This window comes from Chryseobacterium sp. PvR013, from assembly GCF_017833095.1.
Classification (GTDB): domain Bacteria; phylum Bacteroidota; class Bacteroidia; order Flavobacteriales; family Weeksellaceae; genus Chryseobacterium; species Chryseobacterium culicis_A.
Genome location: NZ_JAFIBT010000001.1, coordinates 2,992,055 through 3,107,397, shown reverse-complemented (window position 1 = coordinate 3,107,397; position 115,343 = coordinate 2,992,055). Strand labels below are relative to the sequence as shown.

General features: G+C 37.3%; 92 protein-coding genes, 5 tRNA genes and 6 rRNA genes (1 of these 103 cut by a window edge). 68 read left to right on the top strand and 35 right to left on the bottom strand.

The annotated features are described in order from the left end of the window. From JOE44_RS14125 to JOE44_RS14085, 9 genes are all read left to right on the top strand, one after another. Positions 1-196, top strand: partial view of a hypothetical protein gene (locus tag JOE44_RS14125; protein WP_209786067.1) — the 3' portion only. It extends 113 nt beyond the left edge of the window; the window shows 196 of its 309 coding nt (coding positions 114-309); its start codon lies off the left edge, out of view; the stop codon is at positions 194-196. Positions 197-205: 9 nt separating this feature from the next. Then, a complete protein-coding gene (locus tag JOE44_RS14120) occupies positions 206-619 on the top strand; it encodes a hotdog fold thioesterase (protein WP_209786066.1) in 414 nt (137 codons plus the stop codon). Between the two features lie 88 nt (positions 620-707). After that, positions 708-1,913, top strand: a complete 1,206-nt coding sequence (pcaF, locus tag JOE44_RS14115; RefSeq protein WP_209786065.1) for a 3-oxoadipyl-CoA thiolase — start codon at positions 708-710, stop codon at positions 1,911-1,913. Between the two features lie 142 nt (positions 1,914-2,055). Next, positions 2,056-2,649 (top strand): transferase hexapeptide repeat family protein, encoded by a 594-nt coding sequence (locus tag JOE44_RS14110; protein ID WP_047429267.1) that lies wholly within the window; start codon positions 2,056-2,058, stop codon positions 2,647-2,649. A gap of 18 nt (positions 2,650-2,667) precedes the next feature. Beyond that, positions 2,668-3,495, top strand: a complete 828-nt coding sequence (locus JOE44_RS14105) for an alpha/beta hydrolase-fold protein (protein WP_209786064.1) — start codon at positions 2,668-2,670, stop codon at positions 3,493-3,495. A 114-nt stretch (positions 3,496-3,609) separates the two neighbouring features. Further along, complete coding sequence (gene paaZ, locus JOE44_RS14100; RefSeq protein WP_209786063.1) at positions 3,610-6,105, top strand: phenylacetic acid degradation bifunctional protein PaaZ; 2,496 nt, start codon at positions 3,610-3,612, stop codon at positions 6,103-6,105. Positions 6,106-6,207: 102 nt separating this feature from the next. Continuing rightward, complete coding sequence (locus JOE44_RS14095; RefSeq protein WP_209786062.1) at positions 6,208-6,921, top strand: hypothetical protein; 714 nt, start codon at positions 6,208-6,210, stop codon at positions 6,919-6,921. 154 nt (positions 6,922-7,075) lie between these two features. Further along, positions 7,076-7,837, top strand: a complete 762-nt coding sequence (locus JOE44_RS14090; RefSeq protein ID WP_209786061.1) for a DUF4241 domain-containing protein — start codon at positions 7,076-7,078, stop codon at positions 7,835-7,837. 2 nt (positions 7,838-7,839) lie between these two features. Beyond that, positions 7,840-8,526, top strand: a complete 687-nt coding sequence (locus tag JOE44_RS14085) for an SMUG2 DNA glycosylase family protein (protein ID WP_209786060.1) — start codon at positions 7,840-7,842, stop codon at positions 8,524-8,526. Between the two features lie 84 nt (positions 8,527-8,610). On the opposite strand, the gene JOE44_RS14080 is transcribed toward JOE44_RS14085, so the two are convergent. Both JOE44_RS14080 and JOE44_RS14075 read right to left on the bottom strand, forming a co-directional pair. After that, the gene (locus tag JOE44_RS14080) at positions 8,611-9,432 is read right to left on the bottom strand and encodes a T9SS type A sorting domain-containing protein (RefSeq protein WP_209786059.1); all 822 of its coding nucleotides are present in this window, start codon (positions 9,430-9,432) and stop codon (positions 8,611-8,613) included. 36 nt (positions 9,433-9,468) lie between these two features. After that, a complete protein-coding gene (locus tag JOE44_RS14075; RefSeq protein WP_209786058.1) occupies positions 9,469-10,020 on the bottom strand; it encodes a tail fiber protein in 552 nt (183 codons plus the stop codon). A gap of 255 nt (positions 10,021-10,275) precedes the next feature. Between JOE44_RS14075 and JOE44_RS14070 the strand changes: the two genes are divergently transcribed. The 13 genes from JOE44_RS14070 (at position 10,276) to JOE44_RS14010 (ending at position 21,880) form a co-directional block, all read left to right on the top strand. Further along, positions 10,276-11,040, top strand: coding sequence for an enoyl-CoA hydratase/isomerase family protein (locus JOE44_RS14070; protein WP_209786057.1), 765 nt, complete (start codon positions 10,276-10,278; stop codon positions 11,038-11,040). 379 nt (positions 11,041-11,419) lie between these two features. Continuing rightward, the gene (locus JOE44_RS14065; RefSeq protein WP_245169786.1) at positions 11,420-14,365 is read left to right on the top strand and encodes a SusC/RagA family TonB-linked outer membrane protein; all 2,946 of its coding nucleotides are present in this window, start codon (positions 11,420-11,422) and stop codon (positions 14,363-14,365) included. A gap of 10 nt (positions 14,366-14,375) precedes the next feature. Next, positions 14,376-15,896 carry a RagB/SusD family nutrient uptake outer membrane protein gene (locus JOE44_RS14060; RefSeq protein ID WP_209786055.1) on the top strand — a complete coding sequence of 507 codons (1,521 nt, stop codon included), beginning with the start codon at positions 14,376-14,378 and terminating at the stop codon, positions 15,894-15,896. 160 nt (positions 15,897-16,056) lie between these two features. Continuing rightward, positions 16,057-16,674 (top strand): hypothetical protein, encoded by a 618-nt coding sequence (locus tag JOE44_RS14055; protein ID WP_209786054.1) that lies wholly within the window; start codon positions 16,057-16,059, stop codon positions 16,672-16,674. Positions 16,675-16,762: 88 nt separating this feature from the next. Next, complete coding sequence (locus JOE44_RS14050) at positions 16,763-17,053, top strand: transcriptional regulator (protein ID WP_105684635.1); 291 nt, start codon at positions 16,763-16,765, stop codon at positions 17,051-17,053. 63 nt (positions 17,054-17,116) lie between these two features. Then, positions 17,117-17,407, top strand: coding sequence for a hypothetical protein (locus JOE44_RS14045; RefSeq protein ID WP_209786053.1), 291 nt, complete (start codon positions 17,117-17,119; stop codon positions 17,405-17,407). 32 nt (positions 17,408-17,439) lie between these two features. After that, positions 17,440-17,739, top strand: a complete 300-nt coding sequence (locus JOE44_RS14040; RefSeq protein ID WP_209786052.1) for a hypothetical protein — start codon at positions 17,440-17,442, stop codon at positions 17,737-17,739. A 35-nt stretch (positions 17,740-17,774) separates the two neighbouring features. After that, complete coding sequence (locus JOE44_RS14035) at positions 17,775-18,260, top strand: Coq4 family protein (RefSeq protein WP_105684638.1); 486 nt, start codon at positions 17,775-17,777, stop codon at positions 18,258-18,260. 10 nt (positions 18,261-18,270) lie between these two features. Then, the gene (locus JOE44_RS14030) at positions 18,271-18,588 is read left to right on the top strand and encodes a hypothetical protein (protein ID WP_209786051.1); all 318 of its coding nucleotides are present in this window, start codon (positions 18,271-18,273) and stop codon (positions 18,586-18,588) included. Between the two features lie 44 nt (positions 18,589-18,632). Beyond that, positions 18,633-20,003 (top strand): DUF4173 domain-containing protein, encoded by a 1,371-nt coding sequence (locus JOE44_RS14025; protein WP_209786050.1) that lies wholly within the window; start codon positions 18,633-18,635, stop codon positions 20,001-20,003. A gap of 6 nt (positions 20,004-20,009) precedes the next feature. Next, a complete protein-coding gene (locus tag JOE44_RS14020; RefSeq protein ID WP_209786049.1) occupies positions 20,010-20,714 on the top strand; it encodes a DUF1361 domain-containing protein in 705 nt (234 codons plus the stop codon). A 53-nt stretch (positions 20,715-20,767) separates the two neighbouring features. Then, on the top strand, positions 20,768-21,307 hold the full coding sequence (locus JOE44_RS14015; RefSeq protein WP_209786048.1) for a hypothetical protein: 540 nt from the start codon (positions 20,768-20,770) through the stop codon (positions 21,305-21,307). 60 nt (positions 21,308-21,367) lie between these two features. After that, entirely contained in the window at positions 21,368-21,880 is a 513-nt protein-coding gene (locus JOE44_RS14010; RefSeq protein WP_047383035.1) for a hypothetical protein, read from the top strand. A gap of 85 nt (positions 21,881-21,965) precedes the next feature. On the opposite strand, the gene JOE44_RS14005 is transcribed toward JOE44_RS14010, so the two are convergent. From JOE44_RS14005 to JOE44_RS13995, 3 genes are all read right to left on the bottom strand, one after another. Continuing rightward, positions 21,966-23,624, bottom strand: coding sequence for a S8/S53 family peptidase (locus JOE44_RS14005; RefSeq protein WP_209786047.1), 1,659 nt, complete (start codon positions 23,622-23,624; stop codon positions 21,966-21,968). A 266-nt stretch (positions 23,625-23,890) separates the two neighbouring features. Then, on the bottom strand, positions 23,891-24,340 hold the full coding sequence (gene dtd, locus JOE44_RS14000) for a D-aminoacyl-tRNA deacylase (protein ID WP_209786046.1): 450 nt from the start codon (positions 24,338-24,340) through the stop codon (positions 23,891-23,893). 5 nt (positions 24,341-24,345) lie between these two features. After that, positions 24,346-24,801 (bottom strand): hypothetical protein, encoded by a 456-nt coding sequence (locus JOE44_RS13995; protein ID WP_209786045.1) that lies wholly within the window; start codon positions 24,799-24,801, stop codon positions 24,346-24,348. 109 nt (positions 24,802-24,910) lie between these two features. On the opposite strand from JOE44_RS13995, the gene greA reads away from it, so the two are divergent. From greA to JOE44_RS13960, 7 genes are all read left to right on the top strand, one after another. After that, complete coding sequence (gene greA, locus JOE44_RS13990; RefSeq protein ID WP_047429224.1) at positions 24,911-25,381, top strand: transcription elongation factor GreA; 471 nt, start codon at positions 24,911-24,913, stop codon at positions 25,379-25,381. A gap of 56 nt (positions 25,382-25,437) precedes the next feature. Then, on the top strand, positions 25,438-25,827 hold the full coding sequence (locus tag JOE44_RS13985; RefSeq protein WP_209786044.1) for an HIT family protein: 390 nt from the start codon (positions 25,438-25,440) through the stop codon (positions 25,825-25,827). A 69-nt stretch (positions 25,828-25,896) separates the two neighbouring features. After that, positions 25,897-27,084 (top strand): ATP-dependent Clp protease ATP-binding subunit ClpX, encoded by a 1,188-nt coding sequence (gene clpX / locus JOE44_RS13980; RefSeq protein ID WP_105684646.1) that lies wholly within the window; start codon positions 25,897-25,899, stop codon positions 27,082-27,084. Positions 27,085-27,158: 74 nt separating this feature from the next. After that, the gene (locus JOE44_RS13975) at positions 27,159-29,162 is read left to right on the top strand and encodes a T9SS type A sorting domain-containing protein (RefSeq protein WP_209786043.1); all 2,004 of its coding nucleotides are present in this window, start codon (positions 27,159-27,161) and stop codon (positions 29,160-29,162) included. Between the two features lie 5 nt (positions 29,163-29,167). Next, the gene (locus tag JOE44_RS13970) at positions 29,168-29,386 is read left to right on the top strand and encodes a signal peptidase (RefSeq protein ID WP_209786042.1); all 219 of its coding nucleotides are present in this window, start codon (positions 29,168-29,170) and stop codon (positions 29,384-29,386) included. Between the two features lie 61 nt (positions 29,387-29,447). Continuing rightward, positions 29,448-30,740, top strand: a complete 1,293-nt coding sequence (locus JOE44_RS13965) for a TlpA disulfide reductase family protein (protein WP_209786041.1) — start codon at positions 29,448-29,450, stop codon at positions 30,738-30,740. Positions 30,741-30,784: 44 nt separating this feature from the next. After that, positions 30,785-30,858: transfer RNA gene (locus JOE44_RS13960), tRNA-Met, on the top strand. Positions 30,859-31,287: 429 nt separating this feature from the next. Here the strand turns inward: JOE44_RS13960 and JOE44_RS13955 are convergent. From JOE44_RS13955 to JOE44_RS13925, 7 genes are all read right to left on the bottom strand, one after another. After that, positions 31,288-32,586, bottom strand: a complete 1,299-nt coding sequence (locus tag JOE44_RS13955) for an HlyD family efflux transporter periplasmic adaptor subunit (protein WP_209786040.1) — start codon at positions 32,584-32,586, stop codon at positions 31,288-31,290. 143 nt (positions 32,587-32,729) lie between these two features. After that, positions 32,730-34,925, bottom strand: a complete 2,196-nt coding sequence (locus tag JOE44_RS13950) for a peptidase domain-containing ABC transporter (RefSeq protein WP_209786039.1) — start codon at positions 34,923-34,925, stop codon at positions 32,730-32,732. 189 nt (positions 34,926-35,114) lie between these two features. Beyond that, positions 35,115-36,629: a thioredoxin domain-containing protein gene (locus JOE44_RS13945; protein WP_209786038.1), complete on the bottom strand. Its 1,515-nt coding sequence runs from the start codon at positions 36,627-36,629 to the stop codon at positions 35,115-35,117. A 767-nt stretch (positions 36,630-37,396) separates the two neighbouring features. Beyond that, positions 37,397-38,356, bottom strand: a complete 960-nt coding sequence (locus JOE44_RS13940) for a DUF3810 domain-containing protein (RefSeq protein WP_245169785.1) — start codon at positions 38,354-38,356, stop codon at positions 37,397-37,399. 94 nt (positions 38,357-38,450) lie between these two features. Further along, positions 38,451-39,896, bottom strand: coding sequence for an MFS transporter (locus JOE44_RS13935; protein ID WP_209786036.1), 1,446 nt, complete (start codon positions 39,894-39,896; stop codon positions 38,451-38,453). A gap of 30 nt (positions 39,897-39,926) precedes the next feature. Further along, positions 39,927-40,664, bottom strand: a complete 738-nt coding sequence (locus tag JOE44_RS13930) for a lysophospholipid acyltransferase family protein (protein WP_209786035.1) — start codon at positions 40,662-40,664, stop codon at positions 39,927-39,929. A 3-nt stretch (positions 40,665-40,667) separates the two neighbouring features. After that, positions 40,668-41,126, bottom strand: a complete 459-nt coding sequence (locus JOE44_RS13925) for a GtrA family protein (RefSeq protein WP_105684656.1) — start codon at positions 41,124-41,126, stop codon at positions 40,668-40,670. A 364-nt stretch (positions 41,127-41,490) separates the two neighbouring features. Between JOE44_RS13925 and JOE44_RS13920 the strand changes: the two genes are divergently transcribed. The 18 genes from JOE44_RS13920 (at position 41,491) to JOE44_RS13835 (ending at position 67,671) form a co-directional block, all read left to right on the top strand. Next, positions 41,491-41,754, top strand: a complete 264-nt coding sequence (locus JOE44_RS13920; RefSeq protein ID WP_105684657.1) for a hypothetical protein — start codon at positions 41,491-41,493, stop codon at positions 41,752-41,754. An 85-nt stretch (positions 41,755-41,839) separates the two neighbouring features. Further along, a complete protein-coding gene (locus JOE44_RS13915; RefSeq protein ID WP_209786034.1) occupies positions 41,840-42,691 on the top strand; it encodes a BadF/BadG/BcrA/BcrD ATPase family protein in 852 nt (283 codons plus the stop codon). Between the two features lie 16 nt (positions 42,692-42,707). Further along, complete coding sequence (locus JOE44_RS13910; protein ID WP_209786033.1) at positions 42,708-44,993, top strand: NADP-dependent malic enzyme; 2,286 nt, start codon at positions 42,708-42,710, stop codon at positions 44,991-44,993. 227 nt (positions 44,994-45,220) lie between these two features. Further along, entirely contained in the window at positions 45,221-45,805 is a 585-nt protein-coding gene (gene ruvA / locus JOE44_RS13905; RefSeq protein WP_209786032.1) for a Holliday junction branch migration protein RuvA, read from the top strand. A gap of 57 nt (positions 45,806-45,862) precedes the next feature. Beyond that, positions 45,863-52,894: a cell surface protein SprA gene (sprA, locus tag JOE44_RS13900; RefSeq protein WP_209786031.1), complete on the top strand. Its 7,032-nt coding sequence runs from the start codon at positions 45,863-45,865 to the stop codon at positions 52,892-52,894. A gap of 107 nt (positions 52,895-53,001) precedes the next feature. Further along, positions 53,002-53,379, top strand: coding sequence for a glycine cleavage system protein GcvH (gene gcvH / locus JOE44_RS13895; protein ID WP_209786030.1), 378 nt, complete (start codon positions 53,002-53,004; stop codon positions 53,377-53,379). A 25-nt stretch (positions 53,380-53,404) separates the two neighbouring features. Next, complete coding sequence (locus tag JOE44_RS13890) at positions 53,405-53,731, top strand: VanZ family protein (protein WP_348635074.1); 327 nt, start codon at positions 53,405-53,407, stop codon at positions 53,729-53,731. 1,421 nt (positions 53,732-55,152) lie between these two features. After that, positions 55,153-56,669: ribosomal RNA gene (locus JOE44_RS13885) — 16S ribosomal RNA — on the top strand. Positions 56,670-56,882: 213 nt separating this feature from the next. Then, positions 56,883-56,956 (top strand) — tRNA-Ile (locus JOE44_RS13880). Between the two features lie 97 nt (positions 56,957-57,053). After that, a tRNA-Ala gene (locus tag JOE44_RS13875) sits at positions 57,054-57,127 on the top strand. 204 nt (positions 57,128-57,331) lie between these two features. Continuing rightward, positions 57,332-60,089, top strand: a 23S ribosomal RNA gene (locus JOE44_RS13870). Between the two features lie 140 nt (positions 60,090-60,229). After that, a 5S ribosomal RNA gene (gene rrf, locus JOE44_RS13865) occupies positions 60,230-60,337 on the top strand. A gap of 1,271 nt (positions 60,338-61,608) precedes the next feature. After that, a 16S ribosomal RNA gene (locus tag JOE44_RS13860) occupies positions 61,609-63,125 on the top strand. 213 nt (positions 63,126-63,338) lie between these two features. Continuing rightward, positions 63,339-63,412, top strand: a tRNA-Ile gene (locus JOE44_RS13855). 97 nt (positions 63,413-63,509) lie between these two features. Further along, positions 63,510-63,583: transfer RNA gene (locus JOE44_RS13850), tRNA-Ala, on the top strand. Between the two features lie 204 nt (positions 63,584-63,787). Continuing rightward, a 23S ribosomal RNA gene (locus JOE44_RS13845) occupies positions 63,788-66,545 on the top strand. 141 nt (positions 66,546-66,686) lie between these two features. Next, positions 66,687-66,794 (top strand): 5S ribosomal RNA (gene rrf / locus JOE44_RS13840). Together the 16S, 23S and 5S rRNA genes with 4 tRNA genes alongside form the textbook arrangement of a ribosomal RNA operon. 679 nt (positions 66,795-67,473) lie before the next feature. Then, the gene (locus JOE44_RS13835; protein WP_149835059.1) at positions 67,474-67,671 is read left to right on the top strand and encodes a hypothetical protein; all 198 of its coding nucleotides are present in this window, start codon (positions 67,474-67,476) and stop codon (positions 67,669-67,671) included. Between the two features lie 83 nt (positions 67,672-67,754). Here the strand turns inward: JOE44_RS13835 and JOE44_RS13830 are convergent, their stop codons facing one another. Continuing rightward, positions 67,755-69,383, bottom strand: coding sequence for a carboxyl transferase domain-containing protein (locus JOE44_RS13830; protein ID WP_209786028.1), 1,629 nt, complete (start codon positions 69,381-69,383; stop codon positions 67,755-67,757). Positions 69,384-69,668: 285 nt separating this feature from the next. After that, a complete protein-coding gene (locus tag JOE44_RS13825; RefSeq protein ID WP_209786027.1) occupies positions 69,669-70,190 on the bottom strand; it encodes a GNAT family N-acetyltransferase in 522 nt (173 codons plus the stop codon). A 170-nt stretch (positions 70,191-70,360) separates the two neighbouring features. Here JOE44_RS13825 and JOE44_RS13820 point away from each other — a divergent pair, with 170 nt between their 5' ends. The 4 genes from JOE44_RS13820 (at position 70,361) to JOE44_RS13805 (ending at position 76,031) form a co-directional block, all read left to right on the top strand. Beyond that, on the top strand, positions 70,361-71,239 hold the full coding sequence (locus JOE44_RS13820) for an EamA family transporter (RefSeq protein ID WP_209786026.1): 879 nt from the start codon (positions 70,361-70,363) through the stop codon (positions 71,237-71,239). Between the two features lie 13 nt (positions 71,240-71,252). Continuing rightward, positions 71,253-72,335 (top strand): PorV/PorQ family protein, encoded by a 1,083-nt coding sequence (locus JOE44_RS13815; RefSeq protein WP_209786025.1) that lies wholly within the window; start codon positions 71,253-71,255, stop codon positions 72,333-72,335. Between the two features lie 11 nt (positions 72,336-72,346). Further along, complete coding sequence (locus tag JOE44_RS13810; RefSeq protein ID WP_209786024.1) at positions 72,347-73,090, top strand: hypothetical protein; 744 nt, start codon at positions 72,347-72,349, stop codon at positions 73,088-73,090. 76 nt (positions 73,091-73,166) lie between these two features. After that, positions 73,167-76,031, top strand: coding sequence for a T9SS type A sorting domain-containing protein (locus tag JOE44_RS13805; protein WP_209786023.1), 2,865 nt, complete (start codon positions 73,167-73,169; stop codon positions 76,029-76,031). 394 nt (positions 76,032-76,425) lie between these two features. Here the strand turns inward: JOE44_RS13805 and uvrC are convergent, their stop codons facing one another. Together uvrC and JOE44_RS13795 are read right to left on the bottom strand one after the other, a co-directional pair. After that, positions 76,426-78,219 carry an excinuclease ABC subunit UvrC gene (uvrC, locus tag JOE44_RS13800; RefSeq protein WP_209786022.1) on the bottom strand — a complete coding sequence of 598 codons (1,794 nt, stop codon included), beginning with the start codon at positions 78,217-78,219 and terminating at the stop codon, positions 76,426-76,428. Positions 78,220-78,304: 85 nt separating this feature from the next. Further along, positions 78,305-79,066 carry a hypothetical protein gene (locus JOE44_RS13795; RefSeq protein ID WP_209786021.1) on the bottom strand — a complete coding sequence of 254 codons (762 nt, stop codon included), beginning with the start codon at positions 79,064-79,066 and terminating at the stop codon, positions 78,305-78,307. A 129-nt stretch (positions 79,067-79,195) separates the two neighbouring features. Between JOE44_RS13795 and hutH the strand changes: the two genes are divergently transcribed. The 4 genes from hutH (at position 79,196) to JOE44_RS13775 (ending at position 83,243) form a co-directional block, all read left to right on the top strand. Then, positions 79,196-80,689 carry a histidine ammonia-lyase gene (gene hutH / locus JOE44_RS13790; protein WP_209786020.1) on the top strand — a complete coding sequence of 498 codons (1,494 nt, stop codon included), beginning with the start codon at positions 79,196-79,198 and terminating at the stop codon, positions 80,687-80,689. Positions 80,690-80,764: 75 nt separating this feature from the next. Next, positions 80,765-81,142 carry a DUF2059 domain-containing protein gene (locus JOE44_RS13785; RefSeq protein WP_209786019.1) on the top strand — a complete coding sequence of 126 codons (378 nt, stop codon included), beginning with the start codon at positions 80,765-80,767 and terminating at the stop codon, positions 81,140-81,142. Between the two features lie 81 nt (positions 81,143-81,223). After that, entirely contained in the window at positions 81,224-81,670 is a 447-nt protein-coding gene (locus JOE44_RS13780; protein ID WP_209786018.1) for a GNAT family N-acetyltransferase, read from the top strand. A gap of 91 nt (positions 81,671-81,761) precedes the next feature. Next, on the top strand, positions 81,762-83,243 hold the full coding sequence (locus JOE44_RS13775; protein WP_209786017.1) for a S8 family serine peptidase: 1,482 nt from the start codon (positions 81,762-81,764) through the stop codon (positions 83,241-83,243). A 78-nt stretch (positions 83,244-83,321) separates the two neighbouring features. Here the strand turns inward: JOE44_RS13775 and ygiD are convergent, their stop codons facing one another. After that, the gene (gene ygiD / locus JOE44_RS13770) at positions 83,322-84,149 is read right to left on the bottom strand and encodes a 4,5-DOPA dioxygenase extradiol (protein ID WP_209786016.1); all 828 of its coding nucleotides are present in this window, start codon (positions 84,147-84,149) and stop codon (positions 83,322-83,324) included. 80 nt (positions 84,150-84,229) lie between these two features. Next, positions 84,230-84,742, bottom strand: a complete 513-nt coding sequence (locus JOE44_RS13765) for a YceI family protein (protein ID WP_034693303.1) — start codon at positions 84,740-84,742, stop codon at positions 84,230-84,232. Between the two features lie 929 nt (positions 84,743-85,671). On the opposite strand from JOE44_RS13765, the gene JOE44_RS13760 reads away from it, so the two are divergent. Together JOE44_RS13760 and JOE44_RS13755 are read left to right on the top strand one after the other, a co-directional pair. Next, positions 85,672-87,810, top strand: a complete 2,139-nt coding sequence (locus JOE44_RS13760; protein ID WP_209786015.1) for a S9 family peptidase — start codon at positions 85,672-85,674, stop codon at positions 87,808-87,810. Between the two features lie 219 nt (positions 87,811-88,029). Further along, on the top strand, positions 88,030-89,055 hold the full coding sequence (locus tag JOE44_RS13755; protein WP_209786014.1) for an Atu2307/SP_0267 family LLM class monooxygenase: 1,026 nt from the start codon (positions 88,030-88,032) through the stop codon (positions 89,053-89,055). 75 nt (positions 89,056-89,130) lie between these two features. Here the strand turns inward: JOE44_RS13755 and JOE44_RS13750 are convergent, their stop codons facing one another. From JOE44_RS13750 to JOE44_RS13740, 3 genes are all read right to left on the bottom strand, one after another. Next, positions 89,131-92,166 (bottom strand): SMC family ATPase, encoded by a 3,036-nt coding sequence (locus JOE44_RS13750; RefSeq protein WP_209786013.1) that lies wholly within the window; start codon positions 92,164-92,166, stop codon positions 89,131-89,133. Positions 92,167-92,169: 3 nt separating this feature from the next. Further along, positions 92,170-93,375 carry an exonuclease SbcCD subunit D gene (locus JOE44_RS13745; RefSeq protein ID WP_209786012.1) on the bottom strand — a complete coding sequence of 402 codons (1,206 nt, stop codon included), beginning with the start codon at positions 93,373-93,375 and terminating at the stop codon, positions 92,170-92,172. A gap of 210 nt (positions 93,376-93,585) precedes the next feature. Then, a complete protein-coding gene (locus JOE44_RS13740; protein ID WP_209786011.1) occupies positions 93,586-93,738 on the bottom strand; it encodes a hypothetical protein in 153 nt (50 codons plus the stop codon). A gap of 123 nt (positions 93,739-93,861) precedes the next feature. On the opposite strand from JOE44_RS13740, the gene JOE44_RS13735 reads away from it, so the two are divergent. Next, positions 93,862-94,110, top strand: a complete 249-nt coding sequence (locus JOE44_RS13735) for a VF530 family protein (RefSeq protein WP_105684382.1) — start codon at positions 93,862-93,864, stop codon at positions 94,108-94,110. A 146-nt stretch (positions 94,111-94,256) separates the two neighbouring features. Further along, positions 94,257-94,757: a peptidylprolyl isomerase gene (locus JOE44_RS13730; protein WP_209786010.1), complete on the top strand. Its 501-nt coding sequence runs from the start codon at positions 94,257-94,259 to the stop codon at positions 94,755-94,757. 200 nt (positions 94,758-94,957) lie between these two features. Here the strand turns inward: JOE44_RS13730 and JOE44_RS13725 are convergent, their stop codons facing one another. After that, positions 94,958-95,335 carry a YchJ family protein gene (locus JOE44_RS13725; RefSeq protein WP_209786009.1) on the bottom strand — a complete coding sequence of 126 codons (378 nt, stop codon included), beginning with the start codon at positions 95,333-95,335 and terminating at the stop codon, positions 94,958-94,960. Positions 95,336-95,482: 147 nt separating this feature from the next. Continuing rightward, positions 95,483-97,624 (bottom strand): M3 family metallopeptidase, encoded by a 2,142-nt coding sequence (locus JOE44_RS13720; RefSeq protein WP_209786008.1) that lies wholly within the window; start codon positions 97,622-97,624, stop codon positions 95,483-95,485. A 254-nt stretch (positions 97,625-97,878) separates the two neighbouring features. Here JOE44_RS13720 and JOE44_RS13715 point away from each other — a divergent pair, with 254 nt between their 5' ends. After that, positions 97,879-98,706: a DUF2807 domain-containing protein gene (locus tag JOE44_RS13715; protein ID WP_209786007.1), complete on the top strand. Its 828-nt coding sequence runs from the start codon at positions 97,879-97,881 to the stop codon at positions 98,704-98,706. A gap of 1 nt (position 98,707) precedes the next feature. Here JOE44_RS13715 and JOE44_RS13710 read toward each other — a convergent pair whose 3' ends face one another. The 6 genes from JOE44_RS13710 to JOE44_RS13685 all read right to left on the bottom strand — a co-directional run bounded on the left by JOE44_RS13710 (position 98,708) and on the right by JOE44_RS13685 (position 103,882). Beyond that, positions 98,708-100,597: a monovalent cation:proton antiporter-2 (CPA2) family protein gene (locus JOE44_RS13710; RefSeq protein ID WP_209786006.1), complete on the bottom strand. Its 1,890-nt coding sequence runs from the start codon at positions 100,595-100,597 to the stop codon at positions 98,708-98,710. A gap of 3 nt (positions 100,598-100,600) precedes the next feature. Further along, positions 100,601-101,122, bottom strand: a complete 522-nt coding sequence (locus JOE44_RS13705; RefSeq protein WP_105684376.1) for an NAD(P)H-dependent oxidoreductase — start codon at positions 101,120-101,122, stop codon at positions 100,601-100,603. A gap of 250 nt (positions 101,123-101,372) precedes the next feature. Then, a complete protein-coding gene (locus JOE44_RS13700; protein WP_209786005.1) occupies positions 101,373-101,951 on the bottom strand; it encodes a hypothetical protein in 579 nt (192 codons plus the stop codon). 98 nt (positions 101,952-102,049) lie between these two features. Continuing rightward, positions 102,050-102,865: a TPM domain-containing protein gene (locus JOE44_RS13695; RefSeq protein ID WP_209786004.1), complete on the bottom strand. Its 816-nt coding sequence runs from the start codon at positions 102,863-102,865 to the stop codon at positions 102,050-102,052. Further along, complete coding sequence (locus JOE44_RS13690) at positions 102,846-103,274, bottom strand: TPM domain-containing protein (RefSeq protein ID WP_185126838.1); 429 nt, start codon at positions 103,272-103,274, stop codon at positions 102,846-102,848. The genes JOE44_RS13695 and JOE44_RS13690 overlap by 20 nt, the downstream gene beginning before the upstream one ends. A 2-nt stretch (positions 103,275-103,276) precedes the next feature. After that, complete coding sequence (locus tag JOE44_RS13685) at positions 103,277-103,882, bottom strand: LemA family protein (RefSeq protein ID WP_034693337.1); 606 nt, start codon at positions 103,880-103,882, stop codon at positions 103,277-103,279. A gap of 73 nt (positions 103,883-103,955) precedes the next feature. Here JOE44_RS13685 and JOE44_RS13680 point away from each other — a divergent pair, with 73 nt between their 5' ends. Both JOE44_RS13680 and JOE44_RS13675 read left to right on the top strand, forming a co-directional pair. After that, positions 103,956-104,450: a dihydrofolate reductase gene (locus JOE44_RS13680; protein ID WP_209786003.1), complete on the top strand. Its 495-nt coding sequence runs from the start codon at positions 103,956-103,958 to the stop codon at positions 104,448-104,450. A gap of 75 nt (positions 104,451-104,525) precedes the next feature. Further along, entirely contained in the window at positions 104,526-105,095 is a 570-nt protein-coding gene (locus JOE44_RS13675) for a hypothetical protein (RefSeq protein WP_105684372.1), read from the top strand. 35 nt (positions 105,096-105,130) lie between these two features. On the opposite strand, the gene JOE44_RS13670 is transcribed toward JOE44_RS13675, so the two are convergent. The 4 genes from JOE44_RS13670 to JOE44_RS13655 all read right to left on the bottom strand — a co-directional run bounded on the left by JOE44_RS13670 (position 105,131) and on the right by JOE44_RS13655 (position 107,952). Further along, positions 105,131-105,667: a hypothetical protein gene (locus tag JOE44_RS13670; protein ID WP_209786002.1), complete on the bottom strand. Its 537-nt coding sequence runs from the start codon at positions 105,665-105,667 to the stop codon at positions 105,131-105,133. Positions 105,668-105,671: 4 nt separating this feature from the next. Further along, entirely contained in the window at positions 105,672-106,304 is a 633-nt protein-coding gene (locus JOE44_RS13665; protein WP_105684370.1) for a trimeric intracellular cation channel family protein, read from the bottom strand. A gap of 103 nt (positions 106,305-106,407) precedes the next feature. Then, positions 106,408-106,872 carry a pantetheine-phosphate adenylyltransferase gene (gene coaD / locus JOE44_RS13660; RefSeq protein WP_209786001.1) on the bottom strand — a complete coding sequence of 155 codons (465 nt, stop codon included), beginning with the start codon at positions 106,870-106,872 and terminating at the stop codon, positions 106,408-106,410. Between the two features lie 96 nt (positions 106,873-106,968). Next, on the bottom strand, positions 106,969-107,952 hold the full coding sequence (locus tag JOE44_RS13655) for a D-alanine--D-alanine ligase (protein WP_209786000.1): 984 nt from the start codon (positions 107,950-107,952) through the stop codon (positions 106,969-106,971). Positions 107,953-108,108: 156 nt separating this feature from the next. On the opposite strand from JOE44_RS13655, the gene JOE44_RS13650 reads away from it, so the two are divergent. The 5 genes from JOE44_RS13650 (at position 108,109) to murI (ending at position 113,417) form a co-directional block, all read left to right on the top strand. Continuing rightward, positions 108,109-109,200 (top strand): PASTA domain-containing protein, encoded by a 1,092-nt coding sequence (locus JOE44_RS13650; protein WP_209785999.1) that lies wholly within the window; start codon positions 108,109-108,111, stop codon positions 109,198-109,200. 73 nt (positions 109,201-109,273) lie between these two features. Beyond that, entirely contained in the window at positions 109,274-110,347 is a 1,074-nt protein-coding gene (locus JOE44_RS13645) for an RluA family pseudouridine synthase (protein WP_209785998.1), read from the top strand. Positions 110,348-110,398: 51 nt separating this feature from the next. Then, positions 110,399-111,349, top strand: coding sequence for a PorP/SprF family type IX secretion system membrane protein (locus JOE44_RS13640; protein WP_105684369.1), 951 nt, complete (start codon positions 110,399-110,401; stop codon positions 111,347-111,349). 51 nt (positions 111,350-111,400) lie between these two features. Further along, on the top strand, positions 111,401-112,525 hold the full coding sequence (gene hemW, locus JOE44_RS13635) for a radical SAM family heme chaperone HemW (RefSeq protein ID WP_209785997.1): 1,125 nt from the start codon (positions 111,401-111,403) through the stop codon (positions 112,523-112,525). 61 nt (positions 112,526-112,586) lie between these two features. Next, positions 112,587-113,417: a glutamate racemase gene (gene murI, locus JOE44_RS13630; protein WP_079240419.1), complete on the top strand. Its 831-nt coding sequence runs from the start codon at positions 112,587-112,589 to the stop codon at positions 113,415-113,417. A 256-nt stretch (positions 113,418-113,673) separates the two neighbouring features. Here murI and JOE44_RS13625 read toward each other — a convergent pair whose 3' ends face one another. Beyond that, positions 113,674-114,273: a nitroreductase family protein gene (locus JOE44_RS13625; RefSeq protein WP_209785996.1), complete on the bottom strand. Its 600-nt coding sequence runs from the start codon at positions 114,271-114,273 to the stop codon at positions 113,674-113,676. 84 nt (positions 114,274-114,357) lie between these two features. Here JOE44_RS13625 and JOE44_RS13620 point away from each other — a divergent pair, with 84 nt between their 5' ends. Further along, on the top strand, positions 114,358-114,705 hold the full coding sequence (locus JOE44_RS13620; RefSeq protein ID WP_136521048.1) for a helix-turn-helix domain-containing protein: 348 nt from the start codon (positions 114,358-114,360) through the stop codon (positions 114,703-114,705). On the opposite strand, the gene rsmD is transcribed toward JOE44_RS13620, so the two are convergent. Next, positions 114,702-115,274: a 16S rRNA (guanine(966)-N(2))-methyltransferase RsmD gene (gene rsmD / locus JOE44_RS13615; protein WP_209785995.1), complete on the bottom strand. Its 573-nt coding sequence runs from the start codon at positions 115,272-115,274 to the stop codon at positions 114,702-114,704. The genes JOE44_RS13620 and rsmD overlap by 4 nt on opposite strands. Between the last annotated feature and the right edge of the window lie 69 nt (positions 115,275-115,343).

Sequence of the window (115,343 nt, the reverse complement as noted above, 5' to 3'; positions counted from 1 at the left end):
AAAGTTTAATGAAAAATATAAAGAGCTGATCAAAAGATTAGCCATTGAAAATGGAATTGATTTAGACGAATCCTATCCCTCTGAAAATTCATCAGACTCAGAAAATCTTTCATACGGACAAATCATTCTGGGAAAAACAATGAATGTTTACGACAGATTATCTGATGAACTGTATGAAGAAATAACAAACATATAATTAATAGAAATGAACCCAAGACAAGTAGCAGATTATATGTTCAATCAGGATTATTTTTCCCAGTGGATGAATATTAAGATGATTGAAGTAAAAGAAAATTACTGTTTAATAGAAATGCCTATCAAGAAAGATATGATTAATGGGCTTAAAACAGTTCATGGCGGAGTTACGTTTGCTTTTGCAGACTCAGCGCTGGCATTTTCTTCCAACAATACCGGAGATGCTGCTGTAGCATTGAACTGTATCATCAACTTTACCAAAGCAGGAAAAGAAGGCGATATTTTCAGAGCAGAAAGTATTTTGGTAAATGATACCAGAAAAACAGCGGTGTATGATATTCAGATTACCAATCAAAATAAAGAACTGATTGCAAAATTTGTAGGAACAGTCTACAAAATCGGAAAAAAAGTAACAGAATTATAATAAGCAGTAAGCTTGAAGCAATAGGCAGTAAGCTTTTTTGAAGCTGATAGAGCCTACTGCATATAGCTTAAAGCCTAAAGCAAAAAAAATGAACAACGTATACATCATAGACTATGTCAGAACTCCCATCTCAAAATTGCAGGGAGGATTATCAGAAGTAAGAGCAGATGATTTAGCAGCTATTGTTATTAAAGAAGTAGTCGCAAGAAATCCTGAAGTTCCTGTGGAGGAAATTGAGGATGTTATTTTCGGATGTGCCAATCAGGCGGGTGAAGATAACAGAAATGTTGCAAGAATGGGACTTTTATTGGCAGGTCTTCCTTATAAAATTGGTGGAGAGACTGTCAACAGACTATGTGCTTCAGGAATGTCTGCGGTAGCGAATGCATTTCGTTCCATTGCTGCAGGAGAAGGAGAAATTTATATTGCAGGAGGAGTAGAGCATATGACGCGTTCTCCTTATGTGATGTCAAAACCTGGCGCTGCTTTCGGAAGAGACAGTCAGATGTTTGATACTACTTTCGGATGGCGTTTCATCAACCCTAAAATGAAAGAATTATATGGGGTTGACGGAATGGGAGAAACAGCAGAAAACTTAGCCGATATGCACCAGATCAAAAGAGAAGATCAGGATAAATTTGCCCTTTGGTCTCAGCAGAAAGCTACTAAAGCACAGGAAAGCGGAAGACTGGCAGAAGAAATTGTAAAAGTTGAAATTCCTCAGAAAAAAGGAGATCCTATTGTTTTCGAAAAAGATGAATTCATTAAGCCTTCTTCTTCTATGGAAGGTCTGGCAAAACTTCGTCCGGCTTTCAGAAAAGAAGGAACAGTAACTGCTGGAAATGCTTCAGGAATGAATGATGGTGCAGCTGCTTTAATTTTAGCAAGTGAAGAAGCCGTAAAAAAATATGGTTTAAAGCCAAAAGCAAAAATTCTGGGATCATCTGTAGCAGGTGTTGAACCAAGAATCATGGGAATTGGCCCGGTAGAAGCTACTCAAAAATTATTAAAGAGATTGAATCTTTCTTTGGAAGATATGGATATCATTGAACTAAACGAAGCGTTTGCAGCACAAGCACTTGCTGTAACGAGAAGCTTAGGCTTAAAAGATGATGACACCAGAATAAACCCAAATGGAGGAGCTATTGCCATTGGTCATCCGCTTGGAGTTTCCGGAGCAAGGATTGTAGGTTCTGCAGCAATGGAACTTCAGAAACAGGATAAAAAATATGCATTGTGTACCCTTTGTATCGGTGTAGGACAGGGATATGCAATGGTGATTGAAAAAGTATAATTTTTTCAATGTAATATAACAGTGTACCAGTGTAACAATTATTGTTTTTTGTCATTCTGAACGAAATATAATGTAGTGAAGAATCTCATTGGTAAACTGTTAAATTGATATATTATTATATTAAATTTTTAACGAAAATTTTATGAACATCTACTCATACCACGGGATTCGTCCCATTATAAAACCTTCTGCTTACATTCATCCGCAGGCAGTCATTATTGGGAATGTAGAAATAGGTGAAGAAGTATATATCGGTCCCAATGCGGTAATCCGTGGTGACTGGGGGAAAATTATCATTAAAGATGGAGCCAACGTACAGGAAAACTGTACCCTTCATGTTTTCCCTAATATAGAAACCATTTTAGAAGAATCTGCACATATCGGGCATGGAGCAATCATTCATTCGGGTCATATTGGAAAAAACTGTCTGATCGGAATGAATTCCGTTGTGATGGACAAAGCCTATATCGGTGATGAAAGTATTGTTGGAGCATTGGCTTTTGTTCCTGCCAATTTCAGATGTGAACCAAGAAAATTAGTTGTGGGAAGTCCTGCAAAAATTATCCGTGATGTTTCTGACGAAATGATCCACTGGAAAACAGAAGGAACAAAACTATATCAGGAACTGGCAAGAGAAGGAAAAGAAGCTATTCTGCCTTGTGAACCTTTTACAGAATATGTCCAGCAGATCCCAACCAAAATTGTGGATTACAGTATCTGGGATGATATCAAATAATGACCATTAAAATTAAATATGATTAAAAAAATTGCACTTGTGTGCAGCATGATGCTGGCGATGAATGGTGTAGTATCAGCACAGACTGTTACTTCAAAACCATTGACAATCGGAGAAGTGAGGACCATTAAGTCCAAAACGTTAAATGAAGACAGAACGTTGAATATTTATCTTCCACAGGGATTTGATAAAACAAAATCATATCCTGTAATCTATCTGCTCGATGGAAGTATGAATGAAGATTTTATTCACGTGACAGGATTAGTACAATTCTTTAATCAGATGTATTCCATGCCGGAAACCATTGTGGTGGGAGTTGCTAATGTAGACAGAAAAAGGGATTTTACTTTTCATACTGATTTAAAAGACTTACAGAAAGATTATCCTACAACAGGACACTCAGATAAGTTTATAGCATTTGTTGAAAAAGAATTAAAACCTTATGTGGAAAGTCAGTTCAAAACTACAGAAGAATACCTTTTTGGTCAATCTTTAGGAGGGCTTTTGGCCACAGAAATCCTTTTGAAAAAACCGGAAATGTTCAACAACTACTTTATCATTAGCCCAAGTTTGTGGTGGGATGACGAAAGCCTTTTAAAACAAGCTCCACAATTACTTTCAAAATCTCCGGATACTAAAAAGTTTGTCTATGTGTCTGTAGGGAAAGGAGAACATCCGGTGATGGTAAAAGATGCCGAAGCTTTCTACGATGTTTTGAAAAAAGCAGGAAAGAAAAACTGGACATTAGAATATAAAATGATGGAAACAGACAATCACGCCACTATTCTTCATAGAAGTTTATATGAAGGACTGGTAAAGATGTTTCCTTATCAGGAACCGAAATAAATTATAAATATAATAATATACCAATGTAAAAATGTAACAATTCCTTTCGTGCTGAATACAGTAAGCATTTATTGGTAAACTGCTAGATTGATACATTGTTAAATTAAATTCAATATGGAAAAGTTAAAAAACTATATCTACGGACAATGGGTAGAAGGTACCGGAAACGGAATCCCTTTGTACAATGCCGTTACAGGAGAACAGGTAGCTGTTTCCGACACAGAAGGGCTTAATTTTGAACAGGCTCTTGACTATGGAAGAACAGTAGGATATAAAAACCTTTCTTCAATGACTTTCTACGACCGTGGAGAAATGTTGAAAAAAGTAGCACTTTACCTCCTGGAAAGAAAGAAAAAATACTACGACTTATCATACAAAACAGGCGCTACCCACGTTGATTCATGGGTGGATATTGAAGGAGGTTTCGGAACTTTCTTTACCTATTCCGGATTGGCAAAAAGAATGCTTCCTAATACTTCATTTTGGGTAGACGGAGACACTCAGAAGATTTCTGCTAACGGAACCTTTTTAGGAACTCATATTTTAACACCCAGTGAAGGAGTTTCTGTACAGATCAATGCTTACAACTTTCCGGTTTGGGGAATGTTAGAAAAGCTTTCCACTTCCTTATTAGCGGGTGTTCCTTCTATTGTGAAGCCATCGCCTTTCGGATCTTACCTTACCAACGCCGTATTCCAGGATATGATTGAAAGTGGAGTACTGCCTGAAGGTGCTGTACAGTTAGTCTGCGGAGAACCGGGAAATATTTTAGATTATGTACAGGATGGCGACTCTGTTTTATTCACAGGTTCAGCCCATACCGGAAGAAAATTAAAATCTCTTCCTTCTGTTGCAGGGAATGCTGTTCGTTTCAATATGGAAGCAGATTCGTTGAACTGTTCAATTCTTGGATTGGAAGCAAAACCGGGAACTCCGGAATTTGACTTATTCATCAAAGAAGTTCGTAACGAAATGACCACAAAAGCAGGACAGAAATGTACGGCAATCAGAAGAATTATCGTTCCTGAGCACTTAATCGGTGACGTTCAGAATGCTTTGTCTAAAGCTTTGGATCAAACAAAAATCGGAAACCCATTAAGCAGAGAAACCAAAATGGGATCTCTGGTGGGAAGACAGCAGTATGAAGAAGTTCTAAGAAAAGTAAACATTCTAAAATCAGAAACAGAACTTGTCTATGACGGAAAACACGAACTGGTAGATGCCAACTATGAAAATGGAGCATTTATGAGTCCGAAACTATTCCTGAATGATAAGCCTTTCGAAAAAAATATCTCTCACGATGTAGAAGCTTTCGGGCCGGTATCTACGTTAATGCCATATAAAGATGCTGAAGAAGCAGCGGCACTGGCAAAAAGAGGAAAAGGAAGTTTAGTAGGATCTATCGTTTCTCATGATGAGAACTTTATTGCCGAAACTTCATGGAAAATGGCTTCCCAACACGGACGAATCTTTGTTCTGAACAGAGATAACGCTAAGGAAAGTACTGGTCATGGTTCTCCACTTCCAACATTAATGCACGGAGGACCTGGTAGAGCTGGTGGTGGTGAGGAAATGGGTGGACTAAGCGGTCTTCATTTCTTCTTACAGAAAACAGCCATTCAGGGATCACCGGATGTGCTTAAAGCCATTACTAAAATCTACCAGCAGGGAGCAGAGAAAAAATTCTCAGACAAACATCCTTTCCAGAAATATTTTGAAGAAGTGGAAGTAGGAGACTCTTTAGAAACGGCAGGAAGAACAGTTACCGATGCAGATATCGTAAACTTCTCCAATGTTTCATGGGATCACTTCTATGCACATACGGATGCGACAAGTTTAACAGGAACAATCTTTGATAAAACAGTAGCTCACGGATATTTCATTCTTTCAGCAGCGGCAGGATTATTCGTTTCAGGTAAAAAAGGACCTGTAATTGCTAACTACGGATTGGAAGAATGTAGTTTCTTCAAGCCTGTATATGCCGGAGATACCATCACGGTTTATTTAACGGCAAAAGAAAAAATCAACAGAGGCGTAAAAGGAAGAAACATTCCTTCCGGTGTTGTAAAATGGTTGGTGGAAGTAGTGAACCAAAGAGATGAGGTGGTCTGTGTGGCAACAATCTTAACATTGGTCGCAAAACAATCCCCTTTCATTGATCTGAATGTGAAAAATGTTCAGAAAATACTGAATGGATTAACGGAAAGTACTCCTTCTCTTTGGGGAAAAATGTCAGCACAGCAGATGATAGAACACCTTGAACAGGCTGTATTGGTAAGCTTTGGAGAACCTGAAGCCGAAAAATGTTTCACTCCGGAGGAAAATCTTGAAAAATGGCAGGATTCTCTTTACAATCACAGAGCAATGCCAAAGGAGTTTACAGCTCCGTTCCTTCCTCAGGATGGTTCGCTTCCGGAACTGACGCATAAAAATCTGGAAGCAGCAAAGCTGTCATTCATGGATAACCTGAAGAAATTTGTAATCTATTACAAAGAAAATCCACAGGCAGAACACATGAATTTTGTATTCGGAAAACTGAATAAAGAAATGTGGGAACTGATGCACAAAAAGCATTTTACCCACCACTTCCAGCAATTTGGATTGATTTAATTTAAAATAATGATAAAAATTTCCTCTTCAGTACTAGCCTGGAGAGGATTTTTATTTTAAAATCTAGTAGAAATTAGTTAAATTTATATATGTTTTGTTATCATGAAATTCTTTAAAAATTTCTTTTTATCTCTATCAACTTTGCTTCTTTTCTCCTGTTCAGGAAGTCCAAGACCTGATAAAGAAGGCTATTTTTCTGAAGAGAAATTTGTTGACAGTTTACATGCTGGAGTAAAAGGTAAAACTAAAGTTGAATTTGAGAAATTCAGACATACAGGTAACGGAGATGTATTTGTGTCAATTAATTTTTATAAATCGGAAAAGAAATGGGTAAAAGGTGAGAAAACGGATATTGACATCTGGCGACTGACAAACAGTTTCAAATTTGATAAAGATGGAGTGACTGGTTTGGATGTTCAAATTGGTGATTTCAATAACGACGGATTTAATGATATAACCTACCAAAGTGCTATCGCTGGAAGAGGAGGGAATATAGTGATGACTTTATTTGTATATAATCCGGAGAATAAAAATTTTATCCACATTAAAAATTCAGATGATTATCCAAACTTGAGTTTTAATTCAAAATTAAACTGTATCAATTCTGTAATTTTAACAGGTTCCACTACAACGGCATTTTTAAAAATTAAAAAAGATTCTCTGGATGAATTTGCACGAGTTGATGTTTCTGATAAAATACTTGTGGAAGAAAAAGATTCTGCAGGCAAATTTATAATTATTGAAGAAAAGCCATTCAAAGGAAATGATGAAGATTTTTATAAAACTTTTCGTAACTACAAGCCTTTAGAATACTAACGATCTACAATACTTATGTCAAGGTTTTAAACCAATTCATTTTGATTTGCAGCTTTATTTTTATAATCTTTTGTTAAAAATTCAGTCTTACTTGACACCCTTGGATTTATTCATTATTTTCAATCTTAAAATTAATTCAAAAAAATATAATACAATGAATCAGAGCTGGATGCAAAACTGGGAAGAAGTGAAGAATATTTTGGTTTGTCCTACAGATTTGGAAACCTATTTTACTTCGGATGAAATTCTGGGACAGAAAATGGAGACCATGGAAATAGGAAATGTTTCCCTTCCTTCTGGAAAAGTGGTGGTAAGAGATCCGTTGGTTTCCCTAAATGCCAATCAATCCCCTTATTTTATTCAGACACCTATAGGAAATTTTCCGGTGACCATTGCTGTCGTAAAATCCGAAGATTGGGGAGACAGATATGCTGTGGTAAAAGTTGAATTTACTAAAGAAGAACCAGTCATTTACAGAGAGGCTTTAGTTGGGGTTGAGGAATTAGAGGATGTAACTGAAGATGATTTTTTTGGTTTCGGAGTGGATGCTGGTTTAGGTTGTATTACTGATAAAGAAGTACTTCCTTTTGTAGATAAGTTTGTGGATGAAATAGATGTTAACAATGTGTACGATGATTATTTCGCAGCGCTTTTCTCACAAAGCTATCAGGCTAATCCCAACAATCAGAGAGATGCCGGAGACTGGATCAATTGGACAGTTCCAGGTACTAATTATCAGATCCCCATGTTTGCCAGTGGTTTTGGTGATGGTACTTATCCTGTTTACTTTGCTTACGATGGTAACGATGAAATTTGTGGTTTATACATTCAATTCATTGATATTGAATTAGCTTTAAGTGACGAAGATGAAGATGAGAACGATCAACCTGAAAATTTTATTTTTTCTAAAAACTAGATATGAATACAACTTTTGCCGACCATGTCATAGATTTCAACAAAAACCTCAGCTATACAGGAAATCTTCCTGAAGGGTTTGAAGTCCTGAATCCATATCTGGATAATCCTGAAACCTTAATGGTCATGCAGAAGTTTTATCATCAATACTATGATGATTCAGTTCGTAGAAAATTTATAATTGGTATTAATCCGAGCCGTCATGGAGCAGGAGTAACCGGAGTTCCTTTTACCGATACCAAAAGACTTGAAAGCGTTTGCGGGATAACAATGAAATCTGCTCACACCCATGAAGTTTCTTCAGTTTTTATGTATGATATGATTGAAGAATATGGCGGCGCTGATCTTTTCTATAAAGATGTTTATATCAATTCTCCGTTTCCGCTGGCTATTGTAAGGAGAACAAAGAATGGCTGGCTTAATGCCAACTATTACGATGATAAGGAACTCTTCAAATCTGTCAAAGACTTTATGATTGAATCTCTGAAGAAGCATCTCAGTCTTAATCTCGATGCATCAGAAGTTTTTGTCCTTGGTAAAAAGAATGCGGAATTTATTTCAAAACTAAACAAAGAGGCAAAACTGTTCGATAGACTGACTGTTCTGGAGCATCCAAGATATATTCAGCAATACAAATCAAAAGAAAAACAGCTTTATATAGACAAATATATTTTAGCTCTAAAAAAATGACAAAATCCCTTCGTCGAAAGGGATTTGTCATTCATGAATTAGAATCTTTATGGGAATGTGGAACTTATGTGAAATTTTATGACTTTATTTTTTAATGATTTTGGTAGATTCCGTTGCTGTTTTGATGATGTAAACTCCTTTTGGAAGTTCTGAAATATTGATTTCGTTATTTCCTTTCTGAGTGTGTATCGTTTTCAGCATTTTTCCATCCAGGCTGTATACTTTAGCTTCACTGGCTTTGTCAGTGGTGATAGAAAGGGGGCCGCTGGTTGGGTTGGGATAAACAGTCAAGTTTTTTTGAGCGCTTTTAGCTTCGGAAATACCTAATACCAGATTGCTGTCTTTTACCCAGGTGAAGGCATCTAAACCTACATATCGGAAGGCTCCGTTTGCAGTGATCTGCAGCTCGTCAATCACGATGTTTGAGTAATTTTGACCGTTTAAGTTGGTAAGATCAATTAAGGTATATCCGTTCGTACTGCCTAAGCTTGTTGCAAATCCGGTAGTTTTTGTTTGGGTAAATTTGGTTACTCCGCTTAGTTTTCCGGTTACAGTCAGTGTTCCTGCTACATTGAGATCCAGGTTCAATGCAGAAAGATACATCCAGAACCTGTTTACTTTAAACAGATTGGAAGTGGTTTTAATGCTGAATGACGGTGGAGATTGAGTGTCGTTGGAGTTATCAATGTATCTGTTGTCATTTGCTGTTCCACTCCAGCCGGTTCCAGGAAAATTTCCTTGAATATCAAAAACACTTACATGGGAAATGATATTGAAAATGACTCCATTATCGGTAAAGCTTGCACTTCCGTTCGATTCTGTCTCAAATTGTTCTGTACTGGTCTGCCCGAATGAGAAAATTGAAATGAGCAGACTACAGATTGCTAAAAAAGTAGTGCTTTTCATGATTTTTGTTTTAAATGTTAGGTGTTTGTATGGGTATTAATCCCTTGGTGGATAAATCCCTTCAACGCAAATAATATAATTTAGGCCAAGATAAGGTGGCATATTATTCACAGGCAGATTCTGTCCGATGAAGGCAATGCTTTGACTGTTAATAACCGTATCAGGGCTGGCGTCGTTCACGAAACTAGGTACTGCATTGAAATCTCTGCCCACTTGTGTTCCTGAGATCGCAATGGTTGAAGTGGCTGTAGGAGTAGATGAATTGGCATTCTTATTGGCTACTTTAAGCTGAAATCCGGCACCCACACTTGGAAGATTTGATGCTAAAAGTGTATTTTGTGTAGTACCCGATACTACTCCTAAAGGATAAAACTGATTGGCATTTACATTTCCTGCCCCTAAAGCCATACGCCCTTTTAAGTTGGGAAGAGCGAAAGTAGTGATCCCGTCTCCACCATAAGTGGTTCCTAAAATAGAAAATAGGGCAGAATTTCTCGAAATGCTGATTAAGCTTCCATCGCAAAACATCCAGCCTCTAGGTGCGAAATTTCCTGCAAATAATTTTACAATTCCAATGTACTCGTCCATGATAATATGTTTTTAGTGTTAAATTTCTTACTCTTTTTTACAGGCTTTTCAGACTCCGCCTTTTGATTATTATTCTCAGTTCAAAGGAACGATTAATATGAGGTGGGGACTAGAGTAGAAAATACCAAATTAAAAACTCCGTATTTCTACGTAATAATATCTTTAAGTATACAGATCTGAAAAGAAAATATAAACTTTAAGTTTCTCTGAACGAGCTGTATTTCGTATTTTTGTAAGAATCCAATAAAAATAAAAATGAGCGAATTTGTAGCATCAGAAATTAAAAATAATATTGCCGAAATCAGTTTCGGAACACCCAAAAGTAATGCTCTTCCGGGAGCGATTTTAGAAAAACTGGCAGCAACCATCCTTGAAGAAGGAGCTAAAGATGAAGTGAAAGCGATTCTGGTAAAAAGTTCTGGTGAGAAAGCGTTCTGTGCAGGGGCAAGTTTTGATGAGCTTTTAGCAATTGAAGAACTTGAAGCGTCTACCCGATTTTTTGGTGGCTTTGCAAAAGTTTTAAATGCCATGAGAAACTGTGGAAAGATCGTAGTGGTAAGAGTTCAGGGAAAAACAACTGGAGGAGGAGTAGGAATTGCGTGTGGAGCAGACTATTGCTTTGCAACAAAAGACTCAGCATTGGCTCTTACTGAAATCAATCTTGGAATCGGACCTTTTGTAATCGGACCTTATGTTGAAAGAAAAATCGGAAAATCCCAATTCTCTGCCATGGCTATTGATGCAGATTTCAGATCAGCAGAATGGGCGGAACAGCATAATATTTACCATTCTGTTTCAGAGAATATTCAGGAGATGGATGAAAAATTACAGCAGTTTTTACAAACTTTAGCGTCAAGAAGCAGCGAGGCTTTAGCATTAATTAAAAAAGTTTCATGGGAAGGTACAGACCACTTCAATGAGTTGATGCCTGCAAGAATCCATATGAGTGCAAGCCTTATCCTTGAAGATTCTGCAAAGAAAAATATTGAGTCTATTAAAGAAAGGTTGAGAGCCAAATAAGCTGCTCTTAGCTGGTAATACATAACAGGATTTAATCTACATAGGATCCGGAGAAGCATTTGCTTTTCCGGATTTTTTATTTCCTGTTTTTTAGATTGCATTATTGATGGTTTATTTTGTTTAGTTATTTATTTTCGGTAATGAAATGTTTGTTTTTGTTAGATATTTATATTGTTTTAATATAATTTAAATAAATGTTTAATTTTTTTTAAGCCAATTTAACGTTGTTTTGATTTATTTTTTTAATTGATATTAAATAATTAGTTAAAATTATAAATCAATTGTATTTAATTTATTTAAATATCTTTTTTATTGACTTTTTATCAATTTTAGTTACATATATTTGCATTCATACTGTTAAAATTTGTTAAATATGAAAATGAAGTTAATATTAACTACTGCTGTGCTATTCTTTGTAGGAGGGCACGTGGTAGAAGCCCAAAAGGCTAAACATGATACAATACCTCAGGATACTAAGATTGATGAAATTGTTGTAGTAGCCTATGGAAGTCAGAAAAGAGAAACCATGGTAGGTTCCAATACCGAAGTGAAAGCAAAACAATTTGCAGATCGTCCCATAACAAGTATCGGGCAGGCGTTGGATGGTGCCAGTGCCGGCGTGAAGGTCAGTACCGGGACAGGTCAGCCGGGAAGTTCACCAAGTATTCAGATTCGGGGAATAGGGTCTTATGGTATTTCAACCTCACCTTTGTACGTGGTGGACGGAACGATATATACCGGATCTCTGGCAGCTATTAACCCTAATGATATTGCATCATTCAATATTCTGAAAGATGCTGCTTCCACCTCATTGTATGGCTCTGCAGCTGCCAATGGTGTTGTTTTGATTACGACAAAATCAGGGAGAAAAGGAAAAGATGCCTTCAACTTTAGTATGAGTACAGGAGCGGTAGGAAGATCAATTCCTGAATACAATAGAGTGGATGTGTATCAATATTATCCTCTTATCTGGGAATCCATAAGAAACGGTAGAATGACTTCGATGCCTGGAATAACAATTGCTGATGCTAATAACTATGCAACAGCACAGCTAATTTCCGGTGTTTTGAAAACCAATGTTTTCGATGTTCCTAATACTCAGTTGGTTGTTAATGGGGTTTTAAATCCCGATGCAAAACTTAAATATACAGATTTAGATTGGCAGAAACCTTTGATGAATACAGGTTTCAGACAGAATTATGAATTGAATTACAGTGGAGGAAGCAATACAACAACGTATTTTTCTTCAGTAGGATACACTAATGAAACCGGATATCTTATCAAATCAGATTTTGAAAGATTTACGGCAAGATTAAAAGTAGATTCCCAGGTTAAAAGCTGGTTGAAATTGGGAACAAGCATCAGTGGGGTTTCTTCTAGTGGGAATAATTCCGTAGATGGAGCGGATAATAACTCAGCCTATATCAATCCTTACAGATGGACAAGAACAATGGCTCCTATTTATAGCCCATATGCCCATGATCCTATTACATTTGCAACCCTTTATGATAATGATGGAAATGTGATATATGATGCTGGAAGCGCAAGGGGAGCCGATGCAGCGGCCGGAAGAAATGTAATTCAGGAAACTCTTTTAAATAAAGATCTTTCTAAAAATTATTATATCATATCAAGAGCTTATGCTGAAATTAAGGTAGATCCTTATCTTACTTTATCCACAAATGCAGGATTTGATATCAGAAATAACAGAAGGAGTACCTATGGAAATAAAATTATAGGAGACGCTGCTCCGGGAGGTTCTGCAGAGAAATACAGTTTTACAGAACAAACATTTACCTGGAACCAACTCCTGAATTATAAAAGAAGATTTGGAGATCATAATTTTGAATTCCTTTTAGGGCATGAAAATTATAAATATACGTATGAGTATTTGTATGGATATAAAAAAGGGCAGATTGTTGATGATAATGATGAACTGATCAACTTTGTGACTCCGGCATCACTTACTTCCCGTAAGGATAACTACAGAAAAGAAGGGGTGTTCTCAAGGTTAAATTATGATTATAAATCAAAATACTTGCTTTCAGGATCTATCCGCTGGGACGGTTCATCAAGATTCGCAAAAGATGTAAGATGGGATTCATTCTGGTCAATTGGTGCGGGATGGAGGTTGAAAGGAGAAGAGTTCTTAAGTAACTCTAACCTTATCAGTGAATTAAAACTGAGAGGTTCTTACGGAGAAGTTGGAAATGATGGAACGAATAGTTATTTTATGTACAAGAGTACTTATACTTTAGGGTATAATAACGCCCAGGAGCCAGGGATTTTATTTGGCTTTTTAGCAGATCCTTCAATTACCTGGGAAGCGAACAAGCAAACTGATGTAGGTGTAGATTTTGGATTTTTAAATAACAGAATTACAGGCTCTGTAGAATATTATAACAGGGTGACTGAAGATCTGATCTTCCCTGTTCCTCTTCCTGTTTCTGCAGGTGTTCCAGACAATACAATCAGCAGGAATGTTGGAACAATGTATAACCGCGGATTTGAATTCACTATTAATGCTGATGTTATTAAAACCCAAAATTTCACTTGGAATATCACTGCGAATGCATCTACACTTAAAAATCAAATAACAGAACTTTCAAATGGGATCACGGAAATTATCAACGGAACCAAGAAAATTTCTGTAGGACACTCAATATATGATTACTGGTTAAGACAATGGTATGGTGTAGATCCTGCAGATGGTTCTCCTCTATTTCTGGTAGCTGATACGTATGCCAATACCACAGCTGCTGATATCAGAACGGTAAATGGTATCAAAGTGACAACCAATTCCAGTAAGGCCAAATTCGATTATTCAGGAACGGCAATTCCTGATTTATTTGGAAGCTTTGGAACATCTATTACTTATAAGCAATGGTCACTATCAGCATTGTTTACTTATCAGTTAGGGGGAAAAACATATGATTCCAATTATGCAGCATTAATGTCCAGTTACTCACAGGGAGGAGCTTTAAGTACAGATATTTTGGACAGATGGACCACTCCGGGGCAGATCACTGATGTTCCCGCTTTGAATTCTATAACCTATACGAGCTCCAATATTGGTAACTCTTCAAGATGGCTGGTAAGTTCTGATTTTATTACATTCAGACAGGCTACTTTAAGTTATAGCTTCAGCCCTGAAACTTTATCTCAGCTTGGTGTATCAGGGTTAAGAATTCTTGTCTCAGGAGAGAATTTATGGAGCAAAACGGCAAGAAAGGGGCTGGAGCCATCACAGGCTTTTAACGGTACCGCATCAAACAGATATACTCCGGCAAGAGTAGTGACTATTGGATTTAATGTATCTTTTTAAATAATTAATTATGAAAAATATCGCAAAGCAATATATAAAGTGGGCTGTTGTTCTTTCAGTCTTTACAGGAATGGTTTCATGCCAGAGTGATTATCTGGAGACAGATCCTACTACTGCAGCCTCAGAAGAAGCCGCTTATTCCAGTGCATCCAATCTGATGGCAATCATCAACGGAATGCATAGAGATATGTATTCCAGACAGAATGACAGCCAGGGGCAGAATGGTCAGGGTGGAATTATGATTATGATGGATGCCTTGGCAGATGATCTTGTTTTTCCATCCACAGGAAATGGATGGTATATATCTACAGTAAGATGGCAGGATCAGGTAAATGACAGTGCGTCTAATACCTTTTATCCCTATCAGTTTTACTATGCATTAATCAGAAATGCAAATTTGGTTATTGCGAATGGTCCCTCAGTTCCTGCACCTACTGCAGCTGATGCTACTACTATCAAAGCAGCTATTGGCGAAGCGTATGCCTTCAGGGCTTTCTGCTATTACATGTTGGTTCAGATTTATGGTAAACGATATGTTCCGGGTGCAAATAACACTCAACTTGGTGTTCCGATCAGATTGGAGGCCAATGAAATACCTTTAGCAAGAAATACGGTAGAAGAAGTGTATACGCAGATCGGAAAAGATCTTAACGAAGCAGCAACCAGACTTGCCGGAATTGCCAGAGCTACAAAATCGCACTTTAATGATAAAGTAATTTTAGGATTAAAAGCCAGAATTGCATTAACACAAGGGAATTATGCTGCGGCTGTAACGGCTGCCCAGTCTGCCCGCGCAGGATTCGATTTGATGGATAAAACTGCTTATACTGCAGGATTCAACAATCTGGCAGGAAACAGTGAGTGGATGTGGGGTGCTACCATTATAGCAGATCAGGGAGATTCATTCTCTAACTTTGGTGCTTATATGTCGAGAAACTTTAATTCAACTAATATTCGTCAGGCTCCAAAGGCGATCAATAGTAAATTGTACCAATTATTTCTCAATAAAAAAGATGTTAGAATTGATAATTTTGACCCGACGGGAGCACACACCGCTCTTGCTTTGCCTTCAACATATTCTAAATTTCCGTATACAAGCCAGAAATTTTTAGCTGCAAGTCAGGCCGACAGTCGGGTAGATGTACCTTATATGAGATCTGCAGAAATGTATCTTATAGAAGCAGAGGCTTTAGCAAAATTAGGTGATGAGGCAGGATCAAAAGCAGTATTGAATACATTAGGTAAAAAAAGATTTACTGATGCTGAGGCAAATTATGTAGGGACTTCAGCTACAGGAGCTGCCTATCTTACAGAAGTACTTAATACCAGAAGGCTTGAGCTATGGGGTGAAGGCTTCAGATTCTTAGATCTTAAGAGATTAAATCAAGGGCTGGATAGAACGGGTGCGAATCATCAGTCGATAGTGACCAATAATGTAATGACAGTTGCAAATACAGATTTACGTTGGGAATTCCTGATTCCAAGAGCTGAGATCAATGCCAATCCATTGATTGTTCAGAACCCGTTATAAAATGTACAGATTTTAATATATGATAGAGGACCTTGCTTATAGCGGGGTTCTCTTTTTATATAGAAGATGAGGTTTTCAATGAAAAATTATTTTCAAAATTGAGAATAAATAATTGGTGGATTAAAAATAAATTATAACTTTGTAATTCAAAGTTCTTTTTATGGATTCAAAAAACTATCACGAAGACTTATCTCATATCCGTTCTATGATGGAACGATCTTCCCGATTTATTTCTTTAAGCGGTTTATCCGGAGTTGTTGCAGGTTTGACAGCAATTATTGGAGCAATATATGTGTATTTTGTTTTTCAGAGGGAGGGAATAAGCTATCTTGATGGAGAGAGAAACATATTGGGTACTGCCTTAATTAAAGAACTTGTTCTGACTGGAACAGCCATTTTAGTAGTTGCTGTCCTTAGCGGTTATATTTTTACTGCTCATAAAAGTAAAAAGAAAGGTTTGAAGATCTGGGATGCCACTACAAAGCGACTTTTGATTACCTTTGCAGTGCCTTTGGTTGCAGGCGGAATCTTTTGCCTTGCGCTTCTTTATCATCATCTTTTTGTTTTCATTGCTCCGGCCACTTTGATTTTTTATGGACTGGCTTTGGTGGCAGCAGAACGCTATACATTAACGGATGTAAAGTATTTAGGATATCTTGAAATTATTTTAGGACTTATTTCATTATTCGTTTTGGGTTGGGGATTATTATTCTGGGCAATAGGTTTCGGAGTTTTGCATATTGTGTATGGATTGATCATGCATAAAAAGTATAAGTAATGAGAACAGGCAGGCTTTTCTGTTGAAAAGTCTGGTCAGGAGAAGAAGCGATAGATATTGTCTTGGGCAAAATAAATAATATAAAGAAATGATCAAAATAAATCAACTCAATAAAGAATTCGAAAGCCGTGTAAGACTGGGCATCATGTCCGTTCTTATGGTCAACGACTGGGTTGATTTTTCAGAAATGAAAGCACTGCTCGAAATTACAGACGGAAATCTGGCGAGCCATAGTAATGCACTGGAAAAAGCTGGTTATATCGAAGTTAAAAAAGAATTTGTAGGGAAAAAACCTAAAACTTCTTACCGTGTAACCCAGAATGGTAGACAGGCATTTAACGAACATTTAGATGCTCTTGAAAAATTATTGGGGCGATAGTCCTATATTTTTTTGAAAATTAACTTTGAAATGCAAAGTACTTTATTAATTAAATTTAAAAAAATGATCACGTACAAACAAAAAACAGTCACAATTTTTGCTCTTCCACTGGTTTTACTGTGTATTCCATTGCTTGGAGGACTATTTTCTAAGGAAATAAACTGGTCAGCTTCAGATTTCCTGATTGCAGGAATCTTACTCTTTGAAACAGCCTTTCTTATCAATCTGGTCAGAAACAAAATCAAAAACCAAAGCCAGAAAGTCCTGTTCTGCATTTTCATATTGCTGGCTCTTGTACTGATATGGTTAGAGCTGGCCGTGGGAATATTCGGGAGTCCGTTTGCAGGAAGCTAAACATTGGGTTGGTTCACTAATCTTAAATAACTATGAAAGATTTAGAAATAATAAATTTAAGTAAAGCTGTGTTTGGATTTTTTCTCTCATTAGGAACCCTTATTCTCCTGGGAGCACTCATATCCAAAAATGATGAATTTGCTGCTGCAGGCTACATGCTGATTATTTTCGGGGTACCCTTAAACTTATTAGCAGTACTTGGGTTCTTACTATATGGTATAGTTTATAGATCAAAATTCAAAGAGTGTATGATTGCCATCCTCATTTTGGCAATCAATATTCCCATCGCATATATTTATACCATTATAGGTCTTAGTTTTTTTAATCATTAATATCCATAGATATCTATTTTTCAAATCATTACAGTATGAAAAAAATACGCGTTCAGTTTCTGCTTTTTGTGTATGATAAAACACAGAAACTATATAGAAAATACTTTAAAAAGAAAAAAAGACAATGGCAGTTCAACGAAAAACAGCTATTGGAATTTCAGGAAGATTCTTTGGGAAGAAAACTGGGAGAATTTTATCGGAAACATGGTTTTTCGATGATACCCAAAATGGAAAACCATGATGTACACCATCTGATTACCGGCTGTGGAACTAATTTCGAAGATGAAATTGCCATGCAGTACCTGCTTCTCGGAAATGGTAAGCTCAATGCTCATCTTTTGGCGGCAATCGTTTTAGGAACAATGATCCTGCCTGAATATGTGAAAATTTATATCAAGGCTTACAAAAAAGGTCAGAACATGAGAGCTTTTCATCATTGGGATTTTGAAGAACTGCTCTGGCAGAATTATGAACATGTGAAAGATTTTATTCAGCAGAAAGAAACCGTAGTTCTTCATTAAACTAGTGGCCATGAGAAACATAAAATTCAGTCCGTTGGGGAAAAGATCGTTTATGATTTCTTTTCTGTTGGGAACCCTTTTATTGATTGCATTTTGGCTGATAAGAGCAGAGTTTTTCATTGAGCTTGGCTTTTATTATGTACTTGTAACAGCTGTCATTAATATGTTTATCCTTCTGCATGAGCTGATCATTTATCTTACAGATGTTACCGGTCAGAAACCTTCCGGTAATTCCATACTGCTCTTGCTTGTTAATATCCCGGTTACGGTATTATACCTTTATATAATGACACAGTTTCCCTGGCTGGAAGCAGTTCTCAAAATTTAAATCTTTCAATCCTTTCAATTTTAAATATTTAAATAATTAACCTCATGAAAACACATCATTATATATTTCTTACAGCAATTCTGTTTGTCATTGTATTCTACGATCAGGATGTTGGGCTAAATCTTGGAATTCTGGGAATGATTTACGCTGTATTAACCCTAATCAGAACGCCTGGAAAAAATAAAACCAGAACCCTGTACGCTCTTTTTGTAACAAGCATTCTGTCCAGTGCAGCATTTGCCTGGTATGGTGATTTTCCATCCTTTATTGCCGTGGCAAGTTCACTGCTTTTGCTGGGATATAAATCGAAGAACAGAAGATTGAAAATTCTCTTTTTAATTCCTGTTTTTATTGTGAATTGCTGTACTTCATTCTGTCGCTTTTTCAGTTTTGATGAATGGCTGCCTAAGAAAAATGTTTCCGGATTGTGGCAGAAGACCTTTGCTTTTATTTTGATTCCGCTGGTACTGGTTTCTGTTTTCTTTGGGATTTATTCTGCCGGAAGTGATCACTTTGCCGCTCTTTTCACAAATTACGAACTTGATCTTAATATTTGGCAGGTGTTCTGTTTATCAGTCTTAGGATTCTTTATTGCTTTTAATTACTGGAACTATGCGGTGGAAAAACTCATCTATAAAAATAATCATGTTCTGGACAATGAGTTTAGCAAAGATTCCCGGATTCCCAAGGCTACTTATTCTTTCCTTGACCTGGATGCTGAAAGAACAAGTGGCGTAATATCTTTTGTCTTGCTGAATATTTTACTGATCTTCTTCATTATTACGTACAATTATGAACAGTTTTATGAAGCGGTAAAAACTCCGATTCAGCTTTCCGAAGAAACCCATGAAAGAGTGAATGCCGTAATCATGTCTATCGTGATGGCTATTCTGGTGATTATGTTCTACTTTAAATCCGGATTTAATTTTGATCCAAAAGCGGGTTTATTGAAAATATTAGCTAAACTATGGATTGTCCTCAATGCTATTCTTGTTGTTTCCGCAGCCCTTAAAAACTATGAGTACATTGTTAATTATGCATTTACCTATAAAAGATTGGGCGTATTTGCATTCCTTCTTTTATCACTGATTGGTCTGGCTTTGACTTACATAAAAATTCAGAAGCAAAAAAGAAACATATTCCTTGTCAATACAATGATCTGGTATTTTTATGGAACCGTGTTAGTATGCAGCTATTTTAATTGGGGAGGCTTTATTACTTCCCAGAATATGAAACGGAAGGACTTTGCGGTAAATTATCATGTAACATCCATTAATTTTAGTGAGAAAGCTCTGCTGGAATACGCGGATAATAAAAATGATCAGAAGCTTAAAAAGAGATTACACGATAAAATGAAAAGTGAAACCTCCAAAACTTTCCTATCAAAGATTATTTATTATCAAACCTTAAAATAAACGATCATGAAAACCTTTGTTGAATCATCTCGATTTAAAATCAGTGTGCTTCTTATATTGATGACCATATTCTGTTTCAGCCTCTCAGTTTTCAGATATTACATCAGTGATACGAAAGTGTTTTTGTTTCTCAACTGGAATCTTTTTCTGGCGTGGATTCCTTTATTATTAAGTTCTTTTATTATTGCCTTTAATATCAGAAGTAAAATTTCCCTGTTTGCCATTATAATAGTCTGGATACTGTTCTTTCCCAATTCTCCCTACATTCTTACAGATCTTTTTCATCTGAGAGCCAGAAATGCTGTGCCGATCTGGTATGATCTGATTGTCATTCTCTCTTATGCCTGGACGGGATTGATCTGTGGTTTTATGAGTCTTAATGATATTGAAAAACGCCTTTCTGATTATGGCAACAAAAATATCATCATTGGAGTGATTGTACTCTTTCTTTTCATGAGCAGCTTTGGAGTTTACCTTGGCCGATTTCTGAGATGGAACAGCTGGGATGTACTCAATAATCCTTTTGGTCTCTTCTCCGATATTGTGGTACGCCTCATTTATCCTATGGAATACACCAAAACATGGGGTGTTACAGTTTTAATGGGAATAATGCTCAACTTTATGTACTTTACATTTAAATGGGCAGGAACAAATGATGCAAAAGAATTGCAGCCGGAAAATAAGTCATTAAACGGATTGGAACAGTTTTAGCATTTCAATAAGCCCAACAGAATAAATGTTGATCCATTCTTAAATTAATTATTATGAAAAAAAGCTTATTGTTAATTCCTTTGATTATTGTGGCCTGTAAAAAAGAACCAGCCGTAACGAACGTTCCGGATAAAGATTCTACAGTGGCGACAGAAATGCCGGACTCCGTTGTAAAAGCAGATTCTGCAGCATTAAGAAAAAAAGACTCAATTATTAACAATGCTCCGGCCACTAAAGAAGTTTTGCGTAAAGGAGTCATGAGAAGTGAAAAAGAAGGCCAGATCATAAGAACTGCTGATGCAAGTCAGCTTCCTTTCACACTGGGAGAAGAATTTACCAAAGATGATCAGGATTTGATTTTAAAACTGACCCATTACGACCGCCCAACGATCAAAGCAAAAATTTCAACAAAAGACAAAGATTTTAATATTCGTTTCAATCAGATCAGACTTCCTGACGGGAACTATGACGGACCCTTCGGAAGAGAAATTACGTATGAAACTCCCGGAAAAGGTGAAGTATGGCTGATCATCGGGAAAAGTAACATGGCTTCCGGAAATACCAAGGGAAGTTTTACGGTAAGCCTGGAATAAGATCAAATCAATTTGGTACAATTTCTGCAAACTAAACTCTGAAGTTTAAAATTTAAAATTATGAAAAATATAGTTCTAACAGCAATGGCCGCTTCAGCTGTACTCGTAAGTTGCGGAACCGTACAGTCGCTGGTTCAGAATACATTTCCATACACAACGAACGTATTAGTCTCTACGGGAGTTCCGGCAGATAAAGAAGTTTCTTCCACTGCAACAGCTACCAATGTACAGACATGGTTCGGAGGAAATAACAATGCAAAAATTAAAGATGTAAGAATTTCAGATGCGAAAATTTCTGTAGCATCTCCTTCAGGAGGAAATCTGAGTGCTTTCAAAACCGTTAAAATATACGTGTCATCCAACGGAACAGGAGAAAGATTGATCGCTTCCCGTTCTAATATCTCCACCAATTCTTCCAGCTTAAATCTGGATCTGAACGATACAGGATTTTTGGATGAAATTGTAAAAAGTTCAGGATTGACGGTAAGAACAGTATATGAGCTGAAAAATCAGACCTCTTCAGATATGAATATCAAAGTAGCTCTTAATTTCAGCAGCGTTCCCGCAAAATAATTCTATAAAAACTTATCATAAAAAACCCTCTTTCAAAAATGAAAGAGGGTTTGGTGTGAAGTAAAATGTATAAAAATCTATTATTTTAAAGTTTTGTCAATTTCTCAACAACTCTTCTTTGGCCTTCATTGATATTGATAATATACTGACCCGTTGGCAGCTGGGAAATGTCAATTTTTTCATTAGGTAAAACCGAATTTTTCATTACGGTACGCCCCTGAAGGTTGATAATCTCAACATCTAATTTCTTATTTTCACTGCTTTGAATAGCAATAGAAGTGCTGGATGGATTAGGATAAATTTTAACCTCTAATGCAGGTAAAGTCTTAATAGGTGCTGCGAAGTTACCCTCCAGTTGAAGAATAGCATTCTTCACATTAGGAAGAGGCCCGATCTTTTGACCAGTCACAGTTCCTCCTTGGGGAATTCCTGTTGAAATTAATAAGTTTTTCATCGCTGAAGGTGTTAAATATTGACCTGTAGTTTGACGATAGAAAGACTGTATCAAAATTGCTGCAGAAGATACTACCGGAGTAGCGGAACTGGTACCGCTGAAATAATTATAGGTTCTGTTGTTATCATTATCATATTTTGCATACGATCCGTAACCTGCCGCTATCACGCTGCTTCCCCATCCCTGAACATCCACTCTGTTTCCGTAAGTACTGAAACTTAATTTTGAATGGGTGGTATTGGGTGATCCCGCTCCTACAATAATTGCACCGCTGTTTCCTCTTGCAAGATAGGTGGCGTAAAACGGATCATCCAGATTCTGATTGCCATTCCCTGCCGCTGCAATGATAATGATTCCCGAATCAGTAGCCGCTTTTGTAAGATCCCATATTACTTTATCATACTCTGCAGGACAATACTGTCCGTCTTTTCCGCCAGTCTGCATTTCATATAAAATGATATCTCCGGCCTGAGATGCATTAATAGATCGGCTTACTGCAGAAGCTCGGTTGTATCCCACCGTGGTCCATTCCATATATCCTTTTATTTCAGATGCACTGTAAGCAGCACCTGTAAGTCCGATATTATCTTTTATGGAACCTAAAATACTCACAACTGCAGTTCCGTGGTCGCGGTAATTATTATTCGCTAATCCTGCATTCGGGGAATATCCGGGTTCAAGTTGTATAGAGTTTTGATTGGAAAGCATTTCATGAGTTTTGTAAAAACCATATTCCACATCCCTTACACGAATATTCTGTCCTGTAATGCCTCTTGACCATGCGTATTTGGCATTGATTCCCGGATTGTCATTCAGGTAAGTCTGTAAGCTTTCCAGATCCGGAGTAGCCACAAAGGTATTTACCAGAGGAGGTTCTATAGGCTCGGCACTCATTACAGATACATATTCTATTTCAGGAAATCTCTCAAGAGTATGGATGATTTTCTCTGAAGCTTCTTTGTTTTGAAGGGGAATATCAGCCTTATAAATTCTTTTCAGCTTTTCTACAGACTCTGTTGAATTTCCAATAGCTTTACTGTTTCTGGCCATCTCGTCAAGTTTGTTGTCTGTGAAATCCAGATCATACTTAAACGAAATGTGGTTTTCTCTTGAAAATCTTTCCAGATCAGCGTTTCTGCTGAAAGCTGTTTTTTCTGAATTGATGCCTTTTGAAAAGCATACATAAATAACTGAATTTTTATCATTGGCCATTTTAGGCTGGCTGTCCTGACCAAAAGACAGCGTAGAACAGAACGCAAATAATGCGAAAAGGTTGATTTTTGTTTTCATATTATTTTGTTAAATGGTTGTAAATCAGTTTTGATTTACAACAAAAATAGTAATAAAATAAAAACAAATCACATTTTTGTGAATTTATTTTCACTTTTTCACTTTTCCTTATATATTGGGGATTCCATCGTTTATGGATGGTAAAGCTTACCGGTTTTTAATACTTTCGAGGGGTAAAACACGTGAGTTTTATGCTTACTAAATCAAAAAAAACGTTTCAGATGAAACGTTTTGGATATGTATTTTATGTATTTGCCTCTGTTGAGTTAACTTTTGGTCATCGAATCCATTACAATGGTAACAGGTCCGTCATTGATGAGAGAAACCTTCATGTCTGCTCCGAAGATTCCGCTTTCAGTTTTTAATCCGGATTGGGCCACTGCTTCCTTAAAATAATCAAAAAGAGGGATGGCCTTATCTGGTTTTGCCGCTTTTATGAAAGAAGGTCGATTCCCTTTTTTATAATCTGCAATCAATGTAAACTGACTGATGCAAAGGATTTCTCCTGAAATGTCCTTCACAGAAAGATTGAGCTTATCATCTTCATCCCCAAAGATTCTTAGATTTAAAACCTTTTGTACAAGCCAGTCTGCATCTGTTTTTTCATCATTTTCATCCACACCCACCAACAGCATTAATCCCTTTCCGATTTCACCAACAATTTTTCCGTCTACTTTTACGCTGGCTTCAGAAACTCTTTGTATAACGATCTTCATATATTCTAATAATAAACATTTAAAGTTTTGCTTGGGGCATCGTAGCTGTATGGGTAAGTTTTAGGAGGAAGAGATGTTTTAGCTCCCGACTCCGGCTGTCCCGTACTTAAGATCCATCTTGTATTATCCTGAGGACATATAATGGCAATATTGTCTTTTACCTCAAGAGTCGTATTGTTATCAGGACATATATGAGGAGCGTTCCTGTCATACACTTTAAAGCCGTTGGCTGTTCGGACAATAATAAGTCCTCTGGTTCCGGACTGTTGCTCGTTCACATAAATCCAGCCGTTGATGTTGTTTAAAGCATAGTAAGCAGGCAGATTTAGATTCAGTGATACATTAATAGGAACATTGGGAAAGCAGCTCACAGTATCTTCTCTGCTTCCACATGAGTTTATGGATAAATTACTGATAATCAATAAAATGAAAATAGATAAGATTGAAAAAGTTTTTTTCATTTCAATTTAAATTTTTATATATTTGTAGAAATTAAACGATTACAACACGAAAACATTGTCCGGCAAATGTCGGATTATTTTTTTATACTAAAACTAAATTTTGAAAATTATGGCAAGCTATGTAACTAAGGAGGGCCTAGAGAAAATGAAAGCTGAGCTGGAACAGTTGGAAACTGTGGAGAGACCAAAAATTACTCAGCAGATCGCAGAAGCTAGAGATAAAGGAGATTTATCGGAAAATGCAGAATACGATGCGGCTAAAGAGGCTCAGGGGATGCTGGAAATGAGAATTTCTAAGCTGAAAGATGTTATCTCTACTTCTAAAATTATAGACGAAAGCCAATTAGATACTTCAAAAGTTTCAATCTTAACGACAGTGAAACTTAAAAATAATGCTACCAAGCAAGAGCAGGTATTTACATTGGTACCGGATAATGAAAGCGACCTGAAGACAGGAAGAATTTCTGTGAACACACCTATCGCAAAAGGTCTGTTAGGAAAAGCTATTGGCGAAATTGCTGAAATTACTTTACCTAACGGAAACAAACTGTCTTTTGAAGTATTAGATATCTCTTTATAGTCTGATACCCCTTTCTATTTCTAAACTTCTAAATACTAACCCAAACTTCTGATAAAATGAGCACTATATTCACAAAAATCATTAATGGCGAAATTCCCTCTTATAAGATTGCAGAAAATGAAGACTTTATTGCATTCTTAGACGCAATGCCTTTGGTGAAGGGACATACTTTAGTAGTACCCAAAAAAGAAGTGGATTTGATTTTTGATCTTGAAAGTGAAGAATACAAAAACCTTTGGGGATTTGCCCAAGAGGTAGCCAAGAAGATCAAAACTGCAATTCCATGTGTAAGAGTAGGAGTAGCGGTGGTAGGACTTGAAGTTCCTCATGCACACATTCATCTGATTCCTTTAAATAAGATGGAAGACATGAATTTCAGAAATGAAAGATTAAAATTAACGAACAAAGAATATACAGAGATTCAAAACTCAATTATTAATTCTTAACAAACCAGAAAATCGTAAAAAAGTAATTTTTTACGATTTTCTTTAACATATACATATATATTATATCATATGAACTCAAACCAATGTTCTTTCTGTGGCAGAAAAAGAAATGAAGTGCAGATGCTGATTTCTGGCCAGAATGGTTTTATTTGTGAAAATTGTATAGAGCAGGCACATGCTATCGTAAAAGACGGTGCATCAAAAGCAGGGTATTCACCTGCAGACAGCATGGAGGAGCTTAAAAAACCAAAAGAGATCAAAGAATTCCTGGATCAGTATGTGATTGGTCAGGATCAAGCGAAAAAGCAGCTTTCCATTGCTGTATATAACCACTATAAAAGATTGCTTCACGCTCAGGATGAAAACAGAGAAGTAGAGCTTGAAAAATCGAACATTATCATGATAGGGGAGACAGGAACAGGTAAAACTCTTTTGGCAAAAACAATTGCCAGAGAGCTTAATGTTCCTTTCTGTATTGTGGATGCTACTATTTTAACAGAAGCTGGATATGTGGGAGAAGATGTTGAAAGTATTCTTTCAAGACTTCTGATGGTAGCAGATTATGATGTGGAAAAAGCTGAAAAAGGAATTGTTTTCATCGATGAAATTGATAAGATTGCCAGAAAATCAGATAATCCAAGCATTACAAGAGACGTTTCAGGAGAAGGAGTACAGCAGGGATTATTAAAACTATTGGAAGGAAGTATCGTAAATGTTCCGCCACAAGGAGGAAGAAAACATCCGGATCAGAAATATATCCAGGTAAATACCCAGAACATCCTGTTTATTGCAGGAGGAGCTTTTGACGGGATCAAAGAGATCATCGAAAGAAGAATGAACAAACAGGCAATCGGCTTCAGCTCTGAAAAAATTAATAAAACTGGCGAAGACGAATATATATTAACAAATATTAATGCAATTGATCTTCGTACTTTCGGATTAATTCCGGAACTTTTAGGAAGATTTCCAATCATCACTTACCTTGATAAACTCACGAAAGAGACGTTGGTAAGAATCATGAAGGAACCTAAAAATTCTATTGTGAATCAATTTGTGGAACTTTTTAAAATGGATGGCACAAATTTGGTAATCACAGACGGAGCAATTGAAAAAATCGTAGAGGAAACTATTGAAAAAGGATTAGGGGCAAGAGGGCTTAGAGGGACCACCGAAAAAGTTCTAGAAGACTATATGTTTTCAATAGGAGAGGAGAAAGAGATCGTCTTAACCGAAGATAATGTTTTGATTAATAGATAAAATATTTTTTTTTTAAGAAAAATAATAATACCTTTGCGGGTGAAGATTGTATTAACACACAAATAATTTATACAATGAGAAAAAGTTTATTTGCTATAGGTCTTTTAGCAATTAGTTATTCTGTTCAGGCGCAGATACTATGTCATGTTGACACTAATGCTAATATGTATGTGAGCGAAGGCACCCTAGTTTATAGCGGTGGAGGTGTACAAACAAAGGGTAATGGCCTTTTGGACGTGCATGGAAATATCATGGTTGTAGGATCTGCTACAGATGGTTTTAAGACAATTGATGCTGGCGGTGCAGATAAGACTGACGGCGGAAATATTATCTTAAGACTTAACACTCCTGCTTCTTTTGCTACTTCCACGTATGGCCAGTTGTACATCGATGGACTATCCCAGTCCAATATTACAGGTATTGTAACTAAAGAATACAGAACTACAAGTCATGGTACCGGTAATTATTTTCAACAAGTTGCATTACCTTTCTCAGGTAAAGCTTTCAATTCATTATCTACTGAACTTGGTAAAACGTTCAATACCACAAGACACGGAGCTAACGCTAACCCGATTCTGAAATGGGATAATATGAATGCTGTTGCTATTACTACGTTGAATTTAGCGCCTACCTCAACCACTTGGGATGCTACAGGTTATTATATGCTAAAGGTTAACAATAATGACTGGAATCCAGGTGCTCCTATAAATACCCCTCCAGGTGCGGCTGGTCCTGTATTTAATATTAATGGAAAACCATATGCTCCTTATGCCAGTGCTCTAACATTACAGAACGCTGGGAAATCTAATTTAGGTACTTCTAACGTAGTATTTGGAACCAACGGTAATGCTGTAAACCAGTACAATGAAAAGTACAATACTTATCTTGATGATAGTTTTGAGTTTACTACAACTCCGTGGGCAGGAACATTTGGACAAAACTGGTATCAATTCGGAAACCCTTTCCTTACCAATATAGATTTAGCTAGTATTGGATATACTGAAGGTGGTACTATAACTGACGGAAATGCCGTGAAAAATATCTGGGGTGTTGAATATAACCCAGGTACAGTTGTTACTCTTTCAAATGGTTCTACTTACGCTACAGGAAATAAGGTAGTTACTTACGTTCCAACAGGAGATGGAGTAGCTCCACTTGTTGGTGACGTAGATTTGGTAGTGGTAAAACCTATGCAGTCGTTTAAAATAAAGTTAAGAGATAATACACTTCAGACTTTAAATTTTAATACACTAAGAAGATTCAAGTCAACAGCAAGAACTTCAGGTACTGATTATAATGTGAATGCTGCTAAAATGGCTAATGGCAAGACAGTAAGCAATTCAATAAAACAGTTGGGGGTAATTGGTCTTGATGCCAATGGAAAAGAACTTTCCAGAACATATTTTGTTGTTTCTCCAGCATTAACAACAGGACACCAGATTTCTGCTGCAACTTCAGTTCAGGCTTCAGCCGGTATCAATCTTATTGGTACTTATGAAGAGGCCTTGAATGGTGGGTATGATACTAATAATCAAAACTATTGGTTATATATCAACGAAGCTAATGAAAATAACTTCCTGGGTAAGAATGTTAAGTTAATGAGCTATTACGACCAGGTGAAGTCTTATAAATTCGAGATCAGAGAAAATGCTGAGTTAATTCCAGCTGGCGCACACCAGTTATCTTCAGGAATTGGTTTCTACTATAAAGCAGAAAATGGTAATGTAATAGAAGCAAAACAAGGAGATGTTGTAGCTGTAACGAATGCAGAAGCTAACTTGTACTATGGAGAACCAAGTAATCTTACTCTAGGTACAGGTAAAACAACTCAAGGTATTTCTAAAACACTTGTGGTTTACGATCCATCAATTACAAATTATATTGTTAGATTTGATCCAAACTGGAAAAAAGCAGACATTCAAGTTTATGATATGAGTGGTAAACTGGTAATCTCTAAAAAAGCGGTTGAAACTTCCAGAGATTTTGTAATCGAGCTAGATGGCTCAGTTAAAAATTCATATGTTGTAAAAATCGTTTCTGATAAGGGAGAAACTGTTAACACTAAAATCTTAAAATAAACCACATGAAAACTATTAATAAACTAGTACTGGCAATTTTCCTATGTGTTGTATCTCTAGCAAACGCTGGTCCACCATCGCCACCGCCATCAGGAGGTGGAGGGGGAGGAAATGGATCGGGATCACTTGCCTCACCCATTGATATGTATGTATATGTACTGGGTATCGTAGCAATAGGATTTATTGTTTACTTTACAAAAAAGTACAAGAGCGTAAAAGCATAAAATTTTATTAAAATAATATTAAACTCTCTGATTAGTCAGGGAGTTTTTTTATTTTTACTCTATGAAAAAGATTTACACGCTATCTGCGGTTTTGGCTGCATTTGCTTTGCAGGCTCAATTTACTGTTACCATTCAGGCTCCTACAGATTTTAAAGATCAGGACGCCATCTTATATACATTAAACGGATCAAAAGATATTATTGTTACCAAAGAACAGAGTAAGAATAGTACATGGACTTTTAAATACCCAAGCAACTATATGGGGATGATGAAAGTTTATTTCCCGGGTTCTAACAACACGGTGAGTTTTATTTCTGAAAATAAGAATGTGAATTTTAAACTGGATATCCAGAATAATAAAGTCAAAGATGTTATTTATCTGGATGAAGCAAATAATCTGATGAGTAAGCAGCAGGAAGGCTCACAAAAGAAAGAGCTTATTTTGCCGGCTTTAGCACAGATCAAAGAATATTACAAAGACAATACGGATTTTGGAAAAGCTCTGAAAACAGAAATTGACAGACTTTCCGGAGCTTCAAGTTCTATTGATGCTACGCAACATCCATTTATAGCTTATTATAATACGAATTACAGCAAGTTCCTTTCCAACTCACCTGATTCTGTTAAAAAAGTAGACCAGGAAGAAATAGTTAACTTTCTGGACAAATCCGGAGATATGCTTGAAAGCTCATCTTTATTGAGACCAGTATTGGTAGCTTATCTGAATTCAGGAGGAAATACCAATGTGGCGGCTTCTGTGGATAAACTATTAGACCGTTTAAAAGTAGAGACTCCAAGAGGGCAGACGGTATTATCAGAATTGATTGATATTTTTGATGTATATCAGATGGAGGAATATAAGAGCAAATATCTGTCTCTTGCCAAAAATCTTAAGTGTACTATCACTGATAGACTTGCTTCTACATTGAAATCAAATGCGAACATTGAAATGGGGGCTGTTTTTCCTAATTATAAGTTCCAGTCACCGGTTAATACCACTGCGAAATCATTACACGATATAAAGGCTGATAAGAAGGTGGTTGTATTCTGGTCATCTACATGCTCACACTGTGAAAGTGAACTTCCAAAACTGTTGGAAAAATATAATGATCTTAAATCAAAAAATATTCAGATTGTAGGGTTGTCTTTAGATGTGGATAAGAATTCATATACTAAAAAAATTGCTGCATTTCCTTGGGTGAATGATTCAGAATTGAGAGGTTGGAACAGCAGTTACACTGATTTATATAATATTCATGCAACTCCTACGTATTTTATTTTAGATGCTAACAATAAGATAATCAGTAAACCAGATCATGTTGGAGATGTTTTGGAATATTTTAAGGTAAAATAATTTTGGAGGTAAAGAAATATTTTCTATATTTGCACCACCAAAACGGCGAGGTAGCTCAGTTGGTTAGAGCGCAGGATTCATAACCCTGAGGTCACGGGTTCAATTCCCGTCTTCGCTACAAAAAACCGCAATCATTGATTTAATGATTGCGGTTTTTACTTTTAAAAGATTCATAACTTCACCTTCGAATTCTCTCAAAAGATTTTCTTTTGTAAGGATTTTTGTCTTTCTATAAAACATTCAGGGAAAATAATGACTGCTTCAAATTTATTATAGTTTTTATCAGAGTTTTCTTTTTTAAGACAGACTCATGGTTTTATAGTTCTCGTATTCGTCTTATTGTTGCCCTTTTTTGAAAGATCTTGTTTTTTATACCCAAACCCTTTACTTAACTAAATAGTGCTTGTAATCTCCTGTTTTAAACGAAGAAATAAGATAGGGATTTTCTGCAAACCATTACTGGTATTGTAATTTTAAAATATACGATAAAATAAAACCCGCCTTACAATCTGTAAAGCGGGTTTTATTTTTTGTTCAGGTGATTTTATCATACCTGATATCCCAATAGCTTTCTGATCTGATAAAAGAATCTTTCAATCAGTCGCAGATCCTGTGTTACAATCTCTGCACTTCCTCTAAGCTCTTTATCGAATGTAAGCGTTTTATTGTAGCTTGTTTTTAATCCTTTTGGTAAAATCACATCTACATAGTAATTTCCTTTTTCATCAGGAATCAGAGATATGTTCTGCACCTTTCCTTCGATGATACCATATTCCTGGAATCGGTAGTTGTCTAGTTTTATTAATACCTTCTCGCCTGGGGTTATTTTTCCTGAGTTGGTTGTAGGAACAGACATTCTGCCTACTAGCTGCTCTTTATTTTTAGGAAGAATAGAAATGATGGGTTCGCCTACTTTTACAAACTGATTCTCTCCAAAAAACTGTTGGAAACTGGCAACGCCGTCAGTGGATGAAATAACAAGATAGTTCAGCTCCCACTGTTTTAACGATTTTCGCAGCTGCTCAAGAAGCTGTAAGGTTTGTGAAGAATAGGTAATTCTATCTTTTTCTGTATTAATGGCAGTTCCGCTTTTGGTTTTATTCAGATTGGAAACTCCTTCATCCATTTGTGATATGGAGATTTTAATATTCTCAAGGTTTTGCTGGGCCTGAAGATATTTGATCTTCTCGTTTTCAAGTTCCATCGCTGAGATAACTCCTTGGTTGAATAATTCCTGAGATCTGCTGAAGTTTTTCTTAGTGAGATCATATTTTATGGATTCCAGGTTTTTCTGCTGTTTTAACGTTGCAATTCTTATTTTATATTCAGAAATACTTTGATTGGCAGCAAGGTTTTCAGGTGCATAAGGTTGAAGTCTTGTAAAAAGCGCTTCATCCTGAAATGCTTTCGCAAAGCTGTTGTATTCTCCTTGTAATTCTCCCAGTTTGAATCTCGATGCCTGAGCAATAGGGAAGGTATATAATTTATCAGGTGTAATGGAATCTACCAGGTTTTTCAATTCTAAAATATCCTTGTAGTTTGCAGTAGACTGCATCACCATTAAAACGTCATTCTTTTTAACTTCCTGATGATCTTTTATGAATATTTTTTCAATTTTGGAGCTGGTTCTTGCTTCTATTTTCTCCGGCGGATTCTGAGAAGTTACAATAATGGGTGCCGGTACAAATTCCGGATATTTTATGATGTAGCTCATTAAGAGAATAAGCAGGAGGATAATGAATATAACGGTATTTCCCCAGCGGATCATCCAATGTGGCGGCTGGGTAAGAATATCCTGTACGCTCTCAGAGCGGAGTTCTATATTGTCTAAAACGTCTTCTTTCATTGTTCTGAGGTAAAATTTCCCATCATTTTAAAGGGGAATATAATTTAAATAATTGGGCAGATTCCATCACACTATGATGGTGGAGGAATATCTGCCGGATATCAAAATGTTTTTATATTAAGCTTTTCTGATTCTATTATAACTTAGCTTCCTAGTTCAAGCTGGTTTCTTACAAGTCTGTAATATTCGCCTCTTAGATCTACCAATTCAGCATGGCTTCCTTCTTCTACCACCTTTCCCTGATCCAGTACAATGATTTTATCGGCATGTCTTACTGTGGAAAGTCTGTGGGCAATGACAACAGCTGTCTTGCCTTTGAAGAACTGCTCAAGATTTTCCATAATCACTTTCTCGTTATTGGCATCCAGTGCAGATGTTGCTTCATCAAATAAAATATATTCCGGAGATTTATAAACGGCTCTTGCGATAAATAGTCTCTGCTTCTGACCTCCACTGACTCCAACTCCTTCATTTCCGATTTTCGTGTTATAACTTAGCGGAAGGCTTTCTATGAATTCTTTGATATTGGCAATGTCTACAGCACGTCTCAGCTTTTGTTTGTCAATATGATCTTCACCAACAGCAATGTTATTGGCAATGGTATCATTGAATACATAACCTTCCTGCATTACCACTCCACAATGATCTCTCCAATACCTGGGAGAAATATTTTTCATATTGGTATTCCCGATTTTAATCTCACCTTTATCCGGATCATAAAACTTCATCAGCAGTTTCAGCAGTGTTGTTTTTCCGCTTCCGCTGGCTCCTACAATAGCTGTTGTCTGCTGATATGGAATGGTAAGGCTTAAGTTTTCAAAAACCGGAACATCGGAACCAATATATCTGAATGACATATCTCTGATCTCGATATCTTTTTTGGGAAGATCTGTAACATAATGCTCATTTTTATCTTCTTCATCATCTTTATCGTGAATTTCTCCTAGTCTTTCAAGGGAAATTTTAGCATCCTGAGTCTGCTTGATAAAATCGATAAGCTGTAGAAGCGGGCTGTTTAGCTGCCCAATGATGTATTGAACAGAAAGCATCATCCCCAACGTAAGATTTCCACTTAAAACGAGCTTTGCAGAAAGGAAACTCACCAGAATATCTTTCATCTGATTGATAAAGTTACCTCCAACAGATTGCCACTGCTCTAATGAGAGTGATTTTATTCGGATTTTAAATAGTTTTACCTGAAGAAATTCCCAGTCCCATCTTTTTTGTTTCTCAGCATTATGCATTTTAATTTCCTGCATACCGTTGATAAGCTCGATTACTTTACTCTGTTCCTGAGATACCTGAGAGAATCTCTTATAGTCAAGTTCTTTTCTCTTTTTCAGGAAGAAAGTGATCCAGCCAACATATAATACGGCTCCTACAAGATAAACAATGAAAAGCCTGTAATCATAAAATAATAATACAATACTGAAGATAATAAGATTGACCAATGAGAATAATGTATTCAATGAAGAGCTTGTTAAAAGCTGTTCAATTCTGTGGTGGTCATTAATCCTCTGCATAATATCTCCGGTCATTCTTGTATCGAAGAAACTTATAGGAAGCTTCATTAATTTGATAAAGAAATCGGAGATGATCGATATATTAATTCTTGCTGAAAGATGGAGAAGGATCCAGCTTCTGATAGTCTCAATTCCCATTCTTCCCAGGAACAGCATAATCTGTGCAAGTAACACCACATAGATAAAATTAATATCCTGGTTCTGTATCCCGACGTCTACAATACTCTGGGTAAGAAACGGGAATATCAGAGAAAGTAAACTTCCTCCTAAAAGCCCTATGGCTAGCTGTACAACAAGCGTTTTATACTTAAGAAGATATTTGGAAAGGAATGTAAAGCTTGCCTTACTTTCTTCAGCATCAAATTCTGTCTGAAAGAATGCCGGGGTAGTTTCAAGAATCAGGACAATTCCTTCTTCTGTATTTTCGTTGGCATTTTCTCCAATCCAGGATTTGATGAATTCTTCCCTGGTATAAGTGATGAGCCCATAACTGGGATCTGAAATATATACTTTATTGTTTTTGTCAATTTTGTATACTACCACAAAATGGTTTTTATTCCAGTGTGCTATACAAGGGAAAGAAACCTCTTCTGTGAGGGTGTTGAAATCAATCTGGACACCCATTGAGCGGAATCCGAGGTTTTCTGCGGCATCGCTCAGCCCAAGAAGGCTGCTTCCTTCACGTGTTGTTTCGGAAAGGTTACGGATCTGTTGCAGGGATATACTTTTACCATAATACTTACTTACGATCCTGAGACATGTAGGGCCGCAGTCTTTGGTATCTGGTTGCTTATAAAAAGGAAACTTTTTTTTCAAAACTACTACTCATTATAAAATGCCGTCAATGAATGACGACATTTTTACTTTAATTCAATTATAATTCAATGAAATGGTAAACAGGAAATCGTCCCATTGGTCACCGTTTTCTACTCTTTTACATCTTTTCAGATGGTTATTTTGTTTTTCCTAAGATAGTGAAATTTTTAAATGGATGAGATTTATTTATTATATCTCATCATCCTCTATTAATTCATCAATAAAGAATAAAATATCTTCACGATCATATTTGTCAGGGAACTGATATCCGTTGATGATAAAGATCGGAGTAAAGTTTAATCCTGCATTACTGTTTTCATTGGTCATCTCCACCATTGGGTTAAGGTTTTCTGATGTTACAGTTCCTCCTGAAAGAGCATTGATTTTGCTTTCATCCTTGGTTTCGAACCATTCTTCTACTGCATGTAAAAACTCTTTTTCAGGTCTATTATGGTAAATATGAGTTAAGTCTGAAAGAAGCTGTGTGTACTTTTCAGGAGCTCTGTCCGGGGTATAATTAAATCTCATCTGCAAAGAAAGAGTATCCGGATATTTCTCCAAAAGACCTTCTATCAGTTTATGAGCATCTTTACAGAAACCACAATATGGATTGGAAACGATAGAAATACGAAGTTTAGCATCTCTTTTTCCAACAGCAAAAGTTTCAGTATCCTGAAATTCTATTTTGGGATTCTGTTCCATCTGGTTTTTGAACAGCTCATAATTTCTTTTGAATCTAAGGTTTTTTGCATTTGATTTTTGAAGTGTTTCCTTTTGCTCAAGTAGCGTGTTGAAATAGATCACTGCAGAGAATACAAGAGCCCACAGAATGACAGTCAATAAAAGCGTTCCCACACTGAATGACAGATTCTCGAAAAATAAGCTGCTTATTACAATTTGTCCTGTCAGGATTGAAATAATTAAAAGACATACTCTACAGAATGTTTTTTCTACAAATGCCTGGATGTATAGAGAGTATCCGATGGCAAGTACAGAAACGAATGTAAATCCTTTCACGATATAAGCTGTTGCTGGTAAGAACAGACCCAATACGGCAAGTCCTGCAAAATAGATAAGAGAAAAATCTGCAAATTTTAACCCTAAAATACTGGTTTTATCCTGTTTGATAATCTTATCACATGAGTTGGCTGTCTGGCTTGCTGCAGCCCCTCCGCCTCCGCATATACTTCCGATGACAGTAGAGGTATTTCCGAATTTCTGATTGAAAATTTCCAGAGAAATATAAACGCCTGCTAATGAAAGAACATTAAAGAGAGCTTCATAAATGGTTTGGCTAATAAAGGAATAAGCAAGAACAGCAGCAAAAATGATGTAAAGAACCGGTTTGAAATTGAAGGTCAGTTTGCTTTCTGCATTTTCAGTTTTTTCAAAAAGGAGTACGAAATCTGTTGATTTAGTATAAAGTTCTTCTTTGCCTAAGGTCTTTGCTTTTTCTGAATATACTGAATAATTACTTCCTGACTTCTTTACCAGAGAAAATGAATTCTCAACAATAGCAATAAATTCTTCCGGAAGTTCATCCCAATATTCTTTGTCAAGTTCATAAGCATCATTTTTTATTCCCATAAAGTTCAGAGTATCACTGAATGCCAGTGCAGATGGGTAATTAGGATGGGAGTTGAACTGAAAAATAAATTCCTGTTTATCGAGTTTTAGATGGTTAATTAGTTTGTCAAAAATCATATTAATATTTTTATCTAAAATACACAGATGTTTTAAATATACAAAAAAAATTTTCCTTTATTAGTGAGATATAAGTGGGTATTGATAGATTTTATTTGATCCTCAGTATTTTATTCTATAGGATTGTAAGCTAAAAACCCGTTTTACAACACAAAATTGTAGAGATGGATCTCTTTCTAGAAATCCTGTAGTATTCGGTGTTTTGATATCTGTAGCAGGTTTTGTTTTAAGAGAAATAAATGATATTCTTACAGGTTGTATTTTGAAATTTTCAGGATGAAGTTTACAATAAACTTTACTTATGTGAGTGAAATGCTCTTTTATTTAGGTAAAAACAGAATTAATAATAGCCTCAAAAATGATTCAGATATTTCGCAATTTTTGAGGTGGAAATTTTAGAAATATCACATCAAATACTATAGATAACTCCAATTTTTAAAATAGCAAAAACAGGATAGAAATAGAATGTTTTTTATCTAAGTAAATGTTTTGTTTTTTGAATTTTTCGTAGGTTATATGGATTTAAACCTTGTTTTGGACATTGGATGTCGTTGTTTTGTGTGTTTTGTGACAAGATGGAATGAACTCAAAAAAACTTAAAAAATCATAAAGTTTTCATAAAGTTTTAAAAAAGGATGGAAATGTTTTTGTATTTATAAAATATGTCGTACTTTTACATCGCCTTGAATGAGGGAACAAGTCAAGGTAATAAATTTTTTTTCATCATTTGTGTTTTTAGAATCGTATCGCCTGATACGATTCTTTTTTTATGTTTTCTCATAATTTAAAAGAAGATCTATAAAGTAAGAATACGTGACTGAACCTTCCTGCTGATTGCTTTTCAGAAACAGATTATTGGTAAATCCAAAGAAATCATCCAGCCAACCCTGGTGACGGAAAATGAAGCTTTTTTCATAAGCACGATCTCTTTTCATTGCTGGAGAATAATGGTGAAGAATATTCTTTACAAATTCAGGATCTTCCTCTGCAATGAATCTCAAAAGGCTTTTTAAAGTGAATAACTCTGTACTGTATTTTAACTCCGGATTGTCGGAATGAATCCCTATCAAATATCCCACAAAATTAGCCTCCTGTTCTCTTGCGAAGCCTAATTGATGAGAGCTTTCGTGGGCGGTTGTGAAGGGAATGAAAGTATGAGGTAATTCAGAGTTATACTGAGCTTCTGCGGTAAAGGGATTATAGTATCCGAGAATACCTGTAAAATTCATTACATTCTTGAATAAACTGGGTTTGATATCCAGTATCTGAGGAGCTCTTTTATCCGAAATATAAGAAGGTAATGTTGTCTGCTGATTCAGGATTTCCTTTTGGATAGAAGTTAGGTCAGTGATGATAAAAACGCCCTTATTGTCCTCATGAACAGACTGTCGGGTTTGTCTGCATTTTTCAAGATAGATAAGAGCCAGTTTTTTTGCCTTATTCACATTGGGTTCTTCCTGGCTTGAAAGTTTTTGAATAATAGGAGTCTGGAAATACAACATTCCCCAAAACACCTGATAAATGAAATAAAACACATTCATCATGATCAGTATCTTTATCATCGAATTATTTCTTCGTTGCTTTTTGAATAAAGTGATGAAATAATATAAAAGAAAAGCTGCCAGAATAATGTAAATCAAATCTCCAACAGAAAACGGAGCCCAGCTGAACAGCATCTGGTGAGCTCTTTTCTGAAATTCAAAAAAGCTTTCAAAAAAAGAAACCATCACTTTGGATTTTGAGAATCCATAGAACAAAAGAAATTGGGCAAGTAATACACCTGCCCAAAACCTCTTTTTCTTATATATTTTTGTCGTTATATTAATGCCCATTACCTTTAGATAATTTATCCAGATCAATGCCCTGAGCCTTCAGAATTCCACTTACACGGATTGCATAGAATGCAAGATAAGCAAAACAAATAACCCCTACGATATAACTGAAATGAATATTCGTTAGATCGGCAATATACCCTTGTATAAAGCTTACGATACCTCCACCCATAATCATCATAATAAGATATCCTGAACCTTGATTGGTGTGTTTTCCAAGTCCGTTAATTGCCAATGCGAAAATACATGGCCATAGAGTAGAGCAGAAAAGACCTACACTGGTGAATGCATATACAGATACCATTCCGGTAGTAAACATACCAACAAGTAAAGCTGTGATCCCTGCTAAAGAGAAGATCAGAAGCATTCTTGCCGGGTTTCCTTTACTTAAAATATCACAGATAATCATTGCAATAATGATAAATCCATATACATAGAACGGAGAAAGATCATGATGAGCAAGTGCGTTTACAAATAAAAATACCCCAAATGCAAGATAAGGTGCTAAGAACCTTAAGACCTTCTTGAATCCTGCGTTTACGTCAAATGCTTCTACAGCACCTGTCCAACGGCCAATCATTAATGATGCCCAGTATAGAGAGATGTAAGGAGCTACATCTTTTGTTTCAAATCCTAGATTTTTTTCCATATAGGCAGGAAGATTACTTGCCGTAGAAACTTCTACTCCTACATATACGAAGATGGCGATCATTCCCATGACCAATTGAGGATACTGGAATGCTGATTTTCTGTGCTCTCCCGGAGTTGTGTCATCTGTATCCTCAGTGTTAGTAGGAGTTACAGCAGGAAGAGAAGAAAATTTAAGCATTAAAGCTACAAGTGCGAAGGCTGCTCCCAATATCAGGTAAGGTATTTTTACACTTTCTATACTTGCTTCTGTATTGGCAGCACTTGCAGAACCAAAAATGGCAAATGCAACGATAAGCGGCCCGATGGTTGTCCCTAGGTTGTTGATTCCCCCGGCCATTGTTAATCTCTGAGATCCTGTTTCTGTAGGGCCTACCTCAATCGCAAGCGGATTGGCAACAATTTGTTGAAGAGAGAATCCTAAACCTACAATAAATAATCCGGAGATCATTAAAGGGAAAGAATGCATATTGGCGGCAGGGTAGAACAGTAAGGTTCCCAATGCGGAAATCAAAAGTCCTACAATAAGGCCGTTTTTGTACCCGATTTTGTTGATCAAATCCTGTTTCAGACTCTTTGATACAATCATATAAATTAAAGAACCTACAGTATACGCTACATAAAAGCATATCTGCACCAGCATACTTTCAGTTTGAGATAGATTGAAGGCTTTTTGAAAAACTGGGATCAGAATATCATTACTGGCTGCTACAAATCCCCAAAAGAAGAATACAGTAACCAACGGAATGAATTGTGCCCAATTGGTTTGTTTAGAATAATTTGACATATTTATTATAGATTTCACAAACAAATATAACTATTTCCTTTCAACGGAATACCTGATTAAGGTTTTTTTTATTGTCTCATAAGCCTCTGCCTTTAAGTCTTTTGGCGAATCTGTAGGCTCCATGATTCCATTGAAATACACTTTTACTCTTCCAGGATAGCCTTTTGAGTTTTCAAACGGGAACATTTCCTTGAGTCCCACAAAGGTATAAACAGCTATAGGAGATTGATGTTTTGAAGACAGCATGAAGGCACCGTCCTTAAAATCATCGAGGATAACAGAAGTGTCGTCAGGTACACCGCCTTCAGGAAAAATAGCAATACTGTTGCCTTCCTCCATCTTCTCTGCGCATCTGCGGTATACATCGGCTCGGCTTTTTGCACTGGCCCTGTCTACCATGACACAAATCCTTTTATATATGGTTCCGAAAATCGGAATCTTTACCAGTTCTTTTTTTCCTACAAAACAAATCGGATGATCTGGAAACAGGATGCAGACAAGCATAATATCCATAATGGACGTATGGTTGGAGATAAAGACATAAGGGATGTTCTTATCTTTTACCTGTTCCGAAAGGTTCGTCAGATCATATCTGAAGCCCATTCCGTAAAACATGCCGAAACACCATAGTCTGACAAGTTTATAGCCGTATTTATAATGCTTTTTATTAAAGGATAAAATATAAACCGGGATTCCAATAATGACTGTCAGAAAAAATGCCAACAGCAGCAGCCAGAATCTCCAGAGATAATTTAAAATTTTTGTCACAGCTTAACCGTTAAAAATTACTTTCTTCTTTATCGAATAATTCAGAATGGAAACCAGCAATATTGCTGCAATTTTGCTGATCATTTCCGGGCTCAAGGTATAAAAAAATAAATTGATATTGTCCTTAAAAATGAAACTGTAGAATATTTGGAAAAAACCTAAGCTGAGTAATGTTGAAAAGAAAGAAACAACCATGAAATAAGCAAACTCTTTTCTCTTCGAATGCTTTCCCCTTTCAAATACAAACCAGATACTCAGGAAGTAGTTGGTAATAATCCCGCAGCTGGTAGAAAAAATATTACTTAAAGGATAATGTATCCCATAGAAGTTGGTTTCCTTTACAAAGAAGTGCGGAAGATAGGTGCTGAAAATCTTAAAGCTGCCTATTTCTATAATGGCACTCAGTCCTCCTGCAATGATGAAGAACAAAACCTGTTTCTGGCGTAAGAGTATTTCTTTCATGTAATGAGTATAAAACTAAAAATCTTTGTCCATACCGGATAGTGTACTGAAGTGATCTATATCCCAGCAGATAAACACCTTAGTGAATTCCTCTTCATAATAATGGTTTTAAAATACCAATAATTACATAGCTTCACAATATGGATATGCAAATTTATAACTATATGTTAAACACTGAAAAAAGTTGTTAAAATATTTTTTTTAATAAAAATTATTTCTAATTTTAATATTCAGAATGATGTAATAATGACCTGATAATAAATTCATTTTCAACTCCTTGTGTTGATGGTTTTTTCTATCTTGTAGTGCACGATTAAGCGCATATACTCCAATATTTTATGACCCAATTATTAATAATATTTGTATGAAAAGTCAAAACAAATACAGAAAATTCCAGCTTCAACAGAAAAATATTGAGGCTCTTGAGAAAGAAAATTCCCGCTTCAAAAGAGTGTATTCTGAATATGAAAATATGTCAAATGAATTGTGGAATCTTGAAAACTCCAACGGAGAACCAGTGCCTGATGATTTTATCAATGCAATGGTATTACAGACTTCCTATCTGGAAGATGAAATAGAAGACTGGCTCTTACAATTCAACGAAAAAAAAACACAAATCAAACATTAATGATTTTAGACAGCTTCCAGGTTGTTTTTAAACGCTAATTGAAGATAAATTCCTAATTTAGCACCCTTAAATTAAAATCTAAAATATGGTTGCTATTGTAGATAGTGGTTCTACTAAATCGGATTGGGTAATACTTGATGACTTTAAGAAGGTTTTTCTGAAAACAGAAACAATCGGTTTCAATCCGAATTTTATCAACAGAGAACTTATCGCTCCTGAGGTGCAGAAAAATAGCAATCTGATGTCCCTTAAAAATTCAATTACCAAGGTCTATTTTTATGGTTCCGGATGTGGTGTGAAAAAAAACTGCGAAACCATAGAGGAAGAGTTGAAGAAGGTTTTTGTAAAAGCAGAATTTATTGTGAAGGAAGATCTGATGGCTGCAGCCTATGCAGCATACAGCGGAAAACCTGCTATCGTGTGCATTCTTGGCACAGGATCAAATTCTTGTTATTTCGACGGGGAAAACGTAAAGATAGAATTACCTTCATTAGGATTTATTATTGGAGATGAAGGAAGTGGCAGTGCTATAGGAAAACAATTGCTGCGCAGATATTTCATGAAAAAACTGCCTTCAGACCTTCGGGCCGAATTTGAAGCCAACTATCTGCTTACCGTAGAGGATGCATTGCAAAATATGTATCATACGACAAGACCAAATGCTTATTTGGCAGACTTTACCAAATTTGTGATCGAAAGAAAAGATCATCCTTATTTCAGGGATATGGTTTTTGAAGAAATGAAAAACTTCTTTGAATACCAGGTAATCCCCTATGAAGAAGCTAAAGACGTTGAAATCAATTTTATCGGATCTATCGCTTATTATTATGAAAATATACTACGTTCTGTAGCTACAGAACTTAATTTAAATGTGGGACATGTTGTGCAGAAACCAATAGAAAGCTTAGTAGATTACCACATTAAATATATACTTTAACAAAAAACCAAATTTTATGTCAAGTAACAACAATCGTGACGAAAAGAACTTTAGCCAGGCAGCGCTAGATTATCATAAAGCAGAACCCAAAGGAAAAATTGAAGTAATCCCATCAAAGCCACACTCTTCTCAAAGAGACTTGTCATTGGCTTATTCTCCGGGAGTAGCTGTTCCTTGTATGGAAATTCATGATAAACCGGAAACTGTGTATGATTATACAGGAAAAGGAAACCTGGTAGCAGTAATTTCTAACGGTACTGCCGTACTTGGACTGGGAGATATCGGTGCTGAAGCTTCAAAGCCGGTAATGGAGGGGAAAGGACTTTTATTCAAGATCTTTGCAGATATCAACGTTTTTGATATTGAGATCGATGAAAAAGATCCGGATAAATTTATTGAAATCGTAAAAGGTATCGCTCCTACTTTCGGAGGGATTAACCTGGAAGATATTAAAGCTCCTGAAGCTTTTTATATAGAACAAAGACTGAAAGAGGAGTTAAATATTCCTTTGATGCATGATGACCAGCACGGAACTGCAATTATCTCTGCAGCTGCATTGATCAACTCTTTGCAGATTGCGAATAAAGATATTGATAAAGTGAAAATGGTGGTGAATGGTGCAGGAGCTGCAGCTATTGCATGTACCAAGCTTTATATTTCATTGGGACTGAAAAAAGAAAACGTCCTGATGTGTGACAGTAAAGGGGTAATCAATCATAAGAGAGAGAACCTTACTCCGGAAAAATTAGATTTCATTGCTCAGACGGATATCGAAACATTAGAAGATGCTGTAAAAGGATCTGATGTTTTTGTGGGATTATCAAAAGGAAACGTAATGACTCCTGAAATGTTGTTGAGCATGAGTGAAAATCCTATTGTATTCGCTTTAGCTAACCCTGATCCGGAAATTGCTTATGACCTTGCCCTTGATACTCGTAAAGATGTAATCATGGCAACGGGAAGAAGTGATTATCCTAACCAGGTAAACAATGTACTGGGATTCCCTTACATTTTCCGTGGAGCATTAGATGTACAGGCTACAGGAATTAATGAAGACATGAAACTGGCTGCTGTACATGCCATTGCCGATCTTGCAAAAGAACCGGTGCCGGAAGCTGTAATTTTAGCATACAACGTTCAGAACTTACAGTTCGGAAGAGAATATTTCATTCCAAAACCTTTTGATAACAGACTGATCACAAAAGTATCAAGTGCTGTAGCAAAAGCGGCTATTGAAAGTGGTGTTGCAAGAAAAACCATTACGGATTTTGAAGAATATGAGCACCAGCTTTTAGACAGAATGGGAAGAGATGAGAGATTGGTAAGAATGATGCAGAGCCGTGCAAAATCCAATCCGAAAAGAATTACCCTTGGAAATGCTGAAGAATACAATGTATTGAAAGCTGCCCAGATTCTTTATGAAGAAGGAATTGCTTATCCAAGTCTTTTAGGAGATAAAAAATACATCAAGGAGCAGATGGAGCGTTACGGAATTACCCTGGATGTTCCGATCATTGATCCAAGTGATGACGATCAGAAAGAAAACAGAAAAAAATACAGAGAAACCCTTTGGAAACTTCGTCAGAGAAAAGGAATGAACGAATACAAAGCAAAGAGATATGTACGTCAGAGAGATTATTTCGGACCTTTGATGCTTAGACATGGAGATACTGATGGTCTTATCGTAGGATTCTCTAAGAATTATACTTCAGTTTTACGTCCTGTTTTGGAAGTTATTGAAAAAGATAAAGGAGTAGATAAAGTAGCGGCCATGATGATGATCCTGTCTGAAAAGAAACCTATTTTCTTCGCAGATACTTCCATCAACCAGAATCCTACTTCTGAAGATCTTGTGAACATTGCTAAAATGGCAGAATTTACAGTGAAATCTTTTGCCATCGAACCAAGGATTGCCATGCTTGGATTTGAAAACTTTGCTGCCATCTCTGAAACTTCTAAAAAAGTAGCAAAAGCAGTAAGTATTCTTCATGAGAAATTCCCTAAAATGGTTGTAGATGGTGAAATTCAACCGGATTTTGCCATGAATGCAGATCACCTGAGTGATTACCCATTCTCAAAATTAGGTACTACACCAGCGAACACCTTCATCTTCCCTAACCTTGAAAGTGCTAATCTTTCTTACAAAATTATAAGAGGGATGAAAGTAGCACAGGTTATCGGGCCCATCTTAATGGGGTTAAAGCAGCCGGTACACGTACTTCAGATGCGTTCAAGCGTAGATGAGATTGTAAACCTTGCTACCATTGCTGTTCTTGATGCGCAAAGAAGAGAGAAAAAATAATACAGAATGGATGGTATTACCGAAAATAAGTAATCCATCTCTCTTATTTAAAAAATGACACTTTAAACCGTGTTCAGATAGTAAAAAGACTCCATATTTTGGAGTCTTTTGTTTTTATGTTAATTCCTTGAATTCTTATTTGAAATTTAAGTTAAAAATCATTCGTACATCAAATGAAAACATTAATTAGTTTAAATTGCTATATTTGGGAGTTTTAAAAATTAATAATGATATTTTCTTTACAAGGCACTGTTCAAGAACTTACGCCTACCTACGCTGTCATTAATGTACAAGGAGTTGGTTACTATGTGGGAATCAGTTTGATGACCTCACAAACGCTGGTTTTGAATCAGCAGACCTTTTTATTTATCCAGCAGATCATCCGTGAAGATGCCCATCTTCTCTTTGGATTTAACACACGTTCAGAAAAAGAAATGTTCAATCTGTTAATAAGCGTTAATGGAGTAGGAGCTGTTTCAGCACTTATTCTGTTGTCAACATTAAGCCTTGATGAGATTGCTTCTGCCATACTTTCCGGAAACAGTGCATTGATCCAAAAAGCAAAAGGAATCGGTGCAAAAACTGCTGAAAGAATTATCGTGGATCTTAAAGATAAAGTACAGAAATACAGTGATCCGAATGCGAACATTTCTGTAATGGCGGATAATAAAATTAAGGAAGAATCGTTATCTGCATTAGAAGTTTTAGGCATTCCTAAACGAACGAGCGAGAAGATTGCGGATAAAATTATAAAACAAAATCCAAGCATCTCGGTAGAAGAATTGGTTAAACAAATCTTAAAAAACATTTAACATTTGGTGGCGAATATTAAGCATCTTAACATATTTTTGTTCCTGTCGTTCCTGTGTATGTCTGTCAGTGCTTTTGCACAGGCACAGAAAGATACAGCGATCATAAGAAAACAATATGAAGTGGCAGACCCTACGAGGTACGAAGCCTATTACGACATAAAAACCGGGATGTACTATGTGTATCCCAAAATCGGAAATACCATTACAGGTCCTCCTACAGCCATGTCTCCGGAAGAGTATAAAGAATATATGCTTGCCAGCCAGACAAAAGCTTATTACAAGGAGAAATCTGATAAATATAACCTTCTTTTCAGAAAAGACAGATCCGATGCGAGAAAACAGGGGCTAATCCCTTCATTGTTAATTAATAACAGGCTTTTTGAAACAATTTTCGGAGGTAACAAAATTGAAATCATTCCTTCAGGGTATGCATCCCTTGATTTTGCAGGACTTTACCAGAAAATAGATAACCCGATGATCCTGCCGCAAAACAGGACCAGTTTTACCTTTGATATCGATCAGCGAATTCAGCTTGGTTTATTGGGTAAAGTAGGGGAAAACCTTCAGTTAAAGGCCAATTATGATACCCAGAGTGGTTTTGCTTTTGAAAACAGAATGAATCTTGTTTGGCAGGCAAAAGGAAGCTGGAAAGATCTTCAAAGTAAAGGTCTTGGAAATGTAGATAAACCCAACGAAGGAGGAGAAGATAAAATCATCAAAAGAGTTGAGTTTGGTAACGTAAATATGCCGCTTTCAACCAGCCTTATCCGTGGTTCACAATCATTGTTTGGGGTGAAAACAGAGTTTCAGTTAGGAAAAACATTTGGAACGGTTGTCCTTTCCCAGCAACAGGGAGAGGCTCGTAATATTGTAGTTCAGGGTGGTGGTGTGATGAACAACTTTAAAGTCAATGCGATTGACTATGAAGAAAACCAGCACTTCTTTTTAGGGCACTATTTCCTGAACAAGTATGATGATGCCTTACTTAATTACCCACAGATCAACTCCACAATCAATATTACCAGAATGGAAGTCTGGGTACTAGATCAGGGGAACAGTAATCTCGCTTATCAAAAAAGTATTATCGGCATCAGAGACCTTGGAGAAGGACCTGGAGGAGTTACTCTGCCGGATAACTCGCTGAACGGATTGTATGATGAGGTATCAGCAGTAGCCGGAACAAGAGAAGCAGGGAAAAATTACAATGCTCTTTTTCAAGGGCATGTCTTCCCGGGAACACCTACTCCCTATAGTAACGGAGAAGAATTTCTTCTTGCTACAAAAGCGAGGAAACTGAATGCTAATGAATTTACCTACCAACCTCAGCTAGGATATATTTCATTAAATCAAAAGCTTAATGACCAGCAGCTTTTAGCCGTTTCCTACTCATATACGGTTAACGGAAGCAATAAAGTATACAAAGTAGGAGAGTTCTCTGAAGAAAGCCCGGTGTTGATCACCAAAGTATTGAGAGTAAACAATAAAGTGAACACTCAATCTCCGATGTGGGATCTGATGATGAAGAATGTTTATTCTATGGATGCAGGACAGGTATCTCCAGATGGTTTTATTCTTAATGTTTATTACAGAGATCCAAAAACAGGAGGTAAAGTAAACTATCTTCCAGACACTCCTGTAAAAGATCAGAACTTATTGAAGTTATTCAACTGGGACCGTCTTAATATGAACGGCGATATCCAGAACAATAAAGACGGAAGTAAAGGAGACGGTATTTTCGACTTTGTCAATGGGATTACCATCAGACCGGAAACAGGAAGAGTGATTTTTACCAAAGTACAGCCTTTCGGTAAATTTCTGGAAGCAAAATTAGGTACAAGTGATCCTCAATATGTATTTCAGGATCTTTATACCAAACAAAAACAACAAGCGTCCGCCAGTAACCTTTCACAGAGGTATACAATGGAAGGCCGTTATAAAGGTGTTCAGGGGCAGGGTATATCTTTAGGTGCAGTAAACGTTCCTCAGGGATCAGTAAAAGTGGCTGCAAATGGAGTACAGCTTACAGAAGGTGTAGACTATACCGTAGATTATATGCTTGGTACGGTTACAATCATTAATGAAAATGTAAAACAGTCCGGACAGGCCATCAATATTTCACTTGAAAACCAATTGACATTTAATACCCAAAGAAAAAGATTCTTAGGATTAAATTTAGAAAGAAGATTTAGTGAAAACTTTATCTTAGGAGGAACGGTGATCAATTACTCTGAGTCTCCACTAACCCAGAAAGTAAATTTCGGACAGGAAGCGGTAAACAATACCATGGCAGGAATCAACTTGATGTACAACAATCAGGCTCCTTACCTTACAAGATTGACCAACAAACTTCCAATGGTGAAAACCGAAGCTCCATCCAACTTAAACTTCAAGATGGAAGCTGCGTATTTGTTACCTGGATTGAATAAAGGCACAAACAACCAGTCTTACATTGATGATTTTGAACAAACAACTTCCAAAATATCATTAAAAGAACCGGCAGCATGGAGCCTTGCTTCAAAACCGGAAAAAAATACACTGCCGCCATTTAATACAGTACCAGGAGATGACGATATAACAAGTGGATATGGAAGAGGATTATTAACATGGTATAATATCGACCCTAGGTTCTGGGGCGTTGGAGGAAAAGCTCCGGCAGGAGTTACCCCACAGTCTGTATCCAACCATGCTTCCAGAAGAGTACAATATTCGGAGATTTATAATAACAGAGATTTCGTAGCAGGAGAACAAACCTTTACGAATACTTTCGATATTTCATATTTCCCTAAAGAAAAAGGACCATACAACGTAAACCCGTTAACAGAACAGGCACAAAGCAGATGGGCGGGGATCATGAGGTCGATCAGTGTTCCCAACTTTGTTACTTCAAACATTGAATATGTGGAATTCTGGATGATGGACCCTTATGCAGATGGTAAAACACTGGGTACTGATCCAAAACTATTACTTCACTTAGGAAACGTTTCTGAAGATGTATTGAAGGATGGGAAAATGCAGTATGAAAATGGATTGCCAACTCCTGGTACACCATCTTCTACAACGAATTCAAACTGGGGAATACAGCCAAAACAACCACCAATTTTATATGCCTTCTCTACAGAAGGAGAGGACAGAAAAGTGCAGGATGCAGGATATGACGGTCTTACTTCTGATCAGGAAGCTATGAGATTCGGAAATACTTTTGTAAACCCGGTAACCAATATTGCTGACCCTGCAGTGGATGACTTTGTATTCTATCTTTCTGATAAATTTACAGGAAGCCAGGCAGCTTCTGTTGTAGAACGATACAAATATTTCAGAAATCCTGAAGGAAACTCAGAAGCCAACTCTCTGAATGTGGCTTCACAAACTCCGGATGCTGAAGATATCAATAAAGACTACAACCTTGATCAGACTGAAAACTATAATCAGTATGTGATCAAACTTGATAAGCAAAGTTTAGCGCTGGGAGGGAACAATATTGTAGATGTAAAAACAGTAAAAGCAACATTCCAGAACGGACAGTCTTCAGATGTTAAATGGTACCTGTTTAGAATTCCTGTAGCAAATTATGATAAAGCTGAAGGAACACACGAAGATGAAGTATTAAATAACGTAAGATTTGCAAGATTGATGCTTGCAGGATTTGATCAGACCTCTACTCTGAGATTCGGAACAATGGATCTTGTAAGATCAGACTGGAGAAAGTATACAGGTAAAATTGCAAGTTTAAATGTTACTAATCCAGAAGAAGGAACAGGAACTGTGACAGATCCTAATTTTGAAATAGGAAGTGTAAATATTGAAGAAAATGCATTGAATCAGCCTCCATATGTATTGCCTCCGGGAATTGACAGACAGGTATTGAGTGGAAATGCAGGAGCACAGAGACAGAATGAAGCTTCACTTTACATGAAAGTGAAAGATCTTAAAACTGAGGCAAGAGGAGTATTCAAAAATACAACGTTGGATATGAGAAGATACAAAAAGCTGAAGCTGTTTGTACACGCTCATGATCCATTGAACAGAGTAATTGGACTGGATGAGAATACCAAATTCTTTATCCGTTTCGGAAGCGATGCTACTGATAACTATTATGAGTATGAATCATCTTTAAGAATGACTCCTACAACAGCAACAGCTCCTATGGAGATCTGGCCAATAGAAAATGAAGTTGATTTTGATGTTCAGAACTTTGTAGATGCTAAAATCAGAAGAGACAAATCTGGTGTTGCTATTACGAATAGAACAGTTGATACAGGATATCAGGAACCGTATAAAAATATTTATATCAAAGGTAGACCGAGTTTAGGAAATGTTACCACCATTATGATTGGGGTAAGAAATGCAGATCCAAGAACAAACTCTACTATATCAAGAGTTCTTTGGGTAAACGAAATCCGTCTTTCTGAAATTGAAAATGATGGAGGGTATGCAGGAAATGCCAGCTTAAACTTCAATATGGGAGACCTGGCAACAGTGAATGCCAATGCCTCATATACCTCAGTTGGTTTCGGGAATATTGATTCAAAACCTGCGGAAAGAACCCAGTCTACTCAATCGGCATTTAGTATTAACACTGCCATTAATGTAGATAAATTCCTTCCTGAAAAAACCGGAGTAAAGATTCCTTTAAATTATTCTTACTCGCAGACTATTGAAGATCCAAAGTACAATCCTCTGGATACCGATGTAGAATTCAGTAAGGCACCCAACAAGGAGCAGTTGAAAAAAGTAGCGAGAACATATACTCAGCAGAGAAGTATCGGAGTTGTCAACATGCATAAAGAAAGAGTAAATCCAAATAAAAAGTCTAAGTTTTATGATATTGAAAACGTTTCAGTAACGGCTGTTTATAACGATGATTATTTCAGAGATATTTATACCAAGAGAAATTACAGACAGTATCTGAGAGGATATATTGATTATAACTACACGTTTAAACCGTGGGTATTGAAGCCTTTCAACAAGATGATCAGTGATACGGCAAAGTCTACAAAATATCTGAGATGGGTAAAGGAATTCAATATTAACCCAATTCCTACAAGAATATCTTTCAGAACTGAAATCGACAGAAATTATAATGAGCTTGAGTTCAGAAATGTAGAAGCTATCCTGAATGGTGACATGAACAATAATTTTGATGCTATCAGAAACAGAAACTTCTTCTTTGGATGGCAGTATGGATTAGGATTCAATTTCACAAAATCATTAAAACTGGAAATCAACTCTGCCACCAGAACGCTGAATGATAATCTGGATGTAAATTCGATGGATAGTAAGTCAATCTTCGGAAATGTATTCAGAGCCGGAAGACCGGTATTGTATAACCACAGAGCACAGTTAAACTATAAATTACCATTCCAGTATCTGCCTTATCTGGACTTTATTGATGCGGAAGTAGGATATGGATTTACCTATAACTGGGCGGCAAGATCTACGTCATTGCTTGGATTTGTAGATCCTGAGACTAATAGGCCTTCAAGCTTAGGATCAATAGGACAGAATACCAATGTGATTCAGGCAACAGCCTCTGCTGATCTTCCGAAGTTCTTTGGCCAGTTTAACTATTTCAAAAATATTAATGCCAAACTTCAGAAACGCAGACAGGAAATGGACTCTCTGAATAATGTGTATGCAAAGCAATGGGAGAAAAACAGATACAGATATAAGAAATATAAATTTAAGAATAAGCTTACTCCACTTCAAAGTGCAGCATTCTTACTGACTTCTTTCAAACAGTTAAACGTAAGTTATAACGAAACGAATGGAACAGTACTTCCGGGACTAATATCAGCTCCAAACTGGTATGGATCTGGACAGACACTGGGTGGACCAACTCTTGGATTCCTTTTAGGATCACAGGCTGACATCAGAAGAACAGTAATGGAAAACGGATGGGTGAGTGATTCTAAATATATGACAGATCCTTATGTAAGAATGTCGACCAAAGAATTGAGAGCAGACCTACAAGTGATGCCGATGAATGATTTAAGAGTTGACCTTAATGTGTTGCATACTTTTAACAGTAACTTCTCACATACAGGATTTAACTATATCAATGGTGGGGTTTCTGATCCTGACTTTACATTTGCCAGCGAATTGACTACCTATTCCAATACGACAATGCTTCTTAGTACATCATTTAAAGATGGGCAGGCAGTTTACCAGGCGATCAGAGAAAATGCGAGAGCTCTTTCTCAACAACTGGGAGATCCGGGAGCAGTATTGGATAACAACGGATTTGCTAAGCATTACAGCATTGGAAATGCCTATGTATTGATTCCTGCCTTTAGAGCAGCGATGGAAGGAAAATCAGTGACGCCTATGGGCAATCCTAAAAAATCAGGATTCCCGTTACCAAACTGGAGAATTACCTATTCCGGATTGAAAAATATCCCGATGATCAGCGGGCAGTTCACGAAGTTTGATATCTTACATGCCTATACCGCCACCTATACGGCAACAGGTATTCAGAGTAACGTAGATTATCACGGTAACCCGAACGGATATTATCAGACAGTAGATAATGCAGGTAATGTGGTCAAAGATGGAGGTGATAAAATTAACCCGTATACATTCGCCCAGGTGGGATATGTAGAATCTTTCTCACCGCTTATTGGAGTAGATGTTACCATGAGAAACAATATGCAGTTCGGAATACAGTACAACAGAACCAGAATGATGGTATTGGGGTTAGTTAACCAGACGCTTACCGAAGATGCCAATACAGAATATGTAGTAAGACTTGGGTATATTATCAGAAACTTCAGATTAGGAACAGCCAATATCAGAGGAAGAGGAACAAGAGGAAAAGGAAGTGACCTTAACATCAGAGGAGATATTTCATTAAGAGACAGTAAAACATCCATTATGAATATTCTGTTAAATGATGCACAGGTTACAGGAGGACAGAGATTGATGAATATCAAACTTTCCGCAGACTATAACGTTTCCGAAAACCTGAACCTGAGAGTATTCTACGAACAGATGACCTCAAAGTATAAGATCTCTACAGCATTCCCACTGTCTACAGTGAGAGCAGGTATTTCTGCCACATTTACATTCGGAGATTCCGGAGGTGGATTCTAAAAATAATACAAACATAAAAGTCCTTCAGGTTTGAAGGACTTTTTTTATATCCAATATTTGAAGCTACTATATTTTTGAATACATTTGTACAAAATAAAAATTAAAAAATGAACACACCATCAGAATTAAAGTACACGAAAGATCACGAATGGATCAAGATCGAAGGTAACATTGCTACAATTGGTATTACAGACTTCGCTCAGGGAGAACTTGGAGATATCGTTTACGTTGACGTAGATACTGTAGATGATGATCTTAATGGAGGAGATGTTTTCGGAAGTGTAGAAGCAGTAAAAACGGTTTCAGATCTATTCTTACCTATCGCTGGAAAGGTTATTGAGTTCAATTCAGAATTAGAAGCTCAGCCTGAACTGTTAAATACAGATCCTTATGGGGACGGATGGATCATCAAATTGGAAATTGCTGATGGGGCAGATCAGTCAGAGTTACTTTCTGCAGATGATTACAAAGCTATCATTGGATAAGATTTCAAAAATATTTAGTAAGATATTGCCCATTTATTGGGCATTTCTTACTTATATGCTTCTCAAACCCGGAGAAGAAAACCATGAATATTGGTTTATGTTCAGCGGTATAGACAAAGTATTACATCTCAGTATATTTGCTGCCTTGGGGTTCTCTTTTATTGCTGCATTCCCAAAAATAAAATTCTCATACTTTTTTCAGATCATTCTTATCTATGCATTCCTTACAGAAATCCTGCAGGAAGAAATGGGATTAGGGAGATCTATGGAAACATTGGATATCGTAGCAGATACTATTGGATGTCTGCTAGGATACTTTACCTATAAGTTATTAGTCAAACGTTTTTTCTGATTATTCCTTTGGAAGAGCTAATCGATTCATATTCCTATCCTTAACACAAAATTGATATTCTAACTCTCCAACCCTCAAACTCTGCAACTTATTCAGGAGCTATTTCCTGCTATCCATTCATACTCCTCACGCCAGCGGCTCTCTAGCGCTCCAACCCAGCAACTCTCCAACGCATGCTGTGGGGTAACCATTTCTATCAGGGCTAGGGGAGAAGAGTGTTAATTATAAATTATAAATGATGAATGATAAATGATGAATTCAGTGTTTGGGTCTTGAGTTACGTGTTTCGAGTTTCGCCTTCTGTTTTTTAATATTTGAGTTTTTGTTTATTACTATCCCTATTATATATCATCATCAGTATTTATATTCCATAAGAACAAGCTTTATCCCGTTTTCATTACACACTTTTTTTGTATATCTATATTATATCCATCATCCTCTGTGCAAATCTGTGCCCTCTGTGAAAAATCACAATGTACCCCACGCTTTATTCATTCCCGCAACGATAATATTCAATATTAGCGTTGCTTGATCCCGTTTTCATTACACACTTTTTTTGTATACTATATTATCCAGTATCCTCTGTGCAAATCTGTGCCACCTGTGGGAAAAAATCACAATGCATCCCAACCAGTACCCATTCCCACTACAATCATATTCAATAGAAACGGGCTTTAGCCCGTTTTATCAAAAATATTCCTTTCCTATGGCTTTAGCCAAAACTTACTCTTTACCTATATATAGTATATAAAAGACATCATACCTTCCATTACCCATTACCCATTACCCATTACCCATTACCCATTACTCATTACTCATTACTCATGATTCCCCCTTTCACGCTCAAACCCTCAAACTCTCCCACCCTTAAACCCTCCCACTCGTAATCCCAAACATTTGTTTAAAATTTTTCTCACTTTGTATCAGTGGCTTATGTTCAAATATTACGAGGATATAACATTTATGTTAAATAAAGTTGTTTTGCGTTGCAATAAGTTGTTATCTTTGCCCCACTGAAAAACGAGAGTAGTTCAGTAGCGCAGAAGAGCTTTTAGCTAAGCAGAAACAATATGATACTTCAAAAAGAGACAAACAAAAAACTTTAATTTTTTTATTAAAAAGAGTTGCGGGTTTAAAAAGAGTTTGTATCTTTGCAGTCCCAATTACAGGGAGCGCAGGAGTAGGATGATTGAGGGTTTGGGAGAGATTAAGGTTACTTAAAAAACTTTAAAATTTTCTTCAAAAACATTTGGTCATTAAGAAATAAATTTTTACTTTTGCACTCGCAAATACGGAGCGACACTGACAGAGAGATTGCTTCGTTACAAAGCGAAAGATATAAAGATCATTGACATACAATATAACAACCAAGTAAGGAAAAACTAAAGCGTTAAAAAACTTTGAGTGAGTCAGACAAACATACAATGGAGAGTTTGATCCTGGCTCAGGATGAACGCTAGCGGGAGGCCTAACACATGCAAGCCGAGCGGTAGAGATCTTTCGGGATCTTGAGAGCGGCGTACGGGTGCGGAACACGTGTGCAACCTGCCTTTATCTGGGGGATAGCCTTTCGAAAGGAAGATTAATACCCCATAATATTTTGAATGGCATCATTTGAAATTGAAAACTCCGGTGGATAGAGATGGGCACGCGCAAGATTAGATAGTTGGTGAGGTAACGGCTCACCAAGTCTGCGATCTTTAGGGGGCCTGAGAGGGTGATCCCCCACACTGGTACTGAGACACGGACCAGACTCCTACGGGAGGCAGCAGTGAGGAATATTGGACAATGGGTGAGAGCCTGATCCAGCCATCCCGCGTGAAGGACGACGGCCCTATGGGTTGTAAACTTCTTTTGTATAGGGATAAACCTTTCCACGTGTGGGAAGCTGAAGGTACTATACGAATAAGCACCGGCTAACTCCGTGCCAGCAGCCGCGGTAATACGGAGGGTGCAAGCGTTATCCGGATTTATTGGGTTTAAAGGGTCCGTAGGCGGATCTGTAAGTCAGTGGTGAAATCTCACAGCTTAACTGTGAAACTGCCATTGATACTGCAGGTCTTGAGTGTTATTGAAGTAGCTGGAATAAGTAGTGTAGCGGTGAAATGCATAGATATTACTTAGAACACCAATTGCGAAGGCAGGTTACTAAGCAACAACTGACGCTGATGGACGAAAGCGTGGGGAGCGAACAGGATTAGATACCCTGGTAGTCCACGCCGTAAACGATGCTAACTCGTTTTTGGGCTTTTGGGCTCAGAGACTAAGCGAAAGTGATAAGTTAGCCACCTGGGGAGTACGTTCGCAAGAATGAAACTCAAAGGAATTGACGGGGGCCCGCACAAGCGGTGGATTATGTGGTTTAATTCGATGATACGCGAGGAACCTTACCAAGGCTTAAATGGGAAATGACAGGTTTAGAAATAGACTTTTCTTCGGACATTTTTCAAGGTGCTGCATGGTTGTCGTCAGCTCGTGCCGTGAGGTGTTAGGTTAAGTCCTGCAACGAGCGCAACCCCTGTCACTAGTTGCCATCATTAAGTTGGGGACTCTAGTGAGACTGCCTACGCAAGTAGAGAGGAAGGTGGGGATGACGTCAAATCATCACGGCCCTTACGCCTTGGGCCACACACGTAATACAATGGCCAGTACAGAGGGCAGCTACACAGCGATGTGATGCAAATCTCGAAAGCTGGTCTCAGTTCGGATTGGAGTCTGCAACTCGACTCTATGAAGCTGGAATCGCTAGTAATCGCGCATCAGCCATGGCGCGGTGAATACGTTCCCGGGCCTTGTACACACCGCCCGTCAAGCCATGGAAGTCTGGGGTACCTGAAGTCGGTGACCGTAACAGGAGCTGCCTAGGGTAAAACAGGTAACTAGGGCTAAGTCGTAACAAGGTAGCCGTACCGGAAGGTGCGGCTGGAACATCTCATTTTAGAGCGTCTTTAGACGATAAACAAAATTAGTATCGTAAGATACAGTACTTACTTAAAGTTCAAGCTTTAGTTTTTTGTTTGGTTGCTATATAAAAATACAAAACCCACTAGAAATTAGTAAAGGGATAGAGAGATTTTAGATTATAAATTATAGATTTTAGATTTAAATAATCATTTAAAATTTTCAATTTAAAATTTAAAATTAATAATGAAGTCTCGTAGCTCAGCTGGTTAGAGCGCTACACTGATAATGTAGAGGTCGGCAGTTCGAGCCTGCCCGAGACTACTAATTGAAGGGATTATAGATTATAAATTATAGATTTTAGATTATAACGCATGTTTCATTTAAAATTTATAATCTAGAATTTACAATTTCTACTAGAGGGGAATTAGCTCAGCTGGCTAGAGCGCCTGCCTTGCACGCAGGAGGTCAAGGGTTCGACTCCCTTATTCTCCACAGTTTTGAAAGCTTAATTTAAAAGTTACGGATAGAGCCAAAAACAATATCTGTTCATTAAGCGGACAAGAAGACATTAAGATCATTGACATTAACGGTAAAGACATCACAAAGAGATAACCGAGCACTTTCGAGTGCCGAGTTTATAAAAATATCGATAGACGAGAGTTTATCAAAAAATACTGAACTAATTTAAATATTAGGAAAGAAATCGTTAAGGGCGTATGGCGGATGCCTAGGCTTTCAGAGGCGACGAAGGACGTGGTAAGCTGCGAAAAGCTGCGGGGATTGGCACACACGAATTGATCCGCAGATGTCCGAATGGGGCAACCCGGCTGGTTGAAGACCAGTCACCTCTTAGGAGGAGCAAACCCGGAGAACTGAAACATCTAAGTACCCGGAGGAAAAGAAATCGAAGAGATTCCGTAAGTAGTGGCGAGCGAAAGCGGATTAGCCCAAAAGTCTTTATATGTTTAGAGGAATGTTCTGGAAAGAACAATCATAGAAGGTGATAATCCTGTACTCGAAAGGCATATTTGGATGATAAATGAGTAGGGCGGGACACGTGAAATCCTGTCTGAATATGGGGGGACCATCCTCCAAGGCTAAATACTCCTGAAAGACCGATAGTGAACAAGTACTGTGAAGGAAAGGTGAAAAGCACTTCGAATAGAAGGGTGAAATAGAACCTGAAACCGTACGCCTACAAGCGGTCGGAGCACCTATATGGTGTGACGGCGTGCCTTTTGCATAATGAGCCTACGAGTTAATTTTACTAGCGAGGTTAAGGTATTAAGTACCGGAGCCGGAGCGAAAGCGAGTCTGAATAGGGCGTATAGTTAGTAGGATTAGACGCGAAACCTTGTGATCTACCCATGGGCAGGTTGAAGCTCTGGTAACACAGAGTGGAGGACCGAACCGGTTGACGTTGAAAAGTCTTCGGATGACCTGTGGGTAGGGGTGAAAGGCCAATCAAACTGGGAGATAGCTCGTACTCTCCGAAATGCATTTAGGTGCAGCGTCGTATATAAGTTTATTAGAGGTAGAGCTACTGATTGGATGCGGGGGTTTCATCGCCTACCAATTCCTGACAAACTCCGAATGCTAATAAATGTTCTACGGCAGTGAGGGCATGGGTGCTAAGGTCCATGTCCGAGAGGGAAAGAACCCAGACCAACAGCTAAGGTCCCAAAATATATGTTAAGTTGAAGCAACGCGGTTGGACTGCATTGACAGCTAGGATGTTGGCTTGGAAGCAGCCATTCATTTAAAGAGTGCGTAACAGCTCACTAGTCGAGCGGTCCGGCATGGATAATAATCGGGCATAAACATATTACCGAAGCTATGGATTTGTATTTTAGATACATCTGGTAGGAGAGCATTCTATTTGCGCCGAAGCAGTACTGTGAGGTATTGTGGAGCGGATAGAAAAGAAAATGTAGGCATAAGTAACGATAAAGCGGGCGAGAAACCCGCTCACCGAAAGACTAAGGTTTCCTCAGCCATGCTAATCAGCTGAGGGTTAGTCGGGACCTAACGCGAACCCGAAAGGGGTAGTGGATGGACAATGGGTTAATATTCCCATACTTGCTCACACTAAAAAGGGGACGGAGTGCCGTACTTACTGGAGACTGACGGAATAGTCAAGGCCTAGCCTTCGGGCGAAGCTGCTGTAGGGAAAGTGCTTCCAAGAAAAGCCGAAGTGAAGCAACCCGTACCAAAACCGACACAGGTAGTCGAGGAGAGAATCCTAAGGTGCTAGAGTGAATCATGGTTAAGGAACTAGGCAAAATAGTCTCGTAACTTCGGGAGAAGAGACGCCATCAGCAATGGTGGCCGCAGTAAAGAGGCCCAGGCGACTGTTTATCAAAAACACAGGACTCTGCAAAATCGAAAGATGCAGTATAGGGTCTGACACCTGCCCGGTGCTGGAAGGTTAAGGAAGGTGCTTAGGGTTAAACCGAAGGCATTGACTGAAGCCCCAGTAAACGGCGGCCGTAACTATAACGGTCCTAAGGTAGCGAAATTCCTTGTCGGGTAAGTTCCGACCTGCACGAATGGTGTAACGATCTGGGCACTGTCTCAACCATGAGCTCTGTGAAATTGTAGTATCGGTGAAGATGCCGATTACCCGCAATGGGACGAAAAGACCCTGTGAACCTTTACTATAACTTCGTATTGACTTTGAGTAAGTAATGTGTAGGATAGGTGGGAGGCTTTGAAGCAGGCACGCTAGTGTTTGTGGAGCCAACGTTGAAATACCACCCTTTACTTACTTGGAGCCTAACTTCTTTTAGAAGGACATTGCGTGGTGGGTAGTTTGACTGGGGTGGTCGCCTCCAAAAGAGTAACGGAGGCTTTCAAAGGTACCCTCAGCACGCTTGGTAACCGTGCGTAGAGTGTAATGGCATAAGGGTGCTTGACTGTGAGACCTACAAGTCGATCAGGTGCGAAAGCAGGACATAGTGATCCGGTGGTTCCGTATGGAAGGGCCATCGCTCATAGGATAAAAGGTACTCCGGGGATAACAGGCTAGTCTCCCCCAAGAGCTCACATCGACGGGGAGGTTCGGCACCTCGATGTCGGCTCGTCACATCCTGGGGCTGGAGAAGGTCCCAAGGGTTGGGCTGTTCGCCCATTAAAGTGGCACGCGAGCTGGGTTCAGAACGTCGTGAGACAGTTCGGTCTCTATCTATTGCGGGCGTTAGATGTTTGAGAGGGCTTGATTCTAGTACGAGAGGACCGAATTGAACAAACCTCTGGTGTATCAGTTGTACCGCCAGGTGCACTGCTGAGTAGCTACGTTTGGAAGAGATAAGCACTGAAAGCATATAAGTGCGAAACTCGCCTCAAGATGAGACATCTTTTAAGGGTCGTTGGAGATGACGACGTTGATAGGCTATAGGTGTAAAGACAGTAATGTCATAGCCAAGTAGTACTAATTACCCGTAGATTTATAGCCTGATATGGCGCACGGAAGTGCAGCAAGGTTACCTCTTTGTGAAAGTTTTTATCGATAAAATAGAAGTTAGAATCTAGATATTAGAAGTTAGTTTTTACTAATCTCTAAGTACTAATCTCTAACCTCTTATATACAACCTTTAGGGTGGTTTTAGCGGTGGGGCTCACCTGTTCCCATTCCGAACACAGAAGTTAAGCCCACCAGCGCCGATGGTACTGCTAACGCGGGAGAGTAGGCCGCCGCCAGTTTTTATTTTATTTTTAAAAATCCTTTATCTGATGATAAAGGATTTTTTTTGTTGTATACTATCCCCATAGCTACCTGCTTACCCTGACAAATCCCAACCCAACATAAATAATCAATAATGAGTAATAAGTAATATCTAACGTATGCTATCATTACCCATTACCCATTACCCATCTTTACCCCAACACACTTGTCACTCCGTAGGAGCCTCAATGATCCGGTACAAAATAAAATACGCTTTACTTAATATATCATCATAAACTTCTCTTTTTAAAACTTCAGCAAACTCCCATAGTGGTATTTGCATTCGAAGCTAAATCTAATTGAGTTTCTACCTTTAGTAAACTTCAGAATTTTCTTCCACAAGAAGAAGCTTGTTTTTTCCATTATCATTTTCTTTATGATATCTCATTCACATTTCGAAAAATTTAAGCAAGCAAAATAGATTTTTCCTATTTCCTTTCTCTGGCTTTTCTACGAATCTGTAAATATCTTTACAATACTCCACCGTTTATAATCTATCTTTTACCGATTAAAGCCTAACTCATTTTTTTAATCTTACAAATTAAATGCAGGTATGACTACAGTATTCAAATGCTGATTTAAAAAATAAATTACCAGAACTTGCCTCACACCTGTTTAGGTGATTACCATCTATTGATTCATTATTACTTGAAATTCACCTTATGAAACTGAATTTTATATACTATTTTTTTATGTGTCTCTGTATTTGCATATTGTGGATAAGTATATTTTATGTATAATGAATTGTTTATTAGGTTATTATGTGAATACTTTTCCACTTTTGGTATTTTTATCTTGCATAAAGTTGCGGGGTATGGTATAAGTTTCTATCTTTGCCCCACTGAAAAACGAGAGTAGTTCAGTAGCGCAGAAGAGCTTTTAGCTAAGCAGAAACAATATGATACTTCAAAAAGAGACAAACAAAAAACTTTAATTTTTTTATTAAAAAGAGTTGCGGGTTTAAAAAGAGTTTGTATCTTTGCAGTCCCAATTACAGGGAGCGCAGGAGTAGGATGATTGAGGGTTTGGGAGAGATTAAGGTTACTTAAAAAACTTTAAAATTTTCTTCAAAAACATTTGGTCATTAAGAAATAAAGTTTTACTTTTGCACTCGCAAATACGGAGCGACACTGACAGAGAGATTGCTTCGTTACAAAGCGAAAGATATAAAGATCATTGACATACAATATAACAACCAAGTAAGGAAAAACTAAAGCGTTAAAAAACTTTGAGTGAGTCAGACAAACATACAATGGAGAGTTTGATCCTGGCTCAGGATGAACGCTAGCGGGAGGCCTAACACATGCAAGCCGAGCGGTAGAGATCTTTCGGGATCTTGAGAGCGGCGTACGGGTGCGGAACACGTGTGCAACCTGCCTTTATCTGGGGGATAGCCTTTCGAAAGGAAGATTAATACCCCATAATATTTTGAATGGCATCATTTAAAATTGAAAACTCCGGTGGATAGAGATGGGCACGCGCAAGATTAGATAGTTGGTGAGGTAACGGCTCACCAAGTCTGCGATCTTTAGGGGGCCTGAGAGGGTGATCCCCCACACTGGTACTGAGACACGGACCAGACTCCTACGGGAGGCAGCAGTGAGGAATATTGGACAATGGGTGAGAGCCTGATCCAGCCATCCCGCGTGAAGGACGACGGCCCTATGGGTTGTAAACTTCTTTTGTATAGGGATAAACCTTTCCACGTGTGGGAAGCTGAAGGTACTATACGAATAAGCACCGGCTAACTCCGTGCCAGCAGCCGCGGTAATACGGAGGGTGCAAGCGTTATCCGGATTTATTGGGTTTAAAGGGTCCGTAGGCGGATCTGTAAGTCAGTGGTGAAATCTCACAGCTTAACTGTGAAACTGCCATTGATACTGCAGGTCTTGAGTGTTATTGAAGTAGCTGGAATAAGTAGTGTAGCGGTGAAATGCATAGATATTACTTAGAACACCAATTGCGAAGGCAGGTTACTAAGCAACAACTGACGCTGATGGACGAAAGCGTGGGGAGCGAACAGGATTAGATACCCTGGTAGTCCACGCCGTAAACGATGCTAACTCGTTTTTGGGCTTTTGGGCTCAGAGACTAAGCGAAAGTGATAAGTTAGCCACCTGGGGAGTACGTTCGCAAGAATGAAACTCAAAGGAATTGACGGGGGCCCGCACAAGCGGTGGATTATGTGGTTTAATTCGATGATACGCGAGGAACCTTACCAAGGCTTAAATGGGAAATGACAGGTTTAGAAATAGACTTTTCTTCGGACATTTTTCAAGGTGCTGCATGGTTGTCGTCAGCTCGTGCCGTGAGGTGTTAGGTTAAGTCCTGCAACGAGCGCAACCCCTGTCACTAGTTGCCATCATTAAGTTGGGGACTCTAGTGAGACTGCCTACGCAAGTAGAGAGGAAGGTGGGGATGACGTCAAATCATCACGGCCCTTACGCCTTGGGCCACACACGTAATACAATGGCCAGTACAGAGGGCAGCTACACAGCGATGTGATGCAAATCTCGAAAGCTGGTCTCAGTTCGGATTGGAGTCTGCAACTCGACTCTATGAAGCTGGAATCGCTAGTAATCGCGCATCAGCCATGGCGCGGTGAATACGTTCCCGGGCCTTGTACACACCGCCCGTCAAGCCATGGAAGTCTGGGGTACCTGAAGTCGGTGACCGTAACAGGAGCTGCCTAGGGTAAAACAGGTAACTAGGGCTAAGTCGTAACAAGGTAGCCGTACCGGAAGGTGCGGCTGGAACATCTCATTTTAGAGCGTCTTTAGACGATAAACAAAATTAGTATCGTAAGATACAGTACTTACTTAAAGTTCAAGCTTTAGTTTTTTGTTTGGTTGCTATATAAAAATACAAAACCCACTAGAAATTAGTAAAGGGATAGAGAGATTTTAGATTATAAATTATAGATTTTAGATTTAAATAATCATTTAAAATTTTCAATTTAAAATTTAAAATTAATAATGAAGTCTCGTAGCTCAGCTGGTTAGAGCGCTACACTGATAATGTAGAGGTCGGCAGTTCGAGCCTGCCCGAGACTACTAATTGAAGGGATTATAGATTATAAATTATAGATTTTAGATTATAACGCATGTTTCATTTAAAATTTATAATCTAGAATTTACAATTTCTACTAGAGGGGAATTAGCTCAGCTGGCTAGAGCGCCTGCCTTGCACGCAGGAGGTCAAGGGTTCGACTCCCTTATTCTCCACAGTTTTGAAAGCTTAATTTAAAAGTTACGGATAGAGCCAAAAACAATATCTGTTCATTAAGCGGACAAGAAGACATTAAGATCATTGACATTAACGGTAAAGACATCACAAAGAGATAACCGAGCACTTTCGAGTGCCGAGTTTATAAAAATATCGATAGACGAGAGTTTATCAAAAAATACTGAACTAATTTAAATATTAGGAAAGAAATCGTTAAGGGCGTATGGCGGATGCCTAGGCTTTCAGAGGCGACGAAGGACGTGGTAAGCTGCGAAAAGCTGCGGGGATTGGCACACACGAATTGATCCGCAGATGTCCGAATGGGGCAACCCGGCTGGTTGAAGACCAGTCACCTCTTAGGAGGAGCAAACCCGGAGAACTGAAACATCTAAGTACCCGGAGGAAAAGAAATCGAAGAGATTCCGTAAGTAGTGGCGAGCGAAAGCGGATTAGCCCAAAAGTCTTTATATGTTTAGAGGAATGTTCTGGAAAGAACAATCATAGAAGGTGATAATCCTGTACTCGAAAGGCATATTTGGATGATAAATGAGTAGGGCGGGACACGTGAAATCCTGTCTGAATATGGGGGGACCATCCTCCAAGGCTAAATACTCCTGAAAGACCGATAGTGAACAAGTACTGTGAAGGAAAGGTGAAAAGCACTTCGAATAGAAGGGTGAAATAGAACCTGAAACCGTACGCCTACAAGCGGTCGGAGCACCTATATGGTGTGACGGCGTGCCTTTTGCATAATGAGCCTACGAGTTAATTTTACTAGCGAGGTTAAGGTATTAAGTACCGGAGCCGGAGCGAAAGCGAGTCTGAATAGGGCGTATAGTTAGTAGGATTAGACGCGAAACCTTGTGATCTACCCATGGGCAGGTTGAAGCTCTGGTAACACAGAGTGGAGGACCGAACCGGTTGACGTTGAAAAGTCTTCGGATGACCTGTGGGTAGGGGTGAAAGGCCAATCAAACTGGGAGATAGCTCGTACTCTCCGAAATGCATTTAGGTGCAGCGTCGTATATAAGTTTATTAGAGGTAGAGCTACTGATTGGATGCGGGGGTTTCATCGCCTACCAATTCCTGACAAACTCCGAATGCTAATAAATGTTCTACGGCAGTGAGGGCATGGGTGCTAAGGTCCATGTCCGAGAGGGAAAGAACCCAGACCAACAGCTAAGGTCCCAAAATATATGTTAAGTTGAAGCAACGCGGTTGGACTGCATTGACAGCTAGGATGTTGGCTTGGAAGCAGCCATTCATTTAAAGAGTGCGTAACAGCTCACTAGTCGAGCGGTCCGGCATGGATAATAATCGGGCATAAACATATTACCGAAGCTATGGATTTGTATTTTAGATACATCTGGTAGGAGAGCATTCTATTTGCGCCGAAGCAGTACTGTGAGGTATTGTGGAGCGGATAGAAAAGAAAATGTAGGCATAAGTAACGATAAAGCGGGCGAGAAACCCGCTCACCGAAAGACTAAGGTTTCCTCAGCCATGCTAATCAGCTGAGGGTTAGTCGGGACCTAACGCGAACCCGAAAGGGGTAGTGGATGGACAATGGGTTAATATTCCCATACTTGCTCACACTAAAAAGGGGACGGAGTGCCGTACTTACTGGAGACTGACGGAATAGTCAAGGCCTAGCCTTCGGGCGAAGCTGCTGTAGGGAAAGTGCTTCCAAGAAAAGCCGAAGTGAAGCAACCCGTACCAAAACCGACACAGGTAGTCGAGGAGAGAATCCTAAGGTGCTAGAGTGAATCATGGTTAAGGAACTAGGCAAAATAGTCTCGTAACTTCGGGAGAAGAGACGCCATCAGCAATGGTGGCCGCAGTAAAGAGGCCCAGGCGACTGTTTATCAAAAACACAGGACTCTGCAAAATCGAAAGATGCAGTATAGGGTCTGACACCTGCCCGGTGCTGGAAGGTTAAGGAAGGTGCTTAGGGTTAAACCGAAGGCATTGACTGAAGCCCCAGTAAACGGCGGCCGTAACTATAACGGTCCTAAGGTAGCGAAATTCCTTGTCGGGTAAGTTCCGACCTGCACGAATGGTGTAACGATCTGGGCACTGTCTCAACCATGAGCTCTGTGAAATTGTAGTATCGGTGAAGATGCCGATTACCCGCAATGGGACGAAAAGACCCTGTGAACCTTTACTATAACTTCGTATTGACTTTGAGTAAGTAATGTGTAGGATAGGTGGGAGGCTTTGAAGCAGGCACGCTAGTGTTTGTGGAGCCAACGTTGAAATACCACCCTTTACTTACTTGGAGCCTAACTTCTTTTAGAAGGACATTGCGTGGTGGGTAGTTTGACTGGGGTGGTCGCCTCCAAAAGAGTAACGGAGGCTTTCAAAGGTACCCTCAGCACGCTTGGTAACCGTGCGTAGAGTGTAATGGCATAAGGGTGCTTGACTGTGAGACCTACAAGTCGATCAGGTGCGAAAGCAGGACATAGTGATCCGGTGGTTCCGTATGGAAGGGCCATCGCTCATAGGATAAAAGGTACTCCGGGGATAACAGGCTAGTCTCCCCCAAGAGCTCACATCGACGGGGAGGTTCGGCACCTCGATGTCGGCTCGTCACATCCTGGGGCTGGAGAAGGTCCCAAGGGTTGGGCTGTTCGCCCATTAAAGTGGCACGCGAGCTGGGTTCAGAACGTCGTGAGACAGTTCGGTCTCTATCTATTGCGGGCGTTAGATGTTTGAGAGGGCTTGATTCTAGTACGAGAGGACCGAATTGAACAAACCTCTGGTGTATCAGTTGTACCGCCAGGTGCACTGCTGAGTAGCTACGTTTGGAAGAGATAAGCACTGAAAGCATATAAGTGCGAAACTCGCCTCAAGATGAGACATCTTTTAAGGGTCGTTGGAGATGACGACGTTGATAGGCTATAGGTGTAAAGACAGTAATGTCATAGCCAAGTAGTACTAATTACCCGTAGATTTATAGCCTGATATGGCGCACGGAAGTGCAGCAAGGTTACCTCTTTGTGAAAGTTTTTATCGATAAAAACAGAAGTTAGAATCTAGATATTAGAAGTTAGTTTTTACTAATCTCTAAGTACTAATCTCTAACCTCTTATATACAACCTTTAGGGTGGTTTTAGCGGTGGGGCTCACCTGTTCCCATTCCGAACACAGAAGTTAAGCCCACCAGCGCCGATGGTACTGCTAACGCGGGAGAGTAGGCCGCCGCCAGTTTTTATTTTATTTTTAAAAATCCTTTATCTGATGATAAAGGATTTTTTTTGTTGTATACTATCCCCATAGCTACCTGCTTACCGTACAAATCCCAACCCAACATAAATAATCAGCAATCAGCAATGAGTAATATCCAACGTATGCTATAATTACTCATTACTCATCTCTACCCAACACTATTGTCACTCTGCAGGTGTCTAAACAATCCATTTAAAATTCTGTAGTTTATCCTTTGAATTATTCTTTAGACTCTAATAAATGTGGCTAGATTCCTACGGAATGACATCATCGGAACTATTAAATCTCACGATATAAAACCAATCATTCTTAAATCGGATCCCACAACTCATAATTTGACTTATCATTCATCATTAATGTCCTCCTAGCCCCGATAGCAATGGTTACCCCGCAGCTTGGATTGGCGAGTGGTTGGGGCTGAGCGTGGGAGCGTGCAGGCGCGAGGAGTATGAATGAATAGCGGGATACAGCTCCTGAAATTTGTTAAAGTATTTTCTCGCTATTCCTATATTATCGTGTGTATAAATCTTAATTAGGTATAATTCAAATCTAAGATGGAAGTTTCTCATTAAATTTCACAGGATGTTGAAAAAATGGTATATTAGAAAAGCGTAATCCGAAAAGCTATAATAGAGTAGGAAATATCAAAAACTAAATAACTATGAAAAATCTGGTAAAGATTTCAAGAGAGAGTTTAAAATCACTTAAAGGAAGCGGTGGCCCAGGTTGCCCGGATGATCCGGCATTTGGAATGTGTTATCCTCCGGGATGGCCTAATGGAATTTGTTTGAGCAAATATCAATGCTGTATGAGGCTGGGCGGCCCTATAGAATTTTGTAAAGAAGAATATGGAAACTAATATTCCTATAATTTAAAGGTATAAATAAAAATACGGCTATCTCAAACTGAAATAGCCGTGTTTATTTTATAAATATATTGTAATCAGACTTGAATTACTCCTAAGTTGAATTTCTCAGTGATAGGAGAATTGTTGGCAGCTTCAATACCCATGGAGATCCATTTTCTTGTATCTACAGGGTTAATAATCGCATCTGTCCATAATCTTGCTGCGGCATAGGTAGATTCAGTTTGTTTCTGATATTTCTTAGAAATCGTATCCAGAATCTCATTGTGCTCTTCTTCAGATATTTCCTTTCCTTGTTTTTTCAATGTTGATTCCTGGATCTGAGCAAGCACTTTTGCGGCCTGCGCACCTCCCATTACAGCTAAATCTGCCCAAGGCCATGCTACAATTAACCTAGGATCATAAGCTTTACCACACATCGCATAGTTTCCTGCTCCGTAAGAGTTTCCTGTAATGATGGTGAATTTAGGAACTACAGAATTGGAAACTGCGTTTACCATTTTAGCTCCGTCTTTAATGATTCCGCCATGTTCTGATTTGGAACCTACCATGAATCCGGTAACATCCTGTAAGAAAATTAAAGGGATCTTTCTTTGATTGCAGTTGGCAATGAAACGTGTTGCTTTATCTGCAGAATCTGAGTAGATTACGCCTCCAAACTGCATTTCTCCTTTTCCACTTTTAACCAATTTTCTCTGGTTGGCTACAATCCCTACAGACCACCCGTCAACTCTTGCCGTTGCACAGATAATACTTTTACCGTAGTCTGGTTTGTATTCTTCATATTCAGAGTTATCCACAATACATTTGATAATTTCGTAAGTATCATATTGCTCAGCTCTGGAAACCGGCATAATTCCGAAAATGTTTTCAGGGTTTTCTTTTGGAGGGAAACTTTCTATTCTGTCAAAACCTGCTTTTTCAGTTGTTCCAAGAGATTTCATGATGTTTTTGATTCTATTCAAAGCATCTTTATCATCTTTCGCTTTATAATCTGTTACTCCTGAAATAGAGCAGTGCGTAGTAGCACCACCCAATGTCTCATTATCGATGCTTTCTCCAATAGCTGCTTTTACAAGATAGCTTCCGGCAAGGAAAATAGAACCTGTTTTATCCACAATCATTGCTTCATCACTCATAATGGGAAGATAAGCTCCTCCAGCCACACAGCTGCCCATAACGGCAGAAATCTGGATGATTCCCATAGAACTCATTTTGGCATTATTTCTGAAAATTCTTCCGAAATGCTCTTTATCCGGGAAAATCTCATCCTGCATAGGAAGGTAAACACCAGCTGAGTCTACCAAGTAAATGATAGGAAGTTTGTTTTCCATAGCAATTTCCTGTGCTCTCAGATTTTTCTTTCCTGTGATAGGAAACCACGCTCCGGCTTTTACAGAAGCATCATTGGCAACAATGATACATTGTCTCCCTGAAACGTAACCTATCACTACTACAACTCCTCCGCTAGGACATCCTCCATGTTCTTTATACATCTCAAAACCTGCAAATGCACCTACTTCTATAGAATCTGAATCTTTATCGAGAAGATAATCCACTCTTTCTCTTGCTGTCATTTTTCCTTCATCACGAAGCTTTTGAAGCCTCTTCTCACCACCTCCTTTTTTGATTTCAGTGAGTAAGCGATTTATTTCAGATAATTTTAATCTGTTCTGATCTTCTCGTTTATTGAATTCGATGTCCATAAAATTTTCAATTTTTTACGCTTAAAGATACTATTTTTATGAGGAATATGAATTGGAAGTAAAACAGATGTTTAATTATTTGGTTTCTAGTAAATTGTGAATTTTTTAACTAAAAAATATTTTTAAATAATTTATATTTTTTCTAACTTTACATTAGAGTAACAGAGGTGATATTCTCTGCAAAATACTCTAAGTTCCTAGTTTATTTTTTTAATAGTTTATTATTTGAAGGCCCTGAAAGTTTAACAAATTTTCAGGGTTTTTTTATTACTGTGTGTGCAATAATTAGTAATACTTTCTATATTCTACAATATTCAGGTCCATAAGATGATTCTTGTTTTTTTTATATTTTTTAGCAGGAATAAAACCTAATTTTTCCGGAATTTTTCTGCTGGCTATATTTTCTTCATCTACAGGATATAAAATATACTTAAAAGTGAAATTCTTTTCCAGAAACTCTATGAGGGCTTTTATGATTTCAGTTCCCAATCCTTTTCCTTGAGAACTCTTTTTTAGCCATAGACCAAGCTCAACAGATTCTTTTGTTATATTATGGATACCACAACATCCTGCAAAGTCACCATCAGAGTCCAGGGCAACCATTACCAGATCTGTGTTTTGTAATAAAGTTCTTTTTGATTCATTAACAAAAGTGATTATATCCTGTCTGCTACCTTGCGGGTCAAAAGGCATGTATCTGGTAACCTCATTGGTAAAATGTTCTAAAATATCATCTATGTATAAGTCTTTAACAGGTCGTAAGACCAGACGTTTTGTTTTGATTTCAATAGTTGGACTTAATATCATATTGTAATTCTGATGTTTTGATTAAATGAATAGAAAAGGGTCTGTATTAGGTGAAAAACTATTAAAAACTTTATTTATCATCTTTTTATTAATGTAAATTTATATTTTTTGTAAGATTTATAAAAGCGTATTTGTAAATTTGCACGTTAAAAATTCTAAGGAGATAGGTTATGCATAAATTGGCGCTTTTCAGGTTACACTTAATTGTATTTTTGTGGGGGTTCACCGCAATTTTAGGAAAATTGATTCATGCCAATGCACAGATTCTTGTGTTTTACAGAATGTTGTTTGCTTCTATTTTTCTTTTTGTATTTATCCGGGTTTTTAAGAAGGATAGCATAAAGGTTTCAAAAAAGATATTTTTTCAACTGGCAGCAATAGGTTTGGCTATGGCGCTCCATTGGTACTGTTTCTTTTACTCTATTAAGGTCTCGAATGTTTCCATTGCATTGAGCTGTCTTTCATTATCCACACTTTTTGCCTCCATTCTGGAACCTATTATTTTCAAAAGAAAAATTGATGTATCGGAAGTGGTGATGGGAACGGTTATCGTTGCCTGTATATTATTAATCTTTAAGACCGAGTTTCATTTCAAAGAGGGTATTATTTATGGAATTCTTTGCGCAGTATTTGGAACAATTTTTTCGGTTTTTAATGGTAAAATGTTTGGTAAAACAAGTTCAGGAAACATTATTTTTTATGAAATATTCTGTGGTTGGTTCATTTTAATGGTATTTTATTTGCTTTCGGGGCAAATTTTTCAAATGAATGAAATAAACTACCGGGATTTGGCGTTAATATGCTTGTTAGCCAGTGTTTTTACCGCTTTTCCCATGCTGGAATCGGTGAATTTAATGAAATATATATCACCCTTTACTTTAATTTTAACAGTTAATTTAGAACCTGTTTACGGAATTATACTAGCTTTTTTTATCTTTGGGGAATCAGAACATATGAGCCCTATATTTTATGTGGCTTCAGGTGTTATGATACTGGCAATCATTGTAAATGGATTAATTAAAGCCAGAAAAACTAAAAACTTAAACTAAGCATCAAATTTATATGATGAAAAAATATTTTTTACTTGCATTTTCACTGCTGTTTGGGCTTTCTCAATCTCAGATTATCAGGAAATATTCCAATGAATTTTTAAATATCGGAGCCGGAGCAAGAGGACTTGCAATGGGAGGGGCAGTAATCACCAATCAGGATGATGTATATTCTCCCATGTGGAACCCTGCAGGTTTAATGTCTATTGAAAGAGACTGGCAAGGAGCAGCAATGCACGCTGAGTACTTTGAGTCTATCGCAAAATATGATTATCTGGCATACGCAAAAGTGCTTGAAGAAGGTGTTTTTGGTGTTTCTGTGGTAAGACTTGGAGTAGATAATATTTTGAATACAACCCAAATGATCGATTCTGAAGGGAATATTGATTATGATAAAATCACAAAATTCTCTCAATCCGATTATGCAGCCATTCTTTCTTATGCATTCAGGCCTGGTGGAAACCCTAAACTGGATGTGGGAGTAAATGCAAAGATTGTCTACAGAAATGTGGGTAAATTTGCAAACGGTTATGGATTCGGTTTTGATGTGGGAGCTACTTATAAAGCTGATAACGGATGGAAGTTCGGAGGTATGGTGAGAGATATTACCACTACGGTAAACTTCTGGACAATTAACCAGAAAGAACTTTCTACTGTTGTAAACGGAGAAGAGTTCAACCCTGCTCCGAAAGATAAACTGGAACTTACCATGCCTAAACTTAATGTGGGTGCCAGCAAATTATTCGAAATCAATAGCAGTGTGTACGTCTTACCGGAGGCAGGTTTGAATGTGGATTTTGCAAAGACAGCATCATTGATTTCCACAGATTTTGCAAGTATCAGCCCGTATGCCGGAGCTGAACTAGGGTATCAGAAAATGATTTTTGTAAGATTAGGGATTAACAGATTCCAGTCTATTACAGATATAGAAGATCTTAAAAGAAAAGTTTCTTTCCAGCCAAGTGCAGGTCTTGGAATTAGATACAGAGGGCTTACACTGGATTATGCGATTACGAATTCCGGGATAGGCGGATCTAATTTCTATTCCAACTTCTTCTCATTGAAACTGGATATGGGAGCATTCAGAAACGATTAAAATTTAAAAAAATGAAAAAGTTATCAATGCTGATGTTGGCAGTATGCTCAACAATTGCTTTCGCACAAAAGATTTCAGATTACAAATACATTGCAGTTCCTGAAAAATTTGAAACATTTGGGGAAGATTATGGTTTGAAAGGCTTTTTGACCAAAGCTTTGGCCGGGAAAAAGTATATAGTCCTTCCTATCATTAAAGATAACTGGCCTTCAGAAGCTAAAGGTAATTTCTGTAACGTGGTTACTGCTGATCTCCTTAATGATAAAAATTTATTTAAAAATAAAGTAATACTCCAGTTTAAGGATTGTAATAATAATATGATTCTGGAATCTAAAGGAGGGTCAAGAATTAAAGAATTTGAAGAAGGATTGCAGGATGCTTTAAGAGAGGCTTTGATTAAAGTACCGGTTTCCAATCCGGTTGCGCTCTTACCAGCATCTAATAATACTGCTCAGCATACATCTCCTGAACCTGTAGCGTCTGTAGCATCTACAGTAACCCCTGAAGCCAATAATTACTCAAACGGGAAAATGGATCTTCAGAAAATCCAGATTGATTCCAATCAGTTTATTTTAGCAAAGTCTGGTAGTTCTGTACCGTTTGCGGTTTTCAAAGCAACATCAAAGAACTCTGTTTTCCTTGTAAAACTGGCTGATGGAAATACAACTGTTGGATATTTTGAAAATGGAAATATTGTGATCGATATTCCACAGACTGACGGAAGATATTCCAAAGAAGTTTTTACAGCAAAATAATTTACATCAATAATAAAAAAATATTATCCTTAATTCATAACTTTTTAGAATTAAGGATTTATTTTAACTAATAGCTATGAAAAAAGTTTACATTTCTATATTGGCAATACTGTCAGTATTTTCGAGCGCACAAAGTGTATTTAATACCCAATTAAACGAAATTAATTTTGGAGCTTCCAGTGATCCTGATAATTTTATAAAATTCAATAATCATATTCTTTTCACAGCCACCAAGTCTACAGAGGAAGGAAGGGAACTGTGGAGCTTTGATCCGGGTACTCAAAAATCAATTCTGCTGAAGAATGTTTTTCCGGGATACAGTATTGGGATGGCGGGAGATCCGTCTTTTATGAGGCTCAATAATAAAATTTACTTTATTGCTGTACAAAGCAATAGTTCGTCCAATAATCAGCTTTGGGTTACAGACGGAACCCCAGTAGGAACATCCAAGGTAAAAGATCTGAATTTTGAGTTTTCGGTAGCTGCAAATGCTGCGGTTGGAAATAATATCTTTTTCTACCACCACAATGAACTTTGGTCTTACAATACCGCTACAGATAGCCTGCAGCTATTAAAAACATTTCAATATTCCGGTGATGTAAAAATGTATACCATGAATAATACTTTGTTCCTGGCAGCAGATGATGGCACACACGGAAAAGAGATATGGAAATCAGATGGAACCATTGCCGGAACATCTTTATTAAAGGATATTGTTCCCAATGCGGGTGGAAGTATTAATGGCGATTTTAAAGCACTGATTTTTAAAAATAAACTATACTTCGTTGTTAATCTTGGAACAGGAACAGCGGGATATGAATTATATTCAACAGATGGAACAGAAGCGGGAACAGTATCCATAAAATCTGTAGGTTATCCGCAGCTGGAAGGAGCTGCTGTTGATGATTATTTTGTTTTTACAGGATTTGATGTAGCAAATGGCTATGAACCATGGGTTTCTGACGGAACAACGGCAGGAACTTATCTGTTGAAAAATCTAATTCCTGGAGCTACAAGTTCTATGGCAATGAAGAAATTTGTAAAATATAATAACAAAATATTCTTTGAAAGTAGTGCCAACGGTGTTAACGCAGCGTATGGTAATTATATCTGGGAAACAGATGGTACAGAAGCCGGAACTGTTCTCTTCAATACGCACGCAGGAGCTTTGATTCATGGGAATAGTTCAGATAGTAATCATTTGATTCTTACGATGGCTAATTATGGAAACAGATATTGGGTAGTGAATGGAAATTCTTCACAAAGTTTTGAGATTACAGGACTTGGAATGCCAAATAATAATAGTTTTGTAGACCTGAATTCTAAAATTTATCTTACCGGAAATACCCCAAAATATGGCACTGAACTATTTTCACTAAATCCGGTGACCCATCAGACTGCGATGGCTTCGGACATCAGTAGATTTGAAAGTTCTTTGCCTCATGCATTTCAGATACTGAATGATGATCTTATTTTCATTGCGACAGACAGACAGTATAACAGCCAGATTTATAAGAGAAATAAAATCACACAGCAGATTGAGAGAATATCCAGCTTTGGAGGAAATTCGTTTATAGGTATGGGCAGTGACTTTAATGATAATTTCATTAAAGTAGGAAACTATCTTTATACTCCCGAAGCAGCTTACAGAACAGATGGTACAGAAGCCAATACTTTGTCAATATCATCCCCCAATATTACCAGCAGGGTACCGTATACCAGCTTGAATGATAATACATTGCTTTTTGCCGGATATAATAATGTGGTAGGAACTGAACTTTGGAAGATTGATAATACTTCCAATACTGTTAGTATGGTCAAAGATATTTCCCAGGATAATATGGGAAGTCTTTATTCCGTAGATTCAAAAACTGCAATACTGAATGGTTTTGCTTATTTTGTGGCAAAAGATAATGGAAAATTGGGGATCTGGAAAACAGATGCTACTGAAGCCAATACCCAAAAGGTACTACAGTTCTCCTATCAGGATGGTACAGATGGAGATATTAAGGTGCTGAATGCTTTTAATAATAAATTATTCTTTACAAAACAACAGGAAAATACTCCTACGAATTACAGCTCCGGGCAAAACGAACTTTGGATTTCAAACGGTGATCAGGCATCTGCTATATTACTGAAATCTTACGCTGCTCCTTATGGCTCTTCAAGTATTGCGAGAGAAACAATAATATTTAATAATAAGCTTTTTTATGTCACTGCAGGTTATCCTTCCCCAGCGCTGCATTCTACAGATGGAACAGTTGCAGGGACAGAACAGATATTAGCGGGAAACTTTTTGGGTGATGTAAAATTTAAAAAATGTGGAAATCAGTTATTTTTTACCAATAACAATAGTACACAGTTGTGGAAAACAGATGGAACTGCAAATGGCACATCTGATTTGTCCCAAAATTTTTCTTCAGTGAAAGATATGACGTGTGCCAACAATTATCTTTACTTTCTTAATGGGGATTCCCAAAAGGTATGGAAAAGTGACGGTATTTCAACTTCTCCGATGGATATTTTTGTGACAAACGATGATAGCCAGCTGTTGGTTAATGAAAATATTCAAAAAATGGGAACAGATGGTGAAAAATTATTTCTGACCATTAATACGAAAGAACATGGAAGTGAATTGTATATAGTGACTGATTCACTGCCTGTTTATCTGGCAACCCATGAAATATCCGGCGCAGAGATTAAAAAAGAAAATGCAGATCTGCAGATTTATCCTAATCCTGTTTCAGAATATTTTTCAATAAAACTGAACGAAAATTCTAAAATAGAAAACGTGAAAATTTTTGATGCCTCCGGAAAGCTTGTGAAGAATATTATAGATAATCATAAAAATATTAATGTAGCAGAACTTCCATCAGGAATATATTTTGTTAAGTTAAAAACAGCTAAAGGAGAATATTTGGGTAAGATTATAAAAAAATAATACGTGTAAAAGGCTCTTGAAAAAGAGCCTTTTATAATATATATGTTGATGTGTTTTTCATTTTTTGAAAATTTGAACATAGTCTCCTACAAAGAGGGAGGTAACCTGAGTATTCAAATGCTAAATGAGAATGTGAAAAAGATTTACAAAAAGAGAAAAATTTTCACAGTATTATTGTTATTAGTTGATATTACTAATTTATGAAAAAAACACATATAATACTATTTGTTAGCAAAATATTTATTTTTTTAACGTTTTTTATTATTGTGTTTTCTTTGTGTTAAAGGAATTGTTGGTTTTTGTCCCTAAATGAGAAAATGGGAAATGAATATAAAATGTTGTAAAAATAGTAGGTTTTATTTGTGAAAATTTAACTGTTGGATTACAAATATTATCAAGGAGCATTAAAAAACTCCCAAATTACTTTAGCCTTACTTTTCCCTAAAATTTCCTCCAGAGTTTCCAGATTGGCTTCCTTGATACGTTTTACAGACTTTAACTTAGACAGAAGCAGTTCAATAGTTTTTTCTCCCACACCGGGAATTTCTTCCAACTCAGATTTTATAGTAGAATTTTTCCTTCTTGTTCTGTGGTGTTTTACCCCGAATCGGTGAGCTTCGTCACGGACACGCTGAAGGATTTTCAACGTTTCAGATTTTTTATCAAGATATAAAGGAATAGAATCTTCAGGGAAGAAAATTTCTTCCAGTCTTTTGGCAATACCTACAATGGTAATCTTGCCATAAAGTCCCAATAATCTCAGGCTCTTTACAGCAGAAGACAGCTGCCCCTTTCCTCCATCAATCAGAATCAGCTGAGGAAGATCTTCACCTTCATCAAGCATCCTTTTATAACGGCGGTAGATCACTTCTTCCATAGTTGCAAAATCGTTCGGTCCTTCCACTGTTTTCGGATGGAAAATTCTGTAATCTGCCTTGCTAGGTCTTCCATCTTTGAAAACAACACATGCTGACACAGGATTGGTACCCTGAATGTTTGAGTTATCAAAACCTTCAATATGTCTTGGCTCTACAGGCATTCTCAGAAGTTTCTGCATCTCGGCCATGATTCTGTTGGTATGTCTTTCAGGATCTATAATCTGAACCTGTTTCAGCTTTTCCAGACGATATTCTTTAGCATTCTTTTCAGAAAGCTCTACAATTCTTTTCTTATCTCCTACTTTAGGAACAATCAATTTTACATTCGGGATTTCTACAGACAAATGGAAGGGTAAAAGGACTTCTTTAGAATCAGAAGAAAATTTCTGACGGATTTCTATTAATGCTTCTTCCAGAATATCTTCATCCGTTTCTTCGAGAATCTTTTTGATCTCAGTAGTAAAACTCTGGATAATATTTCCATTTCTGATTTTAAAGAAATTGACATAAGCAGCCGTTTCATCACTGGTCATCCCAAAAACATCCACATCATCAATATTCGGATTCACTACCGTGTTTTTAGCCTGATAATCTTCCAAGATATCCAGTCTTTCCTTAATAATCTGAGCTTGTTCAAACTGAAGATTGGAAGCCAGTTTCATCATCTGATTCACCAGATAATCTTTTGCTTTCCGGAAATCTCCTTTGATAATCCCGCGGATGGCATCTATTTTTTCATCATACTCTTCCTTACTTTCCAGATCTTCGCATGGTCCTTCACAGTTTTTAATATGATACTCCAGGCAGACCTTGTATTTTCCTTCTGCAATCTTGGCTGGAGAAAGATTCAGGTTACAGGTTCTGAGTTTGTAAATATGTTTGATTGTGTCTAATAAAATCTTTGCAGGGCGCACCTTTGCATAGGGACCGTAATATTCTGATCCGTCTTTAATGACATTTCTTGTCAGGAAAATTCTTGGAAAATCTTCATTTTTAATACAAATCCATGGATAAGTTTTATCATCCTTCAGCATGACATTATAAAACGGCTGATGCTCCTTAATCAGGTTGTTTTCCAATAAAAGCGCATCATATTCACTGTTTACAATGGTTGTTTCCAGTCGCTGGATTTTGCTGACCATTATTTTGATTCTGTATCCGGAAAGATTTTTATTGAAGTAGGAAAGAACCCTTTTTTTAAGATTTTTAGCTTTCCCAACATACAAAAGCTGTTCATTCTTATCATAATAACGATAAACGCCGGGTTCGGATGGTAAGGTTTTGAGCTGTAGTTCTAAAGAAGGATTCATATAACAAAATTAAGGAAACTTTCCCTATTTAAAAAAGAAAAACCTGCAGAGAATCTACAGGCTTTATTGTATGGTTCAAAGGATTTTATCCGTTAGTCATTGTAGTGTACTCATTGACAAGAAAACTGAAGTAATCCCATTCCACAGAGTTTTTAGGATACTTTTTCATGAAATCCTGATTATCTCCAAAAAGGAAATCATAATTATCTTCAAAATCATCTTTATGCAGCCACATTACTTTGTTGCCCTTTTTTACATAATAAGATTTGATAACCCCGCCTCCAAGTTGTGGAGAACCCATTACAGAAAAACCTGTTGTTTCTTTAGCTCTGGGATCGTGGTATACTGAAATAATATCATCAAAACCAGGATTGATAACCTGCATCAGGAATTCCTTATCATCTTTTTTATTCTTTAGAGAAACCGTCTGATTCACAAAATAAATTCTGTCATTATTGGTGTTTTTAGTCAGCTTCTTAGTTCCGAAGTTTCTGATGTTCCCCATGTATTTGGCCACTTTTGCAATTTTTTCAGCATTGCTTGGATATACATACATTTCGTTGATCTGATCAGCATTGAATGTAGTATTCTTCTTGGTAACACTGTCTTTGATAGCTACTTCGTAAATCTGTCCTTTTTTAGTTTCGATCTTGTTACAGAATCCTTTGTAGGTAGTTCCGTCTTTCAGGAGAATCGTAGAAGTTTTCTTAGGAGATGGACTATTGAAACCTTCATTAAAAAGATAAGTTTCCATTTTTTTGATATCCTCTTTAGAATATTTTACTTTCTGGGCGAAAGCAGTTGTGCTTGCTACACATACGGCAAGGAATAGAGTTTTCAGTCTCATGTTATTGTTTTTAATTTTCGGGGCTAAAAATAGTAAATTAATTCGCTTGTTTTATAAAAATATAGAAGATTAAAATTTAGCTTTTCCAATTATTGTTAAATGCGTAATTTTAAAGAAATTTTTTTAGAAATGATATACGGAGTAGATGTTTTTACTTTCCATGATGTTCTGGAAATATGTAAAAAACCTAATAAAGCCAAGCTGAACAAAGCAGCAAAAGAACAAATTTTAAAATCTCAGAAAAACGTACAGAAAATAGTAGAGTCAGACAGATGTGTATATGGAATCAATACCGGGTTCGGACCATTATGTGATACTAAAATTTCAGCTGACGAAACCGCCCAGTTACAATATAACCTGATTATTTCCCATGCGGTGGGAGTAGGAAAGCCTATTGATAAAGAACTTTCCAAGATCATGATGATTGCTAAAGTACATGCTCTTTCGAAAGGATTTTCAGGAGTTTCCCTGGAAGTTATTGAAAGAATGATCCTGATGCTTGAAAAAGATATCATCCCGGTGGTTCCTGAACAGGGATCTGTAGGAGCTTCAGGAGATCTTGCTCCGTTAGCACATCTGGTATTGCCTTTATTGGGGTTAGGACAGGTTTGGGAAGGAGATAAGGTTTCTGAAACAATGGAAGTGCTGAAAAAACATGACCTTGAACCATTAGCATTAGGCCCAAAAGAAGGGTTGGGATTAATCAACGGTACACAGTTTATCCTTGCTCATGCAATCAAAGGACTTGAAAAATTTGAGTATTTACTAGACCTTGCTGATATGACAGCTGCTATGAGTATTGAAGCTTACAGAGGTTCAGAAAGCCCTTTTAAAAAAGAACTTCATGAGATCAGACCTTTTGAAGGAAGTAAAAAAGTGGCGGCAAGAATGGTTAAATTCCTGAAAGGATCAGAAAATATGAAAGCTCACGAAGATTGTGAGAGAGTTCAGGATCCTTACTCTATGAGATGTGTGCCACAGGTTCACGGAGCCAGCAGAAATGCTTTTGAACACCTTAGAGGGATGGCAGAAACAGAATTGAATTCTGTAACAGATAATCCGATTGTATTAAGTGCCGAAGAATCTATTTCAGGTGGAAACTTCCACGGGCAGCTGATGGCATTGCCTTTAGATTATGCTACATTAGCCGCAGCAGAATTAGGGAATATTTCAGATAGAAGAAGCTATTTATTGTTAGAAGGAAAATACGGTCTTCCAAGATTATTGACCGAAAGCTCAGGATTAAATTCCGGATTTATGATTCCTCAGTATACATCAGCAGCTTTGGTGACAGAAAATAAAACATTATGTTTCCCTGCATCAGCAGACTCTATTCCTACAAGTTTAGGGCAGGAGGATCACGTTTCTATGGGAAGTATTTCAGGAAGAAAATTTAATCAGGTTCTTGGAAATCTTGTGAACATTCTGTCTGTTGAGCTGATGTTTGCCGCCCAGGGACTTGAATTCAGAAGACCCGCGAAATGCTCTAAAGTGATTGAAGAAAACTTTACGATTCTTCGTTCTAAAGTTGCAAAACTTGAAGACGACCGACTGATCGGTAAAGATATGCTGGCAATTGCAGAGTTGATCAATGAGAGAAAGTTTATTGTTGATGTAAAATAAGAAATGAGAAAGGCGATTATTTTATGTTTCTTTTTGCTGGGGATAAATGCTTTTTCTCAGTCAAATGAAGCAAAATTGAAAGAACTGATTACTTTAACAAGATCAGATAAGATGTTGTCTATAGCTTTTCAACAATTTATGGATCATTATAACAATAGGTATAAAGATTTACCGGATAGTTTTTGGGATGAGTTTAAAAAAGACATGTCTCTAGAGAAAATTTTTGCGTTGTACATTCCTGTCTATAAAAAGTATTTTACAGATTCGGACGTTGATGAGCTCATTAAATTTTATAAAACTCCGGCAGGTCAGAAAATGATTGAAAATATGCCCAACTTAATGAATGATTCAATGAAAATTGGAACTGATTATGCACAAGCATTAGATAAAAGGGTTAATGAAAAATTGAATAAACATTATCACTTTCAGGATCCACCTCCACCAGCTCCATAAAAATAAAGGCTTCCGAAAGGGAGCTTTTTGTTTTCCCAAATCTTTTAATTATTAAATTTTTTAATCTTTTAATCAAACAAAATGCACATACTAAGAACAGATTCCACCAACATAGATTTTCAAAAATTAGTAAAATCCCTAGATGCTGTTTTAGCTAAACATAATGGTGAAAACGATGGCTTCTTTGCTCAGTTCAATACAATTTATACCCTTAAAAACTGCGTAGTAGTTTACATAGATGGTATTCCTACAGCTTGCGGTGCATTCAAACCATTTTCAGAAGATGCGGTAGAAATAAAAAGAATGTTTACCCATCCGGAATTCAGAAAAAAAGGATTGGGCTCAGCAATTGTAAAAGAACTCGAAAACTGGGCATCCGAATTGAATTTTAAAAAAGCAGTATTGGAGACTTCTCAAGACCTTAAAAGTGCAATCTCTGTATACGAAAAAAGTGGTTTTTACAGAATACCAAATTATGGACAATACGTTGGAATAGAGCAAAGTGTCTGTTACGAGAAAGGATTGTAATTTAATATTCATGTAATGGTAAATTCTTTTTTTTTAAGTTTTTAATTCCCGTCAAAGTGTTATATTGTGGATCCAACCAAAATTATAACATATGAAAAAAACTGTATTCCTACTGGCAATATTTTTTGCCTTAAACTCGTGTTCCAGAGAAGAACTTCAGAACGAAAATGTAAAAACAGAAATGGCTCAGAAAGATCCGTTGACCGCAAAACAGATCAACGAAAGGATTAACCAGGCTATTAAAACGGATGGTACTTTCAATTGGAAGAATGAATCCGATCATTTCGTGTGGAGTGCTATTTTCCGCGGAAATAAAATGGTATCTATTGGTTTTGGAGCTTCTAAAGATGATTTCGACAGAAGTAAATCTCCAAACAGCAGCGATATGGAAAAAGAAGTTCTTTCTGTTATCAAAAAATATGAAGGAAAAGACGAAAGAAATTTCCTTCTTCTTTCAGATCAATATCTTAATCAGATGGATGTGGTGATTGAAAATGAAGAAACCATTACTGCTCTTCGACAAATGAAGAACATCCGATATGTAGAACCGGCAGACTATCATTATTTTGAGTTTGAAGCTCAATATAATGCTGCTGCAAAATCTTCAGGAAGTGGCTCATCAGGATGTGGATTTTCATCATCTACATTAAGTACGGCAGACTATACTTCAACCACTCCAAGTGCAAAAATTCCTTGGGCTTTCACAAAACATAGCATTCCTGAAGCATGGAGCTACAGCACAGGAGCAGGTGTTACCATCGGACTTATAGATACAGGAGTTTCTCCAGAACAGACTTTATTGGGAGGAAGCTTTAATAATGGTGCTTCTTCAGGAAGGACAATCAGCAAAGTGGGAGTGTATAACTCAGATGGATCCGGAGATCAGTGTGGGCACGGAACAAAAATGGCATCCGTAATGGCTGCTCCGAGAAATAATGCAGGGTTACCAGTGGGAGTTGCTTATAATGCCAATCTGATCGCCTACAGAGCAGCAGAAAATGTTGTTCTGGAAACTTCCAGTGAGCAGACCGCTGTAAAAACAGCATTTACAGAATTGGGTAACAACACTAATGTAAAGATCATCTCAATGTCAATGGGGCATATCTTTTCTGTCGGAAAAATTGAAGATGGTGTTAAATATGCTTACTCTAAAGGAAAACTAATTTTCTGTGCCGGAGGTACTTCTACCAGCTTTACCAGTTTTGTTGGGGTGATTTTCCCTGCATCAATGTCGGAAACTCAGGCGATAACAGGAGTAAAAGAAAATACATCCAATCAGAAATGTGATGTTTGCCATTCAGGAAGCCAGATTGATTTTACCTTTCAGATGGAGAGACCTTCAGGAAATACCGTTCCTGTATTGAGTTACTACAATGGACAGGCTGATTATGTGGGTGGTTCTTCTGTGGCTACGGCTGCTACAGCAGGAATTGCAGCTTTGGTTTGGGCTAAAAATCCATCATGGACGAGAGATCAGGTGCTTAATAAAATGAGACAGGCTGCTACCTATTATCCAAATGTTAATTCAAGCTATGGCTACGGAAATATCAATGTGTTAAAAGCAGTACAGTAAATAATACTATCATTATACAAGAAAAGGAAATATCTCGGCTGAGGTATTTCCTTTTTTATTTTTAATATCAAATTATGATTATCCAATCCTTACACTCGTCATGCTCAACGAGCCGCCGATAAGCTCATCGTTGAATAAAGTAAGCTCTTCAGACTGATCTTTCAGACCTAAAGTATACAATAAAGGAAGATAATGATCAGGGGTAGGAACAGCATACTGTAAGAAAGTTCCCTGTTTCTGATAATCAATGATATTCTGAAAATTACCATCAAGAAGCCAGTTGTTGGTTTTCTCTCTGGCTTCTACAGCCCAGTCCCAGCCAGCTCCTACTGTGTTTATATTTTTCCAGTCGATAAGACGGAGATTATGAACAATATTTCCGCTTCCTATAATCAGAATACCTTTTTCACGAAGCTTATTCAGTCTTTTGGCCAGATCATAATGATACTGCGGAGGTTTTGTATGATCAATACTCAGTTGAATCACAGGAATATCTGCATCAGGATACATATGCTTAATGACTGACCATGCCCCATGATCCAGCCCCCAGCTATGATCCTCTTCCACATCAATAGGAAGAAGGAGTTCTGCTGTTTCTTTTGCTAATTCCGGACTTCCCGGAGCAGGATACTGCACATCAAAAAGAGCTTTTGGAAACCCATAAAAATCATGGATGGTTTTCGGCATATCCATAGCGGTTACAAAAGTTCCGTCTGTATACCAATGGGCAGAAATACAAAGAATTGAATTGGGCTTAGGAATTTCTAAAGCCGCTTTTCGGAAACCCTGCACAAATTGATTCTCTTCAATGGCATTCATCGGTGAGCCGTGTCCAAGAAATAAAACAGGCATTCTCTGTGTGCGTTTAAAACCGTCGCTTATGTTTTGAAGATCATTGAGGTTCATAATATTGAAGATTATAAAAAATAAAAAAGGTTCAAGGCTTTTAGACAAATCCCTGAACCCTTTTAAATATATGTTATTTACTATGCTTGCTTTACAAACTGTAATTCACCAGCTACTTTTACATCATCACTTACCATTACACCTCCTGCCTCAAGAGCTGCATTCCAGTTTAATCCAAAATCTTTTCTGCTGATTTTCCCTTCAAAAGAGAAACCTGCTTTTGTATTTCCCCATGGATCTACATTAATTCCTCCGAAGTCTACATCAAGAGTTACAGGTTTTGTAATTCCATTGATGGTAAGATTTCCAACGATAGAATTGTTTAATGCCTGAGATTCAAAAGTGATTGTAGGATGTACTTCAGCATTGAAGAACTCCGCAGACTTTAAGTGATTGTCTCTGTCTGTATTGTTTGTGAATACAGAATCTGTTTGGATAGTAGCTGTAGTTTTTGCATTTGCAAAGAATTCATCTTCAGACTCAATTTCTGCAGTGAAAGTTCTGAAGCTTCCTTTTACGTTAGAGATCATCATGTGTTTTACTTTGAAAGTAATTTCACTATGCGTAGGGTCTAAAATCCATTTTGTTGCCATTGTATTTTGTATTTTTTGTTTGTTATTAATGATGCAAATTTAGGACAGAGTACCTATACAAGTCATTGATATAGGATAAGAAATGAGATTTTTTTTGTCAATCGTCAATTTTGCTTCGCAAGTGAACGGTGAATCTATTCCAACATCAAATTGACAAGCGCAGCGGATTGACAGTTCACGATTGACTCATTTAATAATCAATCGTCAATTTTGCTTCGCAAGTGAATGGTGGATCTACTCCAACATCAAATTGACAAGCGCAGCGGATTGACAGTTCACGATTGACTTATTTAACATTAATCGTCAATTTTGCTTCGCAAGTGAATGGTGAATCTATTCCAACATCAAATTGACAAGCGCAGCGGATTGACAGTTCACGATTGGCTCATTTAATAATCAATAGTCAATTTTGCTTCGCAAATGAATGGTGAATCTATTCCAACATCAAATTGACAAGCGCAGCGGATTGACAGTTCACGATTGACTCATTTAATAATCAATCGTCAATTTTGCTTCGCAAGTGAATGGTGAATCTATTCCAACATCAAATTGACAAGCAAAGCGGATTGACAGTTCACGATTGACTCATTTAATAATCAATCGTCAATTTTGCTTCGCAAATGAATGGTGAATCTATTCCAACATCAAATTGACAAGCGGAGCGGATTGACAGTTCACGATTGACTTATTTAACATTAATCGTCAATTTTGCTTCGCAAGTGAATGGTGAATCTACTCCAACATCAAATTGACAAGCGGAGCGGATTGACCATTCACCATTGACCTATTCTACTACCTATAAAAATCCACTATTAAGTTAAGAAATAATTTCTTATGAGTGCATAAATTCCATTTTATGAATGTTTTAATTTAACATTTCTTAACGGTTGGTTTTTATTTCTTATTTTTGGAGGATTCAATTTTATACAATGAAATTACATAAGTTTTCTTTATTAATGCTGGTTTTAGGCAGTTCAGCATTTGCCCAGACCCAGAAGTTTACCATGGCTGAGGCTGTAAATGGGATGAGAACCAACCTTGCTGTGAAAAATATTTCTCAATTTTCATGGGCTGCGGACGGAAAATCTTACATCCAGGCCGTAAAAGGCGGTTATCTGATTACGGATTTGAAAACCAACAAACAGGATACTCTGATCTCGCTGAGCCAACTGAACAGAAATCTTTCCAATGATAAGCTGAAGGCTGTTCCGGCAATCAAATTTACAGGAAATACCAATGGTTATTTTACGACAGGTGGCAAAATGTCATGGATTGAAAAATCTGGAAACGATTGGAAAGTAAAAAGTACAGCTGTAATTGATCAGGATGCAGCCAACGTAAAGATGTTTGGTGATGGTCAGACTTTTGCCTTCACAGCAAAGAATAATTTATTTGTAAACAGAAATGGAAAAACGATTGCTGTAACCAATGAAACCAATGAAAATATCATCAGTGGACAGGCTGTTCACAGAAATGAATTCGGAATTGATACCGGAATTTTCCCTGCTCCCAATTCTGAGAGCGTAGCATTCTATAAAATGGATCAGAGCATGGTAGCAGATTATCCGATTATCGATTGGTCTGTAACTCCAGCCGTTAACCATAATATTAAATACCCAATGGCTGGTAAGACTTCTCACCAGGTGACTTTAGGTGTTTTCAATATTAAAACCCAATCCACAACTTTCCTGAAAGTTGAAGGGGAAAAAGATCAGTATCTGACTGCTGTTACATGGAGTCCGGATTCAAAATACATTTTTGTAGGCGTTCTGAACAGAGGTCAGAATCATATGAAAATGAATCAATATGATGCTGCAACCGGAGAATTAGTGAAAACTTTATTCGAGGAAACAGACAGTAAATATGTTGAACCACAGCATCCGCTTACTTTCTTCCCGAATTCCAATACAGACTTTATCTGGCAGAGTCAGAGAACAGGATACAATCACCTGTTTCACTACAGTCTTGAAAAAGGTTTGGTATCACAGATCACAAAAGGAGACTGGCTGGTAACAGATATTTTAGGATTCAATGAAAAGAAAAAGGAAATCTATTTTACTTCTACAAAAGAAACTCCTTTAGAAAGACATTTGTATAGAATCAACTGGACGAACTTCAAAATGCAAAAACTGGACAATGCAGAAGGTATGCATATTGGAACACTGAGCAGTGACGGAAATTATCTGTATGATGCTTACAGCAACTCGAATTCACCAAGAATTGCCAATATTATTAATACGGCTAATTTAAAGACTACAAATATCCTTACTTCTGAAAACCCATTAAAGAATTACCAGAGACCGGAAATTAAAAATGTTGAGCTAAAAGCAGATGACGGAACTCCTTTGTATGGGAAAATCATTCTTCCAACAAATTTTGATCCGAATAAAAAATATCCCACCATTGTGTATCTGTACAACGGACCGCACTTACAGCTGATCACAAACAGCTTCCCGGCTTCAGGAAACCTTTGGTATGAATACATGGCTCAAAATGGATACATTATTTTCACCATGGACGGAAGAGGTTCTTCTAACCGTGGATTGAAGTTTGAGCAGGCAGTATTCAGAAATCTTGGAACTACAGAAATGAATGATCAGATGAAAGGAGTAGAGTATTTAAAATCTCTTTCTTATGTAGATGGTGACAAAATGGGAATCCATGGATGGAGCTTCGGAGGATTTATGACAACAAGTTTTATGCTTCGTAAGCCGGATGTATTCAAAGTAGGAGTAGCAGGAGGACCGGTAATCGACTGGAGCATGTACGAGATCATGTACGGAGAAAGATATATGGATACCCCACAGGAAAATCCACAGGGATATGCAGCAGCTAATCTTTTAGATAAAGTTCAGAATCTGAAAGGTAAATTACTGATGATTCACGGGGCGCAGGATGATGTGGTAGTATGGCAGCATTCTATAAAATTCATCAAGTCTGCGGTTGATAACGGAGTTCAGTTAGATTACTTTACGTATCCGGGACATCCTCATAATGTGATCGGAAAAGACAGGGTTCACCTGATGCAGAAGATTACAGATTATTTTGATTTATATCTGAAGAAATAATAATAGAATCCAGCCAGAACGGCTGGATTTTTTCTTGAATATTCCTTTAATATTATTATATAACTGTATTGAGATTGCTTCGCTTTGCTCGCAATGGCAATCCGTGTTATTAGTGATAAATTAGTGTTATTAGTGTTTAAAAAATACCCGTCGATCTTACCAAACATCAATGTTTTTGATTTTTCGTAGCCGTAATTTTGTATCACTAAAATCAACAATATGGAATTAGGAATAGGAATGTTCGGTGATCTGGCTTTTGACCAATCCACCGGAAAATATAGAGATGCAGGGACTAAGATTCGTGAAATATTAGATCAGGTAAAACTCATGGATGAGGTAGGGCTTGATGTGTTTGCAATGGGAGAACATCACCGTCCGGATTATGCTGTTTCCTCTCCGGAAATAGTATTGGCAGCGGCAGCAAGTATTACCAAAAATATAAAACTGGCCAGTGGCGTTACTGTTTTGAGTTCTTCGGAGCCGGTAAAAGTATATGAGGATTTTTCAACACTGGATTTGATTTCAGATGGAAGAGCAGAGATCTTTGTGGGACGTGGAAGTTTCATTGAATCATTTCCGTTGTACGGATACTCATTGAATGATTATGAGCAGCTATTTGACGAAAAATTAGAATTATTACTGAAAATCAATGCTGAGGAAAACGTAAGCTGGTCAGGGAAACTTCGTGCTCCAATGCAAAACCAAACCGTCTATCCACGAGCAAAAAATGATGGAAAACTTTCAATCTGGAGAGCTGTGGGAGGAACTCCGCAGTCTGTTTTAAGTGCAGCTCAATTGGGAATGCCTTTGGTGGTAGCTATTATTGGAGGAATGCCGATCCAGTTTAGAAATCTGATCGAATTCTATAAACAGGAATACCAAAAAGCGGGACATGATGTTTCGAAAATGCAGATCGCAATCCACTCCCATACTTTCGTGAGTGATGATCAAAAAGTGGTGGATGGGTATTTCCATAATTATAAATCCCAGATGGACAGGATTGGGGCTTCCAGAGGTTGGGCCCCTTACACAAAAGCACAGTATGATGGCGGAAGAAGCAAAGATGGAGCCTTATTTATCGGAAGCCCGGCAGAGGTGGCAGATAAAATTGCTTATATGAAGGAAATTTTCGGAATTACAAGATTTATCGGACATATGGATGTGGGAGATCCTGCTCATGAAGTGATGATGAAGTCTATTGAATTGTTTGGGAATGAAGTGAAGCCTGTTATAAAAGAGCTGTAAAATAGAAGTTTATGAGGTGCAAAAGCCACAAAAGATGTATTCTCTTGTGGCTTTTGTAATTTAAAATATATTTAATTAAATAATCTCAATCAAGCTTCCTCTTTCCTCATCTTTAATGATATTGAGGGCTGTAGGGATTTTTTCTTTCAGCTCTTCAACGTGAGAAATAATTCCCACAATCCTGTTTTCTTTCATCAGATTGGTAAGGGTTTCAAATACAATATTCACAGATTCCGTATCCTGAGTTCCAAAACCTTCATCAATAAAGAAGAAATTTTTATCTGCCTGCGCGTTGGCCTGAACACTTTCTGCCAATGCCAGAGCAAGGCTTAAAGAAACCTGAAAGGCCTGGCCTCCCGAAAGCGTTTTTACACTTCTGCTTTTTCCTTCGTTGAGGTAATCAATGATTTCAAAATCGTTATTTTCATTAAGCTGCAGACTCAGCTGGTTTCTGGTCATTCTGTGGAAACGCACATTCGCATGGTCACAAAGCTGTCTCAGATAAATAGATGAAACATATTGCACAAAACCCGCTCCTTTAAACAGATTCATCATGATCTTTAGATTTTCAGCACGTTTCTGGAGTTTTGCCAGTTCTTTTAAAAGAGTTTCTTTTTTTACGAATTCTTTTTCCAGTCGGTCTATTTCTGCAGTTTTGGTAACTACGGAGTCACTGATTTTTTTCTGCTCACTTTGCGCCTCCTGGAACTGCTGTTCAGCCAAAGAAAACTGTTCGTTATCGAATGAAAGTCCCTTCAGTTTTAATTCCAGTTCTCCGATGAATTTCTTTAAAGCTTCAAAATCAACTTTGAAGTTCTGAACTTTGCTTCTCACCAGTTGAACATTGATTTCCTGAAGCAAGATATTCTCAACTTCTCCGAATTCAGTGAAATTTTGATCTGTCAAAGCTTTACCAATAGCTTCTTCATTTCCGGAAATTTCTTTTTCAAGCTCTGTAATCTGTTTTTCAGATTGGCTGACAATTGCCCTTTGCTCCGCCAGTTTTGGAGAAAGAATTTTTTCCTGCTGTAATGCTTTCTGATAATTTTCTTCAGTTTCTTTATTGGATTGTACCAGGTTTTGATAAGCTTCTTCAACCTCTGTTATTTCCTTTTGAGCATACAGATTCCAGTCCAGGATCTTAAGACCGGAGCGGCTGATATTAATCTGTTCCTGTTTTGAAACTTCTTCCATGCGGAAACCTTCCAGAGCACTTTTATACTTTTCCAGCGTTTTGTTTTCCTTGTCAATATTTTCCATTTCAACGGCTATATTACGTTCCGTTTCTTCAATCTTTTTCTCAAGATTAAAGGAGTCTGAACGTTTTTTTTCAAAATCCTCTTCCTGATCCGGAGAGAATGGTTTCCAGATGAAATGCTGAAGATGGGTTTCCATATTTTGTTGAATCTGTAGAACAATTTTCTGCTCTGAAAGAAGCTGTTCTTCAAAGATTTTTTTGCGGTCGAGAATCTTATCAATTTCTGCTTCCTGCTTTTGAAGACCGGTTACATCCTGCTCAACGGATGTTATTTTCTCCTGGATGTCGGTTAGCTCAGCATTCACATCATGAAATTCCACAATATGCGGGTGTTCCTTAGACCCGCAAAGAGGGCAGTTTTCACCGTCATGAAGTTCACTGGCAAAACGGGAAAGTTCTTTTTGTATTTTAAGGTGATCCAGTTTCTGAGAAAGCTCTTTTTTCTTTGTTTCTAAAGTTTCTTTCCTGTTTTTGAAGTCATCTTTATAATTTTCGTGATAGGCAAAAGGTTGTAATTCTTCTGCAATTTCTCCGATTTGTTTTTGATGTTTATTAACCTTTTCGGTTTGTTCCTGCAGGGATTTTTTTAAATTTTTTTGTTGAATAAACCAGTTGCCCACATCGGAAAGCAAAGCAGAATCAAGTTTCTGTTCTTTTAAGTTTTTAACCAGGGCAGAAAGCTGATCAATCGTCTTTTGAATCTTTTCTTTGTTGATATCAACTTCTTTTACCTTTTCGGAACCTTTCTGTGTTCTTTCATTCAGAACTTTGATCTCTTCAGAAAATTTCAGGATCTGAATGATGAGGTTCAGGTCGTTTTCCTGGATTCTGGACTGCTCCAAGGCCTTAAACTTTGGTTCAAGGGTTGTGAGCTGCTCTTTTATGATGGTAAAAGCTTTTTCAGTTTCCTGCCGGCTTTTGATCTGTTGTTCTTTATCGTTTCGTTTATCAGCAATTTCTTTTGAAAGCTTATTTTTCTCAATAATCAATGGATTGAAGAGCCTGAAAACGCGGTCATATAATTCCGCCTGGGCTTCCAACGCATCCATCTGAGGTTTCTCTTCAGAAAGTTTGCTGAATTTTTCCTTATTCTGCTGTAAACTGTCAAAATCATTTTTTAAGTTTTTCAGCTGTTGATAACTATTGGAAATCTTTTCAAGTTTCGCATTCGATTCCGAGAGTATCTTCTGCTCCCCGGCCAGCTGTTCTTTCTGTATCTGGATTTTTTCCTCATTGATTTCTTCAAAACCTTTTAGTTGTCCTTCCAGCTGATCCAGTTCAGATCTGTTTTTTACATGGAGTGCAGAAACGTTGTTCTGAAGATCAAATTTCTGAAGATTAAAAATCTCCTTCATCATATTCGTTCTTTCTGCAGCACCCAATTCAAGGAATTCTTTGAACTGCCCCTGCGGAATAATGATGGTTCTTTTAAAATTGGAATAGCTTAAACCAATAATTATTTCGGCATTCGAATGATCTAAAGGAATCCATTTGCCATTAATATGCTCATAAAAAGTAACGGCATTAGGTTTTACTTCTTCGAATTTTTTTGAATTTCTTTTAAAATCACGGGTAGCACGGAAAAGTTTATTCTCATAATTCACAAAATCAAATTCTATATAAGAACTGTTTGATTTCAGATTCATCATGTTGTAAGCCCTTTTATCACGCATGTTCAGACGCTCCGTTTCTCCATAGAGAGCAAACGAAATCGCTTCTAAAACGGATGATTTTCCGGAACCCACAGCACCGAAAATACCAAATAATCCTGCTTCAGTAAGATTTCTGAAATCAATAGTCTGGCGTTCCTGATAGGAGTAAAGTCCTTCGATTGTTAATTGAACAGGGATCATGGCTTATGCATTTAAAATTTCGTTAAACAAATTCATCAGTTCTTCATTGGCTTCCTGCCCACCGTTTTTGGATTTAAAATAGTCTTTAAATAATATATCAATATCCTGACTTAAATTGATTTCATGGCTTTGATCTTTTGATAATTCCAGGTTTTTCACTTTGGGAATAAGATGAACAATTCCGTTGTGCGACTGATAGATTAATCTTCTTTCATCAGCTGTCAAAAAAGTCTCACTCTCAAGGGTAAGTTCTATAAATGTATATGGGTTTTCACCCAACCAGTTGACAGTATCTTCAATGGAGGTAAATGTTTTTCTGACTAAAATTCTTCCTTTTGTAAGCATTTTCTTCTCGTAAGAAACAGGTTTTCCCGGCTCTGCATCAATAATGGAAACATACTTGGTCTGTCCCGCTTCACTGAAACTGTAGCACAGAGGAGAAGAGGAATAAATAACCGGTTTTTCCTTCGTTCCGATATTCTGAAACCCATGCAGGTGGCCCAAGGCTGTATACTGAATCTGTTCAGGAATGCTATCCGAAAAAATAAGATCGGCATTTCCGATTTTAATAGGTTTTTCTCCTTCAGGCTCTTCCAGAACTTCCGAACCTCTTTTATTCATATATAAATGGGCAGTGAGAAGATTAACTCCGGAATCATCACAAAACTGATCGGCAAGATTTTTCCATGTTTGTGAAAGAACCCTGTTGATTTCTTCCTCTTTATTTTCGCCAAAATATTCCTTTAACCGGATTTCATTGGCATAAGGAGTGTGAAGAATTCTTACCGGGAAATCTATTCCTTCTATTTTCAGTTCGATAAAACCTTCTTTTGAATGGGTAATGTTGAAATATTCTGTACCGAAAGGGCTGATCTCTGCTTTAGGATGGCCTATTAAAATGATTCCGCATTCCCTGGCCAGAGGATCAGGAGCATTGATTAAACTGGGAGAATCATGATTACCGGAAATAGCAATTACCGGACGTTTACCGTTTAGTGATAACCGTTTTAAAGTTTTATAAAAAAGTTCAACGGCCTCTACACCCGGATTGAAATTATCGAATAAATCTCCGGCAATTAAAACTAAATCAACGTTTTGCTCGTCGGCAATCTGAACAATTTCATTCATCACCAAAACCTGTTCTTCTAGTCTTGAAAAACGGTCGAGGCGCTTACCCAAATGCCAGTCGGCAGTGTGGAGGATTTTCATAATTTAAGTTTGAGAATTAAAAAAGAGTATATGCAGAGAATTATCCTGCAAATATTAAAATGTAAATATAGAAAATACCTAATTTTAAAAAATAAGGTTTCCCTTAATTCAGATAAAAATTTCAGACGATTTTGCCTGTTGCCAGCTATTATTTTAGTACCTTAAATCTAGCTGTTTCAAAAACTGAGCAGGTTTTAGCAAAGACTGATTTTACAGTGTATTATCACTCTTCCTTGCTTTGAAATCTTCTCGGATTTTCTTTAACTTGGCTTTCCTTTCTGCTTCTGCATTTTGTATTTTGCGTTTTTTCTGATCAATTTTCTTTTTATTTTTTTGCCTGTTCGCTTCGTTGTTTTTGCTCATATTTTTTTGTAACGAATAATTTTTATGGATGAGAATAACTTCTTCAAAAATAAGAAACAAAAAGGGAAGAAGCGTTGTGGATTTCCGTATAAACTTATAATAATTTAATTTTGCAAAAAAAAGATGGAACAACAGTCCAAAGATCCTTTACATGGAAAAAGGCTGGATGCTATCCTTGAAGAACTCGTAGAATACTATGAAGGTTTTGAAAAGCTTGGCGAACAGATCAATATAAAATGTTTTACAGATAACCCAAGTATAAGCTCTTCCTTGAAGTTTTTAAGAAAAACACCCTGGGCAAGAACAAAAGTTGAAAGTTTGTATCTCTTCGTCCTGAGACAGAAAAAAAGAGAGGAAGGTAGAAGAAAATAAAGGTGGTAAAAAGGAGATCTGTTTTTCTTTATGCCTTTCATAGCTTCCTTCTTCTATCTCCTGGCTTCCAAGCTCATTGAATCATTTCAAAAATAGTATATTTGTATTATTAATCGTGAAACGAAATCACGAAAAAAAGAAAAAATATGACAATTGAAAACAATCACGTTGTAGCTGTACGTTACATCCTTCACACTATCGAAGCGGACGGAACTAAAGTTCTTGTAGAAGAAACAACAGCAGAAAATCCACTTACATTTTTGTATGGTGTAGGAATGATGATTCCAAAGTTTGAACAAAATATCTTAGGTTTAAAAGCTGGTGATAAAGCTGCTTTTGTTATTCAGCCTGAAGAAGCTTATGGTGAAAGACAGCCTGATGCTATCGCTCAATTGCCAATTGAGATGTTCAAAGAATCGGGAACTCCACCTATTGGAGCTATTTTACCTTTATCCGATAACCAAGGGAATAATTTCCAGGCATTTGTGGTAGAAATAACACCAGAAGTTGTAGTTGCAGATCTTAACCACCCAATGGCAGGTAAAGTGTTAGACTTTGAAGTAGAAGTTTTGAACACACGTCCGGCAACTGAAGAGGAATTGGCACATGGTCACGCTCACGGAATTGACGGAAACGAAGCTCACTAAAAAATAAAAAAATGACCGACTTTCGGACATTTTTTAAATACCAAATACGAAATAAGCCAAAGATAATTCTTTGGCTTATTTTTATTTATAAGGTACAATAGTTAATGAATGCTTGGCATTCCCCTCTTTCGGAGGGGTGTCAAAAATTCTTTAAATTTTTAACGGGGTGGTTCTACACACAAAGCATCACTCTATATTTACTAATCCAAAAATTCTCCTGAAACATAATACCATCGTTCATGCATTTTCTGAAAAAGAGAAAACTCATGATGAAGTTGAGGATGGCCATCCTGATCTGTATAATAGGCTTTAAACTCTACATGATTTAAAGTGGGAGTCCGGATGATTTCCAGCTTTGTCCACTGGTTGATTTCTCCCCATTCCTGAAGGTCTTTCTTATTGTGGTATTTTCTTTTTCCGGGAAGAGTAGTTTCCATCAGATATTCACCATTGGGAATAGCAAATGCGGAGAACCTTGAACGCATCAGAGCTTTAGCCGTTGGAGCATGTTTTTCTCCGGTATGATAAGGCTTGCAGCATTCTTCGTAGGATTTTCCTGAACAGCAGGGACAGTCCATATATTGTATTTAAAATTTTAGATGCAAAAATAATCAATATCAATAGAAACGGGCTTTAGCCCGTTAAAAAATAAACAAATAAAAATCCATTGGCTTTAGCCGAAACATAAAAAGAAGCACTCTAATTAAAGAATGCTTCCCGTTAATTTATTTAATAAAACCTCTGTTTCTTAATAAAGGTTTGATATCCGGATCGTGTCCTGTAAAGTCTCTGAATGCCTGATTCAGATCTACAGAATTTCCTACAGACAGAATGTATTTTCTGAAACGGTCACCATTTTCTCTGGTCAGGCCTCCGTTTTTGCTGATCCATTCCCATGCATCGTTATCCAATGTTTCAGACCATAAATAAGCATAGTATCCTGCTGAATATCCACCTCCCCAGATGTGTGCAAAATAAGGAGTATGGTATCTCGGAGGAACTGTTGCTAAGTTGAATCCATGGCTGGCTAAAGATTGTTTTTCAAAATCTAAAACAGGAATGAACTGACTGTCATTGCTTACGGTATGCCAATCCATATCAAGCTCGGCAGCAGAAACCAATTCAGTAGTCATATATCCTTGGTTGAAAGTAGACGCTTTTTTAATTTTTTCTACCAAAGCCTGCGGAATAGGCTGTTTTGTTTCATAATGAACAGCATAATTCTTCAGAACAGCAGGATCCAAAGCCCAGTGCTCATTGATCTGAGACGGGAATTCTACGAAGTCTCTTGGTACATTTGTTCCTGAAAGAGAAGGGTATTTCTGGCTGGCAAACATTCCGTGGATGGAGTGTCCAAATTCATGGAAAATAGTTGAAACATCGTCATAGCTGATTAATGAAGGTTTTCCTGGAGCTGGTTTCTGGTAATTGTAGCAGTTAACGATTACAGGTTTTGTTCCTAATAAATAAGACTGCTCAACAAAATTGCTCATCCATGCTCCACCGTTTTTAGAATCTCTTGTATAGAAATCCAGGTAGTAAATGGCGATAGATTTTCCATCATGATCGAAAACTTCGTATGTTACTACATCAGGGTGGTACACCGGAAGATCTGTTCTCTTTTTGAAAGTCAGTCCATAGAATTTTTCAGCGGCAAAGAAAACTCCTTTTTCCAGAACCGTTGTGATTTCAAAATAGGGTTTTATTTGGCTTTCATCAAGATCAAATTTAGCTTTTCTTACCTGTTCAGCGTAGAAATTCCAGTCCCAAGGTTCTACTTTGAAACCTCCTTTCTGCTGATCAATAAGATCCTGAATATCTTTTGCTTCACGTCTTGCTGTTTCCACTGCAGGAGTTGCAATCTGATTCATCAGTTGGGTAGCTGCTTCAGGTGTTTTGGCCATCTGATCCTGAAGTTTCCACTCAGCAAAGTTTTTCTTACCTAAAATCTGAGCTTTTTTCAATCTCAGCTTAGCCAGTTGCTCAATCGTAGATCTTGTATCATTAGCATCTCCTTTTTCAGCTCTTGTCCATGATGCTTTGAACAGCTTTTCTCTGGTAGCTCTGTTTTTCAAGTTTTGTAAAAGAGGCTGCTGTGTTGTATTTTGTAACGCCAGAAGATATTTTCCAGGTTGTCCTGCTGTTTTAGCATCAGATGCTGCCGCAGCAATTTCATCAGCAGAAAGGCCGTCAAGCTCTTTAGCATCAGAGAAGAAAACTCCACCTTGCTTTCTTGCCTCCAGTAATTTATTGGAATATTGAGTAGAAAGGGAAGCCAGCTCCTGGTTGATTTGTTTTAGTTTTTCTTTATCAGCTGCAGAAAGGTTCGCTCCTGCGATTTCAAAATTCTGCTTATAATATTGTACAAGTCTTTTGCTTTCAGAATCAAGACCGTCTTCTTTGATGGATTGTATTCTTTTATATAGATTTTCATTCAGGTACAATTTATCAGAATGTGCAGCAAAAATAGGTGCATATTCTTCATCCAAAGCCTGTAAGGTAGGATTTGTATTGGCACTTGTAAGATTGGAGAATACAATTTGTGCTCTTCTTAATACTTCGCCACTTTTTTCCAATGCAACGATGGTATTTTCAAAAGTAGGAGCAGCAGGATTGTTGGCAATCTTTACAATTTCAGCTTCATGCTGCTTTAAACCATAGTTAAAAGCAGGTTTGAAGTGTTCATTTTTGATTTTGTCAAACTCCGGAGCTTCATACTGAAGCTTGCTTTTCTTCATAAAAGGATTTGAAGATAAAGAGGGATCAGGGGCAGGAAGCTCCTGTTGAATATCGGTCTGTTTCATTGTAGTACAAGATTGATTGAACGCCAAGGCAGAAATTAATAATACCGATGAAATATTCTTCATAAATATAGTTGTTATTAAATGATAAAGATATTAAAAACTTGTATCATAGAATCTATTTTGGCGTATGTATTTATTGAAACCGTTCCGGGAGTGTTTTTAAATGAATGAGTTAGGTAGGGTAAGTAAAGAAAAGGGTTTCTGAAAAATCTGTGTTGCAGACAATTGCAGTATTTTTAAATGTAATGTAATATTTTTTATAAATTAGTTGTTATTTAATAAAGGAATCAAAAAAATAATCAACAAAAGAAATAAGCATGAAAACAAGGACTTTATTTATTTTTTCAGCCTTAGTGGCATTGGCCTCATGTAACGATAAACATGAGAACAGAAACAGAGACGGAGAAGGAGACAGAAATAACTGGGTAGAGAAAGTAGTAACGAAAGAAAGTGGCCCGATACAGCATAAAGAATTTAACGGAGATTTTGATGAAATCCAGGTTTCACAAGCCATAGAAGCTGAAATTATAAAATCTGAAACAGAAAAAGTAGAAATCTCAGCACCTCAGAGTATCATCAATGAAATTCTTGTAGATAATGATGGTGGAAAACTGCATATTCATTATAAGCCGGGGATCAGAGTGATGAATATCAGTAAAGTGACGGCAAAAATTTATACAAAAGATTTTAAGAAACTTCTTGCTGACTCAGCTGCAAGAATTATTGTAAAAGATAAATTTACCCAGGAAAAAACAGAGATCGAAGCATCTAGTGCAGGAAGTATTTCCGGAGATCTGGAGGCTAACGATATGGATATCAATGTAAGCAGCAGCAGCAGTTTCGATGGTAAAATCTGGGCTGTCAACCTTGATATTGAATCTTCATCTGGATCCACACTTGATCTTTCCGGAAAAGCAAAAAAAGTAGAGGTAAGTGCTTCTTCAGGAAGCAGTGTTTCTGCTAAAGGAGTTGTTGCTGATAATGTAGACGCTGATGCTTCCAGTGGAGCAAGTATTCAGATCAGTGCTGTTTCCAGTGTGAATGCAGGCGCTTCATCCGGTGGAAGTGTAGACATTTCGAAAAAAGGAGAGCTTAAGAGTGTCATCAAAGATGAAAGCAGTGGTGGAAGCGTAAACATCCAATAAATTAACCTTGGGATTCCTCCTCATCTTCTTCATCAGCGGATGAGGAACCTTCCCAGTTTTTATTATCAAAATTAAGATTGTCATAAGCTAATAATTCCTCCTCCCGTTGGAGGATTTCTTTTGTGGTAAATAGTGTAATGTCATCATTATTTTCCTTCATTTTTGCCAGTTTTCTGACTGAAGCTTTATCAATAGCCATAAATCTTTGTCCAAGACGTCTTGCAGCATATTTCCTCATTCCCGTTTCATGAAGTACATCCACAGCCATATCAACCGCTGTTCCTAATGTTTCACGGTAGATATGATTAACACCGCTGTTTAGATAATCATAAGCATCAATCCTGTTTTTCGCTCTTACAAAAATTTTCACATTGGGATAATGTTCACGCACAAGTTCTGCAATGAATTTGTTATCATCTGAATCATCCAGACATAAAACCAGAATTTCAGCATCTTCAATTCCTGCGGCTCTTAAAATAGGTATTCGGGTGGCATCACCATAATAGACTTTAAAACCATAGCTTCTGAGCAATTTCACACGATCAGAATCACGGTCCAAAACGGTAGCGGGTATTTTATTGGCTTTTAAAAGACGTCCCACCGTACTTCCAAAATGCCCAAAACCTACAATAATAATTTTCTTTTGAGTAACATCACTGTCGAGAATATTATAATCATGTTCTTCCTCTGGAATTTCTTTAATGAATTTCGGAGTAATCAACTTATCATTGATAATAAGAAGGATGGGAGTAATACACATGGTGATTGCCGTAACAGCCATCATTTGTGCATTCATTTCAGGACCTAAAAGATAGAGATCCGACGCATAATTGAGCAGTACAAATGCAAATTCTCCTACCTGAGAAAGCGCAAATGCATAAAAAAGACTCTGAGGAGTATCTATCCTGAAAAACTTTCCAATCGTATATAAAACAACAAATTTTACGGCCAGTACAGCAAAAACAGTACTGAAGATAAATAACGGATCTTGCTGAATAATATTAAAATTGATCGTTGATCCTACACTGACAAAGAAAACAGCTAACAGCAGTCCTTTGAAAGGATCAATCTGGGCTTCCAGTTCATGACGGAATTCACTGTTGGCAAGCATTACTCCTGCGAGGAAAGCACCCAGTGCCGGAGAAAGCCCGATAACAACCATCAGTTCAGAAACTCCAATAACGAGGAATAGTGAAGAAGCCGTCAATAATTCTGACATTCCAGATTTTGACACATAGCGCAGGAATGGAACAAAGACATATCTGCCCAGTAAAATAAGCAAAGCTACTCCGAAAATTACGGTTCCGGCCTGAAGCCATTCCGGTAGTTTTTGGATCAGAATCTGAATTTCATTATCATGATGCTTGGCTTTATAATTGGCCAGAATAGGGAGTATTGCCAAAATAGGAATCACTGAAATATCCTGAAACAACAAGGTAGAGAATGAAGCTTCTCCTGCTGTCGTCTTAAGGTTATTCTTTTCCTGCAAGGTCTGGAGGACAATTGCGGTAGACGATAAAGCAAAACACATCGCAATAGCTATAGCTTTGTCTACTCTCCAGCCTACACTTGTAAATACTAAGAAAAGCAAAAGAATGGTGAGTACCATTTGGGAAAGTCCCAGACCCATTATTTTTTTTCGCATTTCCCAGAATTTACGGGGTTCCAGCTCTAAGCCCACCAAAAATAAAAGCATGATGACTCCAAACTCGCTGGCATGCATAATGTCATTTACATTATTTCCTGTAAGTTTAAGGACATAAGGACCTATAATGATTCCTCCTAAAATATAACCGATTACAGAGCTCAACCCTAATTTCCTGGCTAATGGAACCATAATAATGGCTACACCCAGGAAGATTAATGTGTTCATCGCTAAGCTGGATTCCATATGCTATTGATTGAGTAGTTCTGTAAATTCCTTTTTATGTAAAATAATTTCTTTTTTAGAAAGCTTGTTAGCTTCGTATACGATTTTGATGTGCCTGATATCAGCTTTGAAAACCTTTAATGAAACAATCAGTCCGCTGATGAGTTCATCTATGGTGTATTGATAGGTTCCGGTTTTGCTGAAAGATCTTTCTTTTCCACCTGTGGTGACCAGAATATACACTTCTTTTCCTTCCAGAGGATTATGCTCACCTTCTTTAAGCCAGTCTCTGTCGAAAACTTCATCAATCCATAATCTGAGAAGTGGAGGCATTCCAAACCATATCAGGGGAAACTGAAAAACAAAACGTTCATAGTTCTTAAGACGTTTTCTTTCCCGGAAAGCAGCGATATGAAAATCAGGATATTCTTCGTAAAGATCTCTTAGGGTATAATGCTGGTGGCGAACGTAGAAATTGATGAGCTCTACATTCGAATTGGAGTGCTCCAGATAAGGGTGTGCAAATACTACCAGCGTCTTCTTCATAATCCTGTTTTCAGTAAATATAATAAAAAATATTGAATAAAAGGTGGTTTTTTAACGCTTTTATTAATTTTTTAATATGGAAAATTGAATTTAATGTTAAGATTAAATAAATAAAGGGGGTATTTTTGTCATTTAGATAAAAAACAAGTATTAGTTGTTGGGAATGAAGACAGGAATGAATAGAATAATCGGTTGAAAATCTCTTTATTCATTCTTTAATTCGGGTATGAGCTTTGTAAAAAGATATTGTTTATTTTTTGAAGCTGCTTAAGGTTTTGCGTATGTCTTCACGAAGAATAGTAATCATATCCTGTTTGGTGACTAAATATTTATCATCTTCAGGATTCTCAGTACGTTGATACCAGTAGATATCTTCTTTTATGATTTGTAAATTGGAAGGAAGATCTTTTATTTTAACAAATTTAGAATCTCCATTGATACTTACTATTTTTTCTGAATAATCATTTCCGGTATCTTGTTTATATAAACTTTTTATGGTTCTGTTTTCCTTCTTAGGGATCGCAAAATGAGATGATTCATACACAAAGCCAAACTTAGACTTTTCCGAATAACAAAGAGCTATAACGAATTCTTCATCATTAATTTTGACAATTCTAAAATCACTCAGCCATTCAAAACCTGCATTTTTCATTTCTTCTTTTAAGATCATGCTGGCTTCTGTTTTATTCAGCCATACCGTATATAATCTTTTGCTTTTTAAATTTTCTTTATTGTTGTTATAAAAATTATAATAGTTTTCTGAATTTATTTTCTGAGAAAATGTACTGATTGAGAAAAGTAAAAAGAAAAGATTAAATAAGAATTTCATGGGTTGAGTTGAATAAAAATTGTAATGAATTCGAAAAAGAATTTAAAATGATAATGTAAAAAAGATGAGATAGATGTACGTTCTTTTAAGGGTGAATTTTACCATCCTCCGGATGCACCGCCGCCTCCAAAACTTCCGCCACCGCCGAAGCCTCCAAAGCCGCCGCCGCCACCGCCGGAACTTCCTCCGCCAAAGCCACCGCCTCCGAAACTGCCTGGGAATGGGAAGAACCCGCCAGGATAATTTCTGCGTCCTTTTCTTGTGATAATCACATCATCATCGTCGTCATTATTTCCGCCACGTCCGCCGCCTCTGTTACCAAAAAGGATAGCAATAATGATGAAAATAACAAAAGCAATAATAAGGACTTTAAAAGCACTTCCGTTGCCGGAAGGAGCTGTGGTTGCTACAGGTTTGAATTTTCCCTCAACAGCCTCCATAATGGCTGAGGTTCCACCGTTGATTCCTTCATACCAAAGGCCTTTCTTGAAATTTGGGGTGACAATATAATCTAAGATCTGTCCTGCTACGGATGCTGTAAGATATTGTTCCACGGCACGTCCCTGCTGGATAGACATGGTTCTGTCTTCTGTGGCGATAAGGAAAACCACTCCGTTGTCAACACCCTTTTTTCCGATTTTCCATTTCTCTCCGAACATGGTAGCCAGAAAATTCACATCTTCTCCTTTGGTGGAGCGGATGATGACTACTTCAATTTCCGTTGAGGTAGAATCTGCAAACTTGATCAGTTTATTATTAAGGGCATCTTTTTCCTGCTGAGAAAGCAATTCTGCTTCATCAAAAACAGGATAGAGAACTGCTGGTTTTTCAGGAATGGTGTATTGTGCTGATACAAAAGTGTAAAAGCAGAGTAGTAAAAATGAAAATACTATTTTAAGAGAATGTAATTTCATTTGAGAGTTGGTTTGGATTTTCTCCTTCTACAGGAAAATATTTTTTGAGTTCAAGTCCTGTTTCCAGGATGGCACTTTTCAGAGCCTGATAATAATTTCCTTTGGCAAATTCAGCAGTGATATAATCGTGAAGATGATCCCAGTAAGACTGTCTTACCTTTTCATGAATTCCGATATCTCCAATAATAGTAAGATATTTTTGTTCGAAATTCACATGGAAAAGCACAGCATTCCGGTCAGCCGTTTTATCCATATCGAGTTTTTTGAAAACATCAAATGCCGTTTTAGCATCACGGTTTTCTGTATTGGAATCAATATGTACCCTGATCTCTCCCGTAGAATGATCTTCTGCAGACTGAATCGCTTCCACGAGGGAAGCGATCTGTTGATTTGTTAGGAAGTTACCCATTATTATTTGAATACTTCAGGGGCTTTCTGAGCTCCTGCATCAGCTTTGAAATAAGGTTTTTCTTTAAAGTTGGTGAAATTCGCCAGAATATTATTCGGGAAAGTCTTGATGGAAGTATTGTAATCCTTTGCAGCATCGTTATAATAAACAGTTTCTGTTCTGATACTGTTTTCGATAGCGGTATATTCTCTCTGGAAGTTGATATATTGCTGGTCTGCTTTTAAGTTAGGATAAGACTCTACTACGGCCATCAATCGGCTTAAAGCACCCGATAATTCTCCTTGTGCAGCCTGGAATTTGGCAAGATCAGCTTCGGTCATATTCGTAGGATCGATATTGATAGAAGTCGCTTTGGAACGAGCTTCTACCACTTGAGTTAAAGTTTCCTGCTCAAATTTTGAGTACGATTTTACCGTTCTTTCCAGGTTAGGAATAAGGTTTGCTCTTTTCTGATATACGGTCTCTACATTAGACCATTTTGCGTTTACAGTCTGTTCTTTGTTGACAAAGCTGTTATATCCGCTTTTTCCCCAGAAGAATAGAATAGCAACAATAATAAGAAGGGCAATACCAATGGTTCCTGCACCCAGACATCCTTTATTTTTCATAGTTTATTTTTTTAAATTTTTTGTGCTAACCAAATATACAAATTATGTGCTAATTTTGTAAAAAATTATTTGAATGACAACAATAGTGGTGGCAATGGGAGAGAAAAACGAAATTGGTTTTGAAAACCAGTTGCTTTGGCATCTTCCCAAAGATCTAAAACATTTTAAAGATATTACTTCAGGACATCCGATTATAATGGGAAGAAAAACGTACGAAAGTATTGGCAAGCCTCTTCCGAACCGTACCAACATTGTTGTGTCAAGAAAGAAAGACTGGTTTGAAGAAGGAATTCTTATCGTGGGAAGCATTAAAGAAGCTTTGAAATTTGCTAAAAAGATTGATGAGGAAGTTTTCGTTATCGGTGGAGGAAATATCTATGAGCAGACTATTGATTTAGTAGACAGACTTGAGGTTACTCTGGTGAAAGCAGATCTTAAAGCAGATACATTCTTTCCAAAAATAGATCAGAAAATCTGGAAAAAAACAAACGAAACCTGTCATGAAAAAGATGAAAAAAATGGCTATGATTTCTGCTTCCAGACGTTTGAAAAAATTAAGAGCGAATAGTTATAGGAATTCTAACCTCTAACTTCTAGCTTCTAATCTCTAATTTATTTATCTTTGCACTTTTAAAATTTAATAATGAATAAATACATAAAAATTGCAGTAGCAGCACTTCTTATCCTGTTAGGACTTTATATGATGTTTTTCACAAGAAACCTTGGGTGGGGAATTGTTGTTTTTCTTTTAGCTGCATTCCCAATCTTACTATTCTTCAAGAACGAATATATTCTGTTGGCATTCTGGCAATTGAGAAAACAAAATATGGAAAAAGCCGGAGAATGGTTATCAAAAATAACAGATTATAAAGGCCAGCTTCACAAAACTCAATACGGATATTTTCACTATTTATCAGGATTGACACAAGCTCAGGATCACCCTGCGAAAGTAGAACCTTTCATGAAGAAAGCGTTGGAGTATGGTTTAAATATGAAACACGACAGAGCAATGGCTACGTTGAATCTTGCGGCAGCAGCTATTTCCAAAGGAAGAAAACAGGAAGGGCAGAAGTTGTTGGAAGAAGCAAAAAGATTAGACAGCGCAGGCATGATGACGGATCAGATCAAAATGATGAAAGATCAGTTGAAAATGCCGACTATGCAGAAACATATGCATAACCCGAATATGAGAAACAGAGGAAAATTCTTCTAGTCAATAAAAAAATATAATATAAAAGTCCTGATTTTTCAGGACTTTTTGTTTTTTATGATTGGAGGCGGTGGAGGTGCTTCCTGTTTAAAAAATGTATCTTTTGGGTAAATGTTTTCCTTAACGGCAAACAAACTATCATGCTTCATAAACTTATCTTGGAGTCCGTCATCATAAAATTTCCGGCTTTGTTTTTTATAGGTTACCGTAACCAGAGGGAAATCTCCTTTCTCATGCGGTTTATCTTCTTTGTTCAGGAATTTAAGATAATTTTCAAAAGACAAAGGATCGCTGGCTTTTACTTTATAGATTCTTTTAGGTAATGTTTGGCTCGTTTTACCATATGATGCTATTTCAGAGTATTTCTCCAGAAACAGAGTGTCATGCTGCTTGGTAAAAGTATAGGTTTCAAATGCAAGGAATGTGCAGGCTGAAAGATCAGTCATGATCTTAAACGTATCTCCGTTTTCCATTCTTTCGGAAAAATGATAAAGATCTTTATTCAGATCAAATTGACTCTCGTGTTTGCAGGAGAATAAAGAAAATGATAGAATGATAAGAGGTAATTTTTTCACAAAGTTACATTTCCGAATTCTGGTCGTAGCCATAGAACTTAGGCATCTGCCAATGGTATTTTACTGCAAAGGTTCTTATAGCAACAATCAGTAAAATAGTGAAGATTTGTATAAAAGTATAAGAAAGCATGGTATATCTGGTCATCAATAAAAATGCAGAACCTCCCAATATACATGCTGTGGCATAAATTTCCTTTCTGAAAATTAATGGAATTCTGTTGAGCAATATATCCCGGATAATCCCTCCGAAACAACCTGTTATGGTTCCTAAAGCAATACAGATCATAGGATGGATTCCTGCATTTAAGCCTTTCTGAACTCCGATAATGGTAAATAATCCAAGACCAAAGCTGTCGAAGATAAATAAAGTGACTTTAAAGTTCTTTTCAAGAGATTTGAAGACCATTGAAAAAATGCTGGTCACGAGAATCAAAGCACACATCAGAAGATCATGCATCCAGAATACAGGGATATCAAGCAGTAAATCTCTTACAGTTCCTCCTCCCACAGAAGTTACAAATGCAATAATAAGCACTCCGAACGGATCAAGCCGTTTCTGCATTGCTGCAAAACTTCCCGACATGGAAAAGGCAATGGTCCCCAGGACTTCTATAGCAAAATTGAACTGTTCGTGCATAAGTTATGAATGATAAATGATAATTGATGAATGATTTTTTGCTTAAGCAAATTCTTGGCCATTGTATCAATTATCATTTATCGCTTATCAAATATTGTTTTGTTTATCTTTCTACCCTAACTGAGTCCGGAACCATCAGTTCATATTCGCCGCCGTGGGTAATGATTTCCCTTACAATGCTGCTGCTGATGAAAGATTTTCCAGAAGAAGTCAATAAGAATACGGTTTCCAGTTTTTTGTGAGCTAATGTTCTGTTGGTATGAGCAATTGCTTTTTCAAATTCAAAATCGGCAGGGTTTCTCAGTCCTCTGATAATATACTGAGCATTTTTCTCAAAACAGTAATCCACTGTTAAGCCTTCAAATGAGTCTACTTCCACGTTGGGAAACTCTGCTACAGAATTCTGGATAAATTCCACTCTTTTCTCAAGAGGGAACATATATTTTTTCTGAGAATTCTGGCCGATAGCGATGATTAATTTATCAAATAGCGGTGCCGCTCTTTCTATAATGTCGTAATGTCCTAGTGTAATCGGGTCAAAAGACCCTGGGAAAACAGCAATTTTCATGTTGTACGAGTTATAATTTTGAATCGTGAATTATCTGTTATAAGCTGTGAGTGTATTTTGCTTCTGGCTTCTAACCTCTAATTTCTAACTTCTATTTTATTTATTAAGTGCTTTTTCAACTTCATTTCCGCAAAGATCCATGATGGAAATTCCATAATGTCTTGCCTGCTGAGGAAGGATACTTGCAGGAGAGAATCCCGGGTTGGTATTCATTTCAAGCATATAAGGAATTCCGTTCATCAGAATAAATTCACTTCTTGAAAAACCGCTCATCCCTAATGAATTGTATGCTCTTTTAGCAATTTCTTCCACTCTCTTTGTAGTTTCTTCGTCAATTCTTGCCGGTGTAATTTCTTCAGAAGCTCCTTCGTATTTTGCTTCATAATCGAAAAACTCATTAGTAGGAACAATTTCTGTAATTCCTAACACAATAGTTTCTCCTTTAAAATCAATAACGCCTACAGAAACTTCCATACCATCAAGGAAACTTTCAATCAGGATTTCATGATCTTCTTTGAATGCAATTTCAGTAGCCGCAATCAGTTCTGATTTTTCTTTTACTTTGGAAATTCCCAGCGAAGATCCGGATTGATTAGGTTTTACAAACAGAGGAAGATTGAGTTCTGATACAATCTCATCCACATTAATGTCTTCACCTTTTCTTAAATAAATGCTTTTTGCAGAAGGAATTCCATATTTAGATAACACGGCAAGAGTATCTTTTTTATTGAAAGTAAGAGCACTCTGGTAAAAATCACAACCTGTATATTTTTGACCAATGGCATCCCAGTATGCCTGAAGAATTCCATTTTCCCCCGGAGTTCCGTGGATAATATTGAAACAAACATCAAATTTTAAGACTTCACCATTATCTAAAGTCACAGAAAAATCTCCTCTGTTGATGGCATATTTTTTATCATTTTCTCCTAAAAAATACCATTCATCTTTAAGGACTACTACTTTGTATACGTCATAGAGATTTCTGTCCAGAGAATCATAAATCAATTGTCCGCTTTTTAAAGAAACAACATATTCATCAGAATAGCCTCCCATTACTACGGCAACACTTTTTTTATTCATAACCATATAGTATCAATTAAGGCAAATTTAATCATTTTATGCAATGCAATATGGGAAATCGGCAAATTTTAAAATCGAAAATGAATTGTGTTAAATAAAAAGTCCATTCTAAAATTATTAGCTATATTTGCGGTTATAATTAAAGTATTTTTAAGTATGCTTAAATCACTTTTCAATTGGAAAGTTTTACTGAATTTAGTAGTAGCCATCGGTGTTTTCGTGGGGCTTGTATGGCTTACATTTCGCTGGTTGGAATACCATACTAATCACGGTCAGGAAATTCCTGTTCCCAATATTGTAAATAAATCGGTACATGATGCCGTTAAAATATTAGATGATACAGGACTGGAATATGAAGTAGACAGTGCCAATTACGACCCGAAGTACAGACCATTCCAGGTGTTGCAGGTGTATCCTGCACCAGGTTCCCGTGTGAAAGACGGAAGAACGGTAACGCTTAAAGTAAATCCGAGAACATGGGCTCCTATTGCAGTGCCGAATGTTATCAATAAATATTCAGGACTGGCATTCCAGAGATTGGATCAGGTAGGTCTTAAAATCGGTGATACCATTTATGAGCCGAGTATTCAGAAAGATGCTCTTTTAAGAATATTATATAAAGGAAATGCTGTAAACCCGGGAACTCGTTTACCAAGATTCTCTACGATTGATGTAGTGGTAGGATCCGGGCCCATGAGAAATATTTCTATTCCTAATGTAGTAGGACTTACGGTAAAAGAAGCGAGAGCTGTGATTGCCAAAAGTATGTTTGAAGTAGGATTGGTAGAACATGAAGATGGAAGTACAGATGAGTCTGATATTATCTATTATCAGGATCCTGCTTCCGGAGATGTTCGTGATCAGGGAATGCAGATCGACCTTTGGGCGAGTAAGAAAACTCCGGCAGAATTAAGAGCAAAAGTAGAGCAGCTGAATTCTATCTACCGTATGAAAGTGGATACTTCACTTCCTCCGGTTCGATATGAAGAAGTGCACAGTGAGCCAAGTTATGATGCTCCCGTAGTGCCTGCTCCTGCACCTAAAAGAGAAACTCCAAAGCCGGAAGTTCCAAAAACTGAAACTCCTAAAACTCAGACTACAGCAGCTAAACCAGTTGCTACCACTGTTGAAAAACCTAAAACGTCTGCAGGGAACGGTACTCATGCTACAGGAAGTACAGCCAAACCGGCTGCCACAACACAACAACCTGCGCAAAAGCCAAAAGCTAAGAAGGTTGTCGTAGAATAAAATCAGATTAATATCAAAAATACAGGCTTCAACTGCAAAATGTTGAGGCCTTTTGTGTAAAAAATATAAAACAATGTCAGAAGATAACGACGATTTTTTAGATGAAGAATTATTAGATTCCAACAGTATTGAAAACATCGATATTGATGAGGAAAATAAAGGATTGTATGAACATCTTAATATCACTGTTGACAGCAAGCAGGAACCGTTAAGAATTGATAAGTTCCTGTTAATATACCGACAGAATTCTTCAAGGAATAAAATTTCACAAACCTGCAGAGCCGGAAATGTCATCGTGAACGGAACTGCGGTAAAGCAGAACTATCGTGTAAAACCAGGAGATCAGATTTCTGTGCTGCTTACGCATCCTCCGAGAGAGAATGTCATTATTCCACAAGATATTCCTGTGAATATCGTTTATGAAGATGATGACCTTGTTGTTGTGGATAAAGAACCAGGAATGGTGGTACATCCGGGATTTGGTAACTGGGACGGAACATTGGTGAACGCACTGGCTTTCCACTTTGAAAAGAATGGTGAGAAATCCGATCTTGATAGAGTAGGGCTTGTTCACAGAATTGATAAAGATACCTCAGGACTATTGGTGATTGCTAAGAATGAATATGCATTAAGCTTCCTGGCAAAACAATTCTTTAACCGAACTACGAAAAGGCTGTATTGGGCTTTTGTGTGGGGAAATATGCAGGATGAAGAGGGTACAATCAGAGGTCATATCGGAAGGCATCCTAAAAACAGAATGCAGATGTCTGTTTATGAAGACGGCAGCCACGGGAAACATGCAGTGACTCATTATAAGGTGTTGGAAAGGTTTAAATACATGACATGGGTAGAGTGTAAACTGGAGACGGGAAGAACACACCAGATCAGAGCGCATTTCAGGCATATAGGGCATACTTTGTTTAATGATGAAAGGTATGAGGGGCATACTCCTTTAAGAGGGGTAAATCTTCCCAAATACAAGCAATTTATTAAAAATGTTTTTGAAATTTTGCCAAGACATGCTCTTCATGCACATACCCTCGGATTTATACACCCAACGACAAAAAAGGAATTATATTTTGAGAGCCCAATGCCCAAAGATATGGCGGATGCTGTAAAAAAATGGAGAAATTATTTGGAAAACTAAAAATATATTGAGATTTTTTTTATATTTGTTGAATTGAAATCAAGATTTGTTATGAGAAAACTATATGCTATCGTATGTTTAGCTCTTTTGTCAAATGCATACAAAGCACAAGAATCACTACCATACTATCAGCAATATCTTTTGGATGGTGAGTTCCTGTTCAACCCAGCTCAATACGGAAAAACAGATTACGTACAGCTCAACGCCAATTATCAACAACAATTTTCAAAATTCAGTAATTCTCCGAATGTTCAGTCAATCGGGATGAATGCGAATATCTTTGATAGAGTGGGTGCTGGTATTTCCGTGTTCAGAGACAGTAATGGACCGATCTCTGCGGGTGGTATCACGGCTGGTGCTTCATATTTTATTCCGCTAAGTAGTGAAGGAGACAGAAAAGACCAGTTCTCTTTCGGTACAAGTGTTAACTTCTATAACATGAATTTTGATTATTCAAAAATTAATACTGAAGAAGGTGGTGACCCATTATTGAGAGGTGAAGAAAGTAACATCTTTATGGTGTATGCAAACTTTGGTTTGGCAGCTACCTACAGAGGTTTATTCGGGGGTGTTTCCGTAAATGATATCGCATTAAGTAATGATGCTTCTATCGTAAACAACTACGAACCTTCTCCAATTAAATTCTTCTTAAACTTAGGATATAACTGGAACATTGCTGATAACATTACATTAGCACCGTCAGCATTGATCAACCTTAATACCAACTCAACGAGAATGATCGACTGGAATTTGATGGCAACATTCTCTAATGATATTAACGCATTCTCTTTCGGGGTAAGCTACAGAACGGTTCAGAACAGATTTGACAATCAGAACCTGAGTATCTCTCCCATTGTAAAAGTAAGATTCAACAAATTCATGATTGGAGCTACTTATAACCTTGGATTATCTGATATCCAGAGCTATGGTGGAAACAGCTTCATGATTGGTCTGGGTTATAACTTCGACAACTTCATTAATGCTAGAGGATTTAGATACTAATTAATTTAATTTAAATAAATTTGAGCTCTGAAATTTTTCAGAGCTTTTTTTATGATATATATTCACATTCCGTTCTGTAAACAAAAATGCAGTTATTGTAATTTTCATTTTTCAACATCCCTGAATTTCAAGGATGAAATGCTTCGTGCCATGAAAACTGAAATAGCACTGAGAAAGGATGAGCTGCAGAACAGAACTCTGAAGTCCCTGTATTTTGGAGGAGGAACTCCCTCTATTCTTTCTGTAGATGAAATCAGTTCTTTAATAGATGAAGTATTACGTTATTTCAGTTTTGAAAAGGATATTGAAGTCACTCTGGAAGCTAATCCCGATGATTTAGATAAAAACTTTTTAAAACAACTTTCCGGAACCCCTGTGAACAGGCTTTCCATTGGTACCCAAAGTTTTTTTGAAGAAGATTTAAAACTGATGAACAGGGCTCACTCTGCTTCCGAGGCAGAAAGTTCCATTAAAAGAGCACAGGATTTTGGTTTTGAAAACCTGAGTATTGACTTGATTTATGGTTCGCCTACTTCCAATCTTGAGATCTGGAAAGAAAATCTGAATAAAACAATTGCATTGGAAGTTCCTCACATTTCGTCCTATGCATTAACGGTAGAGCCTAAAACAGCTCTGGAAAACTGGATTTCAAAAGGAAAAATAAAAAGTCCTAAAGAAGAGGAGCAAAATAAAGAATTCTATTACCTGTCTGACTTTTTAAAAGACAATGGTTTTGAGCATTATGAAGTATCCAATTTTGCCAAACCCGGTTTCTACTCGCGTCATAATTCTTCCTATTGGAAATATCAGGAATACCTTGGAATAGGACCTTCGGCACATTCTTATAACGGATTTGATATCAGAAGCTGGAATGTAGCCAATAATCAGCAGTACATTAAAAAACTGAATGATAAATTGCTGGCCAAAGAGGAAGAGATTCTTTCCCAGGAAGATCAGTTTAATGAAATGATTATGATAGGTCTGCGTACCATCTGGGGAGTAGATCTCGAAAGTCTGAAGAACAAATTTTCAGATAGAATGCTGGAGCACTTCCAGGCAGAAATTAAGTCCAAAATTGAAGACGGTATTTTAATCATTGAAAATAGTCATTTAAAAATTCCTGAAAAACATTGGTTTATGGCAGACGGAATTGCTTCAGATTTGTTTATTGTATAATGTTTGTATATATACAGACATGCCATAAAATTCACTATTTTTGTATAAAATTTCATTTCATTTGAAAACGAAGAAACAAGATTATTCACATCTTTCACCAAGCCAGCCTATCGGAATTTTCGACAGCGGAGTGGGAGGTCTTACCGTTGCCAAAGAAATCAAAAGACTTCTGCCTAACGAAGATTTGATTTACTTTGGAGATACAAAGCACCTTCCTTACGGAGAAAAATCTAAGGAAGCCATTATTGAATATTCTACAAAGATCACCAATTTTCTGTTGGAGCAGAACTGTAAAGCTATTGTGATTGCCTGTAATACAGCAACGGCTAATGCTTTAAATGAAGTTATGCAGTCTGTTGCGGGAAAAGTTCCTGTAATTGACGTTATTAATCCTGTGGCAGAAAAAGTATCTTATGAAATCCATAATAATGTAGGGGTTATTGCGACCAAAGCTACTGTGAATTCAGGATTATATAAAAAGAGTATCCGAAAGCATAATAAATGGATCAAAGTGGATGAATTGGCAACGCCATTGCTGGTTCCTGCTATTGAAGAAGGATTTAAAAACCATCCGATTACCCATGCTATTATTTATAATTATTTAAGTAACAGCAAATTAAAAAATATTGAAACACTGATTCTGGGATGTACTCATTATCCTCTTTTAATTGACGAGATCAAGCAGTATTATGGAAACCGGGTTCGTGTCATTGACTCTCCGAATATTGTAGCCAATCATCTGAAGATTATTCTGGATAAATACAATCTTTTGAATGATAACAATCCCAAACCGAATTATCACTTCTATCTTTCAGACCTTACCAAAAATTTTGAAAAGATCTCTAAGAAGTTCTTCGGAAAAACAATTGATTTAGAATTAAAAGTATTATAAACAAAAAAGTCTGCCTCGTATGGAAGCAGACTTTTTTATTTGTTACATGTTGTCATTACAAAATCATGTTTTTAAGGGACAAAGATTTATTTTCGATAATGCTTTATGCTTCATTTAATTCCCACTGATTTCACAAATCCCACAGATGATAACGCTTTTAGAATTAAAGGGTAACTAAAAATCTGTGTCCTCTGTGAAATTCGTGGGAAATAATATTCAATTTTATTCGTATTTCTTGTGAAAAAGAACATGAAAATCATGCTTCCACAATTACTTTTTCAGCATTCAGTCTTTTCTTCGGATTAAATTTAGGCTGATTGGCATCTGCATCATCTTTCTGCCCGATGGCAACTGCAAATAATGTCTCATACTTTTCATTCTTAAGAATTGCATCATAACCTTCAGGTTCAATACCTTCCATTGGAGTAGAATCTATTCCCATGGTTGCACAGGCAGATAAAAGCACTCCCAATGATAAATAAACCTGGTGTCCAAGCCATGATTTTATGGCATCTTCTCCCTTTGGTTTCACCATGGTACGGTAATAGTTGACAGACCCTTCCGGAAGATTTTCTTCAATTTGCTTTTCAAAGTTTTCTATGTTTTTGATTACCTGAAAAACAATGATATGGCTGCTGTCTAACACTTTTTCTTTATTAAAGTAAGATTTGTCACCCAATTGTTTTTTCAGTTCCGGATCATTCACGAAAATAAAATTCCATGGTTGGCTGTTAATAGATGATGGACTTAAATTTAAAATCTCCTGAAGCATTGCAATTTGTTCTTCATTGATTTTTCCCTGTGGGTTATACTTTTTTACAGTATACCTGTTTTTCATTTTGTCTAAAAAGTTCATAATTTTATACTATCATTTTTATAGTTACAAAAGTAATTTAAGTTTACTAACTTTGCAATAACGGTAAAATATGATAGTATAAAAATGTATACAATAGATAATAAATCCTATCCCTGCTGTACCAGTGTCACCATGAAATTTATAGGTGGAAAATGGAAAGCGGTAATTTTGCACCACCTTATTGGAGGAGCTAAGCGGTATAATGAGATCAGAAAGTCAATTCCTACCATTACAGAAAGAACATTGAGCTTACAACTAAAACAATTGGAAGAAGACGGAATTGTAGACAGAAAAGTTTTTACAGAAAAACCTCCTTTAGTGGTGGAATATGAATTGACAGACTTTGGAAGAACTTTATTACCTGTTTTGGAAGCGATTACAAAATGGGGCGAAGAATCTCCGGTCATATCAAAAAAAATAATCAGGAATTAAAGTTCCTGATTATTTTCTTTATTTGGTTCAAAAAAACTGAAACTCACGTTTCCGTATTTTCGTGTATCTATTAGGTTGGGATGTTCCAGCTTCATACGGCTTTGGTGCTCTACAATAAGAACTCCGTTTTCTTTCAGGTATTTATTGTTTAAAACCAGAGAAATCAATTCATAATATTTCTTCTCTTCCATTTCGAAAGGAGCATCAGAGAAAACAATCTCAAATGACTTATTATTTCTGAATTTTTTAAGCCAGTCGAAAACATCTCCTCGCTGTACATTGATCTGAAGAGCCATATCAAGCTCAGAAGCTGTAGAATTGATAAATGCAGTGTGCTTAGGGTTCATTTCTACAGAAGTTACATTCTGGCATCCTCTGGAAGCGAATTCAAAGGTGATAGAGCCAATTCCAGCAAAAAGATCAAGTACTGAAATCGACTGCATGTCATATTTATTTTCCAGAATACTGAATAAAGCCTCTTTCGCAAAATCGGTGGTTGGCCTTACATCAAAGTTTTTAGGAGCGGCAATTTTTTTGGCTTTCCATTTGCCTGATATTATTCTGAACATATTTTTGTTAGGGTTTAGGTAATAGATTATAGGTGGCAGGTGACTATTTTGGGAGGCTAATCCTCATTA

Coding starts and splice junctions, on each gene's coding strand:
- JOE44_RS14120 (WP_209786066.1), top strand. CDS start 206: ATGAACCCAAGACAAGTAGCAGATTATATGTTCAATCAGGATTATTTT.
- pcaF (WP_209786065.1), top strand. CDS start 708: ATGAACAACGTATACATCATAGACTATGTCAGAACTCCCATCTCAAAA.
- JOE44_RS14110 (WP_047429267.1), top strand. CDS start 2,056: ATGAACATCTACTCATACCACGGGATTCGTCCCATTATAAAACCTTCT.
- JOE44_RS14105 (WP_209786064.1), top strand. CDS start 2,668: ATGATTAAAAAAATTGCACTTGTGTGCAGCATGATGCTGGCGATGAAT.
- paaZ (WP_209786063.1), top strand. CDS start 3,610: ATGGAAAAGTTAAAAAACTATATCTACGGACAATGGGTAGAAGGTACC.
- JOE44_RS14095 (WP_209786062.1), top strand. CDS start 6,208: ATGAAATTCTTTAAAAATTTCTTTTTATCTCTATCAACTTTGCTTCTT.
- JOE44_RS14090 (WP_209786061.1), top strand. CDS start 7,076: ATGAATCAGAGCTGGATGCAAAACTGGGAAGAAGTGAAGAATATTTTG.
- JOE44_RS14085 (WP_209786060.1), top strand. CDS start 7,840: ATGAATACAACTTTTGCCGACCATGTCATAGATTTCAACAAAAACCTC.
- JOE44_RS14080 (WP_209786059.1), bottom strand. CDS start 9,432: ATGAAAAGCACTACTTTTTTAGCAATCTGTAGTCTGCTCATTTCAATT.
- JOE44_RS14075 (WP_209786058.1), bottom strand. CDS start 10,020: ATGGACGAGTACATTGGAATTGTAAAATTATTTGCAGGAAATTTCGCA.
- JOE44_RS14070 (WP_209786057.1), top strand. CDS start 10,276: ATGAGCGAATTTGTAGCATCAGAAATTAAAAATAATATTGCCGAAATC.
- JOE44_RS14065 (WP_245169786.1), top strand. CDS start 11,420: ATGAAGTTAATATTAACTACTGCTGTGCTATTCTTTGTAGGAGGGCAC.
- JOE44_RS14060 (WP_209786055.1), top strand. CDS start 14,376: ATGAAAAATATCGCAAAGCAATATATAAAGTGGGCTGTTGTTCTTTCA.
- JOE44_RS14055 (WP_209786054.1), top strand. CDS start 16,057: ATGGATTCAAAAAACTATCACGAAGACTTATCTCATATCCGTTCTATG.
- JOE44_RS14050 (WP_105684635.1), top strand. CDS start 16,763: ATGATCAAAATAAATCAACTCAATAAAGAATTCGAAAGCCGTGTAAGA.
- JOE44_RS14045 (WP_209786053.1), top strand. CDS start 17,117: ATGATCACGTACAAACAAAAAACAGTCACAATTTTTGCTCTTCCACTG.
- JOE44_RS14040 (WP_209786052.1), top strand. CDS start 17,440: ATGAAAGATTTAGAAATAATAAATTTAAGTAAAGCTGTGTTTGGATTT.
- JOE44_RS14035 (WP_105684638.1), top strand. CDS start 17,775: ATGAAAAAAATACGCGTTCAGTTTCTGCTTTTTGTGTATGATAAAACA.
- JOE44_RS14030 (WP_209786051.1), top strand. CDS start 18,271: ATGAGAAACATAAAATTCAGTCCGTTGGGGAAAAGATCGTTTATGATT.
- JOE44_RS14025 (WP_209786050.1), top strand. CDS start 18,633: ATGAAAACACATCATTATATATTTCTTACAGCAATTCTGTTTGTCATT.
- JOE44_RS14020 (WP_209786049.1), top strand. CDS start 20,010: ATGAAAACCTTTGTTGAATCATCTCGATTTAAAATCAGTGTGCTTCTT.
- JOE44_RS14015 (WP_209786048.1), top strand. CDS start 20,768: ATGAAAAAAAGCTTATTGTTAATTCCTTTGATTATTGTGGCCTGTAAA.
- JOE44_RS14010 (WP_047383035.1), top strand. CDS start 21,368: ATGAAAAATATAGTTCTAACAGCAATGGCCGCTTCAGCTGTACTCGTA.
- JOE44_RS14005 (WP_209786047.1), bottom strand. CDS start 23,624: ATGAAAACAAAAATCAACCTTTTCGCATTATTTGCGTTCTGTTCTACG.
- dtd (WP_209786046.1), bottom strand. CDS start 24,340: ATGAAGATCGTTATACAAAGAGTTTCTGAAGCCAGCGTAAAAGTAGAC.
- JOE44_RS13995 (WP_209786045.1), bottom strand. CDS start 24,801: ATGAAAAAAACTTTTTCAATCTTATCTATTTTCATTTTATTGATTATC.
- greA (WP_047429224.1), top strand. CDS start 24,911: ATGGCAAGCTATGTAACTAAGGAGGGCCTAGAGAAAATGAAAGCTGAG.
- JOE44_RS13985 (WP_209786044.1), top strand. CDS start 25,438: ATGAGCACTATATTCACAAAAATCATTAATGGCGAAATTCCCTCTTAT.
- clpX (WP_105684646.1), top strand. CDS start 25,897: ATGAACTCAAACCAATGTTCTTTCTGTGGCAGAAAAAGAAATGAAGTG.
- JOE44_RS13975 (WP_209786043.1), top strand. CDS start 27,159: ATGAGAAAAAGTTTATTTGCTATAGGTCTTTTAGCAATTAGTTATTCT.
- JOE44_RS13970 (WP_209786042.1), top strand. CDS start 29,168: ATGAAAACTATTAATAAACTAGTACTGGCAATTTTCCTATGTGTTGTA.
- JOE44_RS13965 (WP_209786041.1), top strand. CDS start 29,448: ATGAAAAAGATTTACACGCTATCTGCGGTTTTGGCTGCATTTGCTTTG.
- JOE44_RS13955 (WP_209786040.1), bottom strand. CDS start 32,586: ATGAAAGAAGACGTTTTAGACAATATAGAACTCCGCTCTGAGAGCGTA.
- JOE44_RS13945 (WP_209786038.1), bottom strand. CDS start 36,629: ATGATTTTTGACAAACTAATTAACCATCTAAAACTCGATAAACAGGAA.
- JOE44_RS13940 (WP_245169785.1), bottom strand. CDS start 38,356: ATGGTTTCTTTTTTTGAAAGCTTTTTTGAATTTCAGAAAAGAGCTCAC.
- JOE44_RS13935 (WP_209786036.1), bottom strand. CDS start 39,896: ATGTCAAATTATTCTAAACAAACCAATTGGGCACAATTCATTCCGTTG.
- JOE44_RS13925 (WP_105684656.1), bottom strand. CDS start 41,126: ATGAAAGAAATACTCTTACGCCAGAAACAGGTTTTGTTCTTCATCATT.
- JOE44_RS13920 (WP_105684657.1), top strand. CDS start 41,491: ATGAAAAGTCAAAACAAATACAGAAAATTCCAGCTTCAACAGAAAAAT.
- JOE44_RS13915 (WP_209786034.1), top strand. CDS start 41,840: ATGGTTGCTATTGTAGATAGTGGTTCTACTAAATCGGATTGGGTAATA.
- JOE44_RS13910 (WP_209786033.1), top strand. CDS start 42,708: ATGTCAAGTAACAACAATCGTGACGAAAAGAACTTTAGCCAGGCAGCG.
- ruvA (WP_209786032.1), top strand. CDS start 45,221: ATGATATTTTCTTTACAAGGCACTGTTCAAGAACTTACGCCTACCTAC.
- sprA (WP_209786031.1), top strand. CDS start 45,863: ATGTCTGTCAGTGCTTTTGCACAGGCACAGAAAGATACAGCGATCATA.
- gcvH (WP_209786030.1), top strand. CDS start 53,002: ATGAACACACCATCAGAATTAAAGTACACGAAAGATCACGAATGGATC.
- JOE44_RS13835 (WP_149835059.1), top strand. CDS start 67,474: ATGAAAAATCTGGTAAAGATTTCAAGAGAGAGTTTAAAATCACTTAAA.
- JOE44_RS13830 (WP_209786028.1), bottom strand. CDS start 69,383: ATGGACATCGAATTCAATAAACGAGAAGATCAGAACAGATTAAAATTA.
- JOE44_RS13825 (WP_209786027.1), bottom strand. CDS start 70,190: ATGATATTAAGTCCAACTATTGAAATCAAAACAAAACGTCTGGTCTTA.
- JOE44_RS13820 (WP_209786026.1), top strand. CDS start 70,361: ATGCATAAATTGGCGCTTTTCAGGTTACACTTAATTGTATTTTTGTGG.
- JOE44_RS13815 (WP_209786025.1), top strand. CDS start 71,253: ATGATGAAAAAATATTTTTTACTTGCATTTTCACTGCTGTTTGGGCTT.
- JOE44_RS13810 (WP_209786024.1), top strand. CDS start 72,347: ATGAAAAAGTTATCAATGCTGATGTTGGCAGTATGCTCAACAATTGCT.
- JOE44_RS13805 (WP_209786023.1), top strand. CDS start 73,167: ATGAAAAAAGTTTACATTTCTATATTGGCAATACTGTCAGTATTTTCG.
- uvrC (WP_209786022.1), bottom strand. CDS start 78,219: ATGAATCCTTCTTTAGAACTACAGCTCAAAACCTTACCATCCGAACCC.
- JOE44_RS13795 (WP_209786021.1), bottom strand. CDS start 79,066: ATGAGACTGAAAACTCTATTCCTTGCCGTATGTGTAGCAAGCACAACT.
- hutH (WP_209786020.1), top strand. CDS start 79,196: ATGATATACGGAGTAGATGTTTTTACTTTCCATGATGTTCTGGAAATA.
- JOE44_RS13780 (WP_209786018.1), top strand. CDS start 81,224: ATGCACATACTAAGAACAGATTCCACCAACATAGATTTTCAAAAATTA.
- JOE44_RS13775 (WP_209786017.1), top strand. CDS start 81,762: ATGAAAAAAACTGTATTCCTACTGGCAATATTTTTTGCCTTAAACTCG.
- ygiD (WP_209786016.1), bottom strand. CDS start 84,149: ATGAACCTCAATGATCTTCAAAACATAAGCGACGGTTTTAAACGCACA.
- JOE44_RS13765 (WP_034693303.1), bottom strand. CDS start 84,742: ATGGCAACAAAATGGATTTTAGACCCTACGCATAGTGAAATTACTTTC.
- JOE44_RS13760 (WP_209786015.1), top strand. CDS start 85,672: ATGAAATTACATAAGTTTTCTTTATTAATGCTGGTTTTAGGCAGTTCA.
- JOE44_RS13755 (WP_209786014.1), top strand. CDS start 88,030: ATGGAATTAGGAATAGGAATGTTCGGTGATCTGGCTTTTGACCAATCC.
- JOE44_RS13750 (WP_209786013.1), bottom strand. CDS start 92,166: ATGATCCCTGTTCAATTAACAATCGAAGGACTTTACTCCTATCAGGAA.
- JOE44_RS13745 (WP_209786012.1), bottom strand. CDS start 93,375: ATGAAAATCCTCCACACTGCCGACTGGCATTTGGGTAAGCGCCTCGAC.
- JOE44_RS13740 (WP_209786011.1), bottom strand. CDS start 93,738: ATGAGCAAAAACAACGAAGCGAACAGGCAAAAAAATAAAAAGAAAATT.
- JOE44_RS13735 (WP_105684382.1), top strand. CDS start 93,862: ATGGAACAACAGTCCAAAGATCCTTTACATGGAAAAAGGCTGGATGCT.
- JOE44_RS13730 (WP_209786010.1), top strand. CDS start 94,257: ATGACAATTGAAAACAATCACGTTGTAGCTGTACGTTACATCCTTCAC.
- JOE44_RS13725 (WP_209786009.1), bottom strand. CDS start 95,335: ATGGACTGTCCCTGCTGTTCAGGAAAATCCTACGAAGAATGCTGCAAG.
- JOE44_RS13720 (WP_209786008.1), bottom strand. CDS start 97,624: ATGAAGAATATTTCATCGGTATTATTAATTTCTGCCTTGGCGTTCAAT.
- JOE44_RS13715 (WP_209786007.1), top strand. CDS start 97,879: ATGAAAACAAGGACTTTATTTATTTTTTCAGCCTTAGTGGCATTGGCC.
- JOE44_RS13710 (WP_209786006.1), bottom strand. CDS start 100,597: ATGGAATCCAGCTTAGCGATGAACACATTAATCTTCCTGGGTGTAGCC.
- JOE44_RS13705 (WP_105684376.1), bottom strand. CDS start 101,122: ATGAAGAAGACGCTGGTAGTATTTGCACACCCTTATCTGGAGCACTCC.
- JOE44_RS13700 (WP_209786005.1), bottom strand. CDS start 101,951: ATGAAATTCTTATTTAATCTTTTCTTTTTACTTTTCTCAATCAGTACA.
- JOE44_RS13695 (WP_209786004.1), bottom strand. CDS start 102,865: ATGAAATTACATTCTCTTAAAATAGTATTTTCATTTTTACTACTCTGC.
- JOE44_RS13690 (WP_185126838.1), bottom strand. CDS start 103,274: ATGGGTAACTTCCTAACAAATCAACAGATCGCTTCCCTCGTGGAAGCG.
- JOE44_RS13685 (WP_034693337.1), bottom strand. CDS start 103,882: ATGAAAAATAAAGGATGTCTGGGTGCAGGAACCATTGGTATTGCCCTT.
- JOE44_RS13680 (WP_209786003.1), top strand. CDS start 103,956: ATGACAACAATAGTGGTGGCAATGGGAGAGAAAAACGAAATTGGTTTT.
- JOE44_RS13675 (WP_105684372.1), top strand. CDS start 104,526: ATGAATAAATACATAAAAATTGCAGTAGCAGCACTTCTTATCCTGTTA.
- JOE44_RS13665 (WP_105684370.1), bottom strand. CDS start 106,304: ATGCACGAACAGTTCAATTTTGCTATAGAAGTCCTGGGGACCATTGCC.
- coaD (WP_209786001.1), bottom strand. CDS start 106,872: ATGAAAATTGCTGTTTTCCCAGGGTCTTTTGACCCGATTACACTAGGA.
- JOE44_RS13655 (WP_209786000.1), bottom strand. CDS start 107,952: ATGAATAAAAAAAGTGTTGCCGTAGTAATGGGAGGCTATTCTGATGAA.
- JOE44_RS13650 (WP_209785999.1), top strand. CDS start 108,109: ATGCTTAAATCACTTTTCAATTGGAAAGTTTTACTGAATTTAGTAGTA.
- JOE44_RS13645 (WP_209785998.1), top strand. CDS start 109,274: ATGTCAGAAGATAACGACGATTTTTTAGATGAAGAATTATTAGATTCC.
- JOE44_RS13640 (WP_105684369.1), top strand. CDS start 110,399: ATGAGAAAACTATATGCTATCGTATGTTTAGCTCTTTTGTCAAATGCA.
- hemW (WP_209785997.1), top strand. CDS start 111,401: ATGATATATATTCACATTCCGTTCTGTAAACAAAAATGCAGTTATTGT.
- JOE44_RS13625 (WP_209785996.1), bottom strand. CDS start 114,273: ATGAACTTTTTAGACAAAATGAAAAACAGGTATACTGTAAAAAAGTAT.
- JOE44_RS13620 (WP_136521048.1), top strand. CDS start 114,358: ATGTATACAATAGATAATAAATCCTATCCCTGCTGTACCAGTGTCACC.
- rsmD (WP_209785995.1), bottom strand. CDS start 115,274: ATGTTCAGAATAATATCAGGCAAATGGAAAGCCAAAAAAATTGCCGCT.